Origin of the sequence: Streptomyces sp. NPDC058279 (genome assembly GCF_042881255.1) — a bacterium.
In the GTDB taxonomy this organism is placed as follows: Bacteria; Actinomycetota; Actinomycetes; order Streptomycetales; family Streptomycetaceae; genus Streptomyces.
The window spans coordinates 1-100,352 of record NZ_JBHVYA010000021.1; the positions used below are offsets into that span (position 1 = coordinate 1).

Genomic DNA, 100,352 nt, shown 5'->3' on the forward strand with positions numbered 1-100,352 from the left:
GCCGACCTCCTCGTACGAGGAGGTCGGCCGGGGCTCCGGCCCGTTCCGGCACGCCGTCACCTCCACCGGATGACAACTGTCATGCGGCAGTCACGACGCGCGACACTGACGCGGACCCCCGCCGGCGGGCGAACCTTGGGCCATGAAGACGACGACCGCGACGCAAACAGCCGCCGCCACGGGCTCCGGAGCCGGCACCGGTTCCGTGGTGAGTTTCCAGAACGTGACCAAGAGCTACGGCGCCGTCCGTGCGGTCGACGGGCTCTCCCTCGACCTCCACCCGGGCGAGACCGTCGCACTCCTCGGCCCCAACGGCGCCGGGAAGTCCTCCACCCTCGACCTGCTGCTCGGACTGCGCCCCGCCGACTCCGGATCCGTCCGGCTCTTCGGGACCACGCCCCGCGAGGCGATAGCCGCCGGCCGGGTCGGGGCCATGCTCCAGACCGGTGGGCTGATGGAGGAGGTGACCGTACGCGAGATAGTCGCCCTCACCTGCGCCCTGCACCCCCGCCCGTACCCGGTGGACGAGGTGCTCAGCCGCGCCGGGATCTCCGACATCGCGGGCCGGCTCGTCAACAAGCTCTCCGGCGGCCAGGAACAGCGCGTCCGCTTCGCGCTCGCCACCGCCGGGGACAACGAGCTGATCGTGCTGGACGAACCCACCACCGGCATGGACGTCACCTCCCGCCAGGCGTTCTGGGCCACGATGCGCGAGCAGGCCGCCCGCGGCCGGACCGTCCTCTTCGCCACGCACTACCTGGAGGAGGCGGACGCGATAGCCGACCGGGTCCTGGTCCTGAGCAAGGGCCGGCTGCTCGCCGACGGCACCGCCGCCGAGATCAAGGCGAAGGCCGGGGCCCGCCGCATCGCCTTCGACCTCACGGACGAGGAGGTGGACGAGCAGGCACTGCGCGCCCTCCCGCACCTCACCGCATACGAGCGGCACGGGGACACCGTGAAGCTCCAGTCGCGCGACGCCGACGCGACCGTGCACGCCGTCTACGCCCTGGGGCTCTACCCCCGGAACCTGGAAGTCGCCGGGCTGGGCCTGGAACAGGCTTTCATCGCCCTCACCGAGGCCGAGGAGGCCAACGCATCATGAACACCGGAACGCTCAAGCTCGTCAAGCTCGAAGTCACCCGCGCCCTGCGCAACAAGAAGTACCTGTTCTTCACCGTCCTCTATCCGGCCGCGCTCTTCCTCATGCTCGGCGGCACCCTGAACGGCACGACCAAGGTCATGGGCACCGAACTGACCATGCCGGCCTTCTACATGGTCGCCATGGCCTCCTTCGGCGCCCTGACCGCCGTCCTCATGGGCAACAGCGAGCGAATAGCCAAGGAGCGGGAGTCGGGCTGGGTCCGTCAGCTGCGCCTGACCGCCCTGCCCGGCCGCGGCTACGTCCTGGCCAAGACCGCCAGCGCCGGTGTGCTGTCCCTGCCCGCGATCCTCGTCGTCTTCGCGGTGGCCGCCCTGGTCAAGGGCGTCCGGTTCGACGCCTGGCAGTGGCTCGCCCTGACGGGCTCCATCTGGGCCGGCAGCCTCGTCTTCGCCGCCCTCGGCGTCGCCCTCGGCTACCTGGCCAGTGGGGACACCGTCCGCCCCATCACCATGCTGTTCTACTTCGGCCTCTCCATCCTCGGCGGCCTGTGGATGCCCACCGCCGCCTTCCCGCAGTGGCTGCGCGACATCTGCGAGTGGCTGCCGACCCACGCCTACGCGGGCCTCGGCCAGGCGATAGAACTGGGTGGCGCGCCCCACCTGAAGGACGTGGCGATCCTCGCGGTCTACTTCGTACTGTTCACTGGTGCCGCCGCCTGGCTGTACCGCAAGGACTCTCTGAAGGCGTGACGACGCAAGTGACCAGCCCGACCAAGCCCCTTGACGGCAGACTGATGGGGGTGCCCGGCGGCCCGAGGATCGGCGTGCGGCCGGACACCCGACGCCACAAGATCGTGAAGTCGATGTGGATCAGCCTGTGGCTGTTCTACCTCAGCGCCCCCGTGGTCGACCTGGTCAGCGGCGGACACGGTACGCAGGCCCGGGTGCTCGGCGGCCTCGGCCTCGCGGCCTTCGTCGTCTGGTACCTGGTCCTGGTGTTCCGCACCGCCCGGGACGACCAAGTGCGCTGGTTGCTGATCTCCATCGCGGCGCTCTCCATCCAGGCCACCGTCCTCTCCCTGAGCCTCGGCCGGGAATGGCTGGTCCTGTTCGTCTACGTCTCCATCTCCTCCGGAGCCTCGCTGCCGGGGGAGATCTCCCGTTGGACGGTACCGGCCGCCACCGCGCTGCTGACGGCGACCGCCATGGCGGTGCCCGGCGGCGACGGCTACCTGGCGGGCCTGCTGATCCCGGCCGTGATGGGCGGCTTCGCGATGGTCGCCATCCGCGCGATGATCCGCACGACGATCGAACTGCGCGAGGCCCGGGCGACGGTGGCGCAGCTCGCTGCCAACGAGGAACGCCTGCGGATGGCCCGCGACCTGCACGACCTGCTCGGGCACTCGCTGTCGCTGATCACGCTCAAGAGCGAACTGGCGGGCCGGATGCTGCCGGACCGCCCGGAGCTCGCCGCCCAGCAGGTGGCGGACATCGAACAGGTCAGCCGGCAGGCGCTGGTCGACGTACGGGAAGCGGTGAGCGGCTACCGGCGGCCGACGCTGCCCGGCGAACTGGCCGGCGCGCGCACCGCCCTGACCGCGGCGGGCGTGCTCGCCGACCTCCCCTCGGACGTCCCGGAGGACCTTCCGCAGGAGATCGAGTCGGCGCTGGCCTGGTCGCTGCGCGAGGCCGTGACGAACGCGGTGCGGCACAGCGGCGCCAAGCGCTGCACGGTCACCCTGACCACCCGCCAGACCCTGGCCGGGCACGTCGTCGAGCTGGTCGTCTTCGACGACGGCGCGGGTGGCGCGGCGCCCCACGGCAACGGACTCACCGGTCTGACGGAACGTCTTCACGCGGTGGGCGGCGCCCTGGAGGCGGGCCCGGTGGGCAGGACCGGCTTCCGGCTGCTGGCCCGGGTCCCCCTAGGATCGACCTCATGACGCCACGGCCCATCCGGATCCTCCTCGCCGAGGACCAGTCCATGGTCCGGGAAGCCCTCGCCGCGCTGCTCGGCCTCGAACCGGACATCGAGGTGCTGGCCCAGGTGGCGCGGGGCGACGAGGTACTGACGGCGGCCCGCGCCCACGACGTGAACGTGGCACTGCTCGACATCGAGATGCCGGGCATGACGGGCATCGAGGCGGCCGCGGCGCTGCGGGACGCCCTGCCGGACCTGCGGATCGTCATCCTGACCACCTTCGGCCGCCCCGGCTACCTCCGCGGGGCGATGGAGGCGGGAGCGTCGGCGTTCCTCGTGAAGGACGCCCCGGCCGCGCAGTTGGCGGACGCGGTGCGCAAGGTCCTCACGGGGGAGCGGGTCATCGACCCGACGCTGGCGGCGGCCGCCCTCGCCGAGGGGGCGAACCCGCTGACCGACCGGGAACGCGAGGTACTGCGCGCCGCGGAGTTCGGTGCGACCAACGCCGAACTCGCGGCCCGACTGCACTTGTCCCAGGGCACGGTCCGCAACTACCTCTCGACGGCCATCCAGAAACTGGCCGCCCGCAACCGCGCCGAAGCCGTCCGCGTGGCCCGCGAAAAGGGCTGGCTCTAGGCCCCGGGGCCCGGCGCAGCCGGGGGCGCTCGCGCGGCGGCGGCGCGGACGAATCTTCCCCTGGCCTCCGGCCCCGGGCCCCGCCCGGCGGGTGGGTCAGTTCAGCAGGGCTCGGGCCGAGTGGGCTTCCGCGCGGACGCGGGCCGCCGCCGCCGTGTCCACCGCGTCGACCACCTCCGCGTACGCCTCCAACTCCGCCGCGCCCGTCACGAACTCCCCCCGCTCCACCAGCACCCGCGCCCGCTCGTACCGCAGCGACGCCGGGTGCGAGGGCAGCAGCAGCGACAGGTCCAACGCCCACAGCGCCACCCCCGACTGCTCCGGCCGAGTGGCGGCCCACGCCCGGATGTTGTTCAGGATCCGCAGGACGATGTCCAGCGTGCGGGCCGGCGTGCGCGGCCCGGTCGCCTGTTCCGCCGGGCCCGCCCCGAGCGAGGCGCCCCCCGCGAAGGGGTCCACCACGATCCCCTCCTCCGGGTCCCCGAAGCCCACCACGAAGTGCCCCGGCAGCCCCAGCCCGTACACCGGCGCACCCGCGCGCCGGGCCACCTCCAGCCAGACCACGGACAGCAGGATCGGCAGCCCCCGGCGGCGCCGGAGCACCTCGTGCAGCAGCGAGGAGGAGAGCCGGTCGTAGTCGGCCGGAGTCCCGTGGAAGCCGAGCCGGCCGCCCAGCAGCTCCGTCACCGCCGACGCCCACGCCGCCCCGCCGCGCAGTCCGTACGGCAGCATCCCCGCCAGCCGGTCCAGCTCGATCTGCGCCCGGTCCATGGCGGGCTCGTCCAGCCCCGGATCCGCCTCCATCGCCAGCAGCAGGCACAACAGCGCCAGGTCCGGCCGCTCGGAGCGGGCCTCCGCCGCGAACCGCGCCCGCCGGTCGGGGCTCACACCGCCGCCCGGAAGTGGTGGTAGGCGTGGTGCGTCGCGAAGCCCATCCCGTCGTACAGGGCCCGGGCGCCCGGGTTGTCGGTCTCCACCTGGAGCCACGCCGCCGAGGCGCCCTCTTCCAGGGCCCGCCGGGCCAGGGCCGTCATCACCGCCGTCGCGTGGCCCCGGCGCCGCTCGCCGGGATCGACCTCGACCGCCGCGAACCCGGCCCACCGGCCGTCCACCACCATGCGTCCGATCGCCCGTCCGGGCAGCGTCGCGAACCACACCGAGCCCCCGGCGACCAGCACCTTCCGGGCCACCTCGGCATCCTTGACCCGGCCGTACCGCCCGAGCCACTCCTCGTCGGGCGCCCGGGTCAGCCGGACCTCGGACGCCGCGGCGGCCGCCACGTCCCCGATCGGGGCCAGCGCCGCGATCCGGACCTCCGCCGAGACCTCGTTCGCCCAGCCGCGCCGTTCCAGCTCCGCGCACAGCCGTTCCTGGGTGCCGAGCGCGCCGGTCGCGGCCTGCACGTACGCCGGAAGGCGGCGTCGCGCGTACCAGGAGGTCACTCGCGCGAGTGCTTCGTCCAGGGGTATCCCCGGGTCGCCCAGCGGCAGCGCCGAGTTGGCCCGCCGGGTGAATCCCGCCGCCGCCCGCAAGGTCCACTCGCCCAGCGGCTCGCTCTCCAGCGGCTGCCAGGCCCGCGCGGTGACCCGCGCCAGCTCCTCGAAGGACGCTGTGGGCCCCTTGCGCCGGGCCGGCGCCGGAGGGACGATCTTGCCTGCTACCAGCGTCGATTCCGCGATGTGGACGGACAGCCCGTCCTTGCGTGTGATCGTGAGCACACCCTCGGTCCAGGATGTGAGAACCCCGACCGTGTCCGTGAACGAGGGGCGCCCGCTCGGGTCCGCCTCCACCCGTCGCACAGAAACCCGTTTACCCACGTCAGCGTGGGTAATACGGATCTCCAGCAGTCCACCGGCAGTGATTTCCACAGCTCTGTCCGCCCCTCCTGTTCGGATCGTGCCCGGGAACGGAGATACTAGGCGTGGGCATCGACGACGCCGCGCTCCCGCGCGATATGGAAAGCCCTACCGAGGAGGAACGAGAGCGTGACCTACGTCATCGCGGAGCCTTGTGTCGACGTCAAGGACAAGGCATGCATCGAAGAGTGCCCCGTCGACTGCATCTACGAGGGCCAGCGGTCCTTGTACATCCACCCGGACGAATGCGTCGACTGTGGTGCGTGTGAGCCGGTCTGCCCGGTCGAGGCCATCTTCTACGAGGACGACACCCCGGAGGAGTGGAAGGACTACTACAAGGCGAACGTCGAGTTCTTCGACGATCTCGGTTCGCCCGGTGGCGCCTCCAAGCTGGGTCTGATCGAGCGGGACCACCCCTTTATCGCCGCCCTGCCGCCGATGGGCGAGGGCCACTGACGGCCGTCGCCCCGCCGCAGTGTGCTTCGGTCCCGTACGGCCCCGTGCCGCGCGGGACCGAGCCGTTTCCGCGGCGCCGCCCGCCGGAGCACCCGTAGCGGGCGGTCCGGCGGAAGCGGGACCCGTAGCGAGCAGGACCAGTGAGCGAGCAGTGAGCGAGCAGAGAGCAGAGAGCACCGTGGCCGCAGTATCCGCACGTCTTCCCGCCTTCCCCTGGGACAAGCTGGAGCCGTACAAGGCGACGGCGGCCGCCCACGCCGACGGCATCGTCGACCTGTCGGTCGGCACGCCCGTCGACCCGGTGCCGGAGCTGATCCGCGCCGCCCTCGTCGCCGCCTCCGACTCCCCGGGCTACCCGACGGTGTGGGGGACGGTCGCCCTGCGCGACGCGATCACGGGCTGGCTGCGCGGGCGCCTCGGCGCGAGCGCCGTCGGGCACCGCAACGTCCTGCCGGTGGTCGGCTCCAAGGAGTTGGTGGCCTGGCTGCCGACGCAGCTGGGTCTGGGCGCCGGCGACAAGGTCGCCTACCCCCGGCTCGCCTACCCCACGTACGAGGTCGGCGCCCGGCTGTGCGGCGCCGAGCCGGTGGTCTACGACGACCCGACCGAGCTCGACCCGGCGGGCCTCAAGCTGCTGTGGCTCAATTCCCCCTCCAACCCCACCGGCCGGGTGCTCCCCAAGGAGGAGCTGATCCGGATCGTGGCGTGGGCGCGGGAGCACGGCATCCTCGTCTTCAGCGACGAGTGCTACCTGGAGCTGGGCTGGGAGGCGGAGCCGGTCTCGGTCCTGCACGACGAGGTGTGCGGCGGTTCCTACGAGGGTCTCGTCGCCGTCCACTCGCTGTCCAAGCGGTCCAACCTGGCGGGCTACCGGGCGGCGTTCATCGCCGGCGACCCGGAGGTGCTCGGCGAGCTGCTGGAGATCCGCAAGCACGGCGGCATGATGACCCCGGCGCCGGTGCAGGCCGCCGTCGTCGCCGCCCTGGGCGACGACGCGCACGTGGCGGAGCAGCGCGGGCGGTACGCCGCCCGCCGGGAGGCGCTGCGCGGGGCCCTGGAGGCGCACGGCTTCCGCATCGAACACAGCGAGGCCAGCCTGTACCTGTGGGCCACCCGTGACGAGCCCTGCTGGCAGACGGTCGCCCACCTCGCCGAGCTGGGCATCCTGGTCGCGCCGGGCGACTTCTACGGCGAGGCGGGCGCGAACTTCGTCCGCGTCGCCTTCACCGCCACCGACGAGCGGGTCGCGGCCGCGGTCAAGCGGCTCGGCGCGTAAACGGCTCCACCGACCCGGCAGGCCGGGCCGGTCCGGAACAGCCCGAGGGCCCGGGAGTGCGCACTCCCGGGCCCTCGATCTTTCCCGCGGCGGCGGGTCAGTGGCCGAGACCGCCCAGCGGTCCGGCGTTCAGCGGAAGCTGCGGCGCGGCCGGCAGGCCCGAGGTGGGCAGCTCCGACGTGGGCAGGCCCGAGGTCGGCAGACCCGAGGTCGGCAGACCGGCCAGCAGCGGACCGGCCGCCTCGGTGAGCTGGGCGGGGGCGGCCTTCGCCGCGGTGTCCGTGGCCGTGGCGGCGGTGTCGCCCACGGTGGCGGCGGCTGCGTCCGGGGACGTGAGCGCGCCCAGCTGCGGCACGGACTCCAGGCCCGCGGCGCTGGCCGCGCCGGCCGCACCGACCACGGGAGCTGCCCCGGCTGCGAGGAGCAGCGCGGTACGGGCGATCCGACGGGTCAGGGGGAGGGACATGATGCTCCTAAGCGGTAGCGGCTGAGTACGCCGGTACAACCGCTCCCGGGGCGGGGTAAGTTGCGGACCCGATCGGTAAAGGATCGGTAACGCATCGTTTAATCGGGTTCCGCGACAACCGCACCGGACGGGGGCCGACCAGGCATTCCGTCGCTTCCGCGCCCCGGACGCCCCCGCGCCGGTCACCCCCGGGCGGGGGACGTCCCGCACGCCCGAGCGATATCCGGGTCGGGGGGCGGTTCACAGCCGAAGTCAGCGGTGCACGAAGATCCGTACCTCGTCCGCCTGCGCGGTCGCGTCCCCCGGCGCACCGGACCGTGCGGACGCGGCCCGCTCGCTCCGCCACTCGCCGCCCGCCCCGCCCGCCGTCCAGCCCCGGGAGGCGTACGAGACCCGAGCGATGCCCAGGTCGTGGGAGTGCGCCACCGCCCAGTACGCCACCACCCGCGCGCGCCGGAACGCCGCGTCGGCGGGACCCTGCGGCTGCCCTACCGTGACCTCCGCCTCCGGGGCGGCGGCGCCCTCCTTGGCGGGCGAGGGGCCGGCGGGGGTGTCCACCCGCACCTGCTTGCCGAAGATCCGCACCAGCTCCGCCCGCACCTGGTCAGGCCGGCCGGGCTCGGTGGGCGCCGGCCCCGCGCACGTCACCGAGCCGCCGCCCGCGAAGGCCGCAGTCAGGACGGTCGCGTTCGGCTCGTGCTTGGCGTACGCCTGCGGGAAACCGCTGAGCTGCACCTCCTGCGCGGCCTCGGTCAGCGGCAGCCGCGCCCAGCCCCGGACCTCCAGCAGCCGGTCGTAGAAGATCCCCGCCGCATACACCGGGTCGCGGATCTGCTGCGGCGTGCCCCACCCCTGCGAGGGACGCTGCTGGAACAGCCCGAGCGAGTCCCGGTCGCCGTGGTCGAGGTTGCGCAGCCCCGACTCCTGCATGGCGGTGGCGAGCGCGATGGTGACCGCCCGGTCGGGAACGCCCTTGGCGACGCCGACGGCGGCTATCGTCGCCGCGTTCCCCGCCTGCTCCGGCGACATCCGGTACGGCTCGCCGCCGCTCTGGCCCCCGGGCGCGCCTGCCGTGCAGTGCGGGGCGCCGGCCCCGCCGTTGGACTGGTACTGCACGACGAGGTAACCGCCGAGCGCGAGCAGAACGAGCAGACCGGCGACCTTGAGCAACGGTCGGCGACGGCGCGGGCTGGAGTGATCGGTGGGGGACACGCGGCCCACCGTACTTGAGCTGTGTGACCGGCTCGCCGGACGCGTCCACCCGCCGGACCGGCAGGCCCGCTCCACCGCCCGGGCGTTAGGGTCGGCTCATGTCCGAATCCGAGCTGGACCTCACCCTGGACGCTGCCGAGCTGACCGCCCGGCTCGTCGACATCCCTTCCGTGAGCGGCGACGAGAAGGTCCTCGCCGACCTCGTGGAGCACGCGCTGCGCGGCCTTCCGCACCTGACGGTGGACCGCTTCGGGAACAACGTCGTCGCCCGCACGCACCTCGGCCGCGCCGAGCGCGTCGTGCTCGCCGGTCACCTCGACACGGTCCCGATCGCCGACAACGTGCCCTCCCGCCTGGACGAGAACGACGTCCTGTGGGGGTGCGGCACCACGGACATGAAGTCCGGCGTCGCCGTGCAGTTGCGGATCGCGGCGACCGTGCCCGCGCCCAACCGGGACCTCACCTTCGTCTTCTACGACCAGGAGGAGGTCGCCGCCGACCTCAACGGCCTGGGCAAGGTCGCCGAGGCCCACCCCGACTGGCTGAAGGGCGACTTCGCGGTCCTGCTGGAGCCGTCGAACGCCGAGGTCGAGGGCGGCTGCCAGGGCACCCTGCGCGTGCTGCTCCGCACGGCCGGCGAGCGCGCCCACTCCGCGCGGAGCTGGATGGGCTCCAACGCCATCCACGGCGCCGCCCCGATCCTCGCGCGGCTCGCCGCGTACGAGGCCCGCAGGCCCGTCATCGACGGCCTGGAGTACCACGAGGGCCTCAACGCGGTCCGCATCGAGGGCGGCGTCGCCAACAACGTCATCCCCGACTCGTGCACGGTGACGGTCAACTTCCGCTACGCCCCGGACCGGAGCAAGGACGAGGCGCTGGCGCACGTGAAGGAGGTCTTCGCGGACTGCGACATCGCCGAGTTCGTGGTCGACGACTTCTCCGGCGGCGCCCTGCCGGGCCTGTCCCACCCGGCCGCCGCGGCCTTCATGGAGGCGGTCGGCGGGCGCGCCATGCCCAAGTTCGGCTGGACCGACGTGGCCCGCTTCAGCGCGCTGGGTGTCCCGGCGGTCAACTACGGCCCGGGCGACGCGCTGCTGGCGCACAAGGTCGACGAGCGGGTCGAGACGAAGGCGATCCTGCACTGCGAGGAGCGACTCCGCGCCTGGCTGACCTCCTGAATTCCGCTCCTCGTCACCTTTGTGCGCCTAACCTGATCCAACGATCGGCAGGAGGGAGCACATCATGGGCAACCACCGCAATTCCGAGGGTTTCGCTCGTCGGCCCGAGGAGCAGCAGCTCGGACCGGTGCTGCGCAGGCGGAGCCAGGTGCAGGCGGGCAGTACGACGGACCAGCGGCTGCTGGACTCCGCCGGACCCTCCGAGTGGGTGCACACCGATCCGTGGAGGGTCCTGCGCATCCAGTCGGAGTTCATCGAGGGGTTCGGCACGTTGGCGGAGCTGCCGCCGGCGATCAGCGTGTTCGGTTCGGCCCGCACCCCGGAGGGCTCGCCGGAGTACGAGGCGGGCGTACGGATCGGGCACGCGCTGGTCGACGCCGGCTTCGCCGTCATCACGGGCGGCGGCCCGGGCGCGATGGAGGCGGCCAACAAGGGCGCCCGGGAGGCCAACGGGATCTCGGTCGGGCTGGGCATCGAGCTGCCCTTCGAGCAGGGGCTGAACCAGCATGTCGACCTCGGGCTGAACTTCCGGTACTTCTTCGTCCGCAAGACGATGTTCGTGAAGTACAGCCAGGGTTTCGTGGTGCTGCCCGGCGGCCTCGGCACGCTGGACGAGATGTTCGAGGCCCTGACCCTGGTCCAGACCCGGAAGATCACCCGCTTCCCGATCGTGCTGTTCGGCACGGAGTACTGGGGCGGCCTGATCGACTGGCTCAAGAACACCGTCGTCGCCCAGGGCAAGGCGTCCGAGTACGACCTGTGCCTCTTCCACGTGACGGACGACGTGGAGGAGGCCGTGACGCTGGTCAGCAAGGAGGTCGGCGAGGGCACGAACGAACGCGCCGCCCGCGCCGCGACCGAAGAGGCGGCCCGGGAGGCCGGCGACTAGCCGGCCCGCCCGAGCCGGGGCCGCCTTCGCGGGCGGTCCGGTCAGGCGAGTCCCCGGCGGGCGACCGCCGGGGGCCGGTGGCCCTGGATGGAGGCCACCATGTCGAGCACCTGCCGGGTCTCCGCGACCTCGTGCACGCGGTAGACCTGCGCGCCGAGCCAGGCCGACACGGCCGTCGTGGCCAGCGTGCCGAGCAGACGTTCCTTCACCGGCTTGTCGAGGGTCTCGCCGACGAAGTCCTTGTTGGACAGCGACACCAGCACCGGCCAGCCCGTCGCCGTCATCTCGCCGAGCCGCCGGGTGGCCTCCAGCGAATGCCGGGTGTTCTTGCCGAAGTCGTGGCCCGGGTCGATCATGACGGCGTCGCGGCGCACCCCGAGCGCGACGGCCCGCTCGGCCAGGCCCACCGTGACCCGCAGGACGTCCGCCATCACGTCCTCGTACGCGGTCCGGTGCGGCCGGGTCCGCGGCTCGACCCCGCCCGCGTGCGTGCAGACCAGCCCGGCGCCGTAACGGGCCGCGACCTCGGCCAGCTTGGGGTCGACCCCGCCCCACGCGTCGTTCAGGACGTCCGCGCCGGCCTCGCACACCGCTTCGCCCACCTCGTGCCGCCAGGTGTCCACGCTGATCACCACGTCCGGGTGGCGGCGGCGCACCTCGGCCACGAAGCCGACCGTACGGCGGGCCTCCTCGGCCGCGTCGACGTGTTCGCCGGGGCCCGCCTTGACCCCGCCGATGTCGATGATCGCGGCACCCTCGGCCACCGCCTGCTCGACCCGGTCCAGCGCGGGCTCGTCGTGGAACGTCGCGCCCTGGTCGTAGAAGGAGTCCGGGGTCCGGTTCACGATGGCCATGATCACCGGCTCGTGGGTGTCGAACTCGCGCCTGCCCAGTCGCAGCATCCTGCTCTTTCCTCCTTCGGCGGCCCTCGCGCCTCGCCTGCGACCTTAACCTGGTGGCCGGAGTCTCTCAGGGGAGTTGATCGTGTTCTGGTTCTTGCTGATCGCGCTGGTCGTGGTCGTGGCCGCGGTCACCCTCGCGGTGGTCGGCGGAGGTTCGGAGGCCGTGCTGCCCGAGGCGGAGCCGGACCGGGTGGCCGACGCGCTGCCCGAGACCCGGCCGGTGGTCCGGGCGGACATCGACGCCCTGCGGCTGCCCGTCGCGCCGCGCGGCTACCGGATGGCCGAGGTGGACGACGTACTGGACCGGTTGGCGGCCGAGCTGGCCGAGCGGGACGCGCGCATCGCGGAACTGACCGCCGCGGCCGCCCACGCCCGCGTCGACCTCACCAAAGAGGACCGGTGAGCGGCGCCCCGGCGACGGCCGGACCGGACGGCATCCTGCGCTGCCCGTGGGCGCTCTCGGCGCCGGAGTACATCGCCTACCACGACACGGAGTGGGGCCGCCCGGTCCACGGGGACGACGCCCTGTACGAGCGGCTGTGCCTGGAGGCGTTCCAGTCCGGGCTGTCGTGGATCACGATCCTGCGGCGGCGCGAGGGCTTCCGCAAGGCGTTCGCGGACTTCGCGATCGAGGCGGTCGCGCGGTTCGACGCGAGCGACGCGGAGCGGCTGATGCTGGACCCGGGCATCATCCGCAACCGGCTGAAGATCGAGGCGACATTGGCGAACGCGAAGGTGCTCGCGGGGTGGGAGCCGGGTGAGCTGGACGCGCTGATCTGGTCGTACGCCCCCGACCCGGGCAAGGCCCCGCGGACCCTCGCGGACGTCCCGGCGGTGACGGAGCGGTCCACGGCGCTCGCCAAGGCGCTCAAGAAGGCAGGCATCCGCTTCGTCGGACCGACGACGGCCTATGCCCTGATGCAGGCGTGCGGCCTGGTCGACGACCACCTCGCGGCCTGCGGCTTCCGCCACCGGGACTGACGCCCGGCCGTGCGCGCCCGGCTGATCCCGCCCGGCTGAACCGGCCCGGGGGGCGGCCGCGCCGGCCGCCCCCGCGCGTGGGCCGCTCAGCGGCCCAGGTACTTCGGGGGCTGCTTCGCGAGGAACGCCTCGACCGCGATGCCGTGGTCCGCCGAGGCGCCGGCGCGGGTCTGGAGGACGTCCTCGTGGGCCAGGGCCTCCGCCAGCGAGTGGGACGCCCCGTAGGCGAGTGACTCCTTGATCGCCGCGTAGGCGACTGTCGGGCCCGACGCGAGGGTACGGGCCACCGACGCGGCCTCGGCGGCCAGCGCGTCCGCCGGGACGACACGGTTCGCGATGCCGAGCTCGTACGCCTCCCGCGCCGTGACCGAGCGCGGGAACAGCAGCAGGTCGCTCGCGCGCGAGGCGCCGATCAGCCGCGGGAGGGTCCAGGAGACGCCCGAGTCGGCGGTCAGCGCCACCCCGGCGAAGGAGGTGTTGAAGGAGGCCGTGTCGGCCACGACCCGGAAGTCCGCCGCGAGCGCGAAGCCGAAGCCGGCCCCCGCGGCGACCCCGTTCACGCCCGCCACGACCGGCTTCGGCATCTCCGTCAGCGCCCGCACGATGGGGTTGTAGTGGTCCGCGACCGTGCTCATCGTCAGCGAGGAGCCGCTCTCGCGGTCGGCCGCGAGGTTGCCGATGTGCTCCTTGAGGTCCTGGCCCACGCAGAAGGCCCGGCCGCCGGCCGCCGTGAGCAGGACCGCGCGTACCTCCGTGTCGCCCGCGGCGGCCCGCACGGCGTCGCGCAGGGCGACCTTGGCCTCCGTGTTCATGGCGTTCATCGCGTCGGGCCGGTTGATCGTGATGGTGGCGAGTCCGTCGGTCACTTCGTAGAGCACGCTGTCGGCCATGTCGGGGGTCCCCCTTCGTCGCGGGCTTGGCTACCGGCCGGTACCGGCCGGTGCAAGGGCCAGCATGGCGGACCGGGCGGCCGCCGGGCATGTGATGTGCGTCAAAGAAAGAAGAGGCCTCGCGCCGGGCGCAGCGGCGAAGTATCGCAGGCGGATCCCCGAAATGAGTGGTTTTGGTCAAGCGCGTTGCACAAGCGTTCCCCGCCGATGTTGGTCATCGGGTCCTGACATGCGGGATAATGGCTGGGAAGCAATGTGTTCGATGCCGGGTACTAGGCGCCTGAATGGGGCCGTCGGCGACGATGAGCTGGTTTCAGGAAGGGGAACGAGCATGGCGGCCATGAAGCCGCGGACGGGCGACGGCCCGCTCGAGGTCACCAAGGAGGGGCGAGGCATCGTCATGCGCGTACCGCTCGAGGGCGGCGGTCGACTTGTCGTCGAGCTGACGCCGGACGAGGCGGACGCCCTGGGTGACGCCCTGAAGAAGGTCGTCGGCTGATCCCCCGAGGACGCTGACAGGCACTTCGCCTAAGAAACTCCGCACCGCCCCGGCCGCCCCGCGCGACCGGGGCGGTGTCGTACCTACCGACGGGTGCGGGTCTCAGCGGCGGACCGCGCACAGCAGGCCGTCACCCACGGGGAGCAGCGCGGCCTCCAGGGCCGGGCTCTCGCGCACGCTGCGCAGCAGCTCGCGGACCCGGAGGACCTCCACCGGCTGGGCGGCGGAGTCGACGGTACGACCGTCGGAGAAGACCCCCTCGAAGCACACCAGGCCCCCCGGACGCAGCAGCCGCAACGATTCGGCGAGGTAGTCGAGGGACTCGGTGGGGTCCCCGTCGCAGAAGACGAGGTCGTAGCCGCCGTCGGCGAGCCGCGGCAGCACGTCCAGGGCGCGGCCGGGGATGAACCGGGCCCGGTTGCCCGCGAAGCCGGCGGCGCGGAAGGCCTGACGGGCGAACGCCTGGCGGTCCGGCTCGGGGTCGACGGTGGTCAGTACCCCGTCCGGGCGCATCCCGTACAGGAGGTGGATGCCGGAGACGCCGGTCCCGGTGCCGATCTCGGCGACCGCCTTGGCGTCCGCGGTGGCGGCCAGCAGGCGCAGCGCGGCCCCCGTGCCCGGGGAGACGGAGCGCAGCCCCGCTTCCCTGGACCGGTCGCGGGCCCATCGCAGAGCGTCGTCCTCGGCGACAAACGCGTCGGCGAACGCCCAGCTCGTCTGCCGGTTGCCGCTAATGACCCTCTCCTGTCCCCATAGTTGGCGCAACGGTGACTGTATCCGTTGACGTCGGGAACCCGCAGATGGGACCGGGCGTTGGAAGGGGTGGACGCGGTTCGGATGCGGGATAGAGGGGACGGCGGAGGGCAGATCGGCAATCCGGGGGCCGCGGACCCATAAGACTCGTGCAAAGTTACTGCAAAAATGCTTATCCGGAGCTGACGGGAGGGGTGGCTATGGTAGGGGCTCCACTGGACACCACCAGAGCCGACAGGGGAGGTGCGGCTGCGCCTACGGATCGTGGAGGCGTGTTCCGACGCCTCTTCTGGTCGGCAGGTGAGCCGAAATCCGTGACCGAGACTGCTGACCGCTTCCACACCGCCGACACCGCAACCACCGCGACCTTTGCCGCCGACGCGGGTTCGCAGGCGTGGACGCCTCCCTCCTGGGAGGAGATCGTCAGCACGCACAGCGCGCGGGTGTACCGCCTTGCCTACCGTCTGACGGGCAACCAGCACGACGCCGAAGACCTCACGCAGGAAGTCTTCGTCCGCGTCTTCCGCTCGCTGTCCACCTACACGCCCGGTACGTTCGAGGGCTGGCTGCACCGGATCACCACCAACCTCTTCCTGGACATGGTCCGCCGCAAGCAGCGGATCCGGTTCGACGCGCTGGGCGACGACGCCGCCGAACGGCTGCCCAGTCGCGAGCCGTCCCCCCAACAGGTGCTCCACGACACCCACTTCGACGCGGACGTGCAGCAGGCGCTGGACACCCTCGCGCCCGAGTTCCGTGCCGCCGTCGTCCTCTGCGACATCGAGGGCCTGTCCTACGAGGAGATCGCCGCCACGCTCGGTGTCAAGCTCGGCACCGTGCGCAGCCGCATCCACCGGGGCCGTTCACACCTGCGCAGGGCGCTCAAGCACCGCTCTCCCGAGGCCCGCGCGGAGCAGCGCGCGCTGGCGGGTGCGGCGGTGGGCGCCCCCGGCGCCGGGGGAGAGGGCGGAACCGAGTGACCGGACCCCGACCGTCCCCCGCCGAACAGCACCTGGGCGACCGCCTCGCCGCCCTGGTCGACGGGGAGCTGAGCCACGACGCCCGGGAGCGGGTGCTCGCCCATCTGGCGACCTGCCCCAAGTGCAAGGCCGAAGCCGACGCCCAGCGCCGGCTCAAGACGCTGTTCGTGGAGAGCGCTCCGCCGCCGCTGTCCGCCGGGCTGCTCGCCCGTCTGCAGGGCCTGCCGGGCGGTGATCCGGGCAGCCCGTCCTCCGGATCGCCGGGCGGCGGCGCCCCGACGGCGACCTTCGGGTACGTGGCACCGGCCGCGCCGCGCGAAGCCCTCCGTATCCACGAGGTCGGCCGGGCCCACGAGCCGGGCCGCCCCAGACGCCGGTTCGCGTTCGTCGCGGCCGGTGCGGTCTCGCTCGCCGCGCTCGCCCTGGGCGGCGCCCTGCCGTTGGACTCCGTGGAGCCGGGTGCCTCGCGGGGTGACGCTCCCGCCGCGCGGCCGGGACCGTACGTACCCCTGACCGACGCGGTGGTCCGCGACCGGCTCCCGAGCCCCGGGGTGCTGCCCACCTTCGCGCCCCGCGGGGCGCCGGGGCCCTCCGCGCCGGTCTCGGCCCGCCCCGCCGTGTCCCTGGCGCACTGACCGCGCGTCCGGTGGCCCCGCGCGTCCCGGTGGTCCCGCGCGGGCACGGGCGGGACCACCGGACGCGCGCGGACCTGATTGAATCGGCGCCAGAGGCGCCGCCCGGCGGTGCGACAGCTGTGGAAGTCCGCCAGCCGCGGGGGAGCGCATGTCCGACGATCAGCACACCGAACAACCGGCCCCGGCGCCCGGCTACGACCCCTGGGCCGCCGCCCCGTTGCAGGTCGTCGACGCGGGCGCGGAGCCCCGCCGTGGGCCGCGCATGTGGCAGCTCGTGGCCGTCGGCGTCGTCATCGCCCTGCTCGCCGGGGGCATCGGCGGATACCTCGGCGTCCTCACCGAACGCCGCAGCAGCACCCGCCTCCAGCTCCCGCAGGCCGCCGTCGACCACAAGGACCGTGCCCCCGACAGCGTGGCCGGGATCGCCGCCACCGCCCTGCCCGGCGTCGTCACCCTGCATGTCAGCAGCGGCAGCGGCGGCAGCACCGGCACCGGCTTCGTCCTCGACGGCGAGGGCCACATCCTCACCAACAACCACGTCGTCGCCGACGCCAAGGACATAACGGTCACGTTCAGTACCGGTGAGAGCGTCGCCGCCGATGTGGTGGGCCGCGACGGCGGCTACGACCTCGCCGTGGTCAAGGTCAACGGGGTGCGGGGGCTGCGCCCGCTGGCCCTCGGGAACTCCGAGAACGTACGGGTCGGCGACCCGGTGGTCGCCATCGGCGCGCCGTTCGACCTCTCCAACACCGTCACCGCCGGCATCATCAGCGCCACCGGCCGCCCCATCACCGCGGGCGGCGACAAGGGCGACGGCAGCGACGTCAGCTACGTCGACGCCCTCCAGACCGACGCCCCCATCAACCCGGGCAACTCCGGTGGCCCGCTCCTGGACTCCCGGGCCCGGGTGATCGGCATCAACAGCGCGATCCGGGGCGCCGACAAGGCCCAGGACGGAGACGAGGGCACCCGCCAGAGCGGCAGCATCGGCCTCGGCTTCGCCATCCCCGTGAACCAGGGCAAGCGGGTCGCCGAAGAACTGATCCGCACCGGCCACGCCACCCATCCGGTCATCGGCGTCACCCTCGACATGCAGTACACCGGCGACGGAGCACGGGTCGGCGCCAAGGGCCAGGACGGCAAGCCGTCGGTCCTCGCCGGCGGGCCGGGCGCCCGCGCCGGGATCACGGCGGGCGACGTGATCACGAAGGTGGACGGACAGCGCGTCCACGGCGGCGACGAGCTGATCATCAAGATCCGATCCCACCGCCCCGGCGACGCGCTGACCCTCACGGTGCTGCGCGAGGGCCGGGAGCGCACGCTGGAAGTGGTCCTCGGCTCGGCCGGCGGATCATGAACCCGGGGCGGTCCGGGACGCCCGGGCCGGGGCGCGCGGGGCCGAAAGCGGGATCGGGGGCCTCCTGACGTAGGGCCCCGGACGCGAGGCCGGGTACCGTGGTGCAGGCCGAACGTGGAGAGAGCCGAGGAGCGGCAAGGTGTTCAACGACATAGGCGCACTCGAACTGGTCACGATCGTGGTGCTCGCCATCCTCATCTTCGGCCCCGACAAGCTGCCGAAGGTGATCCAGGACGTCAGCGGGGTCATCCGCAAGATCCGGTCGTTCTCGGACAGCGCGAAGCAGGACATCCGCTCGGAACTGGGCCCCGAGTTCAAGGACTTCGAGTTCGAGGACCTCAACCCCAAGACGTTCATCCGCAAGCACCTGGCGGAGAACGAGGACCTCAGGGAGATCCGGGGCAGCTTCGACCTCCGCAAGGAGCTGAACGAGGTCACCGACGCCGTCAACGGCAGGGAGACGCGCCCCGGCCCGGCCGTGGCCGGCCCCGCCGCCACGCCCGCCGTCGGCACCGGTCCGGACCTGGTGAAGAAGCCCGCCACCGCCGCCCCCGAACAGCGCACACCGTTCGACGCCGACGCCACCTAGGCCACTGCCTGCCCGGCGATCCGGGACCGGATGGCTATCCTCTCCATCTGTCCGGACGCAGGGCACCCGAGGATGGGATCCCCCCGCGCAGCGAGGGGAGGGCCGTTCCGGACCCCACGGAACGAGAGGCGCCCAGATGGAGACGACCAGCAGCCGGGTAGGGGCACAGCCCGCGGAAGCCACCGCCGAGGCCCCCGACGCCGCACCACAGCCGACCCCGGAGCCCGAGCGGCCCCCCGCACCGCCGCAGACCCAGGAGAGCGCCGCGCCCGCCCCGACGGCCCGCCGGGCGATCGACGGCTACCTGCGGGCCGACTTCCCCTGGTACGGGCTGGACGGGGCCTTCACCGGCCCCCGCTGGCTCATGCAGGTGGGCACCGCCGCCGACGGCACCGTCGAGCATGGCGCGACCGGGCACGGCGACGAGCCCTCCGCCCGCGGCGAGATCGCCACCGGCGAGAAGGAACGCTTCGCGGTGGTCATCACCGTGGCCAGCAACCCGCTGCGCCGCAGCGGCGACGGCACGGGCGTCCTGGAGGCCACCTCGGTCGCCTCCGCCGCCTGGCTGGCCGGCTCGGGCCTGCTCGCCTACAGCTGGCCCGGCCAGATGGACCACACCCTGCGCAACGACTGGCTCGACCAGCAGACCGAGGCCGCCTGGGAACTCGCCGACGACCTCGAAGGCGCCGACTGGTCGACGCTCTCGCTGCCGGTCGACGGGGAGCCGACGACCTTCCACTACCGCGAGTCGGAGTTCGGCTGGGTGCTCGCCGGCTCCACCCGGGCGGGCGTGCACCTGGGCGCGTACGGGCGCGGGATGAGCGCGTACGGTCTCGGCTTCTCGGCCATCGCCGACCTCGGCGCGTACGCGTAGCGACGCCGAACGGCCGACCGGAACGACGAAAGGGCACCGCGGGAAGCCCGCGGTGCCCTTCGCCGTATCCGGGCTCAGAACTTGTTGCGCGGCGTGATCCCCAGCGACATGCCCGACAGACCGCGGGCGCGCCCGCCCAGCTTGCCGGCGATCGCGCGCAGCGCCGCGCCCGCCGGGGAGTCCGGGTCGGACAGCACGACGGGCTTGCCGTCGTCGCCGCCCTCGCGCAGCCGCACGTCGATCGGGATCGAGCCCAGCACCGGCACGCTCGCGCCGACCGTCTTGGTCAGGCCGTCGGCCACCTTCTGGCCACCGCCCGAGCCGAACACGTCGACCATCTCGTCGCAGTGCGGGCAGGGCAGGCCGGACATGTTCTCGACGACCCCGACGATCTTCTGGTGGGTCTGCACGGCGATCGAGCCGGCCCGCTCGGCGACCTCGGCAGCGGCCTGCTGCGGCGTGGTCACCACCAGGATCTCGGCGTTCGGCACGAGCTGCGCGACCGAGATCGCGATGTCACCCGTGCCCGGCGGCAGGTCCAGCAGCAGCACGTCCAGGTCGCCCCAGAAGACGTCCGCCAGGAACTGCTGGAGCGCCCGGTGCAGCATCGGACCGCGCCAGACGACCGGCGCGTTGCCCGGGGTGAACATGCCGATGGAGATGACCTTCACGCCGTGCGCCGACGGCGGCATGATCATGTTCTCGACCTGGGTGGGCCGGCCGTCCACGCCGAGCATGCGCGGCACGCTGTGGCCGTAGATGTCCGCGTCCACGACGCCGACCTTGAGGCCGTCCGCGGCCATCGCCGCCGCCAGGTTGACCGTGACGGAGGACTTGCCCACGCCGCCCTTGCCGGACGCGACCGCGTACACACGCGTCAGCGAGCCCGGCTTGGCGAAGGGCACCTCGCGCTCGGCGGTGCCGCCGCGCAGGGTGGCCGCGAGGTCCTTGCGCTGCTCGTCGCTCATCACGTCGAGGGTGACGGCGACGGAGGTGACGCCCGCGACGCGCTCCACGGCCTCGGTGACGTTCTTGGTGATGGTCTCCCGCATGGGGCAGCCCGACACCGTCAGGTAGACCGTGACCGCGACCGCGCCGCCGTCGCCGATCTCCACCGATTTGACCATGCCGAGGTCGGTGATCGGCTTGTGGATCTCGGGGTCGTTCACCGTCGCCAGCGCGTCCAGGATCGCGTCCTGCCCGGGCACGGCGGCGGAGCTTGTGTCGGTAGCCATGACCCGATGGTACGGCTCGGTAGCACGCCCCCGGTAAGCCCGTCAGCGGTCGCCTTCGTCACGTTCGGGCGCGAGCAGCCGCCGCTCGTCCATCTCCTTGATCAGGTCCTGGAACTCCGAGCGGATCCAGTCGCGCGTCGCGACCTCGCCCAGGCCCATCCGCAACGAGGCGATCTCCCGGGTCAGGTACTCCGTGTCGGCGATGGAGCGCTCGTTCTGCTTGCGGTCCTGCTCCAGATTGACCCGGTCCCGGTCGTCCTGCCGGTTCTGCGCGAGCAGGATCAGCGGGGCCGCGTACGAGGCCTGAAGGGACAGCATCAGGGTCAGGAAGATGAAGGGGTACTGGTCGAAGCGCAGGTGGTCCGGCGCGAAGACGTTCCACAGCACCCAGGCGATGATGACGATCGTCATCCAGACGATGAACCGGCCCGTGCCCAGGAACCGCGCGACCCGCTCCGAGAGCCGGCCGAACGCCTCCGGGTCGTACTCGGGCAGCAGCCGCCGGCGCGCCGGCCGCGGCTGGTCCAGCCGGACGCGCGAACGCGTCAGCGCGCTCGCCCCGGAGGGCGCGCCCGCCTTGGCCCGCTCGGCGGAACGTTCCATCCGCTCCTGCCGCAGCCGCTCCGCCGCCTCCAGCCGCTCGGAGAGGCTGTCCCGCGTCTGCTCGCGCCGCTCCCGGCGCCGTTCGCGCGCCGCCTCGCCGCGCGGCCCGTCGCCGCGCTCCGAGCGCCCGCGCCCCCGCTCAGTGGCCACGCACGGCCTCCTCGGAATGGAAGTCCGTCTCCCGCCAGTCGTCCGGCAGCAGGTGGTCGAGCACGTCGTCGACGGTCACCGCGCCCAGCAGCGAGCCGCTCTCGTCGACGACCGGCACCGCGACCATGTTGTACGCGGCCAGGTAGCTCGTCACCACCGGCAGCGAGGCGTCCGGCCGCAGCGGCGGCAGGTCCGTGTCCACGATCGAGCTGACCAGCGTGAACGGCGGATCGCGCAGCAGCCGCTGGAAGTGCACCGTCCCCAGGTACTTGCCCGTCGGTGTCTCGTCCGGCGGCCGGCACACGTACACCTGCGCCGCCAGCGCCGGGGACAGGTCCGACTGGCGGACCCTGGCCAGCGCGTCCGCGACCGTCGCGTCCGGGCGCAGCACGATCGGCTCGGTGGTCATCAGGCCGCCCGCCGTGCGCTCCTCGTACGACAGCAGACGGCGTACGTCGGCCGCGTCGTCCGGCTTCATGAGCGTCAGCAGCCGCTCCTTGTCGTCCTCCGGAAGCTCGGACAGCAGGTCGGCCGCGTCGTCCGGGTCCATCGCCTCCAGGACGTCGGCCGCCCGCTCCTCCTTGAGCTTGCCGAGGATCTCCACCTGCTCGTCCTCGGGCAGCTCCTCCATGACGTCGGCCAGCCGGTCGTCGTCGAGGGCGCTGGCCACCTCGGCGCGCCGCTTCGGCGTCAGGTGGTGCAGTACGTTCGCCACGTCCGCCGGGCGCATCTGCTCGAAGGTGGCCACCAGGTTCTCGGCGCCCTGGCCCTCCTCCTCCAGCGAGAACCCGGTCACCGCCGACCACTCCACGGTCAGGGTCTCGCCGCGCCGGCGCAGCGCGCCGCCCTTGCCCTTGCGGACGAAGATCCGGTCGATCTCCCAGTCCCGGCGGGCCGGCAACTGCTGGATGGCCACGTCCAGGACGGTGACCTCCTCGCCGGTCGACACCAGCTTCACGCGCCGGTCCAGCAGCTCGCCGAGGATCAGCCGCTCGGTAGGGCGCTGCTCGAAGCGCCGCATGTTGACGACGCCGGTGGTGATGACCTGCCCGGACTCCACGCCCGTCACCCGGGTCATCGGCAGGAAGATCCGCCGCCGGCTGACCACCTCGACCACCAGGCCCAGCAGTCGCGGCGGCCGGCCGCCGACGCGCAGCATGGCGACGAGGTCGCGCACCCGGCCCACCTGGTCGCCGTTGGGGTCGAAGACGGGCACACCCGACAGATGCGAGACGAAGATCCGCGGGGCGCCAGCAGCCATCCGAGCGCCTCCTAGAACGTGTACCGACCGTCGATCAACAGTCCTGCCGAGCCTCAGGCTAGCCCGTGGGCCGGGAAGGCGTCCTGGTGGGGCCGTCGCACGGCGTCCGTACGGGGCCGGCCGGGCGGCCGGCGCACCGGTCGCGGGCCGCGCGGAGCGGGCGGGTACGCTGCCTGCTGCCCCAGAGGACCGACCGGGAGGCACCCGCACGTGACCGCCTACTTCCCCGCCGCTCGCCTGCGCCGGGCCGCCTTCATCGGCGTGCTGTGCGCGGGCCTCACCGTCACCGTCACGGGCTGCGGCGGCGGCGAGGACCCCGACAAGGGCACCAACGGCGTCGGCAAGCTGCCCGCGGACCAGATCGAGGCGAAGGCCAAGGCGGCGGCCACGGCGGCCTCCTCGGTGCACCTGTCCGGGTCGGTGGTCACCGGCGGCAAGACCTTCACGCTCGACATGCGGCTGGGGGGCGACGGCGGCTCCGGCGAGGTCAAGTCCCAGCAGGACACCTTCCAGGTGCTGCGCATCGGCGAACAGTTGTACCTGAAGGCGAACGCCGCCTTCTGGGGCAAGTCGGACTCGGCCGGGAAGCTCGGCGACAAGTTCGTGAAGGTGCCCCAGAGCGACCCCACCTACAAGCAGTTCCGCGGCTTCACCGACATGCACGTCCTGCTGGACGGGCTGCTCGGCCTCGACGGCAAGCTCACCAAGGCCGCCTACGGCAAGGTCGGGCACGGGCGCGTGGTGCCGGTCCTCGCGAACGGCGGCAAGGGCGGCCGGCTCTCGGTGTCCCTGGAGGGCACCCCGTACCCGCTCCTCATGGAACGCGCGGGCGGCGCCGGGCGGGTGCAACTCGGCGACTGGGGCCAGAACTTCCCCCTGACCGCGCCCGCGGAGGACCAGACGGTGGACTACGGGGCCCAGTTGCCCACCACCAAGGACGCGAGCGGCGCCACCCCAGGCCCGGGCAAAAGCTCCGGCCAGGGCTCCGACCCCACCGACGGCTGACCCCGGCGCGACCGGGCCGGACCAGCAGGGGCCGGCCCCCGTCCCCGCTAGCGGGCCGCCTTCTTCCGCTTGAGCAGCAGCTTCGGCAGCCCCGCCGGGATCTCCCGGCGCGTGATCGCCGGGCTCGGCAGCGGGGCCGCGGCCAGCGACCCGCCGGGCAGGGAGTCCCGTACCGCCGTCGGCTCCAGGCGCAGCAGCCGGCACTCGCGCGCCCACCGCTCCGTCATCAGCTCGGCGTCGGGCGCGTTCAGTCGCTTGCCCTTGAGCTCCGCGACCGCGGCCTGCCACGCCTCGCCGCGCGGCGGGAGCTCCCGTACGGTGGCCGTCCAGGCGACCAGCCGGCCGCCCTTGTCCTTGCTGCGCACGGTCACCTCGGCGCTCGCGCCGTCCACGAGCCCCGGGAACGGCTGCTCGCCGGGACCGTCGCCCACCACGTGCGCCGCGCTGTCCACCCAGGCGTGCCACAGGGCCCGGTCGGCCCCGGAGCCGCGGACCCAGATGAGCCCGGACTTCTTGGTGGCCTCCTCGACGAGGGCCAGGTCGAGTGCGCTGAGAGTCATGCGCACAGGGTAGCCAGGCCGCCGGGGCCGGCCACGGCCGGCCGTGGCGGGGGAACGGTCACAGCCAGCCGTTGCGGCGCAGGGCGCGGTGGATGGTGAGGCAGGCCCCGGCGATGGTGGCCATCACCAACGGATAGCCGTAGCGCCAGTGCAGCTCCGGCATGTGCTCGAAGTTCATCCCGTACACGCCGCAGATCATCGTCGGCACCGCGATGATCGCCGCCCAGGAGGTGATCTTGCGCATGTCCTCGTTCTGCGCGACCGACGCCTGCGCCAGGCTGGCCTGGAGGATCGAGTTCAGCAGCTCGTCGAAGCCGACGACCTGCTCGTGCACCCGCGCCAGGTGGTCGGCGACGTCGCGGAAGTACTTCTGGATGTCGGGGTCCACCAGCCGCATCGGGCGCTCGCTGAGCAGTTCCATCGGCCGCAGCAGCGGGGTCACCGCCCGCTTGAACTCCAGCACCTCGCGCTTGAGCTGGTAGATGCGACCCGCGTCACCGCCGCGGCCGCCGCCCTTGGCGGGCGCGGCGAAGACCGCGCTCTCCACCTCGTCGATGTCGTCCTGTACGGCCGCCGCGACCGCGATGTAGCCGTCGACGACGTGGTCGGCGAGCGAGTGCAGCACCGCCGAAGGACCCCGGGCCAGCAGTTCCGAGTCGTCCTGGAGGCGGTGCCGCAGCCCCTTGAGGGAGCCCTGGCCGCCGTGCCGGACGGTGATGACGAAGTCCGGGCCGGTGAAGCACATGACCTCACCCGTCTCCACGACCTCGCTGGTGGACGTCAGTTCGGTGTGCTCGACGTAGTGGATCGTCTTGAAGACGGTGAACAGGGTGTCGTCGTAGCGCTCCAGCTTGGGCCGCTGGTGCGCGTGCACCGCGTCCTCCACGGCGAGCGGGTGCAGGCCGAAGGTGGCGGCGATCCCGGCGAACTCGGCCTCCGTGGGCTCGTGCAGGCCGATCCAGGCGAAGCCGCCGTCCTCGCGGACCCGGCGCATCGCCTCACGGGGCGTCAGACACCCCGCCCCGGCCCGCTGATCGCGTCGGCCGTCGCGGTACACGGCGCAATCCACCACCGCGCTGACGGCGGACGGGTCGCGGGTGGCGTCGTAGCCGGGCTGCGCGGGAGTGGACCGGCGCAGGGCCGGACGGACGGCGGCACGGAGGTAGGGCAGCATCGACATGGCAGGCTCCTTCGCGCGCACGGCTGCGGGCCGTACGGGTGGGAGGCCCTCCGCGGCTGCGCACGGGCGACTCGGCCCAGGGCATACGGAGGGAAACAGGACGGAGAGGACAACGTTCTGCCGTCGCTCTTCTACCGACCTTCCGGCGGCCCGAAGGGCAGCCGGGAAAGATCACAGGGGGCGCGGAACGCCCGGCATGGAAGTGGAAGAGCGATTGGTACTGCACGATCGACTTCGATCCATCGCAGCCCCACCTCCTCCGGCCGGTCCCCCGTGGAGGACGTCCTGTCGCCCGGACCCTTGGAACAACGCGTCTGCGTGCGGCCCCGACCAGCTTTCAACACTAGCAGCCGACGCATGGTCAGGACCGCGCCTTTACCCGCCGGATACGAGTTCTATGCTCGCTCCATGGCAGAAATTCTCGCCCTTGTGGAGGCCCGGCTGCGCACCGCGTTCGGCGAACCCGACGCCCGCGCAGCCGTCACCTTCCTCGGCACCGACCGCATCGAGGTACTCCGTTTCGCCGAGGGCGACCTCGTGCGGTACGCGACCCTCGGCATGTCCGCCCACCCCATGACCGACCCCACCGCCGTGGTCGCCGACCCGTTGCGCGGGCCGCGCGCCGAGCTGGTGCTGACCGTACGGGCGGGGCTCGCGCCCACCGACAAGGTGCTCCGCCCGCTCGCGGTGCTGGCCGCGTCCCCGATGGTCGAGGGACTGGTCGTGGCACCCGGGGCCTCGCTGGACGTGGGCGAACCCCTGTGGGAGGGGGCGCCGTTCAGCTCCGTGCTGGTCGCCGAGTCGGGCGGGCTGGTGGAGGACCTCGACCTCGACGAGCCGTTGGAGCCGGTGCGGTTCCTCCCGCTGCTGCCGATGACGGCGAACGAGGCCGCCTGGAAGCGGGTGCACGGGGCGGCCGCCCTCCAGGAGCGCTGGCTCGCGCGCGGCACGGATCTGCGGGACCCTCTGCGTACGGCCGTCGCACTGGACTGATGGAGCGGACCGAGGATCGGGCCGGGGCACCGGACCGAGAGACCGGACTGAGCCCCCGTCGTCGCGGGTACGGATGGCATCCGGACGGGTGAGCGTGCCTTGACGGGGCGCCGGGCGGGGAGGAGCGTGCTTCTTATGAGGGGCGAACCGAGTTGCCCGAAGTGCGGTGGCCGGGTCCGAGCGCCCGGTCTTTTCGCCGACTCCTGGCAGTGCGCGGTGCACGGCGCCGTCCATCCCCTACAGCCTGTGATCCCGCCCAGTGTCGAGGGCTTGGGCGTCATAGTGCACCGGGCACACGTACCGGTGTGGATGCCGTGGCCCCTGCCGGTGGGGTGGCTGTTCACCGGCGTCGCCGCCGCCGGCGACGACCGCAGCGGGGGGCGCGCCACCGCCGTCGCCTGCTCGGGCCCCGGGCCGCTGGGCGGCATGGGGGAGCTGGTGCTCGTCGCGGAGGAGCTCGGTGTCGGCCTCGGCGCGCGGTACGCGGGGATCGACGCACCCGACCCCGGCCCGTTCATGGACGTGTCGGCGCCGCCGCACGCCAAGGTCGTCGCGGCGGGCCGGCCGACGCCGCTGTGGCACGTCAAGGGAGCCCCGGACGACCGGGCCGTGTTCGCCGGCGAGGCGCGCGGGCTGTGGCTGTGGGCCGTGGTCTGGCCCGAGCAGACGGGGCTGCTGATGTACGACGAACTCGTCCTGACCGACCTGCGCGAGGCGGGCGCCGAGGTGGAACTGGTCCCCTGCGGCGCGCTGAGCCCGCGCATTCTGTCCGCTTGACGCGCCCCTCGCACCGCTCGGCCCGGGGGGCTTCCCGGGCTTCGGGCCGCTGCGCCGGACTCCGTCCGTCGTGGCGCCGGCCGGGGCTTCCCGGGCTTCGGGCTGCTGCGGCGGAGCGCCGCCCCGGCCACCCGGCGGCGCCGGGCGGGTGCGCTGGGGCCCCCGGGGGAGACGGCCAGGACTCGGTTCGTCGCACCCGCCGGGCGGAATCCGGCGTCGGCGCGGTTCACGGCGACGCGCCGTGCGACCGGTCCTCGGACGCCGCCGAGGACGGAAGACGGCGGGCCGGAAGGGCGGGACACCGGCCGTGCCCGGTCGGGGTCGCGGCGCGGGTATCCTGGAGCGTCCCCCTTTGTCCGACCGTAGAAGCTGGAGCTCGGCAGTGCGCATCGACCTGCACGCCCACTCCACCGCTTCCGACGGCACCGACACCCCCGCCGAGCTGGTCCGCAACGCGGCCGCCGCCGGGCTGGACGTCGTCGCGCTGACCGACCACGACACCGTCGGCGGGTACGCCGAGGCCGTCGCGGCGCTGCCGCAGGGGCTCACCCTGGTCACCGGAGCGGAGCTGAGCTGCCGGCTCGACGGGATCGGGATGCACATGCTCGCCTACCTCTTCGACCCCGAGGAGCCCGAGCTGCACGCCGAGCGGGAGTTGGTCCGCGACGACCGCACCCCCCGCGCCCAGGCCATGATCGGCAAGCTGCGGGCCCTCGGTGTGGACATCACCTGGGAGCAGGTCGCCCGGATCGCCGGTGCCGGGTCCGTGGGCCGCCCGCACATCGCCGCCGCCCTCGTCGAACTCGGCGTCGTGCCCACCGTCTCCGACGCGTTCACGCCCGACTGGCTCGCCGACGGCGGCCGGGCCTACGCCGAGAAGCACGAGTTCGACCCGTTCGAGGCCATCCGCCTGGTGAAGGCGGCCGGCGGAGTCACCGTCTTCGCCCACCCCGCCGCCCTCAAGCGCGGCCGGTGCGTGCCCGAGAGCGTCATCGCCGAACTGGCGACGGCCGGCCTGGACGGCATCGAGGTCGACCACATGGACCACGACACCGCGACGCGCGCCCGACTGCGCGCCCTGGCGGACGAACTCGGCCTGCTGACGACCGGGTCCAGCGACTACCACGGCAGCCGCAAGACCTGCCGCCTCGGGGAGTACACGACCGACCCCGAGATCTACGGCGAGATCACGCGCCGCGCCACCGGGGCCTTCCCCGTCCCCGGCGCCGGTGGACGGCGCCACGAGGGCTGAGCCCTCGCCCGTCCCCGCCCCCTTTCGCTACACCCCTCTCTCCTGCAAGGCATCTCTGTGTTTGATTTCGCCGTCTTCGGATCCCTATTTCTCACGCTTTTTGTGATTATGGACCCCCCGGGGATCACGCCGATCTTCCTCGCCCTGACCTCGGGCCGCGCCACCAAGGTGCAGCGCCGCATGGCCTGGCAGGCCGTCTGCGTGGCCTTCGGTGTCATCGCCGTCTTCGGGGTCTGCGGCCAGCAGATCCTCGACTACCTGCACGTGTCCGTCCCGGCGCTGATGATCGCGGGCGGTCTGCTCCTGCTGCTGATCGCCCTGGACCTGCTCACCGGCAAGACGGACGAGCCCAAGCAGACCAAGGACGTGAACGTCGCGCTCGTGCCCCTCGGCATGCCCCTGCTGGCGGGTCCGGGCGCGATCGTGTCCGTCATCCTGGCGGTGCAGAAGGCCGACGGCTTCGGCGGCCAGGTCTCCGTCTGGTCGGCGATCATCGCGATGCACGTCGTGCTGTGGATCACCATGCGCTACTCCCTGGTGATCATCCGGGTGATCAAGGACGGCGGGGTCGTCCTGGTGACGCGCCTCGCCGGCATGATGCTGTCCGCGATCGCCGTCCAGCAGATCATCAACGGAGTGCTCCAGGTCGTGCACAACGCCTGAGGCGCCGCGCGCGCCGTGCGCCGTGCTCGGCGGGCCCTTGCGCCCGACCCCGCACATGCGAATGCCCCGCACCGGTCCGGTGCGGGGCATTTCGCGTCTCGTCGTCTCGTTCGTCTCGTCGTCTATCGCGGAAAGCTGATCAGTTGGACGCGGTCTCGGCCGGTCGGATCAGAATGCGCTGGCCGACCGATGCGGCGTGCTGCACGATCCGGTTGACGGAGGCCGCGTCCACGACGGTGCTGTCCACGGCGCTTCCGTCGACATCGTCCAGGCGCAGAATCTCGAAGCGCACGGGCTTCTCCCTTCGTCAGTGTTTCACTTGCACTGGCATAACGAAGTGTAAGCCGCAAACATTCCCTACGCTAAGGAAATTTTTTCCTTCGCTAACGACTCGCCGTGGTCGGGCTCGCCGACGGGTCCCAGAAGGCGGCGAGCGCACCCGCCGTGACCTGCGGGTTCTCCGCGTTCGGGGAGTGTTCGGCGCCTTCGACGACGACTCGCGCCGCATTCAAGCGCCGTGCCATGTCGTCCATCAGCGGCACCGGCCAGGCGTAGTCGACCACCCCGGACAGCACCAGCTTGCGCAACGGTACGTCCGCCAGCTCCGCCACCCGGTCCGGCTCCGAGATCAGTACCCGCCCCGTGCCGATCAGCTGCTCCGGCACCGTGGCCAACCACCGCTCGCGCAGGAAGCCGGCCAGCGCCGGCGAGTCCGGCACGGCGTCCGCCGGGTCCTGGGCGCGCATCGCGGCCCACACCGCCGGCATGTCGTCCCGGAGCGCCTCCAGCGCCGCGATGAGCAGCTTCGTACGGGCCTGCTGGTCCTCGGTGATCGCGGCGGGACCGCTGCTCATCAAGGTGAGGGAGGCGAACGGCGCGGCGTCGCGCAGCACGGCCGCACGGGAGATCAGACCGCCCAGGGAGTGGCCGACCAGGTGCACCGGCCCGGCGTCCAGCGCCCGCGCCTGGGCCAGCAGGTCCCGGGCCAGCTCCTCGCAGGTGTACGCGGACTCGTCGCGCGGACCGGCGCTCTCGTACTGGCCGCGCCCGTCGACCGCGACCACCCGGTAGCCGGCGGCGGCCAGCGGCTCCAGCAGGCCGATGAAGTCCTCTTTGCTGCCCGTGAAGCCGGGCACCAGCAGGGCCGTGCCGCGCAACGGCTCGCCCGCCTCGTGCACGGCGAACTCCCCGCGCGCGGTCCCGAGACGGTACGCGCGGGCGACGGACGGCAGGGTCAGACGGGGCGGCTTGCTCATGGCCCCGAGGTTACCGGCCCGTAGCCCGTGGTGCGGGCTCCGGTACGCGAACGGCCCCGGCCTCCTCCGAAGAGGGGAACGGGGCCGTTCGAGGCGCGGACGTCCGGGCGGGTTACGCCTCCGGCGCCTGCGCGGCGGCCTTGCGGGTCCGGGTGCGCTTCGGCTTGGCGGGTGCCTCCTCCGCGGCGGCGACGGGCGCCTCCGCGGCGGCGACGGCCTTACGGGTGCGGGTCCGCTTCGGCTTGACGGGGGCTTCCCCGTCGGCGACGGGCGCGGCGTCGGCGGCCACCGGGGCGGCCTCCGCGACCTTGCGGGTGCGGGTCCGCTTCGGCTTCTCCGGTGCCTCCTCGGCCACCGGGGCGGCCTCGGTCGCCACGGGCGCGGCCTCGGCGACCTTGCGGGTCCGGGTGCGCTTCGGCTTGGCCGGAGCCTCCTCCGCGACCGCGGCCGGGGCGGTGACCACGGCGGCTTCGGCGACGGCCTCGACCACCGGCGCCACGGCCTTGCGGGTCCGGGTGCGGCGGGCCGGGGCCGGCTCCACCGGCGGGGCCATCTGGAAGTCCGGCTCCGCGGCGGACGGCGCCGCGACCCGGCGGACCGGGCGGCGCGGCGCCCGGACGGGCTCCACGGCCGGGGCCATCTGGAAGTCCGGCTCCGGGGCGGCGACCGGTGCCTCGACGACCGGCGCCTCGGCGACCGGGGTCACGGCGGCGGCGGTTACCGACGGCACGGCCGCACGGGTCCGGCGCCGACGCGGCCTGCGCGGCTCATCGGCGGCGGGGGCCTCGGCGACCGGGGTCACCGCGGCGGGCGCCTCGGCGGCGGGGGCCGCAGTGGTGACCGTGGCCGGCGCCTCGGCGCCCAGGTCGCTGCCACCGCGGGTACGGCGGCGCTGACGCGGGGTCCGCGTACGCGCCGGACGCTCCTCGGCCGGCGCGGTGGCGGCGGCCGGGCCGCGACCGCCACGGCCACCGCGGCCGCCGGTCTCGCCCAGGTCCTCCAGCTGCTCGGCCTTCAGGCCCTCCCGCGTGCGCTCGGCACGCGGCAGTACGCCCTTGGTCCCGGCCGGGATGTTCAGCTCCTCGAACAGGTGCGGCGACGTGGAGTACGTCTCGACCGGGTCGTGGAAGTCCAGCTCCAGCGCCTTGTTGATCAGCTGCCAGCGCGGGATGTCGTCCCAGTCGACCAGGGTGACGGCGATGCCCTTGTTGCCCGCGCGACCGGTACGGCCCACGCGGTGCAGGAAGGTCTTCTCGTCTTCCGGCGCCTGGTAGTTGATGACGTGGGTCACACCCTCGACGTCGATGCCGCGCGCGGCCACGTCGGTGCACACCAGCACGTCGACCTTTCCGTTGCGGAACGCCCGCAGCGCCTGCTCGCGCGCACCCTGGCCCAGGTCGCCGTGGACGGCGCCGGAGGCGAAGCCGCGCTTCTCCAACTGCTCGGCGATGTCGGCCGCCGTGCGCTTCGTACGGCAGAAGATCATGGCCAGGCCACGGCCCTCGGCCTGGAGGATGCGGGAGACGAGCTCCGGCTTGTCCATGTTGTGCGCACGGAAGACGTGCTGCTTGATGTTGGCGACGGTCACGCCCTCGCCCTCGGGGGAGGTGGCGCGGATGTGCGTCGGCTGCGTCATGTACCGGCGGGCCAGGCCGATGACCGCGCCCGGCATGGTCGCCGAGAACAGCATCGTCTGACGCTTCGGCGGCAGGTAGTTGATGATCTTTTCGACATCGGGCAGGAAGCCCAGGTCGAGCATCTCGTCGGCCTCGTCCAGGACGAGCGCCCGCACGTGGGACAGGTCCAGCTTGCGCTGACCCGCCAGGTCGAGGAGCCGGCCCGGGGTGCCGACGATGATGTCGACGCCCTTCTTGAGGGCCTCCACCTGCGGCTCGTACGCGCGGCCGCCGTATATGGCGAGGACGCGGACGTTGCGGACCTTGCCCGCGGTCAGCAGGTCGTTGGTGACCTGCGTGCACAGTTCGCGGGTCGGGACGACCACGAGGGCCTGCGGCGCGTCGGTCAGCTGGTCGGGACGGGCCCGGCCCGCCTCGACGTCGGCGGGGACGGTGACCCGCTCCAGCAGCGGAAGGCCGAAACCGAGCGTCTTGCCGGTTCCGGTCTTGGCCTGGCCGATGACGTCCGAGCCGGAAAGGGCTACGGGGAGGGTCATCTCCTGGATCGGGAAGGGGGACACGATGCCGACGGCCTCAAGGGCTTCGGCGGTCTCGGGAAGGATCCCGAGGTCACGGAACGTAGTCAGGGTGCTGCCTCTTCTGTGAGACGCGGCGCGAGGCGGCGAGGGGGGTCGTACCGTGCCGGGCTTGCAGTACTACGCCCACCCACGTTCGGGCGAGCCGTACAAAGCTGCGCGGGACCACTAGCCTTCGCTCAAGCGCTTCTGCCGCTGAGGGGGCCCCTCGTGCAGGCGGTACGCATGGACGTACGCACCACACAGAGGGCGGTCGGGTGGAGCCGATCGGGCCACCGACCGGGCATCCTCATTCGGATGGCCCGCCGAGTTTCCGGCAGGCGCATTACCACTGTACCCCGGAATCGCGCAGCCGTGTCGGGTGAATTCACCTGCCGGTCGCGTTTAGGTGGACTGACCAGGGGGTTCGCCCCGGGTTCGGGCGGGCTATTGTGCGGAGCATGTCGACCGTAGAAAACGCATCGCCCGCCGACGACGGCACCGCCGCGGAGGCGGCCGGAATCGCCGCCCAGGACTGGGCGACCGCCTCGGCCTCACCGCAGTACCGGGCAGCCGTCGTGGACCTCCTCGGCGCGCTCGCGTACGGGGAACTCGCGGCGTTCGAGCGCCTGGCCGAGGACGCGAAGCTCGCGCCCACGCTCTCCGACAAGGCCGAACTCGCGAAGATGGCCTCGGCGGAGTTCCACCACTTCGAGCGGCTCCGGGACCGGCTGTCGGCGATCGACACCGAGCCGACCGCCGCGATGGAGCCCTTCGCCAAGGGCGTCGACGACTTCCACCGCCAGACCGCCCCCTCCGACTGGCTGGAGGGCCTGGTCAAGGCGTACGTCGGCGACTCCATCGCCAGCGACTTCTACCGCGAGGTCGCCACCCACCTGGACACCGACACCCGCGCCCTCGTCGTCGGCGTCCTCGACGACACGGGTCACGGCGGCTTCGCCGTCGAGAAGGTCCGCGCCGCGATCGAGGCCGACCCGCGCGTCGGGGGCCGGCTCGCGCTGTGGGCCCGCCGGCTGATGGGCGAGGCGCTCTCGCAGGCGCAGCGCGTGGTCGCCGAACGCGACGCGCTGTCGACCATGCTGGTCGGCGGCGTCGACGGGATGGCGGCCGGCTTCGACCTCGCGGCCGTCGGCGAGATGTTCACCCGGATCACCAAGGCCCACACCAAGCGGATGGCGGCCCTCGGCCTCGCCGCCTGAGGCCGCCCCGGCCCCGAGACGACACGCCGAGACGACACGCCGGCCCCGGAGCGGTCACCCCGCCCGGGGCCGGCGTGCGTACGTCCGGCGGTCAGCTCCGCGTCGGGAGCGAAAACGGAGGCCGACTGCGGCGGCGGCCCGAATGCCCGGTGGGTCGCAGCAGCAGCGACAGCACCACCGCGGACACCGACACCGAGCCCAGCAGCGTCGCGGCCAGGCTGTTGTGTCCCGGGCCCAGCGACATGTGGGTGAGGTACGCCCCGAACAGCGCCCCCGCCACCCCGCTGACCAGCACCGTTCTGGAAGAGGGCAGCCGTTCCCCGAGCGCGCGCACGGCCGCCCCGGCGAGGGCGAGTCCCAGCAGGCCGGAGCCAAGCGCTTCCATCAACAGCATGAGGTCCCTTCCGATACGTCAGCGGGCGTTTTCGGGTGCGGCACGTGCGGTCCTACCCGAAGCGGAAGAGACGGAAACGGCCCGGCGGTTGTTCCGCCGGGCCGTTTCTCTCGTTTTGTCGGGACTCGCGTCGCCCCGGTCCGCGCGCCTCAGAGCGCGCCGAAGCCCACCTTGCGCCCGCTCGGCTCGCCCAGGTCGACGTAGGCCAGGCGGTCGGACGGCACCAGGACCTTGCGGCCCTTGGCGTCGGTCAGGCTCAGCAGCGGCGCGGTGCCGGACAGCGCCGCCGTGACGATGCGCTCCAGCTCCTCCGCGCTCAGGTCGCTCTCCAGCACGATCTCCCGGGGTGCGTGCTGCACGCCGATCTTGACCTCCACGGCTTTGTCCCTCCGACGATCCGAATGCGCGCGATCAGTCGCGCCGTACCGGGTCCACATTAGCCCGGAGAGGGGACGTGATCGGCTCGCGGCGGACACGCTCGCAGCGAACAGCGGCCCGTGTGGTGGACCTGTGCGGCGGCCCCGTTCAGGAGGGCCGTCGGGCTCTCAGCCCTCGCTGCCGTGCAGCGGGAAACCGGCGATGCCGCGCCACGCGAGCGAGGTCAACAGGCCCACCGCGGTGTCCCGGGCGACCGGGCTCTCGCTCGACAACCAGTACCGCGCCACCACCTGCGAGACGCCGCCCAAGCCCACCGCCAGCAGCATCGACTCGTCCTTCGACAGGCCGGTGTCCTCCGCGATGACGTCGGAGATCGCCTCCGCGCACTGGAGCGAGACCCGGTCGACGCGCTCGCGCACCGCCGGCTCGTTGGTCAGGTCCGACTCGAAGACCAGGCGGAACGCGCCGCCCTCGTCCTCGACGTAGGCGAAGTAGGCGTCCATGGTCGCCTCGACGCGCAGTTTGTTGTCGGTCGTCGACTCCAGCGCCGTGCGCACGGCGCTCAACAGCGCCTCGCAGTGCTGGTCCAGCAGCGCGAGGTAGAGGTCGAGCTTGCCGGGGAAGTGCTGGTAGAGCACCGGCTTGCTGACCCCCGCGCGCTCGGCGATGTCGTCCATCGCCGCCGCGTGGTACCCCTGCGCGACGAAAACCTCCTGGGCCGCGCCCAAGAGCTGGTTGCGTCGGGCTCGGCGCGGCAGTCGCGTGCCCCGGGGACGCGCTGCGTCCGTCTGCTCGATGGCTGTCACGCCGCCTCCCACTTTCTCTAAGAACACACTGCGCTCTGCGCCGCGCCGCCATCGTACTTTTCGGTAACCGAATCTGGTGGGTTCAAGCCGACTTTTCTCGCTCTACGGACCACCGTCGACCGGCCTGACACGCTGGTCAGCGGTAGTCGTCCTCGTCCAGCGGCACGACCCGGGCCTGCTCGAAGGCATCCCCGTCGGTCGCCTCGTCCCGGTCCACACCGGTGGGCCGGTCGTCCTCGTGCGGCTGGACGTCCGTGTGCTGCTCCGCGGCGTCCGCCTCGGGCGTCTCCGGGTCGGGAAACTCCCGGAGCTCCTCCTGGAAAGTGTCCGGTTCGGCAGGATCGACCGTCATACCGCTCCCCTCGCCTTCGTCGTCTCCCTATGAGCCTAGGAGGATCGCCGTTACGCCGCCAGGTGGTCCTGTGACCGCCGACACAAGGGACCGGGTGTGATCGTCTCGTAACATTGGCCCATGTCTTCGACGGAGCTGCCGGGTGTGAAGGCCGCCGCCGAGCTGACCCCCCAGGTGGGGGGAGCCCGGGTGGCCGCAGGTGAGCGGCTGCGCACGGCACCGCTGTCCGGCCTGGAGCTGAACGTACGTTTTCGGCCACCGGTACGGGACGGACTGCCGCCCGCGCTCTTCGTGCACGGACTCGGCGGTTCCTCGCAGAACTGGTCGGCGCTGATGGAGCGGCTGGCCGCGGACGTGGACTGCGAAGCCGTCGACCTGCCCGGATTCGGCTGGTCACCACCGCCCGCCGACCGGGACTACTCCGTCACCGGGCTGGCCCGGGTGGTCATCCGGTACCTCGACGCGGCCGGGCGCGGGCCGGTCCACCTGTTCGGGAACTCGCTGGGCGGCGCCGTCTCCACCCGGGTCGCCGCGGTCCGCCCGGACCTGGTACGGACCCTGACGCTGGTCTCGCCGGCCCTGCCGGAGCTGCGCGTACAGAGGTCGGCGGTGCCCACCGCCCTGCTGGCGCTGCCCGGCGTCGCCGCCCTGTTCGGGCGCCTCACCCGGGGCATGAGCCCCGAACAGCGCACCAGGGGGGTGACGGACCTCTGTTACGGAGACCCCGCACGGGTGACGGTGGAGGGCTTCGAGGAGGCCGTCGAGGAGATGGAGCGCCGGCTGGCGCTGCCCTACTTCTGGGATGCGATGACCCGCTCCTCGCGCGGGATCGTCGACGCCTACACCCTCGGTGGCCAGCACGGACTGTGGCGGCAGGCGCAGCGCGTGCTCGCGCCGACCCTGCTGATCTACGGCGGCCGCGACCAACTGGTGTCGTACCGCAAGGCGCGCAAGGCCGCTGCGGCGTTCCGCGGTTCGCGGCTGCTGAGTCTGCCGGAGGCGGGGCACGTGGCGATGATGGAGTACCCGGACGTGGTGGCCACCGCCTTCCGGGAACTGCTGCGGGACACCGAACGCGCGCGCCACACTGCTTCCGGAGAACGGCCGGAGCGGTCGGAGCGCGGCGGGCGGTCGGAGCAGGGCGAGCAGACGGAACAGACGGCAGACACCGAAGACGGCAGAGGCTGAGACGCGTGGGACGACATAGTCGCAAGGACTCCGCCCCCGCCCGGCCCGCGCCGTCGGTGGAGTCCGCGCCGGACGAGCGGCGCCGCGAGCCCGTCCGCGCTCCGGCGCAGGGAGCGCCCTTCGACCCCTTCGGCACCGCTTCCCACCCGCACGGCGAGGAGCGGCCGGCCGGGCACCCGCAGCAGCGGGAACCCGGGGGCGCCTGGGGCGCCGGTCCGCGAACCGGGGGCGACACCGTATACGGGGACTGGCGCGGGGTGCCCAGGGCGCGCGTGACGGCGCCGGCGCCGGCCGTGCGGGACACCGACACCCCGGCCTTCGGCGTCCCCGCGCTCGGCCTCCCGACGCCGATCGCCGAGCCCGATACCGAAGCCGACAGCGCGATCGGCACCGACACGGACACGGACACCGACAGCGTGATCGGCACCGGCACGCACCGCCGGCTCCCGGGGCCCCGCGGTCCGCTCACCGCGCCGGAGCCCGGCCCCGGACCGCGGTTCGAGCCCCGGTCCCAGCCGCCGCCGGCCCAGGCCGAGCCGGCGTCCGAGCCGGCGTCGGAGCCGGAGCCCGGGGGCGGGCGCGGCACGAGGATCCGTACGTACACCGGCATGGCCGCCGCGGCCGTGACCACGGTGCTCGCCGTCGTCGTGGCCGGTCAGGTGGCCGGACGGCACGACGGCGACGCCACCCCCACCCGGGCCGCCGCGGACAGCGCGAAGGACCGGCAGGTCGCCGGGCAGTCGCCGGCGTCCCGCTCCGAGGGCCGGGCGACGCCCGAAGTGGCCCCGGACGAGCCGACGTACGAGCAGAAGATGGCGCGGCAACTGCCGATCGACGCGAAACTCACCGGCCCCGGGGTCTTCGACACCGTCCCCGGCGTCGCCCAGGCCCCGGGCAAGGGGAAGCTGCTGCGTTACCGGGTCGATGTGGAACAGGGCCTCGGCATGGACGGCCAGTTGTTCGCGGAGGCCGTGCACCGCACCCTCAACGACCCGCGGAGCTGGGCGCACGGCGGGGAGATGACCTTCGAGCGGGTGCCCGGCGGCGAGGCCGACTTCGTGATCACCCTCGCGAGCCCCGGGACCACCGGCGCCTGGTGCGCCAAGTCCGGGCTGGACACCACCGTCGACAACGTCTCCTGTGACTCCGCGGCGACCGAACGCGTGATGATCAACGCCTTCCGCTGGGCCCAGGGTTCCCCGACCTATGGCGCGGACCAGATGTTCGCCTACCGGCAGATGCTCATCAACCACGAGGTCGGGCACCGGCTCGGACACGGGCACGTCAACTGCCGGACCCCGGGCGCGCTCGCCCCGATCATGCAGCAGCAGACGAAGTCCCTCGACATCGACAACATCCCCTGCAAGCCGAACCCCTGGGTGTATCCCGGCAATTGACCTCCACGGTCCGGGTCGCCCCCGGCGCCGACCGCGCCCTGCCGCGTAGCGCGCTCGAACGCGACCCGTGGGGGAAAGTCACGACTCTTCACCCCTTCCGGTGGCGCGATGGACAACCGTCCGTCGCGCCTCCGGCATTTCGGCTTGAGTTCTTCCGCGGCGGGTCGACGGACCGACGGAGACCGCCTGTACAGGGAGATCGGGGGTGCCACTCGTGCGGATCGGACTGCTCACGGAAGGTGGTTATCCGTATGCGACGGGAGAGGCCGGGCTGTGGTGCGACCGGCTCGTGCGCGGCCTGCCGCAGCACGGGTTCGAGCTCTACGCGCTGAGCCGCAGCGCCGAACAGGAAGAGCGCGGCAGCGTGCCGTTGCCCGGCAACGTCACCCGGGTGCGGACCGCCCCGCTGTGGGCTCCCGCCGACGACGGGCGCGGCCATTCCCGGTGGGAGCGCCACCGGTTCGCCGACTGCTTCGGCGACCTGGTCCGCGGCATCTGCGCCGGTGCGGCCGACCCGTTCGCCGCCGGACTGTACGGACTCGCCGAACTCGCCTACGAGCACGGCGGGTTGTACGCGGCCCTGCGCTCGGAGACGGCCGTGCGGATGGTGGAGGCCGGCTGTCGCGCACCGGGCGCCGGTCGCGCCTTACGGGCGGCCCGGGTACCGGATCTGCTGGAGTTCGTGGACGCACTGGAGCGCGCCCTGCGGCCGTTGTCCCTCGACTGGTACGGGGAGCTCGGTGCGACCGACGTCTGCCACGCCGCCGGCGGCGGGATCGCGGCGCTCCCCGGGTTGTTGGCCAAACGCTTCTTCGGGGTCCCGCTGCTGGTCACGGAGTACGGGGTACGGCTGCGGGCCCACTACCTGGAGCACTCCCCGGACGAGCGGCCCGCCGTCCGGGCCCTGCTGGCCGCCTTCCACAGGCGCCTGGCCGCCGAGATCTACGCCCGCGCCGACCTGCTGACCCCCGGCAACGCCCACGCCCGCCGCTGGCAGGAGCGGTGCGGGGCCGCGCGGGAGCGGGTGCGCACCGTCTACCCGGGGATGGAGGCGGACCGATTCGCCACCGTCGGGGAGGACCCCGACCGCGGTGACCCGGACACGCTCGTGTGGGTCGGTCGGATAGAGCCGGCCAAGGACCTTGTCGCCCTGCTGCACGCCTTCGCCGAGGTGCGCAGGGCGCTGCCGCAGACCCGGCTGCGGATCTTCGCGACCTCCGCCGCGCCCGACTACCTGGCCGACTGCCGTTCCCTGGCCGCGCAGCTCTTCCCCGACGAGGCCGCCGACGCGATCACGATGGGGGAGAACCCGGTCACCTTCGAGGGGATCGGCGGCCCCGACGCGCCCTCACCGGCCGACGCGTACGGGACGGGGCGGGTGGTGGTGCTGTCCTCGGTGATCGAGGGCTTCCCCCTGACCCTCGCCGAAGCGATGTTCTGCGGCCGGGCCACCGTCTCCACCGACGTCGGCGCGGTGTGCGAGGTCATCGGGGGGACCGGGCTGGTCGTACCGCCACGCAACCCCAAGGCCCTGGCCGACGCCTGCCTGTCGCTGCTCCGCGACCCCGAGCGGGCGCGGCGGCTCGGTGCCGCCGCCCGGGCCCGGGCCCTCGAACTGTTCACCGTCGAGCAGAACGTGGCCGCGTTCCGCGACATCTACCTGCTCCTGCTCGCCCAGGGCCCGGCCCGCCCGGAGGCGGGCGTCCCGTTCGCGCAGCCGCCGGAGGCGCGGGTCCCGGGGCACTGGACCACACCGACCTGGGCTGCGGCACCCGAAACCGCGCCGGGCGAGCCCGCGCCGCCGGCCGATTCCGCGCCACGTGAGCCCGTGCCCACGGCGGGCCCCGCGACGGTCGGCACCGTACCGGTCGGCCCCGTACCCGCCGGCCCCGTACCGGTACCGGTCACGGAGGCGGCGGCATGACCCTCGACGACACCGGCCTGCGCCCCGACCCCGCCGCCACCCCGCGCCGGCGGGCCGCGGGAGACCCCGTCAAGGCCCTGCTGCACCGCCACCGCGACCTGTGCGAGCGCGCCGTCGACCCGCTGGAGATCGCCGCCGGGCTCGAAGCGCACGGCATCACCGACCGCACCGCCGCGCGCTTTCGCCACCGGGACGTCTTCTCCCTCGCCGAGGAGCTGTACGCCCGCACGCCCCGCGGCGAGACCCCGGCCGGCCCCGCCCCCGTCGGCGCAGCCGGACCCGCCGCCCTGCGCGGCTTCGGCTGCGCCCTGCTGCCCGGGGCCGTCGCGCTCGGGGCGGCCGCCGCCCGGGTGCCGTGGGCCGGGGCCGTCGCGGTGGCCCTCACCGTCGCCGCGCTGGTGTGGCCCGGGCGGACCGCCGGGGGGCGGTTCCCCGGCTTGCTCCACCTGCTCGCGGCGGCCGCCGTCGGCTGGGCCGTCCACCGGCACGGCCCGGCCCTCGGCGTCGCCCTCGCCCTCGCGGTGGCCCCCGCGCACCTGGCCGCCGCCGGCTTCGCGGCCCGCGCCCGGCGGGGCCTCGCCGGCAGTCGGGCCCTGGCGGACTTCGCCGCCGGGGCGCGACCGCTGCTGCTGCTCACCGCCGCCGCCTTCACCGCGGCCGCCGCCGGGGCCGCCGCGCTCGCCGGAACGCCCCTCGCGACCGCCGTGCCGCTCGCGGCGCTGCTCTTCCTGACCCGGCTGGTGCTCGCCCACGGCGCACACCGGGTGCCCGCGGCGGCGGCCCTGGCCGTGGCCCTCGCACCGGTCCCGGCCGCGCCGCTCGCCGCCGCCGCGGGACTCCTCGTACACACCGTCGTCGCGCTGTCCCGTGCCTCCGCACACGCGCGTCCCTGAGCCTTCGGAAACCGATGCCGGAGCGCCGTACCCCTACCACCCACCCCAGACCCAAGGAGAAACAGGATGACCGGCCAGCCAATCGACCAAGGGGCCGCGCGATGAGGGTGCTGCTGATCGGAGCCAACGGATACCTCGGCCGCTACGTCGCCGACCGGCTGCTCGCCGACCCCGCCGTACAACTCACCGCGCTCGGCCGGGGCGACGACGCCGACGTCCGCTTCGACCTCGCCACCGGCAGCCCCGGGGCCCTCACCCGGTTCCTCGACGCCGTCCACCCGGGCGTCGTCATCAACTGCGCGGGCGCCACCCGGGGCGGGGCCCGGGAACTGACCCGTCACAACACGGTCGCCGTCGCCACCATCTGCGAGTCGCTGCGCCGCAGCGGCTGCGGGGCCCGGCTCGTCCAGTTGGGCTGCGCCGCCGAGTACGGGCCCAGCCAGCCCGGTTCCTCGACGGCCGAGGACGCCGTTCCGAGACCGGGCGGACCGTACGGGGTCAGCAAGCTGGCCGCGACCGAGCTGGTGCTCGGCTCCGGGCTGGACGCGGTGGTGCTGCGGATCTTCTCGCCCGTCGGCCCCGGCACCCCCGCCGGATCGCCGCTGGGCCGGCTCGCCGAGGCCATGCGGCGGGCCATGCAGTCCGGCGACGGCGAACTCAAGCTCAGCGGCCTCGGGGTGCAGCGCGACTTCGTCGACGTGCGCGACGTCGCCCGGGCCGTGCACGCGGCCTCCCTGTCCGCCGCCCAGGGCGTCGTCAACATCGGCACCGGCCGCGCCGTCCGGCTGCGCGACGCGGCGGCCGTGCTGGCCCGGGTCGCGGGATACGGCGGCTCGCTGCACGAACTGGACGTACCGCACGGCGGCGGACAGCACCCGCTCGCGCACGGGCACCCGGGACGGCCGCAGGCCATGCCCGCCATCGGCGCCCCGCGCTCCGAGGCGACCGCCGAGCAGCTGGCCGCCGCTCCGCAGCCCCCGTACCCCGACGGCTGCGGCGCCTGGCAGCAGGCCGACGTCCGCACCGCCCGCGACCGGCTCGGCTGGCGGCCCCGGATCAACCTGGAGGAGTCCCTGGCCGACATCTGGATGGAGGCGGCGTGTCGCATCTGACGACGCCGATGTCCCCGGCCGCCGCGACCGGGGCGGCCCGTCTGGGGCTCGGCACCCCCGGGTACGCGCACCCGCTGCTCGCGCCGGTCGAGTGGGCCGAGCTGACCCGGCCCGGGACCCCGCTGCACTGGGCCGTGCTCAACGTCACCGACGGCCCGGGCGGACGGCCCGACCCGCACTGCGCGGAGGCGGCCGCCCGGCTGCGCGACGCGGGCGGTGCGGGCGGCACGGACCGTCGGCTGCTCGGCCGTCTCGCCATGCGGGACGGGGCGCGCTCGTTCGGGGAGTTGATCTCCGACGCCCACCGCTTCCGCGACTGGTACGGGGTCGGCGGTTTCTACCTCGCCGACGCCCCGGCGGACCGGGCGGACCTGCCCGCGGTGCGCCGCGTCGTGGACACCCTGCGCGGGCTCGGCGACGGCCTGCGCATCGTGCTCGACCACGGCACCCACCCCTACGAGGGCTACGCGGAGACCGCCGACCAACTGGTCACCTTCTCCGGCTCCTGGGCCGATTACCGTTGGTCGTTGGTGGCGGAGTGGACGGCCGAGTACCCGCCGGAGCTCTTCTGCCACCTGGTGCACGGCGTGCCGCGCACCCACCTGGAAGAGGCGCTGCGGATCGCCCGCTGGCAGGGCGCCGGGACGATCTGGTTCACCGACCGGCGCGGTACCCCCGACCGGGACCCCTGGGCGTCGATGCCCGGGTACTGGGACGAAATCGTCTCGCGTATCGGACCGGGTGTCTCGGAATGAAGAAGGGCGTGGCAGTGTTACGGGGAGAACCAACGTTCAGACATACCCATCTACGGAGTCCCCGTGTCGCTGCCACCCCTGGTAGAGCCAGCTGCTGAGCTCACCGTTGACGAGGTCCGTCGGTACTCCCGCCATTTGATCATCCCGGATGTCGGGATGGACGGCCAGAAGCGCCTCAAGAACGCCAAGGTGCTGGCCGTGGGCGCGGGCGGCCTCGGCTCGCCCGCCCTCATGTACCTGGCCGCGGCCGGCGTCGGCACGCTGGGCATCGTGGAGTTCGACGAGGTCGACGAGTCGAACCTCCAGCGTCAGATCATCCACAGCCAGGCGGACATCGGCCGGTCGAAGGCCGAGTCGGCCCGTGACAGCGTGCTGGGCATCAACCCGTACGTGAACGTGGTCCTGCACGAAGAGCGGCTCGAAGCCGAGAACGTGATGGAGATCTTCAGCCAGTACGACCTCATCGTCGACGGCACGGACAACTTCGCCACGCGCTACCTCGTCAACGACGCCTGCGTGCTGCTGAACAAGCCGTACGTGTGGGGCTCCATCTACCGCTTCGACGGCCAGGCGTCGGTGTTCTGGTCCGAGCACGGGCCGTGCTACCGCTGCCTGTACCCGGAGCCGCCGCCGCCGGGCATGGTCCCGAGCTGCGCCGAGGGCGGCGTGCTGGGCGTGCTCTGCGCGTCCATCGGCTCCATCCAGGTGACCGAGGCCATCAAGGTCCTCACGGGTGTCGGCGAGCCGCTGGTCGGCCGCCTGATGATCTACGACGCCCTGGAGATGCAGTACCGCCAGGTCAAGGTCCGCAAGGACCCCGACTGCGCCGTCTGCGGCCCGAACCCGACCGTCACCGAGCTCATCGACTACGAGGCGTTCTGCGGCGTCGTGTCGGAGGAGGCCCAGGAGGCGGCGGCCGGTTCGACGATCACTCCCAAGCAGCTCAAGGAGTGGATCGACAACGACGAGCCGATCGAGATCATCGACGTCCGGGAGAAGAACGAGTACGAGATCGTCTCGATCCCCGGCGCGAAGCTGATCCCCAAGGGCGAGTTCCTGATGGGCACCGCCCTCCAGGACCTGCCGCAGGACAAGCGGATCGTCTTGCATTGCAAGACGGGTGTCCGCAGTGCGGAAGTCCTCGCCGTCCTGAAGTCCGCGGGCTTCGCCGACGCGGTGCACGTCGGCGGCGGCGTCATCGGCTGGGTCCATCAGATCGAGCCCGAGAAGCCGGTCTACTGATCGTCCGTCGCTCGCGCTCCAGGGGCCGTACCGCGTCTGCGGTACGGCCCCTGCGCGCGGGTGCCGCCGCCGCTCAAGCGCCCTCGTCCTGCTGCTCGGGCGGCGAGGGCTGGGGCGACGGGCTCTGGCTCGGCGTGCAGACCTTGCCCGCGGGCGGCACCTTGCCGTCCAGCAGGTAGGCGTTCGTCACCTGCTGGACGCAGGGGTCGCCGCTGTTGTACGCGCCGTGCCCCTGGCCCTTGTACGTCAGCTCCACGCCGACGCCGGGGCCGAGCCGCTCCACCATCTTGCGCGCGCCCTCGTACGGGGTCGCCGGGTCGCCGGTGTTGCCGATCACCAGGATCGGGGCGGACCCGCGGGCCGAGACGTCCGGGGTCTCCCAGGCGCCCGCGACCGGCCAGCCCGTGCAGCTCGTCAGCGCCCAGCCGAGGAAGTCGCCGAAGACGGGCGACGCCGAACGGAACTGCGGCAGCTTCGACTTGGCCTGCTCCAGGGTGAAGCGCTCCTTGGAGTCGGCGCAGTTGATCGCCGTGTTCGCCGCCCCGATGTTGCTGTAGCGGCCTTGCTGGTCCCGGCCGTTGAGGGCGTCCGACAGGGCCATCAGCAACTGCCCCTGGCCGCCCTGCGCCTCGTCCAGCCCCTGCTCCAGCAGTGGCCACAGCTCCTTGGAGTAGAGCGCTTGGGCGATGCCGTTGGTGGCGGCGGAGTCGGTGAGCTGCCGCCCGGGGAGCCCGGGGATCGGCTTGACCGCCAGCTCCTTCTGGAGCCGGATGACGTTCGCCTCGACCTCCTTGGCGGTGCTGCCCTGGAGCCGGCAGGCGTCGCCCCGGTCCACGCAGTCCTGGGCGAAGTTGTCGAGCGCCAACTGGAAGCCCTTCGCCTGGCCCAGCGCCCCCTCCTCGGCGGTCTGGGTCGGGTCCACGACGGCGTCCAGGACCGCCCGGCCGACGTTCTTCGGGAAGAGGTGGGCGTAGACCCCGCCGAGTTCGGTCCCGTAGGAGATGCCGAAGTAGTGCAGCTTCTCGTCGCCGAGCGCCTGACGGATCCGGTCCAGGTCGCGGGCGGCGTTCTCGGTGCCGACGTAGGGCAGGACCTTGCCGGAGTTCTGCACGCAGGCATGCTGGTACCTCCTGGTGTTGTCGGTGAACGCCTTCTCCTGTTCCGGGGTCGCCGGCGTGGAGTCCGAGGCGTAGTACGCGTCCAGTTGCCGATCGTTCTCGCACAGGACGGGCGCGCTGCGGCCCACGCCGCGCGGGTCGAAGCTGACGAGGTCGTAGCGGGAGCGCAGTGCCTCGTACTCCTTGGCGGCGCCGGGGAGGGTGGTGATGCCGGAGCCGCCGGGGCCGCCGAAGTTGAAGACCAGGGAGCCGATGCGCTTGTCCTTGTCGCGCGCCTTGGCGCGGATCAGGGCCAGCGGAATCGTTTCTCCTTCGGGTTTCGCGTAGTCGAGGGGCACGTCGAGGGTCGCGCACTGCCAGTCCTTGCCGGGCGCCTGTCCGCCGCCCTCGGCGGGGGTGGGGGCCTCGCACGCGTCCCACTTCAGGGCCTTGGGCGGGTTGCCGCCCGAGGTCTTCTTGTCCTTCTCCGAACCGTCGCCGGACGAACAGGCGCCGGCGGTGAACAGCGCGGCGGCGACGGCCGCGGCGGCGGTGGCCCGCAGTGCGTTTCTCGGCATGTCCCCATCCTGTGGGCGCGCGGGCCCCGGCGCGCGGGTGATGGGCCGTTCGGGGGTGTGCGGCGGGGGTGCGCGCGGGGTGTGTGGGGATGCGGGTGCGGGGGTGTGCGCGGCGGGGCCGTACGTGGTCACCTGGATCCATGGACCACTCCCAACGGGTCGGGATCGGTGAAGCCGCGGCCCTGACCGGTACGACGCCCAACGCCATCCGGCACTTCCACCGGATCGGGCTGCTGCCGGAGCCCGAGCGGGGGCCGGGCGAGCGGCGGCGGTACGGGTACGGGGACCTCGTCGGCGTCCTGTGGGCGCGGGCGACGACGGAACTGGGGATGCCGCCCCCGGCCAAGGCCGGACGGGACGACCCGCCGGCGGAGCTGGCGGAGCTGGAGGCGTCGCTGGAGCGGCGCCGGGAGCGGGCCGGGGAGCTGCTGTCGGCGGTGCGGGGGCTGCGCGCCTGCGGGGGCGAGCCGGGTCGGCCGGCCGCCGGGTTGGCCCGGACGCCCGGACACCGGACGTCCACGCTGCACCCGCGGCTGCGGGCGGAGCAGCGGCGGCTGGAGGGGGAGATCGAGGTGCTCTCCGACCCGGGTTTCCCGTCGGACGACCCCCGGGTGGTGGCGCTGGCCCACGACTTCTCGGTCCACCTGCTGGCGCTGGAGGCGGCGGAACGCGCGGCGGACTTCCCGGAGCCGGACTTCCTCGACTCCCCGCCCCCCGCGCCGCCACCCGAAGCCTCCTCCGACGTCCTCACCCTCCCGGGGCTCCTCTCCCCGGCACTGGCCCGCGTGGCGGAACTCCTCTCCCACCACCGCCCGCCCACCTGACCCCGCCCTGCGGCCGGCAGCTCCGGGTGTCACCCGTCCTGCGGCTGTGGCGACAGCCCCCGCCCGGCGCCCGGCCGGAAGGTCCGCCGCCCGGCCCACGGTCGGGGCCCCGGAGTCCCGGAGTCCCGGAGTCCCGGAGTCCCGGAGTCCCGGAGTTCCGGAGTCCCGGAGTTCCGGAGTCCGGGGGTTGTCGGGCATGCCCGGGGTGGGGGGCGTAAGTGGGCTACCCGGGGTGCCGGGGGCAGCGGGCCGTGGCCCGGGCGGCGGACCCTCCGCCGCCCCCGATCGGGGGCGGCGGCTTCGACAGCCCACCGTGCTCGCCGTGGCGGCTCCCGCACGGTGGCGGAGCCGGGCGCCCTGGCCGGGCGCCGCAGGGCTCCCGGCGGTCCCGGAGTCCCGGGGTGTCGGGCGTACCCGGGTTACCCGGGGTGCCGGGGGCAGCGGGCCGCGGGCCGGGTGTGCGTGGCGGCCCCGCACGGCGGGGAGCCGGGTCGCGCGCCGCGACGGACCGCCGGGGCGGGCCGACACCCGGACACACCCCGCGGAGCTAGATGGCTTCCTTGCGGGTCAGGAAGTTGAAGGACAGCCAGCCCGGCAGGACCGGCAGCCAGAAGGTCATCAGGCGGAACAGCAGGACCGCCGAGATGGCGACCTCCTTCTCCAGTCCCGCCGCGATCAGGCCCAGCGTCAGCGTCGTCTCCACGGCGCCGATACCGCCCGGCGTCGGCGCCGCCGAACCCAGCGCGTTGCCCGCCAGGAAGACCACCGCGATGCTCGCGTAGCTGATGGCCTGGCCGCCGCCGAACGCGCGGATCGAGGCGTCCAGGCACATCACGAAGCACGCCGTGAGCAGCAGCATCCCGCCGATGCCCGTCATCAGCTTCTGCGGTCGCTGGAGCACGTCCAGCATGCGCGGCACGACCCCGGCGAACAGCGCCCGTACCCGCGTCGCCACGAACTTCCGCAGGAACGGGACCGCCGTCACCACCAGTACCAGTACCGCCACCGTGAGCAGACCCGCGATGACCGTCCTGGACGGGGTCATCTCCGGGGTCTTCTCCGTCCCCGTCAGGTAGCCGAAGGACAGCAGCAGCAGGACGTGGCTGGCCAACCCGAACAACTGCGAGGCGCCGACGCTCGCCACCGCCAGCCCCGGTCGCACCCCCGCGCGCTGGAGGAAGCGGGTGTTCAGCGCGACGCCACCGACCGCCGCCGGGGCCACGAGCTTCACGAACGACCCGGCCACCTGCGCCACGACCGTCCGCAGGAACGACACCCGCTCCGGCACGAACCCCAGCAGACTCATCGCCGCCGCGAAGTAGCTCAGCAACGAGAAGGCCAGCGCCGCCCCCACCCAGCCCCACCGGGCCTGCCCGACGATGGTCGCGAAGTCCACGTGGGCGAGCTGCGTGAGCAGGAAGTACGCACCGAACGCCCCCGCGATGAACGAGACCAGCGTGCGCGGGCGGATCCGCTCCAACCGGGCCGGCTCCACCGGCGCCTGCGGGCGGATCAGCAACACCTGCCGGCGGATCTGGCTGAGCAGGTCCTCCTCGCGGGCCTCGTCGAGCGCGTCGTCCAGCGCCCGCTTCTCCGCCTTCCGGTCGGCGGCGGTGGCCGCCCCGCTCGTCGCGGAGTCCGCCTCGCGCGCCGCCTTCGCCGCGCGCGAGGACTCCAGTACCGCTTCCCGTTCCCGGTCGGCCCGCTCGCGCGCCAGCTTGCGCAGCGTCGCCCGGGTGGAGCGGCTCAGCGCGATCGGCTGGAGCAACGGCAGGCAGTCCGCGACCGCGTCCGGGCCGAGCATCGACACCGCCGACGCCACCGACCGCTCCGCGCCGACCCGCAGGCCGAGCGTGGTGAGCAGCTGCGCGATGTCCATCCGCAGGACCAGGTCGCCGGCCGCGATCTCGCCGCCCCGCAGGTCGGTGAGGGTGACATTGCCGGAACGATCCACCACCAGCGCGTCCCCGGTGAGCCGCCGGTGCGCGATCCGCCGCGACTGCAGCGCCCGTACCTGCTCCCACGCGTTGCGGGTCAGGTCGTCGGTGATCTCCTCGTCCGGGAGCGAGTCCAGGGTCCGTCCGCCGAGGTGCTCGTAGACGAGCATCACGGCGTCCGGGCCGAGTTCGGAGGTGGCGATCAGCTTCGGCGCATTGGCGCCGGCCGCGATGGCGGCGTACGCGAGGAGGGCCTCCTGCTCCAGCGCCTGGCGCAGCGACTGCAGGCTGCGCCCGGTGGTGATGCCGCGCAGGGTGAGCCGGCGCCAGACCCGGTAGAAGAAGCCCTGGGCCTGCTGCTCCCGGTCGACGACGGTGACGTCGAGCGGGGGACCGTCCTCCAGCGTCACGTGGTACCGGCGGCCCCGGTCGCTCACCTCGGAGGCTTCGGCGCTGTCCGGTGCCTCGGCGCGCATCGCGCTGACCGGCTGGAAGCCGACCCGGCGGAGCCCGGCGAGCAGGTGCTGCCCGGTGGGGCGGACGTTGGGGGAGCCGACCGCGTACAGCGTCCCGTACGCCACGCTCCAGCCGATCAGCACGGTCAGGATGATCGAGAAGGGCGTCGTGTAGCCGCTGACGAGCATCGCGAAGGCGTCGAGCAGCAGGACCACCCACAGCGCGACCCGCCAGCGCGGACGGCGGGTCATCCCGACCGCGGTCATGTACGCGATGACGGGCGCGAGGTAGCCGTGCACCGGGTCGGTGAGGGCGCCGCCGGCGCCGGTGGCGCGGGTGAGGGCGTCCTGGATCGTCGCGGGGGCGGCCTGGGAGACCCAGAGGTCGGTGGCGAGGGTGACGCCGTGCGCGAGGACCGCGGCGAGCACGCCGTCGGCGATGCGCAGGCCGTCGCGCTTGATCAGCCGTTCGATGGCGAAGGCGACGGGTACGAGCAGTACGGCGATGCTCGACACCAGACCGGCGAGCTTGATCAGTACGTCGGGCGCCTGACCGGTGCCGTTGGAGATGTCCTGTTCGAGGCCGGCGGTGGTGCCGTGGGCGAAGGCGGAGATGCCGAGGACGACGGCGATGCCGAGGACGCCGACGAGGAGCCGGACGAGGTCGGAGGGCCGGTGGACGCGGGCGGCGAGGAGCGGTTCGTCGACTTCGACGCGGTCGGCGTCGGTCGGGGTGTGGCCGTGGGGGCGCTCGGGGTCGTCGGGGCCGGGTCGGTCGGGACCGGGTGCGTCGGGACGGGGGTCGGCGGGGCCGGGTGCGTCGTGACGGGGTGCGTCGGGACGGGGGTCGGCGGGGCCGGGTGCGTCGGGACCGGCGTCCCGACCGGGCACGGGACCGGCGTCGGAGCCTGCGGCCCGGCCGATGTCGCGGCTGTCGCCCGGATCGTTGTCGCCGCCGCCGCCGGCGCTGTCGTCGCGGGGCGTGTCAGGGCGTGCGCCGTCGTCCGACATCGCGCCGTCCGGAGGGCTCACACCCTGCTCCTTCGCCGTCACTTCCGTCTCTTCTTGATCACGTATCACCAGTCACCGCCCGGAAGATGGTGGCACGGACCGGCCTGCGTGCGGGGCAGCAGGGTGCGCGCCGGTGCGGAAGGGAACCTTCCACGAGCCTGTCGGTGACGTGCGGCACCATGGTCCGGATGAGTACGGAACTGCCCGAGTACGCGGAACGGGTGTTGGAGGTGGTCGAGCGGATTCCGCCCGGCCGGGTGATGACGTACGGGGACGTCGCGGAGTGGCTCGGCGCGGGCGGACCGCGCCAAGTCGGGCGCGTCATGGCCCTGTACGGCGGCGCCGTGCCCTGGTGGCGCGTGGTGCGCGCGGACGGCCGGCCGCTGCCGGGCAGCGAACGGCGGGCCCTGTCGCACTACCGCGCCGAGGGCACACCGCTGCGCGAGACGGCCGGCGGCGAGCCGCGGCTGGCGATGCGGCGGGCGCGCTGGGACGGCCGTGACGGACGTGACGGAGGCGACGAGGCTCACATCTGACAGCTTCGGCCATTCGCGGCCCGGGCGGGAGGTCGAAGGCTCGTAGGGGGGACGAACCGAGGGGTCCCCGGGGCGACGGCCGAACCGATCCCGGGCGTCCCGGACGACTGCGGCGGCCGGCGCCGGTGGCGTAGCGTTGCCCCTTCGGCCGTCCCGACCGGGGCCGCGCCGACCGACGCCCGGGGCCCACCGCCCCGCGCACCCGACGTACCTGTACCACCCGCAGACCCACCAGGACCGGCACCCCACGTGATCACCTCCCCCTCCGACCGCTCAGAGCGGCGTACGCGTGCCTCCGACGCGTACCGCCTGGTGCGCACCGGGCCGGAACGGGTGGCTCCCCCTGTCCTGGACGCAGCGCAACGCGCGGTGGTTGAGCACACCGGCGGCCCTCTGCTGGTGCTGGCCGGGCCGGGCACCGGCAAGACCACCACGCTGATCGAGGCCGCCGCCGCCCGGGTCGAGGCGGGCACCGACCCGGCCCGCATCCTGATCCTCACCTTCAGCCGCAAGGCGGCCGTCGAGCTGCGCGACCGGGCGGCCCTGCGGCTGGGCGGCGCCCGCGCCCCGCAGGCCACCACCTTCCACTCCTTCTGCTACGGCCTGGTCCGCGCCCACCAGGACACCGACCTCTTCGCCGACCCGCTGCGGCTGCTGTCCGGTCCGGAGCAGGACGTGATGGTCCGCACCCTGCTGGAGGGGCAGCGCCGGATCAGCTCCGTCCACCCCATCCGCTGGCCGGACGACCTGCGCGCCGCGCTGACCACCCGGGGGTTCGCGGACGAGGTCCGCGCCGTGCTGGCCCGCGCGCGCGAGCTGGGGCTCGGGCCGGGCGCCCTGTCGGACTTCGCGCGGCGGATCGGCCGCCCGGACTGGCAGGCCGCCGCCGCCTTCCTCTCCGAATACCTGGACGTCCTGGACATGCAGGGCACGCTGGACTACGCCGAGCTGCTGCACCGCGCGGTGCTCCTCGCGGAGCGCGAGCCGGCCCTCGCCTCCGCGTACGACGTGATCTACGTGGACGAGTACCAGGACACCGACGCCTCGCAGCTGCGGCTGCTGCGCGCGCTGAACGGGGCGGGCGGGACGCTGGTGGCGTTCGGCGACCCGGACCAGTCGATCTACGCGTTCCGGGGCGCCGACATCAACAACATCCTGGACTTCGAGGGCTCCTTCCCGGGGGCGGAGGTACGGGCCCTGACGGTGGGCCGCCGCTCGGGGTCGGTCCTGCTGGCCGCGACCCGGCTGCTCACCTCCCGCATGCCGGTACCGAGGCTGCCTGCGGCGGCGGTACGGGCCCATCGGGGGCTGCGGCCCGTGCGGGAGGGCGGGCGCGTGGAGGTGTACACGTACCCGACCGCCGGCGCGGAACTCGACAACATCGCCGACATCCTGCGGCGCGCGCACCTGGAGGACGGGGTGCCGTGGCGGGACATGGCCGTCCTGGTCCGCGCGGGCGGTCGCACGCTCCCGGCGATGCGGCGCGCGCTGATCTCCGCCGGGGTCCCGGCGGAGACGGACGGTACGGACACGCCCCTGCGCCACGAACCGGCCGTCGCCCCCCTCCTGACGGCCCTCCGCCTGACGGCCACGGCCGCCGCCACCACGGCGGACCTCCCACCGGAGCTGCCCACCCCGGCCCGCACCGCCGGCCCCGCCGAGGAGCCGGGCCCGGCTGCCGACCCCACCACCGGCGCGGCCGGTCCGGCGGCGGGCGTCGACGCCTTGGTTGACTCCGGCGAGCCGGTCGGTTCTGTGGCCGAGCAGGACGGGGCGGCTCCCGCCGGTGCGCTTCGCGCCGCCGCTCCGGGGGATTCCGGCGTGCCGGGCGTGGGTCCGGCGGTGCGCGGCTCTGCCGGGACGGGCGGAGACCCCGACCTGGTTTCCGGCTCCGCCGGTGTTCTTCCGCCTGCCGTTCCGGCCGGCCCCGCTGATGGCGTGGGCCCCGAGGCGTCGCCCTCGCACGCCGCGACCGAGTCCGCCGGGGTCGCCGCCTCCGCCGACGCCGCCCCGGGGGCGAGTGGAGGCTCGGCCCCGGCTGCCGACTCCGCCGACGCGTCCGTTCCGGCGGCCCCGGCCGATGACGGCCATCCGGCGGTGGCCGGGGCCGCCTCCGCCGATGCGGACCCGGCCGGTGCGGCCGTGCCGGCCGGCTCCGTCGCGCCGGGCGCAGGCCCCGCCGACGCGGCCGTCCCCTCGGCGGTGGGTGACGCCGGTGCGGCCGGGCAGGCCGGTTCCGGCGGGCCGGGTGAGCCGGGCGTGGACTCCGGCCTGGCCGACGCCGACGCCGACGCGGCCGGCGTCGGTGACTCCGGCGTAGACGAGGGGTGGGTCGGGGTCGAGGCGGCCGTCGCGTTGCTCGGGTCGCCGCTCGGGGGGATGGACGCCGCCGATCTGCGGCGGCTGGGGCGGGCGTTGCGGGACGAGGAGCGGGCCGCCGGGGTCGCCGTGCCCGCGCCCTCCGACGTACTGCTGGCCCGCGCCCTCGCCGAGCCCGAGCGGCTCGTCGCCCACGACCCCGCCTACGCCCGCGGCGCCCAACGCCTCGGCCTGCTCCTGCGCAAGGCCCGCGAACTCCTCGAAGGCGGCGGCACCGCCGAAGAGGCCCTCTGGCTCCTCTGGGACGGCACCCCCTGGCCCCAGCGCCTTGAGCGGAGCGCCCGCCGCGGCGGCCCCGCCGGCCGCAACGCCGACCGCGACCTCGACGCCGTCTGCGCCCTCTTCGACACCGCCGCCCGCGCGGAGGAACGTACCGGCGGCCGCGGCGCCCTCAACTTCCTCGAACAACTCGAAGCCGAGGACATCGCCGCCGACACCCTCACCCGCAAGGCCCACCGTTCCGACGCCGTCCGGCTGATGACCGCCCACCGCTCCAAGGGCCTCGAATGGGGCCTCGTCGTCGTCGCCGGCGTCCAGGAAGGGCTCTGGCCCGACCTGCGCCGTCGCGGCTCCCTCCTGGAGGCGGACCGCATCGGCCGCGACGGCCTCGCCGACCCCCTCACCCCCGGCGCGCTCCTCGCCGAGGAGCGCCGCCTCTTCTACGTCGCCGCCACCCGCGCCCGTCACCGTCTCGTCGTCACCGCCGTCAAGGCCCCCGCCGAGGACGGCGACCAGCCCTCCCGCTTCCTCACCGAACTCGGCGTACCGGTCAAGGACGTCACCGGCCGCCCCCGCCGCCCCCTCGCCGTGCCCGCGCTCGTCGCCGAACTCCGCGCCACCACCGTCGACCCCGAGGCGTCCGAGGCGATGCGCGCCGCCGCCGCCCGCCGGCTGGCCCGCTTGGCCGCGCTCACCGACGACGAGGACCGCCCCCTGGTCCCCGCCGCGCACCCGCAACGCTGGTGGGGGCTGTACGAGCCCACCCGCAGCAGCGTCCCGCTGCGCGACCGCGACCGGCCCGTCGCCCTCTCCGGCAGCGCCCTGGACCAGCTCGCCAACACCTGCTCCCTCCAGTGGTTCCTCGGCCGCGAGGTCAAGGCCGACACCCCCGCCACCGCCGCCCAGGGCTTCGGCAACGTCGTCCACGTCCTCGCCGACGAGGTCGCCTCCGGCCGCACCCCCGCCGACCTGGCCGTCCTCATGGAACGGCTCGACTCCGTCTGGGACGCCCTCGCCTTCGACGCCCCTTGGAAGTCCCGCCAGGAGAAGGACAACGCCCGCGCCGCCCTCGAACGCTTCCTGCGCTGGCACGCCACCGACCGCGGGGGCCGGGCGGCCGTGGCCACGGAGCACGAATTCGACGTCACGCTGGAAGCGGGCGACTTCGCCGTCCGGGTCCGGGGCTCCATGGACCGGGTCGAAGCGGACCCCCAGGGGCGGGCGTACGTCGTCGACTTCAAGACCGGCAAGGCCGCGCCCACCAAGGACGAGGTCGCGCGCTACCCCCAGCTCGCCGTGTACCAGCTCGCGGTCCGCGAAGGCGCCGTAGACGAGGTCTTCGACGGCCGCCGCCCCGAACCGGGCGGCGCCGAACTCGTGCAGCTGCGCCAGGGCGCCGCCAAGCGCGACGGCGGCGACGAGGTACCGAAGGTCCAGGCCCAACAGCCGCTGGACGGCGACTGGGCCGCCGATCTGCTCGCCACCGCCGCCGGCCGGGTCCTGGACGAGCGCTTCACCCCCAGCACCGGGCAGCACTGCGACCACTGCTCCTTCCGCAGCGCGTGCAGCGCCCGCCCGGAGGGCCGCCACACCGTGGAGTGAGCCCGCGGGGCCCGGGGCCCGGGGCCCGGGGCCCGAGCACCGAGCCCCGCCGCCCGAGGCCCCGAGGCCCGCCGCCCGAGGCCCCGTCCCCGGGCCGCCGCCCGGGCCGCCGCCCGGGACGCCGCCAGGGCCGGCGGCAGGGACGCCGGCGGGGAGTGTCAGTGCGGGCCGCTAGCCTTTTCGGGTGTCCGCGCGTCCGGCCGGCCCCCCGGCCCTCACCGATCCCGAGCAGCTCAAGGAGCTCCTCGGGATTCCCTTCACGCCGGAACAGCTGGCCTGCGCGACCGCCCCAGCCGCCCCCCAGGTCATCGTCGCCGGAGCGGGCTCCGGCAAGACCACCGTCATGGCCGCCCGCGTCGTCTGGCTGGTCGGTACGGGCGCGGTCGCGCCCGAACAGGTCCTCGGCCTGACCTTCACCAACAAGGCCGCCGGCGAGCTCGCCGAGCGCGTGCGCAAGGCCCTCGCCCGCGCCGGCATCAGCGATCCCGACCCGGCCCCCGGCTCCACCCCCGAGCCCGCGGAGGGCGGCGCCGCCGCCGGCGAGCCCCGTATCTCCACCTACCACGCCTTCGCCGGGCAGCTCCTGAAAGACCACGGCCTGCGCATCGGCCTGGAACCCAGCGCCCGGCTGCTCGCGGACGCCACCCGCTTCCAGCTCGCCGCCCGTGTGCTGCGCGAGGCCCCCGGCCCGTACCCCTCGTTGACGAAGTCCCTTCCCGACCTGGTCAGCGACCTGCTCGCGCTCGACGCCGAGCTGTCCGAGCACCTGGTCGCCCCCGAGGAACTGCGCGCGTACGACACCCGGCTGCTGGACGAACTCGCCGGCACCAAGCTCACCAACGACGACCTGCGCAAGGTCCCGGAGGCGGTGCGCGGCCGGCTCGAACTGCTGGAACTGACCGAGCGCTACCGCGCCGCCAAACGCTCCCGAGACCTGCTCGACTTCAGCGACCAGATAGCCCTCTCCGCGCGGCTCGCCACCACCCGGCCCGAGGTGGGGGCACTGTTGCGCGAGGAGTTCCGGGTCGTCCTGCTCGACGAGTACCAGGACACCTCCGTCGCGCAGCGGCTGCTGCTCTCCGGGCTGTTCGGCGCGGGCACGGGCCACGCGGTGACCGCCGTCGGCGACCCCTGCCAGGCGATCTACGGCTGGCGCGGTGCCTCCGTCGCCAACCTCGACGACTTCCCGGACCACTTCCCGAACGCCGACGGCACGCCCGCCGAACGCCACTCGCTCAGCGAGAACCGGCGCAGCGGCGGCCGGCTGCTGGACCTGGCCAACGGCCTCGCCGCGCCCCTGCGCGCCATGCACGAGGGCGTCGAGGCGCTGCGCGCCGCGCCGGGGGAGGAGCGGGCCGGCTCGGTCCGCTGCGCCCTGCTGCCCACGCACGCCGAGGAGCTGGAGTGGCTCGGCGACTCCGTCGCGCACCTGGTCCGGACGGGCACGGCGCCGGGGGAGATCGCCGTGCTGTGCCGCTCCGCCGGGGACTTCGCGCGGATCCAGGCGGTCCTGGTGGCCCGCGAGGTGCCGGTCGAGGTGGTCGGACTCTCCGGCCTGCTGCACCTGCCCGAGGTCGCCGACCTGGTCGCGGTGTGCGAGGTGCTCCAGGACCCGGGGGCCAACGCCTCGCTGGTGCGCCTGCTGACCGGCCCGCGCTGGCGGATCGGCGCCCGTGACCTGGCGTTGCTGGGCCGGCGGGCCCGGCAGTTGGTGAACGGCAGGCCGTCCGGAGCAGGCGCGGCCGACCCGGACGCGCGTCTCGCGGCGGCCGTCGAGGGCGTCGACCCGGTGGAGGTCATCTCGCTGGCCGACGCGCTGGAGACGTTCCTGGATTCCGCCGGGGCGGTCGCCGGGGAGGACCTGCCGTTCTCGGCGGAGGCCAGGGTCCGCTTCGCGCACCTCGCGCAGGAACTGCGTGACCTGCGGCGTTCGCTCGCCGACCCGCTGATGGACGTACTGCACCGGGTGCTGGCGGCGACCGGGCTGGATGTGGAGCTGTCCGCCTCCCCGCACGCACTGGCCGCCCGGCGCCGCGAGACGCTGTCGGGGTTCCTGGACGTCGCGGCCGGGTTCGCCTCGCTGGACGGGGAGGCGTCGCTGTTGGCGTTCCTCGCCTTCCTGCGCACGGCCGCCCAGTACGAGAAGGGCCTGGACCACGCCCTGCCGGGCGGGGAGAACACGGTCAAGGTGCTGACGGCCCACAAGTCCAAGGGGCTGGAGTGGGACGTGGTGGTCGTACCCGGCCTGTGCGCGGGGGCCTTCCCGAAGGAGAAGCCGCCGGAGGCGTGGACCTCGTACGCCAAGGTCCTGCCGTACGCCCTGCGCGGCGACGCGTCGACCCTGCCGGGGGACCCGGCCTGGACATCAGCGGGCCTGAAGTCCTTCAAGGCGGGGCTGAAGGAACACAAGGCGGTGGAGGAACTCCGGCTCGGCTACGTGACGTTCACCCGACCGCGCTCGCTCCTGCTGGCGTCCGGCCACTGGTGGGGGCCGACGCAGAAGAAGCCGCGGGGGCCGTCGGCGTTCCTGGAGGCCCTGTACGCGCACTGCGAGGCGGGGTACGGGGAGATCGAGGCGTGGGCGCCCCAGCCGGAGCCGGAGGCGGAGAACCCGGTTCTCGCCGACGCCGCGACCGCGGACCACGCCTGGCCGCTGCCGCTGGACCCGGCCTCGCTGGCCCGGCGGCGCCGGGCGGCGGCGCTGGTGGAGTCCCACCTCTCGGCGGCCTACCTCTGGCCCCCGCACTGCGAGGAACCCTCCTACGACGACCCCCCGTGGCCCGACCCGCAGGCCCCGGACCCGGGCCTCGCCCCCACGGTCCCCGGCCCCCGCGCCCCGCACGCCCCGCGCTCCGCGGACCCCGGGTCCGGTCCAGGTGTGCCCACCGACGACGACGCCCCGGACACCGACCCGTGGCCGGAGGCCGACGCGCAGGGGGTGTCGTCGTGGGCTCCGCACGCGGCCGCCGCCGCGCCGGATGACGACCTCTGGCCGGAGCCGGACCTCTGGCCGGAGGCCGAGGCGGCGGGAGCCCCGCACGCGGGCACCCCCGCGTCCGGTCCGGCTACCCCCGCCGACGCTGCTGCGCCGGACCCCGAGCCGCTGTCGCGGGGCCGGCAGCCCGCCGCGTCCGAGTCCCGCCCCACCGACGCCGCCGGGCCGGCCGACGACCTGTGGCCGGAGGCCGAGGCGGCGGGGTGGTCGGCTCCGGCCTCCCACGCGGGCGAGCCCGAGCCCGGCTCCGTCGTGCCCACCGACACGGCCGGGCCGGGTGACGACCTTCGGTCGCACGCCGGTGCGCCCCGGCGCGGCCTCGTCGTGCCGGCCGACGCCTCCCCGTCTCGAATCCACTCCGCCGTGCCCGCCGACGACCTGCCGCCGGAGGCCGAGGCGACGGCACCCTCGGCGGAAGCCCCGCACCCGGGCACCCCCGCGTCCGGCTCCGCAGTGCCTGCCGACCCCGCCGGGTCGTCGGCCCTGGCACCGCACGCCGGTGCGTCACGGACCGGGTACGCCGTGCCCGCCGCCGGCTCCGGGCCGCGGGCCCACCCCGCCGCGCCCGGTGACGACCTGTGGCCGGAGGCCGACCCCGCCGGGGCGTCGGCGTGGGGTCGGGGCGGGCGGGTGCCGATCGGGTACGACGGCGGGGAGCTGAGCCCGGAAGAGGCGCGGGCCGTCGCGTCGTGGGACCGGGACCTCGACGCGCTCGAAGGCGAGCTCCGCCGTGCCCGTACGGCCGTGCGGGACGTCGAGCTGCCCGCCTCCCTCTCCGCGAGCCAGCTCCTGCGCCTCGCCGCCGACGAGCAGGGCTTCGCCCGGGAGCTGGCCCGGCCCATGCCCAAGCCGCCCCAGCCCGCCGCCCGCCAGGGCACCCGCTTCCACGCCTGGGTCGAGTCCCGCTTCGACGAGCTCCCCCTGCCCCTCCTCGATGTCCTCGACCCCGCCACCGAGCTCCCCGGCGCCGCCTCCGACCAGGACATCGCCGACGAGGCCGACCTCGCCTCCCTCAAGGCCGCGTTCGAGCGCAGCCCGTACGCCGACCGCACCCCGCACCGGATGGAGGCCCCGGTCCAGCTCACCCTCGCCGGTCGCGTCGTCCGCGGCCGGATCGACGCCGTCTACAAGAACCCCGACGGCTCGTACGAGATCGTCGACTGGAAGACCGGCCGCACCACCGAGGCCGACCCCCTCCAGCTCGCCGTCTACCGCCTGGCCTGGGCCGAGGCCACCGAGACCCCGCTCGACCGGGTCTCCGCCGCCTTCCTCCACGTCCGCAGCGGCCGCGTGATCCGCCCCCGCGACCTGCCCGACCGGGCCCGTCTTGAGCGGATCCTCCAAGGCGCGACGGGCCCGGACAGCGACCCTCAGGCGGACGGTTAGGCTCGTGGCATGAGCGACACCCCGGCGGACAAGGTCGTCCGCACGTACATCGACACCCACCGCGCGGCCTTCCTCGACGACCTCGCCGCGTGGCTGCGCATCCCGTCCGTTTCGGCCCAGCCCGAACACGCGGGCGATGTACGGCGCAGCGCCGACTGGCTCGCCGCCAAGCTCAAGGAGACCGGCTTCCCGGTCGCCGAGGTCCTCGAAACACCCGGGGCCCCCGCCGTCTTCGCCGAGTGGCCGAGCGCCGACCCGGCCGCCCCCACCGTCCTCGTCTACGGCCACCACGACGTGCAGCCCGCCGCCCGCGAGGACGGCTGGCACACCGACCCCTTCGAGCCGGTCGTCGCCGACGGCCGGATGTACGCGCGCGGCGCGGCCGATGACAAAGGCCAGGTGTTCTTCCACACCCTCGGAGTCCGCGCGCACCTCGCCGCCACCGGCGCCGACGCCCCCGCCGTGCACCTCAAGCTCCTCATCGAGGGCGAGGAGGAGTCCGGCTCCCCGAACTTCCGCGCCCTCGTCGAACGCGAGGCCGACCGCCTCGCCGCCGATGTCGTGATCGTCTCCGACACCGGCATGTGGTCCGAGATCACCCCCACCGTCTGCACCGGCATGCGCGGCGTCGCGGACTGCGAGATCGACTTCCACGGGCCGGACCAGGACATCCACTCCGGAGCCTTCGGCGGAGCCGTGCCGAACCCGGCGACCGCCGCCGCCCGCCTCGTCGCCTCGCTGCACGACGACGACGGCCGGGTCACGATCCCCGGCTTCTACGACGGCATCGCGGAACTCACCGACGCCGAACGCCGGCTGATCGCCGAGCTGCCCTTCGACGAGGCCGAGTGGCTCCGTACCGCCAAGTCGCACGCGGCCGCCGGCGAGAAGGGCTACTCGACGCTGGAGCGGGTCTGGGCCCGCCCGACCGCCGAGGTCAACGGCATCGGCGGCGGCTACCAGGGCCCCGGCGGCAAGACCATCGTGCCCGCCTCCGCCCACGTGAAGCTGTCGTTCCGCCTGGTGTCCGGCCAGGACCCGTACGAGGTCGAGGCCGCCGTACGGGATTGGGTCACCGCCCGCGTGCCCGACGGCATCCGGCACTCCATCGTCTTCGGCGCCCCGACCCGGCCGTGCCTGACCCCGCTCGACCACCCGGCGCTGCAGTCCGTCGTACGGGCCATGGGCCGCGCCTTCGGGCAGCCGATCCGGTTCACGCGCGAGGGCGGCTCCGGCCCCGCCGCCGACCTCCAGGACGTCCTGGACGCCCCGGTGCTCTTCCTCGGCATCTCCGTCCCGTCGGACGGCTGGCACGCGCCGAACGAGAAGGTCGAGCTGGACCTGCTCCTCAAGGGCGTCGAGACGGCCGCCTACCTGTGGGGGGACCTCGCCGCCCACTGGAAGCCCGACGCCTGAGGACCGGGGCGCACCCGCCCGCACGAGGGCCCACGCCTGCCGCCCGCCTAGCCCGCCTGTCCACCACCGGGGGAGTTGGAAGTACCTGTGAGTACCCGTACCGAGCGCCCGCTCTCGCTCGCCGCGCCCAGCGGCATCGACCGCGCCGCGCACCACCGCCTCGACGAGGCATGGCTCGCCGCCGCCTGGAGCCACCCGACGACCCGCGTCTTCGTCGTCTCCGGCGGCCAGGTCCTGATCGACGACACCCCCGACGGCGGCACGGCCATCGTGATGACCCCCGCCTTCGAGGCCCCGGTCACCCAGACGCACCGCTACTTCCTGGGCACCGACGAGGACGGCGTACGGTACTTCGCGCTGCAGAAGGACGCCCTGCCGGGCCGCATGGACCAGTCGGCGCGCGCCGCCGGGCTGCGGGAGGCGGGCCTGTTGCTGTCGCCGCGCGACGCCGGGCTGATGGTCCACGCGGTGGCGCTGGAGAACTGGCAGCGGATGCACCGTTTCTGCTCCCGCTGCGGCGAGCGCACGGTCGTCGCGGCCGCCGGTCACATCCGGCGCTGCCCGGGCTGTGGCGCCGAGCACTACCCGCGTACCGACCCCGCCGTGATCATGCTGGTCACCGACGAGCAGGACCGCGCGCTGCTGGGCCGCCAGGTGCACTGGCCCGAGGGCCGCTTCTCGACGCTGGCCGGGTTCGTGGAGCCGGGCGAGTCCATCGAGCAGTCGGTGATCCGCGAGGTGTGGGAGGAGGCGGGCGTCAAGGTCGGCGAGGTCGAGTACGTCGCCAGCCAGCCGTGGCCGTTCCCGTACAGCCTGATGCTGGGGTTCACGGCGCGCGCCGTCAGTTCGGAGATCACGGTGGACGGCGAGGAGATCCAGGAGGCCCGCTGGTTCTCCCGGGAGGACCTGCGGGCGGCGATCGAGTCGGGCGAGGTGCTCCCGCCGGCGGGGATCTCCATCGCGGCCCGGCTGGTCGAGCTCTGGTACGGGAAGCCGCTGCCGCGGCCGGCGGCCTGACCGTCGGGTCGCCCCGCTGCCCGCGCCCGCGGCCCGCTGCCGCGCCGTAACGTTCGTCACATCGGAAGGCCCCCGCCACGGCGGGGGCCTTCCGGTGTCGACGCGCTGCCGGTCAGACGGCGAGGGCCTGCTTGACCTGGGCCAGGCTCGGGTTCGTCATGACGGACTCGTTGCCCGCCGCGGACTTCACCAGCACCGTCGGAACCGTCTGGTTGCCGCCGTTGGCCTGCTCCACGAAGGCCGCGGACGCCGGGTCGAGCTCGATGTTGATCTCGTCGTACGCGATGCCTTCCCGGTCCAGCTGGGTCTTCAGCCGGCGGCAGTAGCCGCACCAGGTCGTGCTGTACATCGTGACGGAACCCGTGTCCTGCATGCTGCGCTCTCCTTCGTGAGGCTCGGTGGTCCGAGTACTCGAACGTACGCCGGCGTCCGCCCATTCCCGGTACTACGGATACCGGCGGCCTGTGGACAACGTTCCCGCCCGGCACACCGGACCTGGCAGCATGGCGGGGTGACATCAGCAACGCACTCCTCATCCTTCCCGTCCGGCGCCGACTCGGCCGACGCGGTGCTCCAGGGCCTCGACCCGGAGCAGCGCGAGGTCGCGACGACCCTGCGCGGGCCGGTGTGCGTGCTCGCCGGCGCCGGCACGGGCAAGACCCGCGCCATCACCCATCGCATCGCCTACGGCGTCGCCTCGGGGCAGCTCATGCCCGCCAGCGTGCTGGCCGTCACCTTCACCAACCGCGCGGCGGGCGAGATGCGCGGCCGGCTGCGCGCCCTGGGCGCGGGCGGCGTCCAGGCCCGTACCTTCCACGCCGCCGCCCTGCGCCAGCTCCAGTACTTCTGGCCCCGGGCGATCGGCGGGGAGGTGCCCCGCCTGCTGGAGCGCAAGATCCAGTTCGTGGCCGAGGCCGGATCGCGCTGCCGCATCCGGCTCGACCGCAACGAGCTGCGCGACGTCACGAGTGAGATCGAGTGGGCCAAGGTCACCCAGACCGTTCCCGCCGACTACCCGGCCGCCGCCCTCAAGGCGGGCCGCGAGGCGCCCCGGGACATGGCGGAGATCGCCCAGATCTACGGCACGTACGAGCAACTCAAGCGCGACCGGAACATGATCGACTTCGAGGACGTGCTGCTCCTCACCGTCGGCATCCTCCAGGACCGCCACGACATCGCCGAGCAGATCCGCGCCCAGTACCAGCACTTCGTGGTGGACGAGTACCAGGACGTCAGCCCGCTCCAGCAGCGACTGCTCGACCTGTGGCTCGGCGAGCGCGACAGCCTCTGCGTCGTCGGCGACGCCAGTCAGACGATCTACTCCTTCACCGGCGCCACCCCCGACCACCTGCTGAACTTCCGCACCAAGTACCCCCAGGCCACCCTGGTCAAGCTGATCCGTGACTACCGCTCCACCCCCCAGGTGGTCCACCTCGCCAACGGCCTGCTCGCCCAGGCCAAGGGCCGGGCCTCCGAACACCGGCTGGAGCTGGTCTCCCAGCGCGAGCCCGGCCCCGACCCGGTCTACGCCGAGTACGCCGACGAGCCCGCCGAGGCCGAGGGCGTCGCCGCCAGGATCCGCGATCTCGTCGCCGCCGGGGTCCCCGCCGGCGAGATCGCCGTCCTCTACCGCATCAACGCCCAGTCGGAGGTCTACGAGCAGGCCCTCGCCGATGCCGGGGTGCCCTACCAGCTGCGCGGCGCCGAGCGCTTCTTCGAGCGCAACGAGGTGCAGAAGGCGATGCTCGCGCTGCGCGGAGCCGCCCGCTCCGGCGGCAACGACCCGCTGCTGGAGGACGTGGTGGAGCTGGGTTCCCAGGTCCGCGCCGTGCTCAGCTCCACCGGCTGGACCAGCGAGCCGCCCGCCGGCTCCGGCGCCGTACGCGACCAGTGGGAATCGGTGGCCGCGCTGGTCCGCCTCGCCGAGGACTTCGCGCGCGGCCGCCCCGGCGCCACCCTGGCCGACCTCACCGTGGAGCTGGACGAACGCAAGGCCGCCCAGCACGCGCCGACGGTGCAGGGCGTCACCCTCGCCTCCCTGCACGCGGCGAAGGGCCTGGAGTGGGACGCGGTGTTCCTCGTGGGGCTCACCGACGGCATGATGCCGATCACCTACGCCAAGACCGACGAGCAGGTCGAGGAGGAGCGCCGGCTGCTGTACGTCGGGGTCACCCGGGCGCGACTGCACCTGACACTCTCCTGGGCCCTGTCCCGGGCCCCCGGCGGCCGGGCCTCCCGGCGTCCCAGCCGGTTCCTGAACGGCCTGCGGCCCGGCTCGGCGGCCCCGGGCGCCAAGACCGGCGCCGCGGGCGAGCGGGCGGCCCGCAAGCGCGGCCGTCGCGGCCCGGTGCTCTGCCGGGTCTGCGGCAAGACCCTCACCGAGGCCGGCGAGCTCAAACTCATGCGGTGCGAGGACTGCCCGTCCGACATGGACGAGGGCCTCTACGAGCGGCTGCGCGAGTGGCGCGCGGCCCAGGCGAAGGAGCAGGGCCTGCCGGCCTACTGCGTCTTCACCGACAAGACGCTGATGGCGATCGCGGAGGCCGGTCCGTCCGAGGAGGGCGAGCTGTCGATGATCTCCGGTGTCGGCGGCCGCAAGCTCGAACGGTACGGAGCCGACGTGCTGGCCATCTGCGCAGGCCAGGAGCCCGGCGACGAGGATTCTGACGACGCGTAGAAACTCGTCGGAAAAATAGTTTGCACATGCCCAGCAGATCCCCATAGGTTCTTGGCATCGGAAACGGTGGCTTCTCCGAAGCCCCTGATCCGTGTTGTACTTGGCTGTACTTTTCCGAATACGCATGGGACAGGCCCCCGGGCCGGGTCCCCGAGACGCCGAGAGGAGGCGAGACCAGTGACCAGCTTCATGACCTTCACCAAAATGACCGATCGCCCGGTCGCCGCTTCCCGCACGCTCGGCTCCTCCTCGCTCCTCCCGGTCCTGGGTACCGGTGTGTCCCGGATTTCCGCGGACATCCCTGCCCTGACGGCCGCGCCCTGCGCGCTGCTCGTCAGCGACCGGAATGAGCGACCGACCCAGGCACCGGTGGCAGTACTGGCGGCAGAAGCGCGGGCGCATGGCGCCTATGCCTCCGCCGCCGCGGCCGGTGCCGGATCCCAGACGAAGCAGACGAAGCAGCAGCACCACCTGATGTGGGCCTTCCGTGGGCTCGAACCCTGGAGTGATCCAGTCTGATCTCAAGATCAGGCCGGCGCCTTCAGGGCCGCGGAACCCCACCCGGGATCCGCGGCCCTTCTGTTTGTCCCCGAACGGGGGCTACAGAGCGAAGGGGCCTCGGGACTGGCAAGAACAGGTACCAGCCGACCCCGGCCGAACCCGGCCGGAACGACTAGTCAACAAAGACGAGGAAGAAACCACCGTGCAACTCGAAGCGCACGCCCCGTCCGTACCGCAGACCCAAACGATCTCCCCGCCCGCAGTCCCGGAGGACTCCACCTTGACTCCCCTCACCGCGCTCACCGCGCTCGACGACGCCATCGAGAACCTCGGCGTGCCCGTCCCCTGTCGCACCTTCGACCCCGAGGTCTTCTTCGCCGAGTCCCCGGCCGACGTCGAGTACGCCAAGTCCCTCTGCGGCACCTGCCCGTTGGTCGAGGCGTGCCTCGCCGGCGCGAAGGAGCGTCGCGAGCCCTGGGGCGTCTGGGGCGGCGAGCTCTTCGTCCAGGGTGTGGTCGTCGCCCGGAAGCGGCCCCGTGGCCGCCCGCGCAAGAACCCGGTTGTCGCGGCATGACCGCCATCGGAACCATCGACCGCCCCCTGACGCACGACCCCCTGAAGCAGGCCCCCATGTCCCCCTTCACCGGCACCACGAGCGAGCAGCCGCACGGCTCCGCCACCGCAGACTTCATCACCGCAGGCGCGATCACCTCGCGTCAGAACAGGACCCGCGAAATGCAACTTATCCCAGAAGCCCTGGCTCGTGCCCATATGGACGACCGCATGCGTGAGGCCGACGCCGAGCGTCACGCCCTGCGCCTGGTCTCCGCCCGGCGCATGCAGCGGCGAGCCGAGCGCGTGTCGATGCGCGCCCGGCGCGCGCTGGCCATGGCCGTCATGCACTGACCGCCGTACACGCACCCCGGGGGGACCGGTCCACACGGACCGGTCCCCCCGGGGCGTTGCGGACGCGCACCGCGGCCCTGCGGGGATATCGTCGGCAGGTGGACCAGCCGACTCCCCGCCCCACCCCGTCGGGGCCCAAGGCCCAGCCCCGTCGCGGGACCGTCTGCGCGCGCTGCGGTACCGAAGCCCCCGACGGCGCCCCGCCCACCTGGACCTGCTCGGTGGAGAACGGGACCCGCCAGTTCTTCTGCGTCGCCTGCGCGCGCGCCAACCTCAGGGCGATCGAGGGCCGCCTCGATTCCTCCTGGTGGTGACCCCGCCGCCCTGCCGCGAGAGCGCCGGAGTGCCGGATCGAGTCAGCCCTCGGGGAGGAACCCGGGGAGCCAGGCTTCGAGTTCGTCGCGCAGGCGCACCGTCGCGCCGAGCTGGCACAGGACGCCGATGGTGCTCAGCGTCACCCGGTGGATCAGCAGGTAGGAGGGCGGCAGGTTGATCTGCCGCCCCAACTGGTGGGCGGGGGAGCGGGGATCGGCGATCCGGGCCGCCTGGCCGCGAAGCCACGGGCGGGTGAAGGTGAACTCCTCCGCCTCGGCAGGCTCGATGATCGGCTTGAGGTAGTCCAACACCGCGTCCGGGTCGAGCTCGATCGACTTCTTCACGAAGCCCTCCGCGCACAGGTGCCCGTACACCCCCTCGGCGTCACCGTCCAGCGTCATCCGCAGCGACCGGCCGATGGGCTCGGGCCAGCCGCCCGGCAGCCGGTCGACCGTGCCGAAGTCCAGCACCCCGAGCCGGGCCGTCCCGTCCCCGCCCCGGATCAGCCGGAAGTTGCCGGGGTGCGGGTCCGCGTGCAGCAGGCCGGTGCGCGCGGGACCGGAGAAGAGGAACCGGGCCAGCAACTGCCCCGCCCGGTCGCGCTCCTCCTGAGTGCCGTCGGCTATGACCTCCGACAGCGGCGTCCCCTCCATCCACTCGCTCACCAGGACCTGGTCACCCTGGTGCACGACGGCCGGCACCACCACGTCCCCGTCGCCCTCGAACGCCTCGGCGTGCGCCCGCTGCGCCTCGGCCTCCAGCTCGTAGTCCAGCTCCTCGGCCACCCGGTCACGCAACTCGGTGATCAGCGGCTTGATGTCCATGCCCGGGATCAGCGGCCCCAGCAGCCCGGCGAACCGGCCCAGTTGCTTCAGGTCGGAGAGCAGCGCCTCCCCGGCCCCCGGGTACTGCACCTTGACCGCCACCTGCCGGCCGTCGTGCCAGACCGCGCGGTGCACCTGCCCGATCGAGGCCGCCGCGGCCGGCTTGTCCTCGAACTCCTCGAACAGTTCACGCCAGTTCTCGCCCAGCCGCTCGGCCAGCACCTGGTGCACCGTCGACGTGGGCAGCGGCGGCGCCGCCTCCTGAAGCTTGGTCAGCGCCGCCCGGTAGGGCCCCGCGACCTCCTCGGGCAGAGCCGACTCGAAGACCGACAGCGCCTGCCCGAACTTCATGGCGCCGCCCTTCAACTCTCCGAGCGTGCGGAACAACTGCTCGGCTGTGCGCTGTTGCAGCTCGCGGCCGACGATCTCCGCGGACTTGCCGCCGATCAGCTTGCCCAAGCCCCAGGTGGCCCGGCCGGCCATGCCCAGGGGCAGCGCGGCCAGCTTGACGGTGCGGGTGACCGCCTTCCGGGGAAGATCAGACATGAGCCCCTCCAATTCCCAGACAGCTGTGCCGCCAGCGGCGGTTCGGGGGGTGTCCCCTCTGGCCTTCGGTCGAACGCATCCTGTCATGGCCCTCTGTACGAGGGTCAGCCCGATCCTGCCTCCCGTCCCTCGAGTACCGCCGGCCCGCTCCCGGCGCCGCCGCGGCCCACCGCGTCGGCCCCGCACGGGCAGTCCGGATGGGGGCGCACCTCGGTGCGCTCCCAGTGCAGGCCCGGCAGGGCGGCCTCCCAGCGGGCGGCCGTCGACGCCGGAAGCCGACCGTCGAGAAACGACAGGGCGTGCGCGGCGGCGAGGCCCGCCACCGCCGCGGCAAGGCCCAGATCGCAGGCGGCGACGGCTCTTCGACGGTGCGCCGACCGCCACTGGACCAGCATCCGGGGCCACGCCGCGTCCCGTTCGATCCGATCCCGCTCCATGCACCCCGCGCAGGCCGCGACCCCCGGCAACACCAGCGGTCCCACCATCCCCGTGCCCTCCAGCACCCCGGCGTACAGGTGCGGGATGCCGGCCGCCACCCACTCGGCGGCCGCGTCCGGGTCGGGCGCCCACGCCTGGAGCCCGTCCCGGGGCGCGACCACCACCAGGGCCAGCCCCGGTTCCGGCCCACCGTTCTCCCCGGCGCGCGGGCGCCGAGCCGGCGCCGCCTCCCGGACCACCGCCGCCGCGGCGTCGGCCCGCAGCCGTCCCACGCTGCCCGGACCCACCCCGCCCGGCGCGACATCACCCGGCTGCACCCGCCCCCCGTCGAGCACCTCGACCCGGCCCACCCCCGCTCCCGCCAGGACGGCCGCGACGACCCCGCCCACCCGGCCGCCGCCGCGCACCTGCACCCGTATCGCCCGCCGGGCCGCCACCGCCCGTAACGCCCCGCCGGGCTCGGGGTGCACCAGCGAGAGCGACGCCAGATCCGGCCCCAGCCGCTCCAACGCCTCCGGCCGCTCGCGCACGGCCTGCGCCCGGGGGCCGCCCGCGGTGGCGTCGTCCAGCAGCCCGGCCCCCGCCAGCCGCCGGACCAGTTCGTCGGCCTGCCCCCTGGGCAGTCCGATCCTCCCGGCCTCCTCGCGCAGCGACTCGATGCCCCGCGTCCCGTCGATCCGGTCGATCAACGACGCGGTCGCCGTGTCCACGGGACCCAGCGCCACCGCGTGCGCGGGAGTCACCCCGCACTGCACCGTGTGCAGATCCCGCCAGGCCCGCGCCAACGCCGGCTTCACCCTCGGATACATGACAGCCCCCCGATTTCGCTTCCGTAACGAACTGCTACCGAGAGTAGCGAGGGTCGGGTAAGCGGTCGGCCGGCCTGTGGATAACTTCGCCGACCACGACGCGTCGTCAGGATCTGCCGGCTCCTGAATAAGGGTGTTTTCGGATCTCCGGCGAATCGATCATGTTCGAACGCCGGACGGGCGGGGCGTTCGCACCGGCGACCGGGTACCGTCGAGGCGTGTCCGCCGATCCCTCGCAGCGCGCCGTCGAAGTACGCCGGAGCGCGCGCCGCCGCAGGACCGTATCCGCCTACCGCGAAGGAGAGCGGACGGTCGTCCTGATCCCCGCCCGGATGTCCCAGGCGGAGGAGGAGCGCTGGGTGGGCGTGATGCTCGACAAGCTCGCCGCCCAGGAGAGCAAGCGGACCCTCGGGGACACGGAACTCACCGAACGCGCCGAGCGTTTGTCCGAGCAGTACTTCGACTCCCGCGCCCGTCCCCGCTCGGTGCGCTGGGTCACCAACCAGAACACCCGCTGGGGCTCCTGCACCCCGGCCGAGGGCAGCATCCGGCTCTCGCACCGCCTCCAGGGCATGCCCGAGTACGTCGTCGACTACGTGCTGCTGCACGAGTTGGCGCACCTCCTGGTACCCGGACACGGGCCCCGTTTCTGGCAGTTGCTGGAGGCGTACCCGAAGACCGAACGCGCCCGCGGCTTTCTGGAGGGCGTCGTCGCGGCGGAACGCCTCCCCGCCGCACCGGCCGCGCCCGAGACACCCGCCGAACCGGCCTCCGGGGTGCCGGCCGCACGCGAGGAATGACCGGGCCGCGGGGGATGTGTACCGGCTCGGTACCGACTTGGCCGGATGTCCGCCACAGCCGTTAGCCTGAGCGGCACGCATTCGGAGTCGGGTGCGGGCATTCACAGTCGGGATGGGGGACGGGCGTACGTATGGCCAGGGAATTCCAACGCGGCCACAAGGCCAAGATCAGTGATCTGACGGCGGGCACCGATCTGTACGTGGGCGTCCAGATCGCCGGTGCCGGGCTCTCCATCGACATCAGCTGCTTCGGCCTCGACGCCGACGAGCGGCTTTCGGACGACCGCTACTTCGTCTTCTACAACCAGCCGAAGTCGCCCGAGGAGTCCGTTCAACAGCTCGGCGCCCAGGCCGGCGACACCGAGTCCTTCCGGGTGACCCTGGACCGCGTGCCCGCGCACATCCACAAGCTGTCCTTCGCCGCCTCCATCGACGGCCCGGGGCAGATGTCGCAGATCGGCCCCGGCTACATCCGGGTCGTGGCGGGCGGCGAGGAAGTCGTCCGGTACTCGTTCACGGGCGCGGAGTTCAGCTCCGAGCGCGCGCTGATGATCGGCGACCTCTACCTCAAGGACGTATGGCGCTTCGCCGCCGTCGGCCAGGGCTTCGACGGCGGGCTCGCCGCCCTGCTCAAGAACTTCGGCGGCGAGGTCGCCGAAGAGGAGGAGCCGGATCCGCGGAGCCACCAGGCACAGGCACAGCCGCAGCACCAGGCCCCGGCAGCCGCGCCCGGCTTCGCCCCGCCTCCGCAGGCCCCCGCCCCCGCCCCCGGGTTCGGCATGCCCGCGCACCAGGCCCCGCCGCCGCACCAGGCCCCGCCCGCGCCCCCCGCCCCGCACCCGTCCTTCGGCGCCCCGGTCCCCGCCCCGGCCCCGCACCAGCCGGTGCACTCGGCCCCCACGATGGTCGGCCCCCTCGTGCCCGCGCCCCCGACGGCCCCCTACGGTCAGCCGCCGCACGCGCCGCAGCCGCCCGGGCCGCCCTCGTACGGCCAGGTCCCGGCCCAGCACCCCTCGTACGGCGGCCAGGTGCCCCCGCCCGGCCCGGTCCCCGCCCCGCTCGGCCACCCGGCCCCGTACCACCAGCCCGCCCCCTACGGTCAGCAGCCCGGATACCCGCAGCAGGCCCCGTACGGTCAGCAGCCCGGCCACCCCCAGCCGGCCGCCGCCGGCGCGGGCGCCCCGGGACTCACCGCCGCCCTCAGCCGGTACAAGGAGGCCCCCACCGGCGCCCGTTGGACCCCGCAGAACCACCAGCTGATGCGGGTCGACCTCGCCATGGGCGGAGGTCAGCCGGTCCTCGCCCGCCAGGGCAGCATGGTCCTCTACCAGGGCAAGGTCGACTTCAGCTACAAGGGAGCCGGCTTCGCCGGCCGTATCGTCGGCAACGCCACCGGCCAGGAGATGCAGCTCATGCGCTGCACCGGCCGCGGCCAGGTCTTCCTCGCCGAGAACGGGGCCCACCTGCACGCCATCGAGCTCCAAGGCGACGGCATCTGCGTCTCGGCCGAGAGCGTCCTCGCCTTCGACGAGTCCCTCCAGCACGAGGTGCGCCGGATCGAGGGCCACGGCATCCCGGGCGGCGCCCTGTTCACCATGCTCTTCCAGGGCTCCGGCACCGTGATCGTCAAGACGCACGGCACCCCCGTCGTCCTGCCCGTCACCCCGACCACCTTCGCGGACAGCAACGCCATCGTGGCCTGGTCCGCCGCCTCCCAGGTGATCATTTCCAGCCAGGTCCGGCTGCGCCGCAACGCCTACCCCGGCCACAGCGGGGAGACCGTGAACCTCCAGTTCCGCGGCGCCCCCGGCAACTTCATCGTCGTCCAGCCGTACGAGGTCTGAGGGAGCCCCACATGAATGCCATGAACGCAATGAACCAGCAGCTCGCGGGCTACGCCCCGACCCCCGTCACGGCCCGCATGGAGAACCACGGTTCGGCCATGCTCAAGGTCGCCATGCAGAGCGGTCACGACCTGTTCGCCCGCACCGGCTCGATGGTCGCCTACGAGGGCTTCGTCCAGTACGAGCCGAACCCGCCGGCCGTGCGCCAGATGGCCTCGCAGTGGCTCACCGGCGAAGGCGCCCCACTGATGAAGTGCACCGGCGACGGCCTGCTCTACCTCGCCGACTACGGCGCGCACGTCGTCTGCGTCAACCTCGACAACGACGCCCTCTCCGTCAACGGCACCAACCTGTTGGCCTTCGACGCCCAGCTCCAGTGGGGCGTCGAGCGGGTCAAGGGCATGGCCAAGTTCGCCGGCCAGGGCCTGTTCAACGTGCAGGTCTCCGGCACCGGCTGGGTGGCCATCACCTCTCGGGGCACCCCGATCGTGGTCGACTGCGGGCGCGGCGAGGACGAGACGTACGTCGACCCGGACGCGCTGGTCGCCTGGTCCCCCAACCTCAAGGTCAAGGGCAAGCGCAGCTTCAAGGCCTCGTCGATGATCGGCCGGGGCAGCGGGGAGGCCTACCAGATGGCCTTCTCCGGGCAGGGCATCGTCGTCGTACAGCCGAGCGAGGACAGCACCGACCGGCTCCGGACCCGGGGCTGAGGGGGAGCGGACACATCATGCAGAGCGCACTTTTCGCCCACGCCGAGGCGCAGTCCCAGGACCGGTACACCGTCCAGAACCCGCAGTTGCTGCGGGTCACCCTGAGCGGCTCCGACGACGTCCTCGCCCGCAAGGGCGCGATGGTCGCCTACCAGGGGATCATCGACTTCGACGGCGAGTACCAGAGCACCACCCAACGCACGGCCCGCGCCCGCACCGGCGAGGGCCTGGACCTCATGCGCTGCTCGGGACAGGGCACGGTCTACCTGGCCAACCTCGCCCAGTACGTCCACGTCGTGGACGTCGACCAGGACGGACTCACCGTCGACAGCAGCTACGTGCTGGCCCTGGACTCCACCCTGCACACCGAGGCCGTCGCCGTGGACAGCCAGTACGGGATCTCCGGCTCGGGCAAGTACCAGCTCAACATCACCGGCCGCGGCAAGGTCGCCCTCATGACCTCGGGGCAGCCGCTGATGATGCAGGTCACCCCCGACAAGTACGTCAACGCCGACGCGGACGCCATCGTTGCCTGGTCCACCTCGCTGCGCGTGCAGATGCAGGCCCAGACGCACTCCACCGGCGTCTGGCGGCGGCGCGGCAACACGGGCGAGGGCTGGGAGCTCAGCTTCCTCGGCACCGGCTTCGCGTTGGTGCAGCCCAGCGAGCTGCTGCCGCCGCAGAACGCCCAGCTCGGGCAGGGCCTGGCCGCGCAGTACGGCATGGGCCAGCACGGCGCCCACGCCCAGAACCAGAACAACGCCTGGAACTGAGCCACCGCTCGCGCACGAGGGGGCGGTCCCACGGGACCGCCCCCTCGTGCGCACGCCGCTGTACGTCACGGACCTGTACGTCACGCACCCGCACGTCCGGCCCTCAAAGGCGCGCCCGCGTGGCCTCCACCAGCCGGACCACCGAGGCGTCGGCGACCGCCGCCACCTCCTCGTACGGGAACCAGCGCACGTCCAGCGACTCCTCGCTGATCTCCGCCACCGCGTCGGCCGGGGCCAGCGCCGCGTACTGCACGTCCAGGTGCCAGTTGCACGGCTCCGGGATCGGATGCCGGTCCAGGCGTACGGGGCCACCCGGCAGCAGGGTCAGCCCGGCCGGGATGCCCGACTCCTCGCGGGCCTCGCGCAGCGCCGCCTCCGCGAGGGTCGTGTCGTCCGGCTCGCAGTGGCCGCCCATCTGCAACCACATGCCGAGCTTCTTGTGCAGGGTCAGCAGCACCCGGCCCCGCGCCGGGTCCACCACCAGTGCGCTGCCGGTGATGTGCCCGGCCCGACAGGGCTTGTAGACGCCGTCCGGATGGGCGGCGAGGTGCTCCAGATACAGGTCGCGCAGCTCGGGCTGGTCCTCGTACCCCTTGAGGACGAGGACCGCGTCGTCGTACAGGCTCACTTCTTCTCTTCGCCCCCGTCGCCCCGGCCGTCGCCCTCGCCGTCGGCCTGGCCACGGCCGCCGGGTTCGCCCTGCCCGCCCTGCTCGTGCTTGCGGGCCGCCTCGCCGAGCATCTTGTCGATCTCGGAGAAGTCGAGCTGCTCGCGGTGCACGAACCCGTCCGGGTCGTCCAGGTCGGAGGCCGTGGGCAGCATGTCCGGGTGCTCCCAGAGCCCGTCGCGGCCGTCCACCCCGCGGGCGTCGGTGAGCGACGCCCACAGCCGCGACGCGTCGCGCAGCCGACGCGGGCGCAGCTCCAACCCGATCAGCGTCGCGAAGGTCTGCTCCGCCGGGCCGCCCGAGGCACGGCGCCGGCGCATCGTCTCGCGCATGGCGTCCGCCGAGGTCAGCCGGGGCTTGGCCGCCTCGTGCACCACCGCGTCGACCCAGCCCTCGACCAGCGCGAGCGCCGTCTCCAGACGGGCCAGCGCGGCCTTCTGCTCCGGGGTGTCCTGCGGCTGGAACATGCCGCCCTGGAGCGCTTCCTGAAGCTGCTCAGGGTTCGACGGGTCGATCTGGCCGACCACGTCCTCCAGCTTGGAGGTGTCGACCTTGATGCCGCGCGCGTAGCCCTCGACCGCGCCGAACAGGTGCGAGCGCAGCCACGGCACGTGCGCGAAGAGCCGGGCGTGCGCCGCCTCGCGCAGCGCGAGGTACAGCCGCACCTCCTCGGACGGCACGCCCAGGTCCTTGCCGAAGCCCTCGATGTTCAGCGGGAGCAGCGCGGCCTTGCCGGCCGGGCCCAGCGGCAGCCCGATGTCGGTCGAGCCGACGACCTCGCCCGCGAGCACGCCCACGGCCTGGCCGATCTGCTGGCCGAACATGGCCCCGCCCATGGAGCGCATCATGCCGAGCAGCGGCCCGGCCATCGCCTGCATCTCCTCGGGCAGCACACTGCCCATGGCGACGCCGACGCGCTCGGCGACCGGGTCGACGAGCTCCTTCCACACGGGCAGGGTGGCCTCGACCCACTCCGCCCGGCTCCACGCCACGGAGGTCGTGGCGCCCGACGGCAGCGAGGTGACCCCGTCCAGCCAGTGGTCGGCGAGGCGCAGTGCCTCTTGGACCGCCGACTTCTCGGCGATGCCGACGCTGGCGTCCTTGACGCCGTCCGCCGTGCCCTGGGCGACGGTCTGGCGGGCGATGTCCTTGGCCATGTCCCAGTTCACGGGACCGCCCTCGTAGCTCAGCATCTGGCCGAGCTGCTGGAAGGCCGCGCCCAGGTCGTTCGGGTTCATGGCGCCGAACATCGCGGCGAACGGATTGTCCGCGCCGCCCGGGGTCCCGGCGCCGCCCGGCAGCCCCGTGCCGAACCCGAACGGATTCGGGCCGCCCTGGCCGCCCTCGCTGCCCTTCTTCTTGCCCTCGTCGCCGTTCTCCGGCTCCTCCGGCGGAAGGCCGAATCCGAATGGGGTGTCGCTCACGGGTTTCCTCGGCTCGTAGGGCCGCCGGCGGGTGCCGACGGGCAATGGTCCGACAACACCACCCAGCGTAGACACCCGGCCCGCTTCCGGGCTCGGTGCTCCGCCGGCTCCTGGGCTGCGGCAGGATGGACATCACCTGGTGGGTACGCGTCACGACGCGTCCCCACTGAAGACAACCGCTGGAGACGCCCGGTGAGTTCCCCAGATCCGCACGCTTTGGACAAAGACAGCTCGCACGAGCCCGACCCCGCGCCGCACGCCGAAGACCCCGTGGAAGCCGGCGAGGGCGGCGTTCGCCCGCCGCGAAACCCGGCCGTCCGAGGTCCCGTGATCGCGGTGACCGGCGCCGCGTCCGGGGTCGGCGCGGCGCTGGTGCGCCGCCTCGCCGCATCCGACGAGGTCAAGCAGGTCGTGGCCATCGACGAGCGGCGCGGCGACTGCGCGTCCGCGACCTGGCACGTCCTGGACGTGCGGGACCCCGCGATCGCCGAGAAGCTGCGGGGCGCCGACGTGGTCGTGCACCTCGCGCTGGACCTGGACCTGGAGACGGACCCGGCGGCCCGCACCGCGTACAACGTGCGCGGCACCCAGACCGTGCTGACCGCAGCCGCCGCGGCCGGGGTGCACCGCGTCGTGCTCTGCACCTCCGCGATGGTCTACGGGGCGCTGCCCGACAACGACATCCCGCTGGCGGAGGACTCCGAGCTGCGGGCCACCGCCGAGGCCACCGGCGTCGGCGACCTGCTGGAGATCGAGCGGCTCGGCCGCCGGGCGCCCCGCGCGCACCCCGGGCTCAACGTGACCGTGGTCCGCCCCGCCGTACTGGTCGGCGGCACCGACACCGCGCTGACCCGCTACTTCGAGTCGCCCCGGCTCCTCGTCGTCGCCGGATCCCGGCCCACCTGGCAGTTCTGCCACGTCGAGGACCTGGTCAGCGCCCTGGAGTACGCCGCCCTGGAAAAGGTCGAGGGGGAGCTGGCGGTCGGCTGCGAGGGCTGGCTGGAGCAGGAGGAGGTCGAGGAGCTGAGCGGCATCCGCCGCATGGAGCTGCCCTCGGCCGTCGCGCTGGGGGCCGCGGCCCGGCTGCACCGGATCGGCCTGACGCCGTCCCCGGCGGGCGACCTCGCGTACACGATGCACCCGTGGGTGGTCAGCGTCAGCGCGCTGCACGCCGCCGGCTGGCGGCCGCGCTGGACCAACGAGGAGGTGCTGGCCGAGCTGCTCCAGGAGGTCGCGGGCCGGCACACCGTCGCCGGCCGCCGGCTGGGTCGCAAGGACGCCGCCACGGCCGCGGGCGCGGCGGGCGCGACGGTCGCCCTGCTGGGCGCCGCCGCCGCGGTGCGCCGGGCCCGCAAGCGCCGAGGGATCTGAGGGGCCGGCCCGCGCCACGCGTGGTGTCGGGCCGCCCGGGTCGGCCGCCGCCGGCGGTTCCTGTAGGAGGCTCCCAAGGGGGCCGCGTCGCGCCGGGTGAATCAGCTATTTCGCCGGGGCCCCGGCTAGGGCACGATGGGGACATGGCGCATTTCGACCACCCCGGCGAGCAGGCCGCCCAAGATCCGATCCGGCTGCTCCGGATCCGTGAGACCCCGCTCTCGATCGACGAGGTCTTCCAGGCGGTCGGTGACGACGCGACGGGCGGGACGACGCTGTTCGTCGGCACGGTGCGCAACCACGACAGCGGCGCCGACGTCGACTCCCTCGGCTACTCCTGCCACCCCACGGCCGAGGCCGAGATGCGCCGGATCGCCGAGCGCGTCGTGGCGAAGTACCCGGTCCGCGCCCTCGCCGCCGTACACCGCGTCGGCGACCTGGCGGTGGGCGACCTCGCGGTGGTCGTGGCCGTCTCCTGCCCCCACCGGGGCGAGGCGTTCGAGGCGTGCCGGATGCTGATCGACGACCTCAAGCACGAGGTCCCGATCTGGAAGCACCAGACGTTCACCGACGGCACCGAGGAGTGGGTCGGGGCATGCTAGGTCCCGTCGAAGCCCGCTGAACCCCCGGCCTCCGTACGGCCCCCCGGGAGGGGGTAACCTCACACCCGTTCGGCCGCGCAACACGCCCTCGATTTGCGTAACCCCTTTCGGGGCACGAGCGTTGAAGCCACCGACGACACGTACTTTCGGGGCAGGGAGGCACGTCCATGGCGTCACTGGCGTGGTTGCTGATTCCGCTGTTCGCCGCCATAGGGGCCGCGATATGGGGGAGCTGGGCGGCGCGCGACCGCACGGCCGGCGACATATCCGAGCTCTCCGGCTACGCACGCTTCCGCGAGGCCATGGACCACGCCGAGCCCGGCCGCCTCAAAACGCAGGAAAAGGCGCACTCCGGTTCCGACGCCGTCTGACGCGTCCCGAGAGGCCCCACCCGAGAGGCCCGCGCGAGAACCCGGCCGTCCGGCACCCGCCCGGCCTGAGAATCCGCTGAGAGTTCGGCGGACGAACCTCGTACGGACCGGCCCCACGGGCCGCCCGCCAGAGGCGTCCCGTACTGTCGATCCATGCCACGCCGCACTGCGACGATGCTCGCTTCCACCCTCATGCTGTTCGCACTGCTCTGCGCAGGGGTGTTCCTCAAGGTCCCGTACTCCGAGATGAGCCCCGGCCCCACCGTGAACACGCTCGGCGAATCGCGCGGCGAGCCCGTCCTGAACATCTCCGGGCACAAGACCTACCCCACCACCGGGCACCTCAACATGACGACGGTCCGCGTCACCGGGGCGGACTACGACATGAACCTGCTCGAAGCGGTGTACGGCTGGCTGGCCGGGGACAACATCGTGGTGCCGCACGAGAACCTCTACCCGGGCGGCAAGACGGACAAGGAATCGACGCAGGAGAACGCCGAGGAGTTCAGCCAGTCGCAGGAGAGCGCCAAGGTGGCCGCCCTCAAGCAACTGGGCATCGAGGTTCCCGTCCGCGTCGTGGTCTCCACCGTCGTCAAGGGCAGCCCCTCCGAGGGCAAGCTGCACGCCGGAGACGTGATCAAGTCGGTGGACGGGACGCCGGTGGCGGAGCCGGGCGACGTGGCCAAGCTCGTCACCAAGCACAAGGCGGGGGAACCGGTCGAGTTCGTCATCGTGCCCGCCGCCGAGGCGGCCGAGGCCGAGAAGGCCGGCCGCGAGCCGAACACCACCGCCAAGGTGACGATCGTGTCCGGGAAGGCGCAGGACGACGGTCACGCCATCGTCGGCATCCGGGCCGGGGTCGACCACACCTTCCCGTTCCCCATCGACATCAAGCTCGCCGACGTCGGCGGTCCGAGCGCCGGCCTGATGTTCGCGCTCGGCATCGTCGACAAGCTCACCCCCCAGGACCTGACCGGCGGGAAGTTCATCGCGGGCACCGGCACCATCGACGACACGGGCAAGGTCGGTCCGATCGGCGGCATCCAGATGAAGACCATCGGGGCCCGTAACGCCGGCGCCCGGTTCTTCCTCACGCCCGCCGAGAACTGCGCCTCCGCCGCCGCGCACGTCCCCGACGGTCTGACCCTGGTCAAGGTCTCCACCATCGGCGACGCCGAGCAGTCCCTGGAGAAGATCGGCAAGGGGGACACGGCCGGCCTGCCGCGCTGCACGACGTCCTGACCGACCCGCCCCCCTGCCGGGAGCGGCTACGCGAAGGTCGCGGCCAGCGCCTCCGCCAGTCCGGGCACCAGCTCGCTGCCGGTGAGGACCTCGGTCGAGGAGTCCTTCTCCCGCAGTCGGACCGCCGACTCGCGGGCCCCGTCGCGCAGCACGGCCACGGTGAGGCGGACCTCCTGTCGCTCGGGGTGCGCGGCGACCCACTTCGCGAGCTGCTTGTCGTTCAGCCCCTCCGGTACGGACGCCTCCGCGGACGGCGGCAGCATCAGCCGCTCCACGGTCAGCGCGCAGCCCACGACCGAGTCGGGCCAGGCGATGGTGCCCAGGAACTTGTCGAGCGGGGTGTTGGCCGGCACCTCCTCCTGCTCGATCGGGGTGAGGGAGGACTTGCCGGCGTCGTCCTGGTCGAGCCCGAGCTGGCCGGCCAGCCGGGGCTCCTGCCGGCGCAGACGGGCGGTGTCGACGAGGGCGAAGAGCCGGGCCGGCCGGTCCCAGCCGAGGCCGGCCGCGTACTCGTCGATCTCGAGGCAGGCGCGGGTCAGCGGACTGGCCGCCATGGGAGTGCCGGAAGGCGAAAGGTTGGACATGGACAACATCCTGCCTCCTTTCCACCGGATAGCGGGAACTGACCAAAGCCTCAGTAAGTTGCATGAGTGGGCCCTACGATCAGGGCCCGGTTGACGACCAGCTCCAGCGACTTTCAGAGGTGCGCACCTTGGCTTTCCAGATGCCGGACCGCGGCGCAGGCCCCTCCGGGCCACGGATGAGAGTCGGCCGCCCCTCCCGGCGCGCCCGCACTCTTCTGACGACTCTGGGCGTGCTGGCCGTGCTGGCCATGGCGTTCATCATGTTCGCGGGATTCTGGACGGACTGGCTCTGGTTCCGCTCGGTCGCTTACTCCAGTGTGTTCACCACCACCCTGTGGACCAAGATCGGGCTCTTCGCGGTCTTCGGACTGCTGATGGCGGGCGCCGTCGGCTTCAACATCTGGCTGGCCCACCGGCTGCGGCCGCCGCTCAGCGCGATGTCGGTGGAGCAGCAGAGCCTCGACCGCTACCGGATGAGCGTCGCGCCGTACAAGAAGTGGCTGCTCCTGGCCATCGCCGCGATCGTCGGCCTGATCGCGGGAGCCTCCGCCGCCGGTCAGTGGAAGACCTGGCTGATGTACGTGAACGGGGTGCCGTTCGGGAAGAAGGACCCCCAGTTCGGTCTGGACGTGTCCTTCTACACCTTCGATCTGCCCTGGTACCGCTTCCTGCTGGGCTTCGGCTTCGCGGCGGTCGTGCTGTCGGTGATCGCCGCCGTCGTCGTGCACTACCTGTACGGCGGGCTGCGCGTGACCAGTCCCGGCGCCCGGGCCACCGCCGCCGCCACCGGGCACCTGTCGGTGTTGCTCGGCCTGTTCGTGAGCTTCAAGGCGATCGCCTACTGGCTCGACCGGTACGGCCTGGCCGTGAAGTCCAGTGACTTCAAGGCCGCCGACAACTGGACCGGCCTGCGGTACGTCGACGCCAACGCCTACCTTCCGGCGAAGACGATCCTGGTCGCCATCGCGGCGATCTGCGCGCTGCTGTTCTTCGCCACGCTGTGGCGCCGCACCTGGCAGCTCCCGGTCATCGGCTTCGGCCTGATGGTGCTCTCGGCGATCCTCATCGGCGGGCTGTACCCGGCGATCGTGCAGAAGTTCCAGGTCCAGCCGAACGAGCAGGCCAAGGAGGCGCCGTACGTCGAGAAGAACATCGACGCGACGCGGAACGCCTACGGCATCGCCAACGCCGAGGTGAAGGACTACCCGGGGGTCGGCTCCAACACGGACCAGGCCAAGCTCCGGGCCAACGCCGACACCACCGCGAGCATCCGGCTGCTCGACCCGAACATCGTCTCGCCGGCCTTCCAGCAGCTCCAGCAGGTCAAGGGCTACTACGGCTTCCCGGCGACGCTCGCCGTCGACCGCTACAAGGGCCAGGACACCGTCATCGGCCTGCGCGAACTCAACCTGGCGGGCATCCCCAAGAACAACTGGATCAACGACCACTTCCGCTACACGCACGGCTACGGCGTGGTCGCCGCCAAGGGCACCGAGGTCACGAAGAACGGCGACCCGGTCTTCATCCAGTCCGACCTCCCCTCCAAGGGCGAGTTCGGCACGGGCAACGCGTTCAAGCAGCAGATCTACTACGGCGAGCAGACCAAGCAGTACTCGATCGTCGGCGGTCCCCAGAAGGAGCTCGACTACTCCGACGACAAGGGCGAGAAGGAGACGAGCTACACCGGCAAGAGCGGTGTCAGCCTCGACAACCCGATCAACCGGGCGGCCTACGCCCTCTCGTTCAGCGAGCCGCAGATCCTGTACTCCGGCGCCATCGGCGACGGTTCGCGCATCCTCTACAACCGCACGCCCAAGGAGCGCGTCGAGGCCGTCGCCCCGTGGCTGACCATCGACGGCGCGGCCTACCCGGCCGTGGTGGACGGCCGCATCCAGTGGATCGTGGACGCCTACACGACGACGAACGGCTACCCGTACGCCTCGCGCACCACGCTCGGCGACTCCACCGCGGACTCGCTCACCAACAGCCAGCGCGCGGTGGTGGCGCAGGAGAACCGGGTCAACTACATCCGCAACTCGGTCAAGGCCACCGTCGACGCCTATGACGGAACGATCAAGCTGTACCAGTGGGACACCCAGGACCCGGTCCTCAAGACCTGGATGAAGGCGTTCCCCGGCACCGTCAAGGCAAAGAGCGAGATCCCCAATGCGCTCATCGACCACATGCGTTACCCGCAGGACCTCTACAAGGTGCAGCGCGAGCTGTTGACCCGCTACCACGTCACCGACGCCCAGACGTTCCTCAGCGGTTCGGAGGTCTGGGCCGTCCCCGACGACCCGACCACCAAGACGGGCAGCGCGGTGCCGCCGTACTACCTGTCGATGAAGATGCCCGGCCAGAAGGAACAGGCCTTCTCGCTGACGACGACCTTCACCCCCAACGGCCGGGACAACCTGAGCGCCTTCATGGCGGTCAACGCCGACCCGGGCACCCCGGACTACGGCAAGATCCGCATCCTGAAACTGCCGACCAGTACCCCCGTCGACGGACCCAAGCAGGTGCAGAGCAAGTTCAACTCCAAGCCGGAGATCGCCCAGGAGATCAACATCCTGAGCCGGGGCGATTCCCAGGTGGAGTACGGCAACCTGCTGACGGTGCCGCTCGACGACGGCGTGCTGAACGTCGAGCCGGTGTACGTGAAGGGCGGCGGGCTCAAGTACCCGACGCTGCGCAAGGTGCTGGTGACGTACGGCGGCCAGACGGCCTTCGAGGACACCCTGGAGAAGGCGCTGAACGTGGTGTTCGGAGCGGAGGCGCCGACCACCCCGACCACGCCGACCACCCCGACCACGCCCACCACCCCGCCGGGCGCCGGTACCACCACCCCGGGCACGCAGGACCCGACGGTCCAGGGGGCCCTGTCCGATGCGCAGAAGGCGGTCGAGGCGGCGGAGAAGGCGCGCCAGTCCGGCGACTGGGCGGCCTATGGCAAGGCGCAGGACGACATCAAGGCGGCGCTCCAGCGGGCGGTCGACGCCGAGGCGAAGCTGACGGCCCCGAAGTCGGGCAGTTGACGATCACCGGTAAGGGACCGGCCCCGCGTCGTGATACTGTGGTTTCACCGACGCGGGGTGGAGCAGCTCGGTAGCTCGCTGGGCTCATAACCCAGAGGTCGCAGGTTCAAATCCTGTCCCCGCTACTGACAACGAAGGCCCGGATCCATGGGATCCGGGCCTTCGTCATGTCCGGGCCTGACCGTTCGGGGGATCGGGGGATACGGCCGGTCACGAGGTCACTGGGGCGGGTGAGTTGGGGTGGAAGCGTGTTTGACTTGTCTCTCTGTGGGCATGTCGACAAAACGCTGTAGTGACCTCACTGGCTGCGACATACCAGGTGTACGCGGGTAGCAGGTGATGCGACGATGGGATTTATGGGGGACAGGTCAACTCTGCTGGAGACAGGGCGGTTTGTGAGGTCCGGGGTCGAGTCGGGCAGGGAAGCCGAGAAGGGGGCTCAGACCGTTAACGCGCAGACCGCATTGACCGATGCGGATTTCGCGGACGAAGCGTTCGTCGAAACCGACGTGGCCAGTGACGCGGAGCTGGAGGCCCGGCACCGCGTGGCCGCCGACAAGGGGGACCCGGGCGCCATGAGCGTGCTCGGGGCGTTGCTGCTGCGCCGGGGCGACCTGGCCGGGGCCGAACCGTACCTGCGGGGAGCCACCGCCGAGGGGGACCGCGCCGCCGCCAACAATCTGGGGGTACTGCTGCATCAGCGCGGCTACCCGGACGAGGCCGCCGACTGGTGGCGGGTCGCCGCCGTCGCGGGCTCCGCGCCGGCCGCGCACGCCCTGGGCCGGCACTACCGCGAGCGGGGTGACGAGCCGGCGGCCGAGTACTGGATGCGGCAGGCGGCGGAATCCGGCCACGCCCTCGGCGCCTACGGGCTGGCCGACCTGCTTGAACACCGCGGGGACAAGGGCGTCGAGCGGTGGTTCCGCGCGGCGGCGGAGCAGGGGCACCGCGAAGCCGCGTACCGCCTCGCCCGCCACCTGAGGAAGGGCGACCCCGTCGAGGCCGAGCAGTGGTACCGGCAGGCCGCCGCGCGCGGACACCGCCGGGCCGCGCTGCACCTGGGCGCGCTGCTGGAGGCCCGCGGCGAACTCAAGGAGGCGGGGCGCTGGTACCTGACCTCGGCGAAGCAGGGGGAGGCGCGGGCCGCGTGCGCCCTCGGCTTCCTGCTGCGCGACGCCGGGGACGAGGAGAGCGCGGCCGCGTGGTGGCGCCGGGCCGCCGAGGGAGGCGACGGCAACGCGGCCAACGCCCTGGGCGCGCTGCACGCGGCCCGCGGCGAGACCCAGACGGCCGAGAAGTGGTACCGGGTCGCGATGGACGCGGGCGACCACAACGGCGCGTACAACCTCGCCCTGCTGTGCGCCGCGCAGGAGCGGACGGCGCAGGCCGAGCAGTGGTACCGGCGGGCGGCCTACGCGGGCCACCGCGAGGCGGCCAACGCCCTGGCGATCCTGCTGCTCCAGGGCGGGGACGCGGAGGGCGCCGAGCCGTGGTTCTCGAAGGCGGCCGAGGCGGGCAGCGTGGACGCCGCCTTCAACCTCGGCATCCTGTTCGCCAGCCGGGACGAGGACCGGACGGCGCTGAAGTGGTACGAGCGGGCCGCGTCGGCCGGGCACACCGACGCCGCGCTCCAGGTCGGCATCGCCCTGGTGCGGGACGGCGAGGAGCGCGCGGCGGAGCGGCACCTGCGCTGCGCGGCGGGCGGCGGCAGCGCGGAGGCGGCGTTCCGGCTGGCCGCGCTGCTGGAGTCGCTGGCCCCGCCGCCGGAGCCGGTGGCGCTGGGCGAACCGGTGGGCGGGGTCCCGCGCACCGAGAGCGAGGAGTGGTACGAGCGTGCCGCCGAGCAGGGCCACCGGCGGGCCCAGGTCCGGGTCGGGATGCTGGCGGCGGCGCGGGGTGACCTCGCGGCGGCCGCGCGGTGGTACCGGGAGGCGGCCGAGGCGGGCTCGCGGAACGGGGCGTTCAACCTGGGGCTGCTGCTGGCCCGGGAGGGGAACGAGCCGGAGGCGGCGCTGTGGTGGACCCGCGCGGCGGTGGCCGGCCACGGCCGGGCCGCGCTGCGACTGGGGCTGCTGGCGGCGCGGCAGGGGGACCTGAACGAGGGGCAGAAGTGGTGCGTGCGGGCCATGGAGCTGGGGCCGGCCGAGGTCTCGGAGCGGGCGGCGCGGCTGCGGGACGCGTTGGCGGAGGAGCTCTCGGCGTAACCCCTGGCCGGGGTTCGCGGGAGCCGGCCGCGGCGCCGTCGCGCGGAGCGGCCCCGGCTGCGCCGGGTTTTCGGGGCTCCGCCCCGGACCCCGCGCCTCACACGCCGGCGGGGCTGGAAACGTTAAGCGATTTGCATCTGCCGGGCAGGGTCGCGTAAAGTCAGGTTTACCGACGCGGGGTGGAGCAGCTCGGTAGCTCGCTGGGCTCATAACCCAGAGGTCGCAGGTTCAAATCCTGTCCCCGCTACTCAGTAGCCCGAAGGCCCGGATCCACTGGATCCGGGCCTTCGGCGTTTGCCCCTGAGAACGTCGCCACGACGAAGCGGCCCCCGGAGCCGTGCGAGGCTCCGGGGGCCGCTTCGTTTTCCGGCTGCTACGCGCCCGCGCAGTTCGGGCAGACCCCGCGGTACGTCACCTCGACCGTCGAGACCACGAAGCCGAAGCGTTCGGTGTCCGGCAGATCGGCCAGCGGGTCGCCCGCCGGGTGGACGTCGCGGATCGCGCCGCACTGGGCGCAGACCAGGTGTTGGTGCGCGCGGTGGGCGTTGGGGTCGTACCGCTTGGCGCGCCGGTCCGTGGAGACCTCCAGCACCTCGCCGAGGCTGACCAGCTCGCCCAGGGTGTTGTAGACGGTCGCGCGGGAGATCTCCGGCAGCTTGGCCACCGCGCGCGCGTGCACCTCGTCGGCCGTCAGGTGAACGTGGTCACCGTCGAGCACCTCGGCCACGACGCGCCGCTGTGCGGTCATGCGCCATCCGCGTCCGCGAAGTCGTTCCAGCAGGTCACTCATGCATCCCAGCCTAACAGTGTGACTGATTCGGTGTAACTCCCGAACCAGTGCGGAATTGGATGACTGCTTGACTTGGACAATGTCCATTGTAGGATCGATTCCGAAGACGCTGAGGACAGGACACGCAGTAATGACGCAGGAGGCGCACGTGACGCAGGGACCGCTCACCACGGAGGCCGGGGCCCCGGTCGCCGACAACCAGAACAGCGAGACCGCCGGAGTCGGCGGCCCCGTCCTGGTCCAGGACCAGCTCCTGCTGGAGAAGCTCGCCCACTTCAACCGCGAGCGGATCCCGGAGCGCGTCGTGCACGCCCGCGGCGCCGGTGCGTACGGCACCTTCACGCTCACGCGTGACGTCTCGCAGTGGACCCGCGCGAAGTTCCTGTCCGAGGTCGGCAAGCAGACCGAGACCTTCCTGCGCTTCTCCACCGTCGCGGACAGCCTCGGCGGCGCCGACGCCCGCCGTGACCCGCGCGGCTGGGCGCTGAAGTTCTACACCGAAGAGGGCAACTACGACCTCGTCGGCAACAACACCCCGGTCTTCTTCATCCGCGACGCGATCAAGTTCCCGGACTTCATCCACACGCAGAAGCGCGACCCGTACACCGGCTCGCAGGAAGCCGACAACGTCTGGGACTTCTGGAGCCTGAGCCCCGAGTCGACCCACCAGGTCACCTGGCTCTTCGGCGACCGCGGCATCCCGGCGTCCTACCGGCACATGGACGGGTTCGGCTCGCACACCTTCCAGTGGAACAACGAGGCCGGCGAGGTCTTCTGGGTCAAGTACCACTTCAAGACCGACCAGGGGATCAAGAACCTCACCCAGGCCGAGGCCAACCGGCTCGCCGGTGAGGACCCCGACTCGCACCAGCGCGACCTGCGCGAGTCGATCGAGCGCGGCGACTTCCCTAGCTGGAGCGTGCAGGTCCAGATCATGCCGGCGGCCGAGGCGGCCGAGTACCGCTTCAACCCGTTCGACCTCACCAAGGTGTGGCCGCACGCGGACTACCCGCCGATCGAGATCGGCAAGCTGGAGCTCAACCGCAACCCGGAGAACATCTTCGCCGAGGTCGAGCAGAGCATCTTCAGCCCGGCCCACTTCGTCCCCGGCATCGGTCCGTCCCCGGACAAGATGCTCCAGGGCCGACTCTTCGCGTACGGCGACGCCCACCGCTACCGCGTCGGCATCAACGCCGACCACCTGCCGGTGAACCGCCCGCACGCCACCGAGGCGCGCACCCACTCCCGCGACGGCGCGCTGTACGACGGTCGCCACAAGGGCGCGAAGAACTACGAGCCGAACAGCTTCGGCGGCCCGTTCCAGACGGACCGTCCGCTGTGGCAGCCCGTCCCGCTGACCGGCGGCACCGGCAACCACGCCACCGCGGTGCACCGTGAGGACAACGACTTCGTCCAGGCGGGCAACCTCTACCGGCTGATGTCGGAGGACGAGAAGGACCGTCTGGTCGAGAACCTCTCCGGCTTCATCGCCAAGGTCTCCCGTGACGACATCGTCGACCGCGCGATCAACAACTTCCGCCAGGCGGACGGTGACTTCGGCAAGCGGCTGGACGCCGCGGTCCAGGCCCTCCGCGGCTGATACGGACGCTTGCCGTGGCGCGACGACGGGCCGGCACTCCTCCTCGGAGCGCCGGCCCGTCGGCGTCCGCGTCGCTACACCGGTACCGTGGCGGCGCGCCGCGCCGGCACCCAGCAACGGATCACGTCACGCACCGAGACGATGCCCACCGGGCCGCCGTCCTCCAGCACGATCAGATGGCGGAAGCCGCCGTGCGCCATGGCCTCGGCGGCCTCCTGGACCGTGGCGTCCGGCGTGCAGAAGACGACGTTGTTGGTGGTGTGCGCGCCCACCGACTCCCGGTCGGGGTCGTGCCCGGCGCCGAGGGAGTTGAGGATGTCGCGCTCGGTCAGAATGCCGATGCCGCTGTGGTCGGGATCGAGGACGACGGCCGCGCCGACGCGCCGGCCGGACATCAGGCAGGCCGCCTGCCGGAGGGTGTGCGCGGGTCCGAGGGTGAGGATCACGGTGCTCATGGCGTCACGGACGAGCATGAAGAGAGCCACCTCCTGGGTGAGTCCCCGCCCTGGTGGGTGCGCCGGGTGACAGGGCCGCCTCAAGAGAAGGGCTTCACAAGCGCACAAGCGGGGGAGTCCCAGATTCCCACGCATACGCAGGGTCATCAAGGGGGCGCGCTCGGCAACACCCGCCCGGCCGAGCGCACCGACGGCGCGTCAGGTCGTCCCCGGTGTCTCAGGGGCGCGGGCGCAGGCGCGCCAGCATCTCCTCGTGCAACAGGCCGTTCGAGGCGGCCGCGTTGCCGCCGTGCACCCCGTCGACGCCGTCCAGGCCGGTGAAACGGCCGCCCGCCTCCTCGACGACGACCGCGATGGCGGCCATGTCCCACAGGTTCAACTCCGGCTCGGCGCACAGGTCCAGAGAACCCTCGGCGACCATCATGTAGGGCCAGAAGTCGCCGTAGCCCCGGGTGCGCCAGCACGCGCGGGTCAGGTCCAGGAAACCGGGCAGCCGGCCCTGTTCCTCCCAGCCCGACAGCGAGGAGTAGGCGAACGACGCGTCGCCCAGGGTCGCGACCTTCGAGACGCCGATCGCCGTGGTCGCGCCGAGCGCGCCGCCCGCCCAGGCGCCGCTGCCCTTCGCCGCCCACCAGCGCCGGCCCAGCGCCGGCGCGGAGACCACCCCGACCACCGGGCGGAACACCCCGTCCGCGCCCTCGGCCGTCAGCGAGATCAGCGTCGCCCATACCGGGACGCCCCGGACGTAGTTCTTCGTGCCGTCGATCGGGTCCACGACCCAGCGGCGCGGGCCGTCGCCCTTGAGCCCGTACTCCTCGCCCAGGATGGCGTCGTCGGGCCGCGCGGCCAGGATCCCGGCCCGGATGATCTCCTCCGCGGCCTTGTCGGCCTCGCTCACCGGGGTCATGTCCGGCTTCGTCTCCACCTGCAGGTCGAGGGCGCGGAAGCGCTGCGTGGTGGCCGCGTCCGCCGCGTCGGCGAGTTCGAGGGCGAGGCGGAGGTCATCGTCATACTCGGGCATGCCCGAACAGTATCGAGACCGCGGCCGAGCGGCGAACGCCGTCCACGGTACGGCCGACAGGCGCCCTTGACAGGATCTGGCGCCCCGTCAACCCTGACGGGAGGCGAACGGGGGAGGGGAGCCTGGGAGGGGAGCCGGGGAGGCGACGATGGCGGCGGCGCGGGAGTCCTTGCTGGAAGCGGCGGGAGCGGCGCTGGCGGCGCGCGCCTGGCCCGCCGTGCGGATGGTCGAGGTGGCCGCGGCCGCCGGCGTGTCCCGGCAGACCCTCTACAACGAGTTCGGCGGGAAGGCGGGGCTCGGGCGCGCCCTGGTCCGCCGGGAGGCCGACTGGTACCTGAGGGGCGTGGACCGTGCCCTGGAGGCGTCCGCGGGCAGCGCCGAACGGCTGACCGGGATCGCCGAGTGGACCGTACGGGCCGCCCGCGCGCGTCCCCTCGTACGGGCCCTGCTGACGGGGTCGTGGAACGGGAACCTGCCCGCCCCGCCCGGGCGGGCGGTCCGACCCGGCGTCCCGGCGCTCGGGCCCGGGGAACTGGTGCGCGCCGTCCGCGACCGGGCGGCCGCCGCGCTCCCGACGGAGCCGGCGCAGCGGTGCGAGCTGGTCGTGCGACTCGCGCTGTCCTACGTGATCGCCCCGGGCGCCCCGGGCGAGGAGCCGGCGGCGGCCGGGCTGCTCGGACTGGTCAGTGCGCCGAACCGGAGAGCTGGAGCCCGATGACACCGAGGATGACCAGCGAGATCGAGACGAGCTTCAAGGTCGAGACGAGGTCGCCGAGGAAGACCATGCCGTAGATGGCCGTGCCGGCCGCCCCGATGCCCGTCCACACGGCGTACGCGGGGCCCACGTCGAGCTTCTTCAGCGCCAGGGTCAGCAGGCCGAAGCTGCCGAGCGCGAAGGACGCGAAGGCGATCGTGGGCCACAGCCGGGTGAACCCGTGGGAGAGCTTGAGGCACACCGCGAAACCGGTCTCCAGGATCCCGGCCACCACGACCAGCAGCCACGCCATGGCGTATGCCTCCCGAGTCCCGAGTGCCGAGTGCGTCCCGCGTCACGTGACGTCGCGTCACCTGGTGCGATTATGCATTTATCCCGAGGCGATCTTCGGCAAACACGAGAGGTCCGCCCGGCCGAGGGACCGCCCGCGCCGATCAGTCTCCCTCGCGGCGCTCCCGCGTCTCCAGCAGCCGCCGCAGCGAGTACAGCCGCGCCGGGTCCGCGTGACCGTCCGCCACCCACTGGTCGAGCGCGCAGTCGGGTTCGTCGTGGCTGCACGCGCGCGGGCACTCCTCCGTGCCCCCCACCAGATCGGGGAAGGCCAGGATCACCCGGGACGGGTCGACGTGGTGCAGGCCGAACGAGCGCACGCCCGGGGTGTCGATGACCCAGCCGTCACCGCCCGGCAGCGGCAGCGCCAGGGCCGAGGTGGTGGTGTGCCGGCCCCGGCCCGTGACCGCGTTGACATGGCCGGTCGCACGCTGGCGGCCCTCGGCGACCAGCGAGTTGACCAGGGTGGTCTTACCGACCCCGGAGTGGCCGACGAAGGCGGTGATCCGGCCGTTCAGCCGCTCGCGCACCCGGTCGGCCGCGTCGCCGGTGGCCAGCTCCTCGCGGTTGGTGACGACGTAGTTCACGCCGAGCGTCGAGTAGATCTCCAGGATCTTGTCCGCGGAGGTCAGGTCCGACTTGGTGAGGACCAGCAGCGGCTCCAGCCCGGCGTCGTACGCGGCCACCAGGCACCGGTCGATCATCCGGGGCCGCGGCTCCGGGTCGGCCAGCGCCGTCACGACGGCCAACTGGTCGGCGTTGGCGACGACCACCCGCTCGTACGGGTCGTCGTCGTCCGCGGTGCGCCGCAGGACGGACTTGCGTTCCTCGATCCGCACGATCCGGGCGAGGGTGTCCTTCTTGCCGGTCAGGTCACCGACGATCCAGACCCGGTCGCCGACCACCGCCGCCTTGCGGCCCAGCTCCCGGGCCTTCATCGCGTGCACCGTGCGCTCCCCGACCAGGCAGGTGAGCCGGCCGCGGTCGACGGTCAGGACGAAGCCCTCGGCCGCGTCCTCGTGCTTGGGGCGGATGTTCGTACGCGGCCGGTTGCCCTTGGGGTTGGGGCGCGAGCGGATGTCGTCCTCGTCGGTGTTCTTGCCGTACCTGCGCATGACGGGCCCTACGCTCCCGCGTCCTGTGCCGCCTGGCCGAGCATCCCGGCCCACATCGCCGGGAAGTCCGGCAGGGTCTTCGCGGTCGTCGCCACGTTCTCGATCAGGACGCCCTCCACCGCGAGACCGATCACCGCGCCGGCGGTCGCCATCCGGTGGTCGTCGTACGTGTGGAACACACCGCCGTGCAGCGGGCGCGGGCGGATGCGCAGTCCGTCCTCGGTCTCGGTGACATCGCCGCCGAGGCCGTTGATCTCCGCGGTGAGGGCCGCCAGCCGGTCCGTCTCGTGCAGCCGCAGGTGGCGTACGCCCCGCAGCACGGACTCCGAGTCCGCCAGCGCCGCGACCGCCGCGATGCCCGGCGTCAGCTCGCCGACCTCGCCCAGGTCCACGTCGATGCCGTGGATCTTGCCGCTGCCGGTGAAGACCAGACCCGCGTCGGTCAGCTCGCAGGAGCCGCCCATCTCGTTGAAGATCCGGCGCAGCGCGTCACCGGGCTGGGTGGTGCGCCGCGGCCAGTCGGGGACGGTCACGGTGCCGCCCGTGATCAGGGCCGCCGCCATGAAGGGCTGCGCGTTCGAGAGGTCCGGCTCGACGACCAGGTCACGGCCCAGCAACGCGCCGGGGGTGACCCGCCACACGTCCTTCTCGCCGCCCGCCTCGGGAGTGTCGACCTGGGCGCCCGCCGCGCGCAGCATCTCCACCGTCATCCGGATGTGCGGCATGGAGGGCAGGGTGTCACCGATGTGGCGGACCTCGACGCCCTGGTTGTAGCGCGGCGCGGAGAGCAGCAGCGCCGAGACGAACTGCGAGGAGTTGGAGGCGTCGATCTCGACCGTGCCGCCCTCCAGCGCCCCGCCGCCCTGCACCGTCAGGGGCAGGGCGCCCCGGCCGTCGTCGTCGATGCGGGCCCCGAGGACGCGCAGGGCGTTGATGACCTCGCCCAACGGGCGCTCGTAGGAGCGCGGGTCGCCGTCGAAGCGGATGTCGCCGGAGGCGAGGGTCGCGACGGGCGGCAGGAAGCGCATGACCGTGCCCGCGTTGCCGACGTCGACGGTGGCCGGGCCGTGCAGGGCCGCCGGGATGACCCGCCACGCCTCCCCGCCCGCGCCCTCGCCGGCGGAGCTGGAGGAGACGGTCTCCTCGATGCCGACGCCCATCGCGCGCAGGGCGTCCGACATGAGCTGCGAGTCGCGCGAGCGCAGCGGGCGGCGCACCCAGCCCGGCTCGGAGGCCAGCGCGGCGAGCACGAGGGCCCGGTTGGTGACCGACTTGGAGCCCGGCACGGTGACGGTGGCGTGGACGGCGCCGTCCGCGACGGGGGCGGGCCAGAGGGCGTGGGGCGCGGGGGTCTCGGTCATGGCCTCCACTTTAGTGGCTTCACCCAAGCCGGGATCGTGGCCGGGGCCCGTTCGGGGCCCCGCCGCGGGCCGTCACCCGCGCCGTCTCAGAGGCCGAGAAGCCAGCGCGCCCCGCCGATCAGCGCGCACAGCGCCACGGCGTGGAAGAACAGCAGCCAAGCCACCGGATGGACGTGGGTGAGCCGCCCCAGCTGGTCGGCGTCGGAGTCCGGGGCGCCGCCGTGCCGGCGCTTGGCCTGGAGCTCGAACACCGGCCGGACCCCGCCCAGCAGCAGGAACCACACCACCCCGTACGCGAACACCCCCTGCACCTCGGCGGGGGTCAGCCAGGACACCAGGACGAAGACGCCGCCGGTCAGCACCACCGTCAGCAGCCCGTACGCGTTGCGGATCATCACCAGCATCGCGAGCAGCAGGGCGGTCGCCGCCCACAGCAGCAGCGTGATCCGGTGCGCCGATAGCAGGGCGGCCCCGCCGAGGCCGAGCAGCGAGGGCGCCGTGTACCCGGCGGCGGCGGTCAGCACCATCCCGAGTCCGCTGGGCCTGCCGCGGCTGACGGTGACGCCGCTGGTGTCGGAGTGCAGTCGGATCCCGTCGAGCCGGCGCCCGGTGAGCAGCGCCAGCAGCCCGTGGCCGCCCTCGTGGGCGATCGTGATCGCGTTCCGGGACAGCCGCCACACCGGCCGGGGCGCCACGGCGGCCAGCGCGGCGAGCCCCGTCACGACCACCAGCCACCAGGGGGCTGCCGTCTGTATGCCGCTCAGCCGGTCCCACAGACCGGCCGTCGTCGTGCTGTCCATGGAGTGGCGGACTCCTTGCGGTAGGGGGCGAGGGCCATGGCAGTGTGTCAGCCATGTGCGGAAGGTATGCAGCGGGCCGGGCGCCCGAGGAACTGGTGCGGATCTTCGGCGTCGAGCGGTGGGAACCCGAGGAGTCCCTGGCCGCCGACTTCAACGTGGCGCCGACGAAAGAGGTCCACGTCGTCCTCGACCGTCCTGTGAAGGACGCGCCGAGCCGCCGTCCGGTTCGACAGCTCCGGGTGCTGAGGTGGGGGCTCGTGCCCTCCTGGGCGAGCGGCCCCGAGGGCGCGGCCCGGATGATCAACGCCAGGGCCGAGACGGTCGCCGAGAAGCCGTCCTTCCGCCGCCCGTTCGCGCAGCGCCGCTGCGTCATCCCGGCCGACGGCTACTTCGAGTGGGTCACCGCCCACGACGAGCGGCAGTTGGAGGTCGAGGGGAAGAAGAAGCGGGCGCGCAAGCAGCCGTACTTCGTGCTTCCCGCCGACGGGAGCGCCTTCGCCATGGCCGGCATATACGAGTTCTGGCGCGACCGGACCCTGCCCGACGAGCACCCGAACGCCTGGTGGGCGACCTGCTCGGTGATCACCACCGAGGCCGAGACCGGTCCCCTGGCGGTGGCGCCCGAGGAGGGCCCCCGCTCGCTCGCCGACATCCACCCCCGGATGCCGCTGATGCTGACCCCCGACAAGTGGGACCCCTGGCTGGACCCGGCCCGTACGGACGTCGACGAGCTGCGGGCGCTGCTGGCGCCGCCGCCCGGCGGTCTGATGCGGGCGTACCCGGTCTCCACCGCCGTGAGCAACGTACGCAACAACGGGCCGGAGCTGCTGACCGAGCTCGCCGCGCCGGAAGAGGCCACGCTCTTCTGAGGCCCGTCCGGTGCCGGCGACGGCATGATCGGCCCATGACCACGCGTACCGAAAGCGTCGACACCCCGGCGGGCGAGGCCCGCGTCACCTGGCACCCCGCCCGCGCGGCCCGGCTCGTGCTCGCCGTCGGGCACGGCGCCGGGGGCGGGATCGAGGCCCGCGACCTCCAGGCGTTGGCCGCCGCCCTGCCGGGCCGGGGGGTCACCGTAGCCCTGGTCGAACAGCCCTGGCGGGTCGCCGGCAAGAGGGTGGCCGCCGCGCCCAAGGTGCTGGACGAGGGCTGGCGCGCCGTGTGGCCCGCCCTGCTGGCGCCGGGACCGCCCGTCGTCGCGGGCGGGCGCAGCGCCGGGGCCCGGGTGGCGTGCCGGACCGCCGCCGAACTCGACGCGGCCGGGGTGCTGGCCCTGGCGTTCCCGCTGCACCCGCCGGGCCGGGCCGAGAAGTCGCGGGCCGAGGAGTTGCTGGGCGCCGGGCGGCCCACCCTGGTGGTCCAAGGCGGCCGGGACCCGTTCGGGCGCCCGGAGGAGTTCCCGCCGCCCGGCCCGGGGGCCCCGTACGAGCTGGTCGCCGTACCGCACGGCGACCACGGCTTCGCGGTGCCCAAACGGGCGGACGTGACCCAGGCCGAGACCCTCGCCGCGATCACCGCGGCGGTGGCCGAATGGCTCGACCGGCTCCCACTGTGAGACCGATCTGACGGATTCCCGGGTGATCCGGATCACTCACGGCGCACCGGCCGCCCGGACCCGCCCCCCAGGGCGCCGACACCCTTGTCCCGCCCGGGAATGCGGCGCCCGGGCCCGTCGTTAACCGGGTGTCGGAACGCACGGAAACGTTCGTCGGAGGAGAGGGAGCGCATGACCCAGGTCATCAGCCAGAACCGTCGGCAGGCCGCTGACCTGGACTGGACGGTGCTGCCCGCACCCAAGCGCGGGACGCTTCGGGCGGCGGAGGCCCGGGAGGGTCGACTATTCTCCGATTCGAGCGGATCCGCTTTCGGAGCCGCCACGCTGTCGGAGGAGGTGGGTCCTGTCGCTGGGACCGACGAAGGCCACGCGGAGGAGACGACCCCGGAGCGCAACGCGCGCTTCGAGCGGGACGCCCTCGGCTACCTCGACCAGATGTACTCCGCCGCGCTGCGCATGACGCGCAACCCGGCCGACGCCGAGGACCTGGTCCAGGAGACGTACGCGAAGGCGTACGCGTCCTTCCACCAGTTCCGCGAGGGCACCAACCTCAAGGCGTGGCTGTACCGCATCCTGACCAACACCTTCATCAACTCCTACCGCAAGAAGCAGCGCGAGCCCCAGCGCAGCGCGGCGGAGGAGATCGAGGACTGGCAGTTGGCGCGCGCCGAGTCGCACATGTCGACCGGACTGCGCTCCGCCGAATCGCAGGCGCTCGACCACCTGCCCGATTCGGACGTGAAGGAGGCGCTCCAGGCCATTCCGGAGGAGTTCCGCATCGCGGTCTATCTCGCCGACGTAGAGGGCTTTGCGTACAAGGAGATCGCGGACATCATGGGTACACCCATCGGTACGGTCATGTCCCGACTGCACCGTGGCCGCCGTCAACTCCGCGGAATGCTGGAGGACTACGCCCGCGAGCGCGGGCTGGTCCCCGCCGGAGCGGGAGAGTCGAACGACCTGAAAGGCTCGGGCTCATGAGCTGCGGAGAGCCGCACGAGACGGAGTGCGCCGAGGTCCTGGACCACTTGTACGAGTTCCTGGACCACGAGATGCCCGACAGCGACTGCACGAAGTTCGAGACGCACTTCGGCGAGTGCAATCCCTGTCTTGAGAAGTACGGCCTGGAGCAGGCCGTGAAGAAGCTGGTCAAGCGGTGCTGCGGGTCGGACGACGTGCCGAGCGACCTGCGCTCGAAGGTCATGGGACGGATCGAGTTGATCCGTTCGGGACAGGCCGTTCCCGACCACGACGTCACCGCGGGTCCCGCCCCCGGCTGAGTCGCCCCGGCCGAGCCGGCGACAACCGCCCCCGGAGAACCCTTCGTTCACTCGAAGGTGCTAATCCGGGGGCGTCCGTATGCCCCGATGCGGAAATGCGGCCCGCCGCGCCGCGGGGCGCACCTATTCTCCCCTTCCGGTGCCGGTCGGTTTCGGCGCCGGCCCGGCCCGGTGCAGGGAGGAGGGTGCGATGCGGGTCCTTCCGTGGGGGGCGCGCGCCTTGATCGTGTGCGCCGTCCTCGCCGCGTGCGGGTGCGTCGCCCCGGCCCTCACGGCTGCCGGCACGCCGTGGCCGGCGGTCGCGCTGCTCTGCGTCCTGTGCCTGGGCTGCGAACTCCTCAAGAGCTGCCGGTTGCTCGGGAGCCGGGTGCCCGAGGGCATGGGCGGCTTCTTCCCCGTGGTGCTGGCCGCGGTGTTCCTGCTGCCGCCCGCGGCGGCGGCGCTCGTGGCCTTGCCCGGCGGCCTCGCCGCCCCCGTGGTGCAGCGGCCCGTACGCGTGCGCCGCACCTGGCACGCGGCCCAGCAGGCGACCGCCGCCTGGGCGGCCGGGCAGGTCTACCGGCTGCTGGACGGGCCGGCCACGCTCGGGGGCGCCGGGACCGGCCCGGAACCCGGCGCCCGGGTGGCGGACTTCCCGTACGCCGTGTTCCCCGCCGCCGTCGCCGCCGTCGTCTTCTGCCTGGTGCTCACCGCCCTCGACGGGGGCATCCTGGCCACCGCCGAACGCCGCCCCGCCGCCGCGGCCTGGCGCGGCCTGCCGACCCACCCCCAGACGTCCTCCGGCGGGACCCCCGGCCTCGCCCCGTACTGCGTCCACGGCCTGGCCGGGTTGATGATGGCCGTGCTGTGGCGCAGCCCCTACGGGGTGCCGGCCGCGCTGCTGGTCGTCCTCCCCATGTACATCTCCTGCTGGGTCTTCGCCCAGTACACCCGCGAACGCGCCGCCCACCAGGCCACGATCCGGGCGCTGGTGCAGGCCGTCGACATCAAGGACCGCTACACGCGCGGACACAGCGAACGCGTCGGGCAGGCATCCGCGATGATCGCCCGCGAACTCGGCATGACCGACGACCGGATGGAGGTCGTCCGGATCGCCGGAATCCTGCACGACGTCGGTAAGCTCGGCGTCCCCACCCGGCTGTTGCGCAAGGACGGGCCGCTGACCCCCGAGGAACGGCGGGTCATCGAACTGCACCCCGAGTACGGGCACGAGATGGTGCGCGGCATCGGCTTCTTGGGGGAGGCCCGGTCCGCGATCCTGCACCACCACGAGCGGGTCGACGGCCGCGGCTACCCCTACGGGCTGGCCGGGGAGCAGATCCCGGTCCTCGCCCGGGTCGTGGCGGTGGCCGACTCCTTCGACGCGATGACCTCCACCCGCTCCTACAGCCGGGCCCGGCCGGTCCCCGTCGCCCTGGCCGAGCTGGAACGCTGTGCGGGGACCCAGTACGACCCGGCCATGGTGCGGGCGCTGGTCGACGCCATCGGGCGGCACGGCTGGCACCCCGTGGTGACCTCGGACGACGACGTGCGGGTGGTGGCCCCGCGCGGCGGCGCCCCGGCCCCGGCCCAGGCCCCGGCCCAGGCCCCGGCCCAGGCCCCGGCCCAGGCCCCGAAGCCCGCACCCGCCAGCGCACCCGCCCCGGCCCCGGAGCCCGCGCCCGCCCCGGCCCCGGAGCCCGCGCCCGCACCGCCCGCGTCCGGCCCCGCGTCCGCCGCCGCTCCCGTCCCGCCGGGTCGGGGCGCCGGAGGCGGGACGTGAGGGCCGGCGCCGCCAGGGCCGTACGGGCCGCCGCCGCGCTGCTCACCCTCGCGGCGCTCGGCCACACCCTGTGGCACGGGGTGGTGGACGGCGGAACCGCCCTCGCCTTCGGCATCCTCATCGGCGTGGGCGAGCTGGCCCGCAGCGACCACCGCGACGCCGCCGCTCCCGTCCCGGCCGAGGACCGCCGCCCCGCGCCGCTGGGCTCCGCCGGCGCCCTCGCCTACGCGCTGCTCGGCCGGGCCGCCGGCCACCCCACGCACCACGGGGTGCTCCAGGTCGTCGCGGTCGTCGTCGCCGCGGCCCTCGTCGGGATCGTCCCGCACATCGCCCGGGGCAACGGGCCCGCCTTCGACCACGTGGCCCGGCGGGTGCTGGCCGTGGCCTTCGCCGCCGTCTGCTTCCAGCCGCTCTTCAATTCCGGCCTGCTGGAGGGGCGGGTGGGCCAGGGCCCCTACCTCGTGCTGTTCCTGGTGCTGCTGCTCGGTCTCACCGCCCTGTGCGACGCCGTGCTCGCCGCCGCGCTGGCGGGGGCCCACACCGGCCGGCCCTACGGTTCCCTGCTCCGCGACGAACTGCGCGCGCCGGCCGGGATCGGCTCGGCGATCTGCGCCACCGGCCTGGTGATGGCCCTGGGCACCGCCGTCGCCGGGCTGTGGGCGCTCCCGGTGTTCAGCGTGCCGCTGCTGCTGACCCAGATGTCCTTCCACCGGATCTCCGCCATCCGCACCACCTACCGCCAGACCATCACCTCCCTCGCCCGGGCCACCGAGATCGCCGGCTGCACCCGGCCGGGACACTCCCGCCGGGTGGCCGACCTCAGCCGCGCCGTCGGGCGGGAGCTGGGGCTCTCCGAGCGGGAGCTCACGGTTCTGGAGTACGCCGCCCTGATGCACGACATCGGCCAGCTCTCGCTCGTCGACCCCGTACCGGCCGGGGCGACGGCCCGGCTGCCGGCCGCCGAGGCCCGCCGGATCGCCGGGCTCGGCGGGGAGGTGGCCCGACAGACCGGGGTGCCGGCGGAGGTCGCCGTCGTGGTGGAGCGCCAGGCGGACCCCTACCGGGAGCAGCCCGTCGCCGCGCGGATCGTGCGCGCGGTGAACGCGTACGACGACCTGTGCGGCGGGGAAGGTCACCCGGGCGGCTCACTGGCCGCCCTGGAACGGCTGCGCCTGAGCACCGGGCAGGACTTCCAGCCGGAGGTCGTGGAGTGCCTGGCGAGGGTTCTCGCCAGGGACGGACGGGCCGGAGTCGGCCCGCTCCCACCTGGGTAACCCATGGGTAATGAGCGGCCGTCCGAGTGGGCATGGTTGGATGCGAGTAAGAGTGTCCGTGTGGGTGTCCGCGAGGCTGCACCGTAGTCCCCCAGCTACCGCTGGGCGGTGCCCCCAGGCAGGCGGGAAACGTGAGGATCTTCGGGAAGGTACGGCATCGGCCCTCCGCCTCGTGGCGGCAGGCCACCGACCGCGCGTTCACGCTGATCGGCGACGGGCGGTACGAGGACGCGGGCGCGCTCCTGACCAGAGCGGCGGACCTGGAACCCTGGCTGTCCGAGTCCTGGTTCAACCTGGCCCTGCTGCACAAGTTCCGCCACGACTGGGAACAGGCGCGGGCGGCCGGACTGCGCGCCGTGGCCCTGCTGGACCGCGAGACCGGCGCCCCGGACTGGTGGAACGTGGGCATCGCCGCGACCGCGCTCCAGGACTGGCCGCTGGCCCGCCGGGCCTGGCAGGCGTACGGGCTCAAGGTCCCCGGTGACCCGCACGGGGCCGCGGCGGGCGCCGAGCCCGTCGGCATGGAGCTGGGCAGCGCCGCCGTACGGCTCTCGCCGGAGGGCGAGGCCGAGGTCGTGTGGGGCCGGAGGCTCGATCCGGCCCGGATGGAGGTCCTCTCGATCCCGCTGCCGTCCTCGGGGCGGCGCTGGGGCGAGGTCGTCCTGCACGACGGTGTCCCGCACGGCGAGCGGATCACCGCCGCCGGGCCCTCGTACCCGGTCTTCGACGAGATCGAGCTGTGGGCGCCCTCGCCCGTGCCGACCTGGGTGGTGCTGCTGGAAGCGGCCACCGAGGACGACCGGGACGCGCTGGAGCGGCTGGCCTCCGACGCGGGCTTCGCCGCCGAGGACTGGTCCTCGTCGGTGCGCCTGCTGTGCCGGACCTGCTCGGAGAGCGCGATGCCGAGCGACGAGGGCGACGGCGAGCACCTGGATCCGCACGACCACAGCGAGCCCGGCCACCCCGGCCCGCTGGGCCATCGCACGACCGGCTCGGGTTCCCTGTGGGTGCCCGAACGGGAATGCGGCATCGCGGCGCCCGCCGGTCTGGTGCGCGGACTCCTGGACGGGTGGGTGGCGGACAGCCCCGACAGCCGCGAGTGGCGCGATCTCGAAGAGGTCTGCTGAGCGGGGGCCGTAGGCTGTACCGGTCACATCGGTGACTCGGAGACTTACGGAAGGCGTACGGCGGACATGGCCCAGCAGGAGAACCAGGTTGTCCCGGTCGACGACGAAGGCTACGTCGTGGACACCGAGGACTGTGAGGCACGCGAGCTCGCCCACCGTGAGCGCGGCACCTCCCGCCCGATCACGGTGGTCGGCAACCCGGTCCTGCACCGGGAGTGCAAGGACGTCACGGAGTTCGGCGACGAACTGGCGCGGCTGATCGACGACATGTTCGCCAGCCAGAAGACCGCCGAGGGCGTCGGCCTGGCCGCGAACCAGATCGGCGTGGACGCCAAGGTCTTCGTCTACGACTGCCCGGACGACGAGGGCCGCCGCCACACCGGTGTCGTCGTCAACCCCAAGCTGGTCGAGCTGCCGACCGAGTCGCGCGTCCTGGACGACTCCAACGAGGGCTGCCTGTCGGTGCCGACCGCGTACGCCGCGCTGGCCCGCCCGGACTACGCCGAGGTCACCGGCCAGGACGCGCGGGGCAACCCGATCAAGGTCCGCGGCACCGGCTACTTCGCCCGCTGCCTCCAGCACGAGACGGACCACCTGTACGGGTACCTCTACATCGACCGGCTCTCGAAGCGCGACCGCAAGGACGCCCTGCGACAGATGGCCGAGGGCACCCCGCGCTACGAGACCGTCCCCAACGAGTAGCCCCGCGCGGACACATGGGGAAGGCCCCGCACCGGTACGGCGGGTTCTAGCGATCCCCGCAACACCCTGTTGTTCAGGGAGTTGCGGGGATCGTGGATTTTGGGGACTTGAAGGCAAGGTTCTTCGAAGCGC

93 protein-coding genes, 2 tRNA genes and 1 pseudogene are annotated in these 100,352 nt (G+C 73.2%); 62 read left to right on the top strand and 34 right to left on the bottom strand.

All coding sequences use genetic code 11. The features are described 5' to 3' along the window. The first annotated feature begins 142 nt into the window (after positions 1 to 142). From ACFVXJ_RS27720 to ACFVXJ_RS27735, 4 genes are read left to right on the top strand one after another with little or no spacing between them, the layout of a single operon-like run. The gene (locus ACFVXJ_RS27720) at positions 143 to 1,102 is read left to right on the top strand and encodes an ABC transporter ATP-binding protein (protein ID WP_389665753.1); all 960 of its coding nucleotides are present in this window, start codon (positions 143 to 145) and stop codon (positions 1,100 to 1,102) included. Then, positions 1,099 to 1,851 (top strand): ABC transporter permease, encoded by a 753-nt coding sequence (locus tag ACFVXJ_RS27725; RefSeq protein ID WP_389665755.1) that lies wholly within the window; start codon positions 1,099 to 1,101, stop codon positions 1,849 to 1,851. The genes ACFVXJ_RS27720 and ACFVXJ_RS27725 overlap by 4 nt, the downstream gene beginning before the upstream one ends. 44 nt (positions 1,852 to 1,895) lie before the next feature. Beyond that, positions 1,896 to 3,044: a sensor histidine kinase gene (locus tag ACFVXJ_RS27730; protein ID WP_389665889.1), complete on the top strand. Its 1,149-nt coding sequence runs from the start codon at positions 1,896 to 1,898 to the stop codon at positions 3,042 to 3,044. Beyond that, complete coding sequence (locus ACFVXJ_RS27735) at positions 3,041 to 3,658, top strand: response regulator transcription factor (protein ID WP_389665757.1); 618 nt, start codon at positions 3,041 to 3,043, stop codon at positions 3,656 to 3,658. Before ACFVXJ_RS27730 ends, ACFVXJ_RS27735 begins: the two co-directional genes overlap by 4 nt. A 96-nt stretch (positions 3,659 to 3,754) precedes the next feature. On the opposite strand, the gene ACFVXJ_RS27740 is transcribed toward ACFVXJ_RS27735, so the two are convergent. Together ACFVXJ_RS27740 and ACFVXJ_RS27745 are read right to left on the bottom strand one after the other, a co-directional pair. Beyond that, positions 3,755 to 4,546 (bottom strand): transglutaminase-like domain-containing protein, encoded by a 792-nt coding sequence (locus ACFVXJ_RS27740; RefSeq protein ID WP_389665759.1) that lies wholly within the window; start codon positions 4,544 to 4,546, stop codon positions 3,755 to 3,757. After that, on the bottom strand, positions 4,543 to 5,526 hold the full coding sequence (locus tag ACFVXJ_RS27745) for a GNAT family N-acetyltransferase (RefSeq protein WP_389665761.1): 984 nt from the start codon (positions 5,524 to 5,526) through the stop codon (positions 4,543 to 4,545). Before ACFVXJ_RS27745 ends, ACFVXJ_RS27740 begins: the two co-directional genes overlap by 4 nt. Before the next feature lie 117 nt (positions 5,527 to 5,643). Between ACFVXJ_RS27745 and fdxA the strand changes: the two genes are divergently transcribed. Continuing rightward, positions 5,644 to 5,970, top strand: a complete 327-nt coding sequence (gene fdxA, locus ACFVXJ_RS27750) for a ferredoxin (protein ID WP_356739959.1) — start codon at positions 5,644 to 5,646, stop codon at positions 5,968 to 5,970. Positions 5,971 to 6,148: 178 nt separating this feature from the next. Continuing rightward, the gene (gene dapC / locus ACFVXJ_RS27755) at positions 6,149 to 7,246 is read left to right on the top strand and encodes a succinyldiaminopimelate transaminase (protein WP_389665890.1); all 1,098 of its coding nucleotides are present in this window, start codon (positions 6,149 to 6,151) and stop codon (positions 7,244 to 7,246) included. A 97-nt stretch (positions 7,247 to 7,343) separates the two neighbouring features. On the opposite strand, the gene ACFVXJ_RS27760 is transcribed toward dapC, so the two are convergent. Continuing rightward, positions 7,344 to 7,712 (bottom strand): ATP-binding protein, encoded by a 369-nt coding sequence (locus ACFVXJ_RS27760; RefSeq protein WP_389665763.1) that lies wholly within the window; start codon positions 7,710 to 7,712, stop codon positions 7,344 to 7,346. A gap of 252 nt (positions 7,713 to 7,964) precedes the next feature. Beyond that, a complete protein-coding gene (locus ACFVXJ_RS27765; RefSeq protein WP_389665765.1) occupies positions 7,965 to 8,924 on the bottom strand; it encodes a hypothetical protein in 960 nt (319 codons plus the stop codon). Between the two features lie 98 nt (positions 8,925 to 9,022). Here ACFVXJ_RS27765 and dapE point away from each other — a divergent pair, with 98 nt between their 5' ends. Both dapE and ACFVXJ_RS27775 read left to right on the top strand, forming a co-directional pair. Next, positions 9,023 to 10,102 (top strand): succinyl-diaminopimelate desuccinylase, encoded by a 1,080-nt coding sequence (gene dapE, locus ACFVXJ_RS27770; RefSeq protein ID WP_389665767.1) that lies wholly within the window; start codon positions 9,023 to 9,025, stop codon positions 10,100 to 10,102. 64 nt (positions 10,103 to 10,166) lie between these two features. Then, positions 10,167 to 10,991, top strand: coding sequence for a TIGR00730 family Rossman fold protein (locus ACFVXJ_RS27775; RefSeq protein ID WP_389665769.1), 825 nt, complete (start codon positions 10,167 to 10,169; stop codon positions 10,989 to 10,991). 41 nt (positions 10,992 to 11,032) lie between these two features. On the opposite strand, the gene folP is transcribed toward ACFVXJ_RS27775, so the two are convergent. Then, entirely contained in the window at positions 11,033 to 11,893 is an 861-nt protein-coding gene (folP, locus tag ACFVXJ_RS27780; RefSeq protein WP_389665771.1) for a dihydropteroate synthase, read from the bottom strand. Between the two features lie 76 nt (positions 11,894 to 11,969). Between folP and ACFVXJ_RS27785 the strand changes: the two are divergent. Beyond that, positions 11,970 to 12,260 (top strand): annotated as a pseudogene (locus tag ACFVXJ_RS27785) (DivIVA domain-containing protein); the annotation flags it as partial. Between the two features lie 32 nt (positions 12,261 to 12,292). Next, on the top strand, positions 12,293 to 12,874 hold the full coding sequence (locus ACFVXJ_RS27790) for a DNA-3-methyladenine glycosylase I (RefSeq protein ID WP_389665773.1): 582 nt from the start codon (positions 12,293 to 12,295) through the stop codon (positions 12,872 to 12,874). A gap of 86 nt (positions 12,875 to 12,960) precedes the next feature. Here ACFVXJ_RS27790 and ACFVXJ_RS27795 read toward each other — a convergent pair whose 3' ends face one another. Beyond that, complete coding sequence (locus ACFVXJ_RS27795) at positions 12,961 to 13,764, bottom strand: enoyl-CoA hydratase/isomerase family protein (RefSeq protein ID WP_389665775.1); 804 nt, start codon at positions 13,762 to 13,764, stop codon at positions 12,961 to 12,963. 331 nt (positions 13,765 to 14,095) lie between these two features. On the opposite strand from ACFVXJ_RS27795, the gene ACFVXJ_RS27800 reads away from it, so the two are divergent. Continuing rightward, positions 14,096 to 14,263, top strand: a complete 168-nt coding sequence (locus ACFVXJ_RS27800) for a DUF3117 domain-containing protein (protein WP_003966491.1) — start codon at positions 14,096 to 14,098, stop codon at positions 14,261 to 14,263. Between the two features lie 102 nt (positions 14,264 to 14,365). On the opposite strand, the gene ACFVXJ_RS27805 is transcribed toward ACFVXJ_RS27800, so the two are convergent. Further along, positions 14,366 to 15,028, bottom strand: a complete 663-nt coding sequence (locus ACFVXJ_RS27805; protein ID WP_329198019.1) for a class I SAM-dependent methyltransferase — start codon at positions 15,026 to 15,028, stop codon at positions 14,366 to 14,368. A gap of 188 nt (positions 15,029 to 15,216) precedes the next feature. On the opposite strand from ACFVXJ_RS27805, the gene sigE reads away from it, so the two are divergent. The 5 genes from sigE to ACFVXJ_RS27830 all read left to right on the top strand — a co-directional run bounded on the left by sigE (position 15,217) and on the right by ACFVXJ_RS27830 (position 19,451). Then, positions 15,217 to 15,996, top strand: coding sequence for an RNA polymerase sigma factor SigE (gene sigE / locus ACFVXJ_RS27810; protein ID WP_389665777.1), 780 nt, complete (start codon positions 15,217 to 15,219; stop codon positions 15,994 to 15,996). After that, positions 15,993 to 16,631, top strand: a complete 639-nt coding sequence (locus ACFVXJ_RS27815; protein ID WP_389665778.1) for an anti-sigma factor family protein — start codon at positions 15,993 to 15,995, stop codon at positions 16,629 to 16,631. Before sigE ends, ACFVXJ_RS27815 begins: the two co-directional genes overlap by 4 nt. Before the next feature lie 148 nt (positions 16,632 to 16,779). Then, on the top strand, positions 16,780 to 17,988 hold the full coding sequence (locus ACFVXJ_RS27820; protein WP_389665780.1) for a S1C family serine protease: 1,209 nt from the start codon (positions 16,780 to 16,782) through the stop codon (positions 17,986 to 17,988). A gap of 139 nt (positions 17,989 to 18,127) precedes the next feature. Beyond that, positions 18,128 to 18,577, top strand: a complete 450-nt coding sequence (locus tag ACFVXJ_RS27825) for a sec-independent translocase (protein ID WP_389665781.1) — start codon at positions 18,128 to 18,130, stop codon at positions 18,575 to 18,577. A 136-nt stretch (positions 18,578 to 18,713) separates the two neighbouring features. Then, complete coding sequence (locus ACFVXJ_RS27830; protein ID WP_389665783.1) at positions 18,714 to 19,451, top strand: hypothetical protein; 738 nt, start codon at positions 18,714 to 18,716, stop codon at positions 19,449 to 19,451. Positions 19,452 to 19,525: 74 nt separating this feature from the next. Here ACFVXJ_RS27830 and ACFVXJ_RS27835 read toward each other — a convergent pair whose 3' ends face one another. From ACFVXJ_RS27835 to ACFVXJ_RS27845, 3 genes are all read right to left on the bottom strand, one after another. After that, a complete protein-coding gene (locus ACFVXJ_RS27835; RefSeq protein WP_190183625.1) occupies positions 19,526 to 20,641 on the bottom strand; it encodes an Mrp/NBP35 family ATP-binding protein in 1,116 nt (371 codons plus the stop codon). An 87-nt stretch (positions 20,642 to 20,728) separates the two neighbouring features. Continuing rightward, positions 20,729 to 21,289 carry a DUF1003 domain-containing protein gene (locus ACFVXJ_RS27840; RefSeq protein WP_389665892.1) on the bottom strand — a complete coding sequence of 187 codons (561 nt, stop codon included), beginning with the start codon at positions 21,287 to 21,289 and terminating at the stop codon, positions 20,729 to 20,731. Positions 21,290 to 21,428: 139 nt separating this feature from the next. Then, a complete protein-coding gene (locus ACFVXJ_RS27845; RefSeq protein ID WP_389665784.1) occupies positions 21,429 to 22,700 on the bottom strand; it encodes a magnesium transporter MgtE N-terminal domain-containing protein in 1,272 nt (423 codons plus the stop codon). 210 nt (positions 22,701 to 22,910) lie between these two features. On the opposite strand from ACFVXJ_RS27845, the gene ACFVXJ_RS27850 reads away from it, so the two are divergent. Further along, a complete protein-coding gene (locus tag ACFVXJ_RS27850) occupies positions 22,911 to 23,705 on the top strand; it encodes a hypothetical protein (protein WP_389665786.1) in 795 nt (264 codons plus the stop codon). 47 nt (positions 23,706 to 23,752) lie between these two features. On the opposite strand, the gene ACFVXJ_RS27855 is transcribed toward ACFVXJ_RS27850, so the two are convergent. Beyond that, on the bottom strand, positions 23,753 to 24,265 hold the full coding sequence (locus ACFVXJ_RS27855; protein ID WP_389665788.1) for a hypothetical protein: 513 nt from the start codon (positions 24,263 to 24,265) through the stop codon (positions 23,753 to 23,755). Between the two features lie 58 nt (positions 24,266 to 24,323). Further along, complete coding sequence (locus tag ACFVXJ_RS27860; protein WP_389665790.1) at positions 24,324 to 25,445, bottom strand: magnesium and cobalt transport protein CorA; 1,122 nt, start codon at positions 25,443 to 25,445, stop codon at positions 24,324 to 24,326. Positions 25,446 to 25,853: 408 nt separating this feature from the next. Between ACFVXJ_RS27860 and ACFVXJ_RS27865 the strand changes: the two genes are divergently transcribed. From ACFVXJ_RS27865 to ACFVXJ_RS27880, 4 genes are all read left to right on the top strand, one after another. Continuing rightward, positions 25,854 to 26,438, top strand: a complete 585-nt coding sequence (locus tag ACFVXJ_RS27865; RefSeq protein ID WP_389665792.1) for a suppressor of fused domain protein — start codon at positions 25,854 to 25,856, stop codon at positions 26,436 to 26,438. Between the two features lie 135 nt (positions 26,439 to 26,573). After that, a complete protein-coding gene (locus ACFVXJ_RS27870) occupies positions 26,574 to 27,215 on the top strand; it encodes a DUF6758 family protein (protein ID WP_389665794.1) in 642 nt (213 codons plus the stop codon). Positions 27,216 to 27,597: 382 nt separating this feature from the next. Beyond that, complete coding sequence (locus ACFVXJ_RS27875; protein WP_389665795.1) at positions 27,598 to 28,467, top strand: PHP domain-containing protein; 870 nt, start codon at positions 27,598 to 27,600, stop codon at positions 28,465 to 28,467. Positions 28,468 to 28,524: 57 nt separating this feature from the next. Next, positions 28,525 to 29,130, top strand: a complete 606-nt coding sequence (locus ACFVXJ_RS27880; protein ID WP_389665797.1) for a MarC family protein — start codon at positions 28,525 to 28,527, stop codon at positions 29,128 to 29,130. A gap of 139 nt (positions 29,131 to 29,269) precedes the next feature. Here ACFVXJ_RS27880 and ACFVXJ_RS27885 read toward each other — a convergent pair whose 3' ends face one another. From ACFVXJ_RS27885 to ACFVXJ_RS27895, 3 genes are all read right to left on the bottom strand, one after another. Further along, a complete protein-coding gene (locus ACFVXJ_RS27885; RefSeq protein WP_389665798.1) occupies positions 29,270 to 29,422 on the bottom strand; it encodes a hypothetical protein in 153 nt (50 codons plus the stop codon). A 91-nt stretch (positions 29,423 to 29,513) separates the two neighbouring features. Continuing rightward, positions 29,514 to 30,386: an alpha/beta fold hydrolase gene (locus ACFVXJ_RS27890; RefSeq protein ID WP_389665800.1), complete on the bottom strand. Its 873-nt coding sequence runs from the start codon at positions 30,384 to 30,386 to the stop codon at positions 29,514 to 29,516. A 112-nt stretch (positions 30,387 to 30,498) separates the two neighbouring features. Continuing rightward, positions 30,499 to 32,559: a DEAD/DEAH box helicase gene (locus ACFVXJ_RS27895; protein WP_389665801.1), complete on the bottom strand. Its 2,061-nt coding sequence runs from the start codon at positions 32,557 to 32,559 to the stop codon at positions 30,499 to 30,501. A gap of 479 nt (positions 32,560 to 33,038) precedes the next feature. Here ACFVXJ_RS27895 and ACFVXJ_RS27900 point away from each other — a divergent pair, with 479 nt between their 5' ends. Continuing rightward, the gene (locus ACFVXJ_RS27900; RefSeq protein WP_389665803.1) at positions 33,039 to 33,797 is read left to right on the top strand and encodes a ferritin-like fold-containing protein; all 759 of its coding nucleotides are present in this window, start codon (positions 33,039 to 33,041) and stop codon (positions 33,795 to 33,797) included. Between the two features lie 91 nt (positions 33,798 to 33,888). Here ACFVXJ_RS27900 and ACFVXJ_RS27905 read toward each other — a convergent pair whose 3' ends face one another. From ACFVXJ_RS27905 to ACFVXJ_RS27920, 4 genes are all read right to left on the bottom strand, one after another. After that, on the bottom strand, positions 33,889 to 34,191 hold the full coding sequence (locus ACFVXJ_RS27905; protein ID WP_389665805.1) for a hypothetical protein: 303 nt from the start codon (positions 34,189 to 34,191) through the stop codon (positions 33,889 to 33,891). A gap of 149 nt (positions 34,192 to 34,340) precedes the next feature. Beyond that, positions 34,341 to 34,568: a DUF3107 domain-containing protein gene (locus tag ACFVXJ_RS27910; protein ID WP_361309814.1), complete on the bottom strand. Its 228-nt coding sequence runs from the start codon at positions 34,566 to 34,568 to the stop codon at positions 34,341 to 34,343. A gap of 168 nt (positions 34,569 to 34,736) precedes the next feature. Next, a complete protein-coding gene (locus ACFVXJ_RS27915) occupies positions 34,737 to 35,375 on the bottom strand; it encodes a TetR family transcriptional regulator (protein ID WP_389665807.1) in 639 nt (212 codons plus the stop codon). A gap of 136 nt (positions 35,376 to 35,511) precedes the next feature. Next, entirely contained in the window at positions 35,512 to 35,727 is a 216-nt protein-coding gene (locus tag ACFVXJ_RS27920; RefSeq protein WP_389665809.1) for a hypothetical protein, read from the bottom strand. Between the two features lie 120 nt (positions 35,728 to 35,847). On the opposite strand from ACFVXJ_RS27920, the gene ACFVXJ_RS27925 reads away from it, so the two are divergent. From ACFVXJ_RS27925 to moeZ, 7 genes are all read left to right on the top strand, one after another. Continuing rightward, entirely contained in the window at positions 35,848 to 36,915 is a 1,068-nt protein-coding gene (locus tag ACFVXJ_RS27925; RefSeq protein WP_389665810.1) for an alpha/beta fold hydrolase, read from the top strand. A gap of 5 nt (positions 36,916 to 36,920) precedes the next feature. Next, positions 36,921 to 38,312: a DUF3152 domain-containing protein gene (locus ACFVXJ_RS27930; protein WP_389665812.1), complete on the top strand. Its 1,392-nt coding sequence runs from the start codon at positions 36,921 to 36,923 to the stop codon at positions 38,310 to 38,312. A 214-nt stretch (positions 38,313 to 38,526) separates the two neighbouring features. Continuing rightward, on the top strand, positions 38,527 to 40,236 hold the full coding sequence (locus ACFVXJ_RS27935) for a DUF3492 domain-containing protein (RefSeq protein ID WP_389665894.1): 1,710 nt from the start codon (positions 38,527 to 38,529) through the stop codon (positions 40,234 to 40,236). Continuing rightward, the gene (locus ACFVXJ_RS27940) at positions 40,233 to 41,129 is read left to right on the top strand and encodes a hypothetical protein (protein ID WP_389665813.1); all 897 of its coding nucleotides are present in this window, start codon (positions 40,233 to 40,235) and stop codon (positions 41,127 to 41,129) included. The genes ACFVXJ_RS27935 and ACFVXJ_RS27940 overlap by 4 nt, the downstream gene beginning before the upstream one ends. Before the next feature lie 101 nt (positions 41,130 to 41,230). Then, positions 41,231 to 42,241 (top strand): NAD-dependent epimerase/dehydratase, encoded by a 1,011-nt coding sequence (locus ACFVXJ_RS27945; protein ID WP_389665815.1) that lies wholly within the window; start codon positions 41,231 to 41,233, stop codon positions 42,239 to 42,241. Then, on the top strand, positions 42,229 to 42,996 hold the full coding sequence (locus ACFVXJ_RS27950) for a spherulation-specific family 4 protein (RefSeq protein WP_389665816.1): 768 nt from the start codon (positions 42,229 to 42,231) through the stop codon (positions 42,994 to 42,996). The genes ACFVXJ_RS27945 and ACFVXJ_RS27950 overlap by 13 nt, the downstream gene beginning before the upstream one ends. 63 nt (positions 42,997 to 43,059) lie before the next feature. Next, positions 43,060 to 44,238: an adenylyltransferase/sulfurtransferase MoeZ gene (moeZ, locus tag ACFVXJ_RS27955; RefSeq protein WP_389665818.1), complete on the top strand. Its 1,179-nt coding sequence runs from the start codon at positions 43,060 to 43,062 to the stop codon at positions 44,236 to 44,238. 73 nt (positions 44,239 to 44,311) lie between these two features. Here moeZ and ACFVXJ_RS27960 read toward each other — a convergent pair whose 3' ends face one another. After that, positions 44,312 to 45,913 carry an alpha/beta hydrolase gene (locus ACFVXJ_RS27960; protein ID WP_389665820.1) on the bottom strand — a complete coding sequence of 534 codons (1,602 nt, stop codon included), beginning with the start codon at positions 45,911 to 45,913 and terminating at the stop codon, positions 44,312 to 44,314. A gap of 140 nt (positions 45,914 to 46,053) precedes the next feature. Between ACFVXJ_RS27960 and ACFVXJ_RS27965 the strand changes: the two genes are divergently transcribed. Next, positions 46,054 to 46,737, top strand: coding sequence for a MerR family DNA-binding transcriptional regulator (locus ACFVXJ_RS27965; RefSeq protein ID WP_389665822.1), 684 nt, complete (start codon positions 46,054 to 46,056; stop codon positions 46,735 to 46,737). 547 nt (positions 46,738 to 47,284) lie between these two features. Here ACFVXJ_RS27965 and ACFVXJ_RS27970 read toward each other — a convergent pair. Continuing rightward, positions 47,285 to 50,209: a lysylphosphatidylglycerol synthase domain-containing protein gene (locus ACFVXJ_RS27970; protein WP_389665824.1), complete on the bottom strand. Its 2,925-nt coding sequence runs from the start codon at positions 50,207 to 50,209 to the stop codon at positions 47,285 to 47,287. A gap of 119 nt (positions 50,210 to 50,328) precedes the next feature. Between ACFVXJ_RS27970 and ACFVXJ_RS27975 the strand changes: the two genes are divergently transcribed. From ACFVXJ_RS27975 to nudC, 5 genes are all read left to right on the top strand, one after another. Further along, the gene (locus ACFVXJ_RS27975; protein WP_389665825.1) at positions 50,329 to 50,676 is read left to right on the top strand and encodes an MGMT family protein; all 348 of its coding nucleotides are present in this window, start codon (positions 50,329 to 50,331) and stop codon (positions 50,674 to 50,676) included. Positions 50,677 to 50,928: 252 nt separating this feature from the next. Continuing rightward, a complete protein-coding gene (locus ACFVXJ_RS27980) occupies positions 50,929 to 54,876 on the top strand; it encodes a UvrD-helicase domain-containing protein (RefSeq protein WP_389665896.1) in 3,948 nt (1,315 codons plus the stop codon). A 184-nt stretch (positions 54,877 to 55,060) separates the two neighbouring features. Then, positions 55,061 to 59,257 (top strand): UvrD-helicase domain-containing protein, encoded by a 4,197-nt coding sequence (locus ACFVXJ_RS27985; protein WP_389665826.1) that lies wholly within the window; start codon positions 55,061 to 55,063, stop codon positions 59,255 to 59,257. 9 nt (positions 59,258 to 59,266) lie between these two features. After that, positions 59,267 to 60,673, top strand: a complete 1,407-nt coding sequence (locus tag ACFVXJ_RS27990; protein ID WP_389665828.1) for a dipeptidase — start codon at positions 59,267 to 59,269, stop codon at positions 60,671 to 60,673. A 75-nt stretch (positions 60,674 to 60,748) separates the two neighbouring features. Further along, on the top strand, positions 60,749 to 61,690 hold the full coding sequence (gene nudC / locus ACFVXJ_RS27995; RefSeq protein WP_389665829.1) for an NAD(+) diphosphatase: 942 nt from the start codon (positions 60,749 to 60,751) through the stop codon (positions 61,688 to 61,690). A gap of 112 nt (positions 61,691 to 61,802) precedes the next feature. Here nudC and ACFVXJ_RS28000 read toward each other — a convergent pair whose 3' ends face one another. Beyond that, positions 61,803 to 62,063, bottom strand: coding sequence for a mycoredoxin (locus ACFVXJ_RS28000; RefSeq protein ID WP_190183315.1), 261 nt, complete (start codon positions 62,061 to 62,063; stop codon positions 61,803 to 61,805). Between the two features lie 138 nt (positions 62,064 to 62,201). Between ACFVXJ_RS28000 and ACFVXJ_RS28005 the strand changes: the two genes are divergently transcribed. The 5 genes from ACFVXJ_RS28005 to ACFVXJ_RS28025 all read left to right on the top strand — a co-directional run bounded on the left by ACFVXJ_RS28005 (position 62,202) and on the right by ACFVXJ_RS28025 (position 66,088). Further along, positions 62,202 to 64,367, top strand: a complete 2,166-nt coding sequence (locus tag ACFVXJ_RS28005) for an ATP-dependent DNA helicase UvrD2 (protein WP_389665831.1) — start codon at positions 62,202 to 62,204, stop codon at positions 64,365 to 64,367. A 177-nt stretch (positions 64,368 to 64,544) separates the two neighbouring features. After that, entirely contained in the window at positions 64,545 to 64,886 is a 342-nt protein-coding gene (locus tag ACFVXJ_RS28010) for a hypothetical protein (RefSeq protein ID WP_389665833.1), read from the top strand. A gap of 184 nt (positions 64,887 to 65,070) precedes the next feature. After that, entirely contained in the window at positions 65,071 to 65,442 is a 372-nt protein-coding gene (locus ACFVXJ_RS28015) for a WhiB family transcriptional regulator (RefSeq protein ID WP_053676354.1), read from the top strand. Continuing rightward, positions 65,439 to 65,774 (top strand): hypothetical protein, encoded by a 336-nt coding sequence (locus ACFVXJ_RS28020; protein ID WP_389665835.1) that lies wholly within the window; start codon positions 65,439 to 65,441, stop codon positions 65,772 to 65,774. The genes ACFVXJ_RS28015 and ACFVXJ_RS28020 overlap by 4 nt, the downstream gene beginning before the upstream one ends. A gap of 98 nt (positions 65,775 to 65,872) precedes the next feature. Next, the gene (locus tag ACFVXJ_RS28025) at positions 65,873 to 66,088 is read left to right on the top strand and encodes a hypothetical protein (RefSeq protein ID WP_389665837.1); all 216 of its coding nucleotides are present in this window, start codon (positions 65,873 to 65,875) and stop codon (positions 66,086 to 66,088) included. A gap of 42 nt (positions 66,089 to 66,130) precedes the next feature. Here ACFVXJ_RS28025 and ACFVXJ_RS28030 read toward each other — a convergent pair whose 3' ends face one another. Both ACFVXJ_RS28030 and ACFVXJ_RS28035 read right to left on the bottom strand, forming a co-directional pair. Next, on the bottom strand, positions 66,131 to 67,459 hold the full coding sequence (locus ACFVXJ_RS28030; protein ID WP_389665839.1) for an ABC1 kinase family protein: 1,329 nt from the start codon (positions 67,457 to 67,459) through the stop codon (positions 66,131 to 66,133). Between the two features lie 104 nt (positions 67,460 to 67,563). Continuing rightward, positions 67,564 to 68,706, bottom strand: a complete 1,143-nt coding sequence (locus ACFVXJ_RS28035; RefSeq protein WP_389665841.1) for a ThiF family adenylyltransferase — start codon at positions 68,704 to 68,706, stop codon at positions 67,564 to 67,566. Positions 68,707 to 68,867: 161 nt separating this feature from the next. Between ACFVXJ_RS28035 and ACFVXJ_RS28040 the strand changes: the two genes are divergently transcribed. The 4 genes from ACFVXJ_RS28040 to ACFVXJ_RS28055 all read left to right on the top strand — a co-directional run bounded on the left by ACFVXJ_RS28040 (position 68,868) and on the right by ACFVXJ_RS28055 (position 72,833). Beyond that, positions 68,868 to 69,506 (top strand): M48 family metallopeptidase, encoded by a 639-nt coding sequence (locus ACFVXJ_RS28040; RefSeq protein ID WP_389665843.1) that lies wholly within the window; start codon positions 68,868 to 68,870, stop codon positions 69,504 to 69,506. Between the two features lie 131 nt (positions 69,507 to 69,637). After that, on the top strand, positions 69,638 to 71,350 hold the full coding sequence (locus ACFVXJ_RS28045) for a TerD family protein (protein ID WP_389665845.1): 1,713 nt from the start codon (positions 69,638 to 69,640) through the stop codon (positions 71,348 to 71,350). A gap of 29 nt (positions 71,351 to 71,379) precedes the next feature. Next, positions 71,380 to 72,060 carry an AIM24 family protein gene (locus tag ACFVXJ_RS28050; RefSeq protein ID WP_389665898.1) on the top strand — a complete coding sequence of 227 codons (681 nt, stop codon included), beginning with the start codon at positions 71,380 to 71,382 and terminating at the stop codon, positions 72,058 to 72,060. Positions 72,061 to 72,077: 17 nt separating this feature from the next. Next, positions 72,078 to 72,833 (top strand): AIM24 family protein, encoded by a 756-nt coding sequence (locus tag ACFVXJ_RS28055; protein WP_389665847.1) that lies wholly within the window; start codon positions 72,078 to 72,080, stop codon positions 72,831 to 72,833. Positions 72,834 to 72,936: 103 nt separating this feature from the next. Here the strand turns inward: ACFVXJ_RS28055 and ACFVXJ_RS28060 are convergent, their stop codons facing one another. After that, entirely contained in the window at positions 72,937 to 73,461 is a 525-nt protein-coding gene (locus ACFVXJ_RS28060; protein WP_389665849.1) for an NUDIX hydrolase, read from the bottom strand. Further along, a complete protein-coding gene (locus ACFVXJ_RS28065; RefSeq protein WP_389665851.1) occupies positions 73,458 to 74,924 on the bottom strand; it encodes a zinc-dependent metalloprotease in 1,467 nt (488 codons plus the stop codon). The genes ACFVXJ_RS28060 and ACFVXJ_RS28065 overlap by 4 nt, the downstream gene beginning before the upstream one ends. Positions 74,925 to 75,194: 270 nt before the next feature. Here ACFVXJ_RS28065 and ACFVXJ_RS28070 point away from each other — a divergent pair, with 270 nt between their 5' ends. The 4 genes from ACFVXJ_RS28070 to ACFVXJ_RS28085 all read left to right on the top strand — a co-directional run bounded on the left by ACFVXJ_RS28070 (position 75,195) and on the right by ACFVXJ_RS28085 (position 78,510). Continuing rightward, the gene (locus ACFVXJ_RS28070) at positions 75,195 to 76,295 is read left to right on the top strand and encodes an SDR family oxidoreductase (protein WP_389665900.1); all 1,101 of its coding nucleotides are present in this window, start codon (positions 75,195 to 75,197) and stop codon (positions 76,293 to 76,295) included. Positions 76,296 to 76,438: 143 nt separating this feature from the next. Next, positions 76,439 to 76,897: a molybdenum cofactor biosynthesis protein MoaE gene (locus ACFVXJ_RS28075; protein ID WP_389665853.1), complete on the top strand. Its 459-nt coding sequence runs from the start codon at positions 76,439 to 76,441 to the stop codon at positions 76,895 to 76,897. Positions 76,898 to 77,064: 167 nt separating this feature from the next. Then, the gene (locus ACFVXJ_RS28080; protein ID WP_389665855.1) at positions 77,065 to 77,268 is read left to right on the top strand and encodes a hypothetical protein; all 204 of its coding nucleotides are present in this window, start codon (positions 77,065 to 77,067) and stop codon (positions 77,266 to 77,268) included. Positions 77,269 to 77,421: 153 nt separating this feature from the next. Continuing rightward, positions 77,422 to 78,510: a PDZ domain-containing protein gene (locus ACFVXJ_RS28085; RefSeq protein ID WP_389665857.1), complete on the top strand. Its 1,089-nt coding sequence runs from the start codon at positions 77,422 to 77,424 to the stop codon at positions 78,508 to 78,510. Positions 78,511 to 78,536: 26 nt separating this feature from the next. Here the strand turns inward: ACFVXJ_RS28085 and ACFVXJ_RS28090 are convergent, their stop codons facing one another. Beyond that, entirely contained in the window at positions 78,537 to 79,103 is a 567-nt protein-coding gene (locus ACFVXJ_RS28090; protein ID WP_389665859.1) for a PPA1309 family protein, read from the bottom strand. A 131-nt stretch (positions 79,104 to 79,234) separates the two neighbouring features. On the opposite strand from ACFVXJ_RS28090, the gene ACFVXJ_RS28095 reads away from it, so the two are divergent. The 4 genes from ACFVXJ_RS28095 (at position 79,235) to ACFVXJ_RS28110 (ending at position 84,580) form a co-directional block, all read left to right on the top strand. Next, a complete protein-coding gene (locus tag ACFVXJ_RS28095) occupies positions 79,235 to 82,129 on the top strand; it encodes a UPF0182 family protein (RefSeq protein ID WP_389665902.1) in 2,895 nt (964 codons plus the stop codon). Between the two features lie 51 nt (positions 82,130 to 82,180). Further along, positions 82,181 to 82,254 (top strand) — tRNA-Met (locus ACFVXJ_RS28100). 222 nt (positions 82,255 to 82,476) lie between these two features. Next, positions 82,477 to 84,333: a tetratricopeptide repeat protein gene (locus ACFVXJ_RS28105; protein WP_389665861.1), complete on the top strand. Its 1,857-nt coding sequence runs from the start codon at positions 82,477 to 82,479 to the stop codon at positions 84,331 to 84,333. A 173-nt stretch (positions 84,334 to 84,506) separates the two neighbouring features. Beyond that, a tRNA-Met gene (locus ACFVXJ_RS28110) sits at positions 84,507 to 84,580 on the top strand. Positions 84,581 to 84,706: 126 nt separating this feature from the next. On the opposite strand, the gene ACFVXJ_RS28115 is transcribed toward ACFVXJ_RS28110, so the two are convergent. Continuing rightward, positions 84,707 to 85,123: a Fur family transcriptional regulator gene (locus ACFVXJ_RS28115; RefSeq protein WP_389665863.1), complete on the bottom strand. Its 417-nt coding sequence runs from the start codon at positions 85,121 to 85,123 to the stop codon at positions 84,707 to 84,709. Positions 85,124 to 85,253: 130 nt separating this feature from the next. Here ACFVXJ_RS28115 and ACFVXJ_RS28120 point away from each other — a divergent pair, with 130 nt between their 5' ends. Continuing rightward, positions 85,254 to 86,723 carry a catalase gene (locus ACFVXJ_RS28120; RefSeq protein WP_389665865.1) on the top strand — a complete coding sequence of 490 codons (1,470 nt, stop codon included), beginning with the start codon at positions 85,254 to 85,256 and terminating at the stop codon, positions 86,721 to 86,723. 74 nt (positions 86,724 to 86,797) lie between these two features. On the opposite strand, the gene ACFVXJ_RS28125 is transcribed toward ACFVXJ_RS28120, so the two are convergent. Together ACFVXJ_RS28125 and hisN are read right to left on the bottom strand one after the other, a co-directional pair. Further along, on the bottom strand, positions 86,798 to 87,196 hold the full coding sequence (locus ACFVXJ_RS28125) for a cyclic nucleotide-binding/CBS domain-containing protein (RefSeq protein WP_389665867.1): 399 nt from the start codon (positions 87,194 to 87,196) through the stop codon (positions 86,798 to 86,800). Between the two features lie 199 nt (positions 87,197 to 87,395). After that, positions 87,396 to 88,199 (bottom strand): histidinol-phosphatase, encoded by an 804-nt coding sequence (gene hisN, locus ACFVXJ_RS28130; protein WP_389665869.1) that lies wholly within the window; start codon positions 88,197 to 88,199, stop codon positions 87,396 to 87,398. 148 nt (positions 88,200 to 88,347) lie between these two features. On the opposite strand from hisN, the gene ACFVXJ_RS28135 reads away from it, so the two are divergent. After that, on the top strand, positions 88,348 to 88,917 hold the full coding sequence (locus ACFVXJ_RS28135; RefSeq protein ID WP_389665871.1) for a TetR/AcrR family transcriptional regulator: 570 nt from the start codon (positions 88,348 to 88,350) through the stop codon (positions 88,915 to 88,917). On the opposite strand, the gene ACFVXJ_RS28140 is transcribed toward ACFVXJ_RS28135, so the two are convergent. The 4 genes from ACFVXJ_RS28140 to ACFVXJ_RS28155 all read right to left on the bottom strand — a co-directional run bounded on the left by ACFVXJ_RS28140 (position 88,883) and on the right by ACFVXJ_RS28155 (position 92,520). After that, entirely contained in the window at positions 88,883 to 89,206 is a 324-nt protein-coding gene (locus ACFVXJ_RS28140; RefSeq protein WP_190183336.1) for a multidrug efflux SMR transporter, read from the bottom strand. The two genes, ACFVXJ_RS28135 and ACFVXJ_RS28140, sit on opposite strands and share 35 nt — an antisense overlap. A gap of 142 nt (positions 89,207 to 89,348) precedes the next feature. Next, on the bottom strand, positions 89,349 to 90,359 hold the full coding sequence (gene rsgA / locus ACFVXJ_RS28145; RefSeq protein WP_389665873.1) for a ribosome small subunit-dependent GTPase A: 1,011 nt from the start codon (positions 90,357 to 90,359) through the stop codon (positions 89,349 to 89,351). An 8-nt stretch (positions 90,360 to 90,367) separates the two neighbouring features. After that, entirely contained in the window at positions 90,368 to 91,720 is a 1,353-nt protein-coding gene (aroA, locus tag ACFVXJ_RS28150; protein WP_389665875.1) for a 3-phosphoshikimate 1-carboxyvinyltransferase, read from the bottom strand. An 86-nt stretch (positions 91,721 to 91,806) separates the two neighbouring features. Beyond that, complete coding sequence (locus ACFVXJ_RS28155; protein ID WP_389665877.1) at positions 91,807 to 92,520, bottom strand: M50 family metallopeptidase; 714 nt, start codon at positions 92,518 to 92,520, stop codon at positions 91,807 to 91,809. Positions 92,521 to 92,573: 53 nt separating this feature from the next. Here ACFVXJ_RS28155 and ACFVXJ_RS28160 point away from each other — a divergent pair, with 53 nt between their 5' ends. The 8 genes from ACFVXJ_RS28160 (at position 92,574) to def (ending at position 100,220) form a co-directional block, all read left to right on the top strand. Beyond that, on the top strand, positions 92,574 to 93,389 hold the full coding sequence (locus tag ACFVXJ_RS28160) for an SOS response-associated peptidase (protein ID WP_389665879.1): 816 nt from the start codon (positions 92,574 to 92,576) through the stop codon (positions 93,387 to 93,389). A gap of 35 nt (positions 93,390 to 93,424) precedes the next feature. Next, positions 93,425 to 94,075 (top strand): alpha/beta family hydrolase, encoded by a 651-nt coding sequence (locus ACFVXJ_RS28165; protein ID WP_389665880.1) that lies wholly within the window; start codon positions 93,425 to 93,427, stop codon positions 94,073 to 94,075. Positions 94,076 to 94,411: 336 nt separating this feature from the next. Then, the gene (locus tag ACFVXJ_RS28170) at positions 94,412 to 95,056 is read left to right on the top strand and encodes a sigma-70 family RNA polymerase sigma factor (protein WP_008741505.1); all 645 of its coding nucleotides are present in this window, start codon (positions 94,412 to 94,414) and stop codon (positions 95,054 to 95,056) included. Next, positions 95,053 to 95,355 (top strand): mycothiol system anti-sigma-R factor, encoded by a 303-nt coding sequence (gene rsrA / locus ACFVXJ_RS28175; RefSeq protein ID WP_136213975.1) that lies wholly within the window; start codon positions 95,053 to 95,055, stop codon positions 95,353 to 95,355. The genes ACFVXJ_RS28170 and rsrA overlap by 4 nt, the downstream gene beginning before the upstream one ends. Before the next feature lie 190 nt (positions 95,356 to 95,545). Beyond that, a complete protein-coding gene (locus ACFVXJ_RS28180; RefSeq protein ID WP_389665882.1) occupies positions 95,546 to 97,117 on the top strand; it encodes an HD-GYP domain-containing protein in 1,572 nt (523 codons plus the stop codon). Next, positions 97,114 to 98,391: an HD-GYP domain-containing protein gene (locus ACFVXJ_RS28185; RefSeq protein WP_389665884.1), complete on the top strand. Its 1,278-nt coding sequence runs from the start codon at positions 97,114 to 97,116 to the stop codon at positions 98,389 to 98,391. The genes ACFVXJ_RS28180 and ACFVXJ_RS28185 overlap by 4 nt, the downstream gene beginning before the upstream one ends. A gap of 131 nt (positions 98,392 to 98,522) precedes the next feature. Continuing rightward, complete coding sequence (locus ACFVXJ_RS28190) at positions 98,523 to 99,518, top strand: tetratricopeptide repeat protein (RefSeq protein WP_389665886.1); 996 nt, start codon at positions 98,523 to 98,525, stop codon at positions 99,516 to 99,518. Positions 99,519 to 99,584: 66 nt separating this feature from the next. Further along, the gene (def, locus tag ACFVXJ_RS28195) at positions 99,585 to 100,220 is read left to right on the top strand and encodes a peptide deformylase (protein WP_389665887.1); all 636 of its coding nucleotides are present in this window, start codon (positions 99,585 to 99,587) and stop codon (positions 100,218 to 100,220) included. Positions 100,221 to 100,352 lie beyond the last annotated feature (132 nt).

Coding starts and splice junctions, on each gene's coding strand:
- ACFVXJ_RS28045 (WP_389665845.1), top strand. CDS start 69,638: ATGGCCAGGGAATTCCAACGCGGCCACAAGGCCAAGATCAGTGATCTG.
- ACFVXJ_RS27870 (WP_389665794.1), top strand. CDS start 26,574: ATGAGGGGCGAACCGAGTTGCCCGAAGTGCGGTGGCCGGGTCCGAGCG.
- ACFVXJ_RS27865 (WP_389665792.1), top strand. CDS start 25,854: ATGGCAGAAATTCTCGCCCTTGTGGAGGCCCGGCTGCGCACCGCGTTC.
- hisN (WP_389665869.1), bottom strand. CDS start 88,199: ATGCCCGAGTATGACGATGACCTCCGCCTCGCCCTCGAACTCGCCGAC.
- rsrA (WP_136213975.1), top strand. CDS start 95,053: ATGAGCTGCGGAGAGCCGCACGAGACGGAGTGCGCCGAGGTCCTGGAC.
- ACFVXJ_RS27945 (WP_389665815.1), top strand. CDS start 41,231: ATGAGGGTGCTGCTGATCGGAGCCAACGGATACCTCGGCCGCTACGTC.
- ACFVXJ_RS27845 (WP_389665784.1), bottom strand. CDS start 22,700: ATGGCTGCTGGCGCCCCGCGGATCTTCGTCTCGCATCTGTCGGGTGTG.
- ACFVXJ_RS27760 (WP_389665763.1), bottom strand. CDS start 7,712: ATGTCCCTCCCCCTGACCCGTCGGATCGCCCGTACCGCGCTGCTCCTC.
- ACFVXJ_RS28165 (WP_389665880.1), top strand. CDS start 93,425: ATGACCACGCGTACCGAAAGCGTCGACACCCCGGCGGGCGAGGCCCGC.
- def (WP_389665887.1), top strand. CDS start 99,585: ATGGCCCAGCAGGAGAACCAGGTTGTCCCGGTCGACGACGAAGGCTAC.
- ACFVXJ_RS28055 (WP_389665847.1), top strand. CDS start 72,078: ATGCAGAGCGCACTTTTCGCCCACGCCGAGGCGCAGTCCCAGGACCGG.
- ACFVXJ_RS27840 (WP_389665892.1), bottom strand. CDS start 21,289: ATGGAACGTTCCGCCGAGCGGGCCAAGGCGGGCGCGCCCTCCGGGGCG.
- ACFVXJ_RS28095 (WP_389665902.1), top strand. CDS start 79,235: ATGCCGGACCGCGGCGCAGGCCCCTCCGGGCCACGGATGAGAGTCGGC.
- ACFVXJ_RS28140 (WP_190183336.1), bottom strand. CDS start 89,206: ATGGCGTGGCTGCTGGTCGTGGTGGCCGGGATCCTGGAGACCGGTTTC.
- ACFVXJ_RS27975 (WP_389665825.1), top strand. CDS start 50,329: ATGAGTACGGAACTGCCCGAGTACGCGGAACGGGTGTTGGAGGTGGTC.
- ACFVXJ_RS27990 (WP_389665828.1), top strand. CDS start 59,267: ATGAGCGACACCCCGGCGGACAAGGTCGTCCGCACGTACATCGACACC.
- ACFVXJ_RS28115 (WP_389665863.1), bottom strand. CDS start 85,123: ATGAGTGACCTGCTGGAACGACTTCGCGGACGCGGATGGCGCATGACC.
- ACFVXJ_RS28160 (WP_389665879.1), top strand. CDS start 92,574: ATGTGCGGAAGGTATGCAGCGGGCCGGGCGCCCGAGGAACTGGTGCGG.
- ACFVXJ_RS28155 (WP_389665877.1), bottom strand. CDS start 92,520: ATGGACAGCACGACGACGGCCGGTCTGTGGGACCGGCTGAGCGGCATA.
- ACFVXJ_RS28040 (WP_389665843.1), top strand. CDS start 68,868: ATGTTCGAACGCCGGACGGGCGGGGCGTTCGCACCGGCGACCGGGTAC.
- ACFVXJ_RS27830 (WP_389665783.1), top strand. CDS start 18,714: ATGGAGACGACCAGCAGCCGGGTAGGGGCACAGCCCGCGGAAGCCACC.
- folP (WP_389665771.1), bottom strand. CDS start 11,893: ATGCTGCGACTGGGCAGGCGCGAGTTCGACACCCACGAGCCGGTGATC.
- ACFVXJ_RS28000 (WP_190183315.1), bottom strand. CDS start 62,063: ATGCAGGACACGGGTTCCGTCACGATGTACAGCACGACCTGGTGCGGC.
- aroA (WP_389665875.1), bottom strand. CDS start 91,720: ATGACCGAGACCCCCGCGCCCCACGCCCTCTGGCCCGCCCCCGTCGCG.
- ACFVXJ_RS27905 (WP_389665805.1), bottom strand. CDS start 34,191: ATGCTGTTGATGGAAGCGCTTGGCTCCGGCCTGCTGGGACTCGCCCTC.
- ACFVXJ_RS28105 (WP_389665861.1), top strand. CDS start 82,477: ATGGGATTTATGGGGGACAGGTCAACTCTGCTGGAGACAGGGCGGTTT.
- sigE (WP_389665777.1), top strand. CDS start 15,217: ATGGTAGGGGCTCCACTGGACACCACCAGAGCCGACAGGGGAGGTGCG.
- ACFVXJ_RS27800 (WP_003966491.1), top strand. CDS start 14,096: ATGGCGGCCATGAAGCCGCGGACGGGCGACGGCCCGCTCGAGGTCACC.
- ACFVXJ_RS28050 (WP_389665898.1), top strand. CDS start 71,380: ATGAACCAGCAGCTCGCGGGCTACGCCCCGACCCCCGTCACGGCCCGC.
- ACFVXJ_RS27895 (WP_389665801.1), bottom strand. CDS start 32,559: ATGACCCTCCCCGTAGCCCTTTCCGGCTCGGACGTCATCGGCCAGGCC.
- dapE (WP_389665767.1), top strand. CDS start 9,023: ATGTCCGAATCCGAGCTGGACCTCACCCTGGACGCTGCCGAGCTGACC.
- ACFVXJ_RS27775 (WP_389665769.1), top strand. CDS start 10,167: ATGGGCAACCACCGCAATTCCGAGGGTTTCGCTCGTCGGCCCGAGGAG.
- ACFVXJ_RS27925 (WP_389665810.1), top strand. CDS start 35,848: ATGTCTTCGACGGAGCTGCCGGGTGTGAAGGCCGCCGCCGAGCTGACC.
- ACFVXJ_RS27795 (WP_389665775.1), bottom strand. CDS start 13,764: ATGGCCGACAGCGTGCTCTACGAAGTGACCGACGGACTCGCCACCATC.
- ACFVXJ_RS27730 (WP_389665889.1), top strand. CDS start 1,896: ATGGGGGTGCCCGGCGGCCCGAGGATCGGCGTGCGGCCGGACACCCGA.
- ACFVXJ_RS28085 (WP_389665857.1), top strand. CDS start 77,422: ATGCCACGCCGCACTGCGACGATGCTCGCTTCCACCCTCATGCTGTTC.
- ACFVXJ_RS27820 (WP_389665780.1), top strand. CDS start 16,780: ATGTCCGACGATCAGCACACCGAACAACCGGCCCCGGCGCCCGGCTAC.
- ACFVXJ_RS27890 (WP_389665800.1), bottom strand. CDS start 30,386: ATGAGCAAGCCGCCCCGTCTGACCCTGCCGTCCGTCGCCCGCGCGTAC.
- rsgA (WP_389665873.1), bottom strand. CDS start 90,359: ATGCGCAGGTACGGCAAGAACACCGACGAGGACGACATCCGCTCGCGC.
- ACFVXJ_RS28090 (WP_389665859.1), bottom strand. CDS start 79,103: ATGTTGTCCATGTCCAACCTTTCGCCTTCCGGCACTCCCATGGCGGCC.
- ACFVXJ_RS28180 (WP_389665882.1), top strand. CDS start 95,546: ATGCGGGTCCTTCCGTGGGGGGCGCGCGCCTTGATCGTGTGCGCCGTC.
- ACFVXJ_RS28035 (WP_389665841.1), bottom strand. CDS start 68,706: ATGTATCCGAGGGTGAAGCCGGCGTTGGCGCGGGCCTGGCGGGATCTG.
- ACFVXJ_RS27735 (WP_389665757.1), top strand. CDS start 3,041: ATGACGCCACGGCCCATCCGGATCCTCCTCGCCGAGGACCAGTCCATG.
- ACFVXJ_RS28120 (WP_389665865.1), top strand. CDS start 85,254: ATGACGCAGGAGGCGCACGTGACGCAGGGACCGCTCACCACGGAGGCC.
- ACFVXJ_RS27965 (WP_389665822.1), top strand. CDS start 46,054: ATGGACCACTCCCAACGGGTCGGGATCGGTGAAGCCGCGGCCCTGACC.
- ACFVXJ_RS27855 (WP_389665788.1), bottom strand. CDS start 24,265: ATGACTCTCAGCGCACTCGACCTGGCCCTCGTCGAGGAGGCCACCAAG.
- ACFVXJ_RS27720 (WP_389665753.1), top strand. CDS start 143: ATGAAGACGACGACCGCGACGCAAACAGCCGCCGCCACGGGCTCCGGA.
- ACFVXJ_RS27900 (WP_389665803.1), top strand. CDS start 33,039: ATGTCGACCGTAGAAAACGCATCGCCCGCCGACGACGGCACCGCCGCG.
- ACFVXJ_RS28020 (WP_389665835.1), top strand. CDS start 65,439: ATGACCGCCATCGGAACCATCGACCGCCCCCTGACGCACGACCCCCTG.
- ACFVXJ_RS28125 (WP_389665867.1), bottom strand. CDS start 87,196: ATGCTCGTCCGTGACGCCATGAGCACCGTGATCCTCACCCTCGGACCC.
- ACFVXJ_RS28080 (WP_389665855.1), top strand. CDS start 77,065: ATGGCGTCACTGGCGTGGTTGCTGATTCCGCTGTTCGCCGCCATAGGG.
- ACFVXJ_RS27725 (WP_389665755.1), top strand. CDS start 1,099: ATGAACACCGGAACGCTCAAGCTCGTCAAGCTCGAAGTCACCCGCGCC.
- ACFVXJ_RS28030 (WP_389665839.1), bottom strand. CDS start 67,459: ATGTCTGATCTTCCCCGGAAGGCGGTCACCCGCACCGTCAAGCTGGCC.
- ACFVXJ_RS27960 (WP_389665820.1), bottom strand. CDS start 45,913: ATGCCGAGAAACGCACTGCGGGCCACCGCCGCCGCGGCCGTCGCCGCC.
- ACFVXJ_RS27860 (WP_389665790.1), bottom strand. CDS start 25,445: ATGTCGATGCTGCCCTACCTCCGTGCCGCCGTCCGTCCGGCCCTGCGC.
- ACFVXJ_RS28075 (WP_389665853.1), top strand. CDS start 76,439: ATGGCGCATTTCGACCACCCCGGCGAGCAGGCCGCCCAAGATCCGATC.
- ACFVXJ_RS28135 (WP_389665871.1), top strand. CDS start 88,348: ATGGCGGCGGCGCGGGAGTCCTTGCTGGAAGCGGCGGGAGCGGCGCTG.
- ACFVXJ_RS27940 (WP_389665813.1), top strand. CDS start 40,233: ATGACCCTCGACGACACCGGCCTGCGCCCCGACCCCGCCGCCACCCCG.
- ACFVXJ_RS27920 (WP_389665809.1), bottom strand. CDS start 35,727: ATGACGGTCGATCCTGCCGAACCGGACACTTTCCAGGAGGAGCTCCGG.